Origin of the sequence: Streptomyces hyderabadensis, assembly GCF_020404845.1 — a bacterium.
GTDB classification, from domain to species: Bacteria; Actinomycetota; Actinomycetes; order Streptomycetales; family Streptomycetaceae; genus Streptomyces; species Streptomyces hyderabadensis.
In genome coordinates this window covers 1-112,570 of the sequence record NZ_JAIOJZ010000015.1, presented here as the reverse complement: position 1 = coordinate 112,570, position 112,570 = coordinate 1, and the positions used below count along the sequence as shown (strand labels likewise).

General features: G+C 72.8%; 104 protein-coding genes and 2 pseudogenes (1 of these 106 cut by a window edge). 50 read left to right on the top strand and 56 right to left on the bottom strand.

The genetic code is table 11. The features are described from left to right. Window positions 1-563, top strand: the final stretch of a protein-coding gene (locus K7854_RS14320) for a serine hydrolase domain-containing protein (protein WP_226026852.1). Its footprint begins 1,213 nt before the window's first position; the window shows 563 of its 1,776 coding nt (coding positions 1,214-1,776); its start codon lies beyond the left edge, outside the window; it ends in the stop codon at window positions 561-563. A 33-nt stretch (window positions 564-596) separates the two neighbouring features. Here K7854_RS14320 and K7854_RS14315 read toward each other — a convergent pair whose 3' ends face one another. The 5 genes from K7854_RS14315 to K7854_RS14295 all read right to left on the bottom strand — a co-directional run bounded on the left by K7854_RS14315 (window position 597) and on the right by K7854_RS14295 (window position 6,131). Further along, window positions 597-788 (bottom strand): DUF2795 domain-containing protein, encoded by a 192-nt coding sequence (locus K7854_RS14315; RefSeq protein ID WP_226026851.1) that lies wholly within the window; start codon window positions 786-788, stop codon window positions 597-599. 81 nt (window positions 789-869) lie between these two features. Continuing rightward, window positions 870-2,441, bottom strand: coding sequence for a phytoene desaturase family protein (locus K7854_RS14310; protein ID WP_226026850.1), 1,572 nt, complete (start codon window positions 2,439-2,441; stop codon window positions 870-872). 73 nt (window positions 2,442-2,514) lie between these two features. After that, window positions 2,515-4,794, bottom strand: a complete 2,280-nt coding sequence (locus K7854_RS14305) for a serine/threonine-protein kinase (RefSeq protein ID WP_226026849.1) — start codon at window positions 4,792-4,794, stop codon at window positions 2,515-2,517. Window positions 4,795-4,816: 22 nt separating this feature from the next. Continuing rightward, the gene (locus K7854_RS14300) at window positions 4,817-5,713 is read right to left on the bottom strand and encodes an oxygenase MpaB family protein (RefSeq protein WP_226026848.1); all 897 of its coding nucleotides are present in this window, start codon (window positions 5,711-5,713) and stop codon (window positions 4,817-4,819) included. 40 nt (window positions 5,714-5,753) lie between these two features. Further along, window positions 5,754-6,131 (bottom strand): four-helix bundle copper-binding protein, encoded by a 378-nt coding sequence (locus K7854_RS14295; protein ID WP_226026847.1) that lies wholly within the window; start codon window positions 6,129-6,131, stop codon window positions 5,754-5,756. Window positions 6,132-6,286: 155 nt separating this feature from the next. On the opposite strand from K7854_RS14295, the gene K7854_RS14290 reads away from it, so the two are divergent. From K7854_RS14290 to qcrB, 4 genes are read left to right on the top strand one after another with little or no spacing between them, the layout of a single operon-like run. After that, on the top strand, window positions 6,287-6,685 hold the full coding sequence (locus K7854_RS14290; protein WP_226026846.1) for a ChaB family protein: 399 nt from the start codon (window positions 6,287-6,289) through the stop codon (window positions 6,683-6,685). Window positions 6,686-6,722: 37 nt separating this feature from the next. Continuing rightward, a complete protein-coding gene (locus K7854_RS14285) occupies window positions 6,723-7,085 on the top strand; it encodes a DUF6479 family protein (protein WP_226026845.1) in 363 nt (120 codons plus the stop codon). Window positions 7,086-7,134: 49 nt separating this feature from the next. Continuing rightward, a complete protein-coding gene (locus K7854_RS14280; protein ID WP_226026844.1) occupies window positions 7,135-7,485 on the top strand; it encodes a DUF8129 domain-containing protein in 351 nt (116 codons plus the stop codon). 44 nt (window positions 7,486-7,529) lie between these two features. Then, the gene (gene qcrB, locus K7854_RS14275) at window positions 7,530-9,188 is read left to right on the top strand and encodes a cytochrome bc1 complex cytochrome b subunit (protein WP_226026843.1); all 1,659 of its coding nucleotides are present in this window, start codon (window positions 7,530-7,532) and stop codon (window positions 9,186-9,188) included. Here the strand turns inward: qcrB and ctaF are convergent. From ctaF to K7854_RS14245, 6 genes are all read right to left on the bottom strand, one after another. After that, complete coding sequence (gene ctaF, locus K7854_RS14270; protein WP_226026842.1) at window positions 9,164-9,574, bottom strand: aa3-type cytochrome oxidase subunit IV; 411 nt, start codon at window positions 9,572-9,574, stop codon at window positions 9,164-9,166. The genes qcrB and ctaF overlap by 25 nt on opposite strands. Then, window positions 9,571-11,247: an aa3-type cytochrome oxidase subunit I gene (ctaD, locus tag K7854_RS14265; protein WP_264087288.1), complete on the bottom strand. Its 1,677-nt coding sequence runs from the start codon at window positions 11,245-11,247 to the stop codon at window positions 9,571-9,573. Before ctaD ends, ctaF begins: the two co-directional genes overlap by 4 nt. 142 nt (window positions 11,248-11,389) lie before the next feature. Beyond that, window positions 11,390-14,206: an alpha/beta hydrolase gene (locus tag K7854_RS14260; protein WP_226026841.1), complete on the bottom strand. Its 2,817-nt coding sequence runs from the start codon at window positions 14,204-14,206 to the stop codon at window positions 11,390-11,392. 113 nt (window positions 14,207-14,319) lie between these two features. Then, window positions 14,320-14,970 (bottom strand): GerMN domain-containing protein, encoded by a 651-nt coding sequence (locus K7854_RS14255; protein ID WP_226026840.1) that lies wholly within the window; start codon window positions 14,968-14,970, stop codon window positions 14,320-14,322. Beyond that, window positions 14,967-16,535, bottom strand: coding sequence for an ATP-binding protein (locus tag K7854_RS14250; protein WP_425579827.1), 1,569 nt, complete (start codon window positions 16,533-16,535; stop codon window positions 14,967-14,969). Before K7854_RS14250 ends, K7854_RS14255 begins: the two co-directional genes overlap by 4 nt. Before the next feature lie 11 nt (window positions 16,536-16,546). After that, complete coding sequence (locus K7854_RS14245; RefSeq protein WP_226026839.1) at window positions 16,547-17,236, bottom strand: response regulator; 690 nt, start codon at window positions 17,234-17,236, stop codon at window positions 16,547-16,549. Window positions 17,237-17,349: 113 nt separating this feature from the next. On the opposite strand from K7854_RS14245, the gene K7854_RS14240 reads away from it, so the two are divergent. After that, window positions 17,350-18,321: a DUF3152 domain-containing protein gene (locus K7854_RS14240; protein WP_226026838.1), complete on the top strand. Its 972-nt coding sequence runs from the start codon at window positions 17,350-17,352 to the stop codon at window positions 18,319-18,321. Here the strand turns inward: K7854_RS14240 and K7854_RS14235 are convergent. The 5 genes from K7854_RS14235 to K7854_RS14215 form a co-directional block, all read right to left on the bottom strand. Continuing rightward, a complete protein-coding gene (locus K7854_RS14235; protein ID WP_226026897.1) occupies window positions 18,299-18,511 on the bottom strand; it encodes a hypothetical protein in 213 nt (70 codons plus the stop codon). The genes K7854_RS14240 and K7854_RS14235 overlap by 23 nt on opposite strands. Before the next feature lie 47 nt (window positions 18,512-18,558). Further along, window positions 18,559-19,557 (bottom strand): TerC family protein, encoded by a 999-nt coding sequence (locus tag K7854_RS14230; RefSeq protein ID WP_226026837.1) that lies wholly within the window; start codon window positions 19,555-19,557, stop codon window positions 18,559-18,561. A gap of 27 nt (window positions 19,558-19,584) precedes the next feature. Continuing rightward, window positions 19,585-20,631 carry an SPFH domain-containing protein gene (locus K7854_RS14225; protein WP_226026836.1) on the bottom strand — a complete coding sequence of 349 codons (1,047 nt, stop codon included), beginning with the start codon at window positions 20,629-20,631 and terminating at the stop codon, window positions 19,585-19,587. 2 nt (window positions 20,632-20,633) lie between these two features. Next, window positions 20,634-21,065, bottom strand: coding sequence for an NfeD family protein (locus K7854_RS14220; RefSeq protein ID WP_226026835.1), 432 nt, complete (start codon window positions 21,063-21,065; stop codon window positions 20,634-20,636). A gap of 130 nt (window positions 21,066-21,195) precedes the next feature. After that, window positions 21,196-21,918, bottom strand: coding sequence for a lytic polysaccharide monooxygenase (locus K7854_RS14215; protein ID WP_226026834.1), 723 nt, complete (start codon window positions 21,916-21,918; stop codon window positions 21,196-21,198). Window positions 21,919-22,235: 317 nt separating this feature from the next. On the opposite strand from K7854_RS14215, the gene K7854_RS14210 reads away from it, so the two are divergent. After that, the gene (locus K7854_RS14210; protein WP_226026833.1) at window positions 22,236-22,691 is read left to right on the top strand and encodes a DoxX family protein; all 456 of its coding nucleotides are present in this window, start codon (window positions 22,236-22,238) and stop codon (window positions 22,689-22,691) included. Between the two features lie 63 nt (window positions 22,692-22,754). Here the strand turns inward: K7854_RS14210 and K7854_RS14205 are convergent, their stop codons facing one another. Continuing rightward, a complete protein-coding gene (locus K7854_RS14205) occupies window positions 22,755-23,876 on the bottom strand; it encodes an FAD-dependent oxidoreductase (RefSeq protein WP_226026832.1) in 1,122 nt (373 codons plus the stop codon). A gap of 150 nt (window positions 23,877-24,026) precedes the next feature. Between K7854_RS14205 and K7854_RS14200 the strand changes: the two genes are divergently transcribed. The 5 genes from K7854_RS14200 (at window position 24,027) to K7854_RS14180 (ending at window position 30,342) form a co-directional block, all read left to right on the top strand. Further along, window positions 24,027-24,749, top strand: coding sequence for a TetR/AcrR family transcriptional regulator (locus K7854_RS14200; protein ID WP_226026831.1), 723 nt, complete (start codon window positions 24,027-24,029; stop codon window positions 24,747-24,749). Window positions 24,750-25,081: 332 nt separating this feature from the next. Continuing rightward, a complete protein-coding gene (locus tag K7854_RS14195) occupies window positions 25,082-26,266 on the top strand; it encodes a beta-ketoacyl-[acyl-carrier-protein] synthase family protein (protein WP_226026830.1) in 1,185 nt (394 codons plus the stop codon). 171 nt (window positions 26,267-26,437) lie between these two features. After that, on the top strand, window positions 26,438-28,597 hold the full coding sequence (locus K7854_RS14190) for a SpoIIE family protein phosphatase (RefSeq protein WP_226026829.1): 2,160 nt from the start codon (window positions 26,438-26,440) through the stop codon (window positions 28,595-28,597). Window positions 28,598-28,714: 117 nt separating this feature from the next. Further along, window positions 28,715-29,383, top strand: coding sequence for a histidine phosphatase family protein (locus K7854_RS14185; RefSeq protein WP_226026828.1), 669 nt, complete (start codon window positions 28,715-28,717; stop codon window positions 29,381-29,383). 35 nt (window positions 29,384-29,418) lie between these two features. Next, window positions 29,419-30,342, top strand: coding sequence for an NADP-dependent oxidoreductase (locus K7854_RS14180; protein WP_226026827.1), 924 nt, complete (start codon window positions 29,419-29,421; stop codon window positions 30,340-30,342). 198 nt (window positions 30,343-30,540) lie between these two features. On the opposite strand, the gene K7854_RS14175 is transcribed toward K7854_RS14180, so the two are convergent. From K7854_RS14175 to K7854_RS14165, 3 genes are all read right to left on the bottom strand, one after another. After that, entirely contained in the window at window positions 30,541-31,701 is a 1,161-nt protein-coding gene (locus K7854_RS14175; protein WP_226026826.1) for an acyl-CoA dehydrogenase family protein, read from the bottom strand. Window positions 31,702-31,921: 220 nt separating this feature from the next. Then, the gene (locus K7854_RS14170) at window positions 31,922-32,872 is read right to left on the bottom strand and encodes a sulfite exporter TauE/SafE family protein (RefSeq protein ID WP_226026825.1); all 951 of its coding nucleotides are present in this window, start codon (window positions 32,870-32,872) and stop codon (window positions 31,922-31,924) included. A gap of 155 nt (window positions 32,873-33,027) precedes the next feature. Then, window positions 33,028-33,486: an RrF2 family transcriptional regulator gene (locus tag K7854_RS14165; protein ID WP_226026824.1), complete on the bottom strand. Its 459-nt coding sequence runs from the start codon at window positions 33,484-33,486 to the stop codon at window positions 33,028-33,030. A gap of 125 nt (window positions 33,487-33,611) precedes the next feature. Between K7854_RS14165 and K7854_RS37800 the strand changes: the two genes are divergently transcribed. After that, window positions 33,612-33,695 (top strand): putative leader peptide, encoded by an 84-nt coding sequence (locus tag K7854_RS37800; RefSeq protein ID WP_372481033.1) that lies wholly within the window; start codon window positions 33,612-33,614, stop codon window positions 33,693-33,695. Window positions 33,696-33,931: 236 nt separating this feature from the next. Continuing rightward, window positions 33,932-34,426, top strand: coding sequence for a winged helix-turn-helix domain-containing protein (locus K7854_RS14160; RefSeq protein WP_372481032.1), 495 nt, complete (start codon window positions 33,932-33,934; stop codon window positions 34,424-34,426). 76 nt (window positions 34,427-34,502) lie between these two features. On the opposite strand, the gene K7854_RS14155 is transcribed toward K7854_RS14160, so the two are convergent. The 3 genes from K7854_RS14155 to K7854_RS14145 all read right to left on the bottom strand — a co-directional run bounded on the left by K7854_RS14155 (window position 34,503) and on the right by K7854_RS14145 (window position 36,604). Beyond that, window positions 34,503-34,886, bottom strand: coding sequence for a rhodanese-like domain-containing protein (locus K7854_RS14155; protein ID WP_226026823.1), 384 nt, complete (start codon window positions 34,884-34,886; stop codon window positions 34,503-34,505). Further along, the gene (locus tag K7854_RS14150; protein WP_226026822.1) at window positions 34,886-35,452 is read right to left on the bottom strand and encodes a cysteine dioxygenase; all 567 of its coding nucleotides are present in this window, start codon (window positions 35,450-35,452) and stop codon (window positions 34,886-34,888) included. The genes K7854_RS14155 and K7854_RS14150 overlap by 1 nt, the downstream gene beginning before the upstream one ends. 729 nt (window positions 35,453-36,181) lie before the next feature. Further along, a complete protein-coding gene (locus K7854_RS14145; RefSeq protein ID WP_226026821.1) occupies window positions 36,182-36,604 on the bottom strand; it encodes a DUF6003 family protein in 423 nt (140 codons plus the stop codon). Window positions 36,605-36,647: 43 nt separating this feature from the next. On the opposite strand from K7854_RS14145, the gene K7854_RS14140 reads away from it, so the two are divergent. The 6 genes from K7854_RS14140 to K7854_RS14115 all read left to right on the top strand — a co-directional run bounded on the left by K7854_RS14140 (window position 36,648) and on the right by K7854_RS14115 (window position 41,480). Further along, window positions 36,648-36,908 (top strand): hypothetical protein, encoded by a 261-nt coding sequence (locus K7854_RS14140; protein WP_308112537.1) that lies wholly within the window; start codon window positions 36,648-36,650, stop codon window positions 36,906-36,908. A 150-nt stretch (window positions 36,909-37,058) separates the two neighbouring features. Further along, window positions 37,059-37,952 (top strand): STAS domain-containing protein, encoded by an 894-nt coding sequence (locus K7854_RS14135; RefSeq protein WP_226026820.1) that lies wholly within the window; start codon window positions 37,059-37,061, stop codon window positions 37,950-37,952. Next, window positions 37,949-38,386 (top strand): STAS domain-containing protein, encoded by a 438-nt coding sequence (locus K7854_RS14130; RefSeq protein WP_226026819.1) that lies wholly within the window; start codon window positions 37,949-37,951, stop codon window positions 38,384-38,386. The genes K7854_RS14135 and K7854_RS14130 overlap by 4 nt, the downstream gene beginning before the upstream one ends. Then, window positions 38,370-38,816 carry an anti-sigma regulatory factor gene (locus tag K7854_RS14125; protein ID WP_226026818.1) on the top strand — a complete coding sequence of 149 codons (447 nt, stop codon included), beginning with the start codon at window positions 38,370-38,372 and terminating at the stop codon, window positions 38,814-38,816. Before K7854_RS14130 ends, K7854_RS14125 begins: the two co-directional genes overlap by 17 nt. Beyond that, on the top strand, window positions 38,813-39,682 hold the full coding sequence (locus K7854_RS14120; RefSeq protein WP_226026817.1) for a PP2C family protein-serine/threonine phosphatase: 870 nt from the start codon (window positions 38,813-38,815) through the stop codon (window positions 39,680-39,682). Before K7854_RS14125 ends, K7854_RS14120 begins: the two co-directional genes overlap by 4 nt. Then, a complete protein-coding gene (locus K7854_RS14115; protein WP_226026816.1) occupies window positions 39,663-41,480 on the top strand; it encodes a PP2C family protein-serine/threonine phosphatase in 1,818 nt (605 codons plus the stop codon). Before K7854_RS14120 ends, K7854_RS14115 begins: the two co-directional genes overlap by 20 nt. Before the next feature lie 59 nt (window positions 41,481-41,539). Here K7854_RS14115 and K7854_RS14110 read toward each other — a convergent pair whose 3' ends face one another. Continuing rightward, a complete protein-coding gene (locus K7854_RS14110) occupies window positions 41,540-42,040 on the bottom strand; it encodes a MarR family winged helix-turn-helix transcriptional regulator (protein ID WP_226026815.1) in 501 nt (166 codons plus the stop codon). 273 nt (window positions 42,041-42,313) lie between these two features. On the opposite strand from K7854_RS14110, the gene K7854_RS14105 reads away from it, so the two are divergent. After that, window positions 42,314-42,721, top strand: coding sequence for an ATP-binding protein (locus K7854_RS14105; protein ID WP_226026891.1), 408 nt, complete (start codon window positions 42,314-42,316; stop codon window positions 42,719-42,721). A 180-nt stretch (window positions 42,722-42,901) separates the two neighbouring features. On the opposite strand, the gene K7854_RS14100 is transcribed toward K7854_RS14105, so the two are convergent. Next, on the bottom strand, window positions 42,902-43,384 hold the full coding sequence (locus tag K7854_RS14100) for a MarR family transcriptional regulator (RefSeq protein WP_226026814.1): 483 nt from the start codon (window positions 43,382-43,384) through the stop codon (window positions 42,902-42,904). Between the two features lie 136 nt (window positions 43,385-43,520). Here K7854_RS14100 and K7854_RS14095 point away from each other — a divergent pair. The 4 genes and pseudogenes from K7854_RS14095 to K7854_RS14080 all read left to right on the top strand — a co-directional run bounded on the left by K7854_RS14095 (window position 43,521) and on the right by K7854_RS14080 (window position 47,352). After that, a pseudogene (locus tag K7854_RS14095) lies at window positions 43,521-44,683 on the top strand (PP2C family protein-serine/threonine phosphatase). Between the two features lie 624 nt (window positions 44,684-45,307). Then, window positions 45,308-46,300 carry a dihydroxyacetone kinase subunit DhaK gene (dhaK, locus tag K7854_RS14090; RefSeq protein WP_226026813.1) on the top strand — a complete coding sequence of 331 codons (993 nt, stop codon included), beginning with the start codon at window positions 45,308-45,310 and terminating at the stop codon, window positions 46,298-46,300. A gap of 49 nt (window positions 46,301-46,349) precedes the next feature. Continuing rightward, window positions 46,350-46,949 (top strand): dihydroxyacetone kinase subunit DhaL, encoded by a 600-nt coding sequence (dhaL, locus tag K7854_RS14085; RefSeq protein ID WP_226026812.1) that lies wholly within the window; start codon window positions 46,350-46,352, stop codon window positions 46,947-46,949. Next, complete coding sequence (locus tag K7854_RS14080) at window positions 46,942-47,352, top strand: PTS-dependent dihydroxyacetone kinase phosphotransferase subunit DhaM (RefSeq protein WP_226026811.1); 411 nt, start codon at window positions 46,942-46,944, stop codon at window positions 47,350-47,352. Before dhaL ends, K7854_RS14080 begins: the two co-directional genes overlap by 8 nt. 91 nt (window positions 47,353-47,443) lie before the next feature. Here K7854_RS14080 and K7854_RS14075 read toward each other — a convergent pair whose 3' ends face one another. Beyond that, the gene (locus K7854_RS14075) at window positions 47,444-48,298 is read right to left on the bottom strand and encodes a glycoside hydrolase family 75 protein (RefSeq protein WP_226026810.1); all 855 of its coding nucleotides are present in this window, start codon (window positions 48,296-48,298) and stop codon (window positions 47,444-47,446) included. A gap of 400 nt (window positions 48,299-48,698) precedes the next feature. Here K7854_RS14075 and K7854_RS14070 point away from each other — a divergent pair, with 400 nt between their 5' ends. Together K7854_RS14070 and K7854_RS14065 are read left to right on the top strand one after the other, a co-directional pair. Then, window positions 48,699-49,682 (top strand): fibronectin type III domain-containing protein, encoded by a 984-nt coding sequence (locus K7854_RS14070; RefSeq protein WP_226026809.1) that lies wholly within the window; start codon window positions 48,699-48,701, stop codon window positions 49,680-49,682. Between the two features lie 171 nt (window positions 49,683-49,853). Beyond that, window positions 49,854-50,411, top strand: a complete 558-nt coding sequence (locus K7854_RS14065) for a hypothetical protein (RefSeq protein WP_226026808.1) — start codon at window positions 49,854-49,856, stop codon at window positions 50,409-50,411. Between the two features lie 43 nt (window positions 50,412-50,454). Here K7854_RS14065 and K7854_RS14060 read toward each other — a convergent pair whose 3' ends face one another. The 4 genes from K7854_RS14060 to K7854_RS14045 all read right to left on the bottom strand — a co-directional run bounded on the left by K7854_RS14060 (window position 50,455) and on the right by K7854_RS14045 (window position 54,545). Continuing rightward, window positions 50,455-51,006, bottom strand: a complete 552-nt coding sequence (locus K7854_RS14060) for a PadR family transcriptional regulator (protein WP_226026807.1) — start codon at window positions 51,004-51,006, stop codon at window positions 50,455-50,457. A gap of 31 nt (window positions 51,007-51,037) precedes the next feature. After that, a complete protein-coding gene (locus tag K7854_RS14055; protein ID WP_226026806.1) occupies window positions 51,038-53,053 on the bottom strand; it encodes an NADPH-dependent 2,4-dienoyl-CoA reductase in 2,016 nt (671 codons plus the stop codon). Between the two features lie 118 nt (window positions 53,054-53,171). Next, complete coding sequence (locus tag K7854_RS14050) at window positions 53,172-53,543, bottom strand: hypothetical protein (RefSeq protein ID WP_226026805.1); 372 nt, start codon at window positions 53,541-53,543, stop codon at window positions 53,172-53,174. A 105-nt stretch (window positions 53,544-53,648) separates the two neighbouring features. Then, window positions 53,649-54,545: a hypothetical protein gene (locus tag K7854_RS14045; RefSeq protein WP_226026804.1), complete on the bottom strand. Its 897-nt coding sequence runs from the start codon at window positions 54,543-54,545 to the stop codon at window positions 53,649-53,651. A 286-nt stretch (window positions 54,546-54,831) separates the two neighbouring features. Between K7854_RS14045 and K7854_RS14040 the strand changes: the two genes are divergently transcribed. Continuing rightward, window positions 54,832-56,916 (top strand): SpoIIE family protein phosphatase, encoded by a 2,085-nt coding sequence (locus K7854_RS14040; RefSeq protein ID WP_226026803.1) that lies wholly within the window; start codon window positions 54,832-54,834, stop codon window positions 56,914-56,916. A gap of 19 nt (window positions 56,917-56,935) precedes the next feature. Here the strand turns inward: K7854_RS14040 and K7854_RS14035 are convergent, their stop codons facing one another. Then, window positions 56,936-57,769, bottom strand: coding sequence for a putative protein N(5)-glutamine methyltransferase (locus K7854_RS14035; RefSeq protein WP_226026802.1), 834 nt, complete (start codon window positions 57,767-57,769; stop codon window positions 56,936-56,938). Between the two features lie 261 nt (window positions 57,770-58,030). Between K7854_RS14035 and K7854_RS14030 the strand changes: the two genes are divergently transcribed. From K7854_RS14030 to K7854_RS14005, 6 genes are all read left to right on the top strand, one after another. Next, complete coding sequence (locus K7854_RS14030) at window positions 58,031-58,552, top strand: MarR family winged helix-turn-helix transcriptional regulator (protein ID WP_226026801.1); 522 nt, start codon at window positions 58,031-58,033, stop codon at window positions 58,550-58,552. A gap of 64 nt (window positions 58,553-58,616) precedes the next feature. Beyond that, window positions 58,617-59,222: a sulfite oxidase-like oxidoreductase gene (locus K7854_RS14025; protein ID WP_226026800.1), complete on the top strand. Its 606-nt coding sequence runs from the start codon at window positions 58,617-58,619 to the stop codon at window positions 59,220-59,222. Next, window positions 59,215-59,991 (top strand): ferredoxin reductase, encoded by a 777-nt coding sequence (locus K7854_RS14020; protein ID WP_226026799.1) that lies wholly within the window; start codon window positions 59,215-59,217, stop codon window positions 59,989-59,991. Before K7854_RS14025 ends, K7854_RS14020 begins: the two co-directional genes overlap by 8 nt. A gap of 151 nt (window positions 59,992-60,142) precedes the next feature. Further along, window positions 60,143-60,727, top strand: a complete 585-nt coding sequence (locus K7854_RS14015; RefSeq protein ID WP_226026798.1) for an Rv1733c family protein — start codon at window positions 60,143-60,145, stop codon at window positions 60,725-60,727. A gap of 118 nt (window positions 60,728-60,845) precedes the next feature. Beyond that, the gene (locus K7854_RS14010) at window positions 60,846-61,814 is read left to right on the top strand and encodes an acetylxylan esterase (protein ID WP_226026797.1); all 969 of its coding nucleotides are present in this window, start codon (window positions 60,846-60,848) and stop codon (window positions 61,812-61,814) included. A 123-nt stretch (window positions 61,815-61,937) separates the two neighbouring features. Beyond that, the gene (locus K7854_RS14005) at window positions 61,938-62,699 is read left to right on the top strand and encodes a GntR family transcriptional regulator (RefSeq protein WP_226026796.1); all 762 of its coding nucleotides are present in this window, start codon (window positions 61,938-61,940) and stop codon (window positions 62,697-62,699) included. A gap of 9 nt (window positions 62,700-62,708) precedes the next feature. Here the strand turns inward: K7854_RS14005 and K7854_RS14000 are convergent, their stop codons facing one another. Continuing rightward, a complete protein-coding gene (locus K7854_RS14000) occupies window positions 62,709-63,434 on the bottom strand; it encodes a class I SAM-dependent methyltransferase (protein ID WP_226026795.1) in 726 nt (241 codons plus the stop codon). A 4-nt stretch (window positions 63,435-63,438) separates the two neighbouring features. Continuing rightward, complete coding sequence (locus tag K7854_RS13995; RefSeq protein ID WP_226026794.1) at window positions 63,439-64,026, bottom strand: PadR family transcriptional regulator; 588 nt, start codon at window positions 64,024-64,026, stop codon at window positions 63,439-63,441. A gap of 80 nt (window positions 64,027-64,106) precedes the next feature. Between K7854_RS13995 and K7854_RS13990 the strand changes: the two genes are divergently transcribed. From K7854_RS13990 to K7854_RS13980, 3 genes are all read left to right on the top strand, one after another. After that, entirely contained in the window at window positions 64,107-64,526 is a 420-nt protein-coding gene (locus K7854_RS13990; RefSeq protein WP_226026793.1) for a nuclear transport factor 2 family protein, read from the top strand. Window positions 64,527-64,901: 375 nt separating this feature from the next. Continuing rightward, the gene (gene rho / locus K7854_RS13985) at window positions 64,902-66,044 is read left to right on the top strand and encodes a transcription termination factor Rho (protein ID WP_226026792.1); all 1,143 of its coding nucleotides are present in this window, start codon (window positions 64,902-64,904) and stop codon (window positions 66,042-66,044) included. A 133-nt stretch (window positions 66,045-66,177) separates the two neighbouring features. Further along, a complete protein-coding gene (locus K7854_RS13980) occupies window positions 66,178-67,353 on the top strand; it encodes a D-alanyl-D-alanine carboxypeptidase family protein (protein ID WP_226026791.1) in 1,176 nt (391 codons plus the stop codon). Window positions 67,354-67,371: 18 nt separating this feature from the next. On the opposite strand, the gene K7854_RS13975 is transcribed toward K7854_RS13980, so the two are convergent. Further along, window positions 67,372-68,304 (bottom strand): glutaminase, encoded by a 933-nt coding sequence (locus K7854_RS13975; protein ID WP_226026790.1) that lies wholly within the window; start codon window positions 68,302-68,304, stop codon window positions 67,372-67,374. A gap of 132 nt (window positions 68,305-68,436) precedes the next feature. Between K7854_RS13975 and K7854_RS13970 the strand changes: the two genes are divergently transcribed. Then, complete coding sequence (locus K7854_RS13970; RefSeq protein WP_226026789.1) at window positions 68,437-69,495, top strand: fatty acid desaturase family protein; 1,059 nt, start codon at window positions 68,437-68,439, stop codon at window positions 69,493-69,495. Window positions 69,496-69,501: 6 nt separating this feature from the next. Here the strand turns inward: K7854_RS13970 and K7854_RS13965 are convergent, their stop codons facing one another. After that, window positions 69,502-70,338 carry an undecaprenyl-diphosphate phosphatase gene (locus K7854_RS13965; protein WP_226026788.1) on the bottom strand — a complete coding sequence of 279 codons (837 nt, stop codon included), beginning with the start codon at window positions 70,336-70,338 and terminating at the stop codon, window positions 69,502-69,504. A 117-nt stretch (window positions 70,339-70,455) separates the two neighbouring features. Continuing rightward, window positions 70,456-70,743, bottom strand: coding sequence for a helix-turn-helix domain-containing protein (locus tag K7854_RS13960; RefSeq protein ID WP_226026787.1), 288 nt, complete (start codon window positions 70,741-70,743; stop codon window positions 70,456-70,458). A gap of 128 nt (window positions 70,744-70,871) precedes the next feature. Between K7854_RS13960 and K7854_RS13955 the strand changes: the two genes are divergently transcribed. Then, entirely contained in the window at window positions 70,872-71,279 is a 408-nt protein-coding gene (locus K7854_RS13955; protein ID WP_226026786.1) for a MarR family winged helix-turn-helix transcriptional regulator, read from the top strand. 55 nt (window positions 71,280-71,334) lie between these two features. Here K7854_RS13955 and K7854_RS13950 read toward each other — a convergent pair whose 3' ends face one another. Beyond that, on the bottom strand, window positions 71,335-71,745 hold the full coding sequence (locus K7854_RS13950; protein ID WP_226026785.1) for an SseB family protein: 411 nt from the start codon (window positions 71,743-71,745) through the stop codon (window positions 71,335-71,337). Between the two features lie 213 nt (window positions 71,746-71,958). On the opposite strand from K7854_RS13950, the gene K7854_RS13945 reads away from it, so the two are divergent. After that, window positions 71,959-73,404, top strand: a complete 1,446-nt coding sequence (locus K7854_RS13945; RefSeq protein ID WP_226026784.1) for a glyceraldehyde-3-phosphate dehydrogenase — start codon at window positions 71,959-71,961, stop codon at window positions 73,402-73,404. 220 nt (window positions 73,405-73,624) lie between these two features. Beyond that, window positions 73,625-75,907, top strand: a complete 2,283-nt coding sequence (locus tag K7854_RS13940) for a phosphoinositide-specific phospholipase C-related protein (RefSeq protein WP_226026783.1) — start codon at window positions 73,625-73,627, stop codon at window positions 75,905-75,907. Between the two features lie 48 nt (window positions 75,908-75,955). Here K7854_RS13940 and K7854_RS13935 read toward each other — a convergent pair whose 3' ends face one another. From K7854_RS13935 to K7854_RS13920, 4 genes are all read right to left on the bottom strand, one after another. Then, window positions 75,956-79,345 (bottom strand): CARDB domain-containing protein, encoded by a 3,390-nt coding sequence (locus K7854_RS13935; RefSeq protein WP_226026782.1) that lies wholly within the window; start codon window positions 79,343-79,345, stop codon window positions 75,956-75,958. 394 nt (window positions 79,346-79,739) lie between these two features. Then, window positions 79,740-81,185 carry an argininosuccinate synthase gene (argG, locus tag K7854_RS13930; protein WP_226026781.1) on the bottom strand — a complete coding sequence of 482 codons (1,446 nt, stop codon included), beginning with the start codon at window positions 81,183-81,185 and terminating at the stop codon, window positions 79,740-79,742. A gap of 58 nt (window positions 81,186-81,243) precedes the next feature. Next, window positions 81,244-82,683 (bottom strand): NAD-dependent succinate-semialdehyde dehydrogenase, encoded by a 1,440-nt coding sequence (locus tag K7854_RS13925; protein WP_226026780.1) that lies wholly within the window; start codon window positions 82,681-82,683, stop codon window positions 81,244-81,246. 70 nt (window positions 82,684-82,753) lie between these two features. After that, on the bottom strand, window positions 82,754-84,019 hold the full coding sequence (locus tag K7854_RS13920) for an aspartate aminotransferase family protein (RefSeq protein WP_226026779.1): 1,266 nt from the start codon (window positions 84,017-84,019) through the stop codon (window positions 82,754-82,756). Between the two features lie 151 nt (window positions 84,020-84,170). On the opposite strand from K7854_RS13920, the gene K7854_RS13915 reads away from it, so the two are divergent. Both K7854_RS13915 and K7854_RS13910 read left to right on the top strand, forming a co-directional pair. Beyond that, entirely contained in the window at window positions 84,171-85,859 is a 1,689-nt protein-coding gene (locus K7854_RS13915) for a PucR family transcriptional regulator (protein ID WP_226026778.1), read from the top strand. A gap of 38 nt (window positions 85,860-85,897) precedes the next feature. Further along, window positions 85,898-86,470, top strand: a complete 573-nt coding sequence (locus K7854_RS13910) for a dihydrofolate reductase family protein (protein ID WP_226026777.1) — start codon at window positions 85,898-85,900, stop codon at window positions 86,468-86,470. Between the two features lie 57 nt (window positions 86,471-86,527). Here the strand turns inward: K7854_RS13910 and K7854_RS13905 are convergent, their stop codons facing one another. Genes K7854_RS13905 through K7854_RS13890 form a run of 4 tightly spaced genes read right to left on the bottom strand, consistent with a single transcriptional unit; the run spans window position 86,528 to window position 91,992 of the window. Then, a complete protein-coding gene (locus K7854_RS13905) occupies window positions 86,528-88,909 on the bottom strand; it encodes a beta-xylosidase/alpha-l-arabinosidase (RefSeq protein ID WP_226026776.1) in 2,382 nt (793 codons plus the stop codon). Beyond that, entirely contained in the window at window positions 88,906-89,724 is an 819-nt protein-coding gene (locus tag K7854_RS13900; protein WP_226026775.1) for a carbohydrate ABC transporter permease, read from the bottom strand. Before K7854_RS13900 ends, K7854_RS13905 begins: the two co-directional genes overlap by 4 nt. Then, window positions 89,721-90,677: a carbohydrate ABC transporter permease gene (locus K7854_RS13895; RefSeq protein WP_052837190.1), complete on the bottom strand. Its 957-nt coding sequence runs from the start codon at window positions 90,675-90,677 to the stop codon at window positions 89,721-89,723. Before K7854_RS13895 ends, K7854_RS13900 begins: the two co-directional genes overlap by 4 nt. 10 nt (window positions 90,678-90,687) lie before the next feature. After that, window positions 90,688-91,992 (bottom strand): ABC transporter substrate-binding protein, encoded by a 1,305-nt coding sequence (locus K7854_RS13890; protein ID WP_226026774.1) that lies wholly within the window; start codon window positions 91,990-91,992, stop codon window positions 90,688-90,690. Between the two features lie 138 nt (window positions 91,993-92,130). Here K7854_RS13890 and K7854_RS13885 point away from each other — a divergent pair, with 138 nt between their 5' ends. Further along, window positions 92,131-93,153 carry a LacI family DNA-binding transcriptional regulator gene (locus K7854_RS13885; RefSeq protein ID WP_226026773.1) on the top strand — a complete coding sequence of 341 codons (1,023 nt, stop codon included), beginning with the start codon at window positions 92,131-92,133 and terminating at the stop codon, window positions 93,151-93,153. A gap of 43 nt (window positions 93,154-93,196) precedes the next feature. Here K7854_RS13885 and K7854_RS13880 read toward each other — a convergent pair whose 3' ends face one another. Next, window positions 93,197-93,640, bottom strand: a complete 444-nt coding sequence (locus K7854_RS13880; protein ID WP_226026772.1) for a tautomerase family protein — start codon at window positions 93,638-93,640, stop codon at window positions 93,197-93,199. A 71-nt stretch (window positions 93,641-93,711) separates the two neighbouring features. On the opposite strand from K7854_RS13880, the gene K7854_RS13875 reads away from it, so the two are divergent. Both K7854_RS13875 and K7854_RS13870 read left to right on the top strand, forming a co-directional pair. After that, window positions 93,712-94,629: a LysR family transcriptional regulator gene (locus tag K7854_RS13875; protein ID WP_226026771.1), complete on the top strand. Its 918-nt coding sequence runs from the start codon at window positions 93,712-93,714 to the stop codon at window positions 94,627-94,629. 104 nt (window positions 94,630-94,733) lie between these two features. Then, window positions 94,734-96,215: a serine/threonine-protein kinase gene (locus K7854_RS13870; protein WP_226026770.1), complete on the top strand. Its 1,482-nt coding sequence runs from the start codon at window positions 94,734-94,736 to the stop codon at window positions 96,213-96,215. Window positions 96,216-96,284: 69 nt separating this feature from the next. Here K7854_RS13870 and K7854_RS13865 read toward each other — a convergent pair whose 3' ends face one another. Together K7854_RS13865 and K7854_RS13860 are read right to left on the bottom strand one after the other, a co-directional pair. Continuing rightward, window positions 96,285-96,590, bottom strand: a complete 306-nt coding sequence (locus K7854_RS13865) for a putative quinol monooxygenase (protein ID WP_226026769.1) — start codon at window positions 96,588-96,590, stop codon at window positions 96,285-96,287. Window positions 96,591-96,692: 102 nt separating this feature from the next. Then, complete coding sequence (locus K7854_RS13860) at window positions 96,693-97,082, bottom strand: hypothetical protein (RefSeq protein WP_226026768.1); 390 nt, start codon at window positions 97,080-97,082, stop codon at window positions 96,693-96,695. Between the two features lie 558 nt (window positions 97,083-97,640). Here K7854_RS13860 and K7854_RS13855 point away from each other — a divergent pair. Continuing rightward, window positions 97,641-99,911: a hypothetical protein gene (locus K7854_RS13855; protein WP_226026767.1), complete on the top strand. Its 2,271-nt coding sequence runs from the start codon at window positions 97,641-97,643 to the stop codon at window positions 99,909-99,911. An 815-nt stretch (window positions 99,912-100,726) separates the two neighbouring features. On the opposite strand, the pseudogene K7854_RS13845 reads toward K7854_RS13855, so the two are convergent. Beyond that, window positions 100,727-100,844, bottom strand: a pseudogene (locus K7854_RS13845) (MFS transporter); the annotation flags it as partial. A 203-nt stretch (window positions 100,845-101,047) separates the two neighbouring features. On the opposite strand from K7854_RS13845, the gene K7854_RS13840 reads away from it, so the two are divergent. Next, window positions 101,048-102,436: an MFS transporter gene (locus K7854_RS13840; RefSeq protein ID WP_226026766.1), complete on the top strand. Its 1,389-nt coding sequence runs from the start codon at window positions 101,048-101,050 to the stop codon at window positions 102,434-102,436. Window positions 102,437-102,478: 42 nt separating this feature from the next. Here K7854_RS13840 and K7854_RS13835 read toward each other — a convergent pair whose 3' ends face one another. The 4 genes from K7854_RS13835 to lnt form a co-directional block, all read right to left on the bottom strand. After that, entirely contained in the window at window positions 102,479-104,383 is a 1,905-nt protein-coding gene (locus K7854_RS13835; protein WP_226026765.1) for a helix-turn-helix domain-containing protein, read from the bottom strand. Between the two features lie 56 nt (window positions 104,384-104,439). Continuing rightward, a complete protein-coding gene (locus tag K7854_RS13830) occupies window positions 104,440-105,240 on the bottom strand; it encodes a 3-hydroxybutyrate dehydrogenase (RefSeq protein ID WP_226026764.1) in 801 nt (266 codons plus the stop codon). A gap of 54 nt (window positions 105,241-105,294) precedes the next feature. After that, on the bottom strand, window positions 105,295-105,774 hold the full coding sequence (locus K7854_RS13825) for an NUDIX hydrolase (RefSeq protein WP_226026763.1): 480 nt from the start codon (window positions 105,772-105,774) through the stop codon (window positions 105,295-105,297). A gap of 67 nt (window positions 105,775-105,841) precedes the next feature. Beyond that, window positions 105,842-107,455, bottom strand: a complete 1,614-nt coding sequence (gene lnt / locus K7854_RS13820; RefSeq protein WP_226026762.1) for an apolipoprotein N-acyltransferase — start codon at window positions 107,453-107,455, stop codon at window positions 105,842-105,844. Between the two features lie 300 nt (window positions 107,456-107,755). Here lnt and K7854_RS13815 point away from each other — a divergent pair, with 300 nt between their 5' ends. Continuing rightward, window positions 107,756-108,763, top strand: coding sequence for an O-antigen ligase family protein (locus K7854_RS13815; RefSeq protein ID WP_226026890.1), 1,008 nt, complete (start codon window positions 107,756-107,758; stop codon window positions 108,761-108,763). 277 nt (window positions 108,764-109,040) lie between these two features. On the opposite strand, the gene K7854_RS13810 is transcribed toward K7854_RS13815, so the two are convergent. Both K7854_RS13810 and K7854_RS13805 read right to left on the bottom strand, forming a co-directional pair. Beyond that, on the bottom strand, window positions 109,041-109,583 hold the full coding sequence (locus K7854_RS13810) for a hypothetical protein (RefSeq protein ID WP_226026761.1): 543 nt from the start codon (window positions 109,581-109,583) through the stop codon (window positions 109,041-109,043). 82 nt (window positions 109,584-109,665) lie between these two features. Beyond that, window positions 109,666-110,451 (bottom strand): glutamate racemase, encoded by a 786-nt coding sequence (locus K7854_RS13805; RefSeq protein ID WP_226026760.1) that lies wholly within the window; start codon window positions 110,449-110,451, stop codon window positions 109,666-109,668. Between the two features lie 75 nt (window positions 110,452-110,526). Between K7854_RS13805 and K7854_RS13800 the strand changes: the two genes are divergently transcribed. Continuing rightward, window positions 110,527-111,753, top strand: a complete 1,227-nt coding sequence (locus tag K7854_RS13800) for a glycosyltransferase (RefSeq protein ID WP_226026889.1) — start codon at window positions 110,527-110,529, stop codon at window positions 111,751-111,753. 16 nt (window positions 111,754-111,769) lie between these two features. Here the strand turns inward: K7854_RS13800 and K7854_RS13795 are convergent. After that, window positions 111,770-112,570: TerD family protein (locus K7854_RS13795; RefSeq protein WP_443732435.1), on the bottom strand; the 801-nt coding region annotated here is incomplete at its 5' end.

Below are 112,570 nucleotides of genomic sequence, written 5' to 3'. Positions count from 1 at the left end.
ACTCCGTCCATCCGGTGCGCGGCTGGCGTTCCGGGTCGGCTCCCCGGGTGGCGGCGGGCACCAGCCTGGCGCGGGCGGTGCCGGTCCGGCCGGCCGACGGGCGCACGGCGTGGTTCTCGGGGACGGCGAGTTCCGCCACGGCCACGCTCACGCTGCCCGCCCTGGACACGTCGGCGGGCCGGGCCCGGCTGCGCTGCGCGCTGTGGTGGGACACCGAGCCCGGCTCGGACACCCTGGTCCTGGAGGCCTCGACCGACGGCGGCGCCGGTTGGCGGCCGGTCCCGTTCACCACCACGCGCCGCGGCGAGGCGCCCCGGGAGCATCCGGAGGGCTCGGCGACCGGCTGGTCGGGACGCGTCTGGCACCGGCTGAGCGCCGGTCTCCCGGCCGCCCGCGGGCTCATCCTGCGCTGGCGGTACACCACCGACCGGCTGTACGTGGGCCGCGGGGCGTACGTCGACGGGCTGCGCGTGGAGGCGGCCGGCGACGTCCTGTTCCACGACGCGCGCCCGGCGGACGCGGCTCGCGTGGAGACGGTGGGGTGGACGGCGTCGGCCGACTGACCGGGCGGGAGCCCGGCGGGCGGGACGGGACCGCTAGCGGTTGAAGACGGCCTTCTGCACCTCGTTCGGACCGTCGAAGCTGTTCTCCTTCAGACCGTCGAGACGGCTGACGACGTTGTCGTCGGCGTTGTTCTTGCGGGCGCGGTCGACCAGCGACTTCTTGTCCGCCGGGTAGTCCATGCCGTTGAGGGCCTTCTGCAGGTCGATGGGGCTGAGGTCCGCCATGACTGCTCCTTCGTGCGAGGGTATCGGGTACGGAATTTCCGTTATGTCGCGGTACCCGGCCCCGTGCCGCGCATGCGCCCGTCAGGCACCGGTGCCGTTCAGTACCGCCATCGCCGCGTTGTGGCCCGGCACCCCGCTCACCCCTCCCCCGCGCACGGCGCCCGCGCCGCACAGCAGGACGTTCGCCTGCCCGGTCTCCACGCCCCAGTGGCCGGTGCCGTCCTGGGCGTGCGGCCAGGACAGCTCGCGGTGGAAGATGTTGCCGCCGGGCAGCCGCAGGTCACGCTCCAGGTCGAGCGGCGACCTGGCCTCGATGCAGGGCCGCCCCTCGGCGTCGGTGGCCAGGCAGTCCGCGAGGGGCTCGGCGAGGTGGGCGTCGAGCTGGGCGAGGGTCGACTTCAGGAGTTCGGCGCGCACGGCGTCGTTGTCCCGGGCGAAGAGGCGGGCCGGTGTGTGCAGGCCGAACAGGGTGAGGGTGTGCATGCCCGCGGCGGCCGGGCCGGGGGCGAGGATCGTGGGGTCGGTCAGCGAGTGGCAGTAGATCTCGCAGGGCGGTGCGTCCGGCAGTTCACCGGCGGCCGCCCGGGCGTGCGCGGCGGCCAGTTGCCGGTAGCCCTCGGCGATGTGGAAGGTCCCGGCGAACGCCTCGCGCGGGTCGGCCTCGGGGTCGCGCAGTCGCGGGAGCCGGGTCAGCAGCATGTTCACCTTCAGCTGGGCGCCCTCGGCGGGCGGGGGCGGCGCCTGGCCGGTGAGCGCCGCCAGTTCCCGCGGGGAGGCGTTGACCAGGACGTGGCGGGCGGCGGCGACGCCCTCCCCGTCGGCCGTGCGGTAGGTGACCTCGGCCGTGCGGCCGTCGGCGTCGATCCGCACCGCCTCGTGACCGGTGGCGAGCACGGCACCGGCGGCGCGGGCCGCTGCGGCCAGCGCGTCGGTGAGGGCGCCCATGCCGCCGACCGGCACGTCCCAGGCGCCGGTGCCGCCGCCGATCACGTGGTAGAGGAAGCAGCGGTTCTGGACCAGCGAGGGGTCGTGGGCGTCGGCGAAGGTGCCGATCAGGGCGTCGGTGAGGGCCACGCCCCGGACCAGGTCGTCGGCGAAGTGCTCCTCGATGGTGACACCGACCGGCTCCTCGAACAGGGCGCGCCAGGCCGCCTCGTCGTCGACCCTGCGGCGCAGTTCGTCCCGGGTGGGCAGCGGTTCGGTGAGGGTCGGGAACACCCGCCGGGCCACGTGGCCGGTCATGGCGTAGAAGCGCTGCCAGGCGGCGTACTCCCGCTCCGAGCCGGTGAGCCGGGCGAAGGACTCGCGGGTGCGGCGTTCGCCGCCGCCGACCAGGAGCCCCGTGGGCCGCCCGGAGCGCTCGACGGGCGTGTACGAGGAGACGGAGCGCGCACGCACCCGGAAGTCCAGGCCCAGGTCCCGCACGATCTTCCCGGGCAGCAGGCTGACCAGGTACGAGTAGCGCGACAGCCGTGCGTCGACCCCGGCGAACGGCCGGGCGGACACGGCCGCCCCGCCGGTGTGGTCCAGGCGTTCGAGGACCAGCACGGAGCGGCCGGCCCGGGCCAGGTAGGCGGCGGCGACCAGGCCGTTGTGGCCGCCGCCGACGACGACGGCGTCATAGGTGCGGGAGGTGCGGGGCGGGGTCGTCATGGCTCTTGGTAGCACGGCCCGGTCGGGGGCGGCCAGCCCGCCGTCGGGCACCGGCGGCGGCCGCCGCCGGCGGTCAGTGTGCCGCCGCGCGCAGTGCCGCGATCCGGCGGTACAGGTCCGCGGCCTCGGTGGCGCGGCCGAGCCGTTCCAGGCAGTGGGCCTCGTCGTCGCGGGCGACGAGGGTGTCGGGGTGATCGGGGCCCAGGAGCCGTTCGCGGGCGGCGGCGACCAGGCGGTACTCGGTGAGGGCGGGCGACCAGCGGCCGAGCCAGCCCAGGGCGACGGCGACCTCGCGGTGGCTGACCAGGGTGTCCGGGTGATCCGGGCCCAGGACGCGGCCGCGGACCGCGCCCACCTCGCGGGCCTCGGCCAGGGCCTCCTCCCAGTGGCCCAGCCGGCCGAGGTTGACGCCCAGGCCGTGCCGGGCGCGCAGCGTCTCGGGGTGCTCGGGTCCCTGGGCGCGGGAGCGGTCGGCGATCAGTTCCCCGTACACGGTCAGCGCCTCGGCGCAGCGGCCCAGGCGGCCCAGCGCGACGCCGGTCTCGTAGCGGGCGGCGAGGGTGTCGGGGTGATCGGGGCCGAGCGTTCGCGCGCGGGCGGCGGCGACGTCGCGGTAGGTCGCCAGGGCCTCCTGCCAGCGGTCCAGCCGTCCGAGTTCGTAGGCCACCTCGTAGCGGGTGACGAGGGTGTCCGGGTGGTCCGGGCCCAGGACCCGGGCGCGGGCCGCGGCCACCTCGCGGGCCGTCCGCAGGGCGTCCTCGGTACGGCCGAGCCGCCCGAGGTTGAAGGCCAGGTTGTGGCGGCAGCGCAGGGTGTCGGGGTGGTCGGCGCCCATGGTGCGCTCGCGGGCGGTCAGGACCGACGTGTACACCTGGTGCGCGTCGGTGTGGCGGCCCAGTCGGCCCAGGGTGTAGGCCATCTCCTGACGGACGGCGAGGGTGTCGGGGTGATCGGCTCCCAGCAGCCTGATCCGGGCCTCGGCGACGCCCTTGTACGCGCGCAGCGCCTCGGCGGCGTGGCCGGTGCGGCCCAGGGTGAAGGCGGCCTCGTAGCGGCTGGCGAGGGTGTCGGGGTGGTCGGCGCCGAGCAGCCGCTCGCGCTCGGCGGCGACCGCGCGGTGCACCTCGGCGGCCTCTTCCCAGCGGCCGAGCCGGCCCAGGCTCAGCCCCGTCCGGTGGCGTGCGGCCAGAGCGGCGACGGCCTCGGGCGCCGAGTGCGGCCCCTCGCCCGGGGCGGGCCCGGCGGGCCGCTCACCGACGCTCCGGTCACCAGCGATCCGGTCACCGGCGGGCCGCGGGATCCACGCGCCGGACAGGCCGGCCCCGGGGTCCGGCGGCGTGACACGCAGGCCGCTCGTGCCGGTCGCCTTGTGGCCGGTGGTCATGCCGTGGGTCCAGGACGGCAGCCCGGCGCGCTCCTCGACCGGCGAGGTCGAACGCGGCCGGGCGGTCGCCAGGGCCGGCACCGGCGCCGGTCCGGGACGTCCCGCGCGTCCGGGACGTCCGGTGCGTCCGGCGGTGATCCGGCGGCCCAGTTCGCGGGCGTCGTCGGGGCGCTGCTCGGGCCGTTTGGCCAGCAGGTCCAGGATGATCCGGTCCAGGTAGCCGGGTAGTTCGGCGCGGCGGGTGCGGGGCGGCGCGGGCTCGGTGTCGCGGTGGCCGACGAGGATCGCCCAGGCGTCGTCGAGGTCGAAGGGCGGGGCGCCGGTGGCGATCTCGTAGAGCACGCAGCCCAGGGAGTACAGGTCGCTGCGCCGGTCGACCTCGTCGCCGCCGATCTGTTCGGGCGACATGTAGTGCGGGGTGCCCATGGCGATGCCGGTACCGGTCAGCCGGGCGGTGAAGCCCGCGTCGTGACCGAGCCGGGCGATGCCGAAGTCGCAGATCTTCACGGTGCCGTCGGCGGTCCGCACGATGTTCGCGGGCTTGAGGTCGCGGTGGACGATGCCCTGCTCGTGGGTGTACGCGAGCGCGGAGGCGACCTGTTCGGCGATGTCCACGACGTCGGCCACCGGCAGCGGGTGGCCCCTGTTCTCCTCCAGGAGCCGGCTCAGGTCGTGCCCCTCCAGCAGCTCCATGACCAGGAAGAGCACGCCGTCCCAGTCACCGAAGTCGTGGACGACGGTCACCCCGCGGTGCTGGAGCGCGGCGGCCACCCGGGCCTCGCGCCGGAATCTCTCCCGCAGGACGCGGGTGAAGGAGTGGTCGTGCTGCGTGCCCAGCGGTTTGAGGCACTTGACGGCTATGCCGCGGCCCAGTGACTCGTCCCGCGCCCGCCAGACCTCGCCCATGCCACCGCGCCCGATCCGCTCGAGCAGCCGGTACCGGCCCTGGATCAGCGTGTCGTCCCCCATGACTTCGCCCCGCCCCCGTGGTTCAGTCCGCGCCGCCCTCCCCTGGCCGGTCCAGTATGGCCGCTTGTCGTCCGATTTTGTATGGCGCCGGACGCGCGGCCGGACCGAGCCGGGCCATGGCGTTCAGGATGTGCCGGGGCGGCAGCTGCCAGCGCAGACGTGCCGGGATCCGGCGCAGCAGGGCGCCGGTGAGGCGCAGCCGGCGGGTGACGGTGGCGGGCGGGGGCGCCGGTCTGCCGTAGAGCTGGTGCGCGTACGGCGGTAGTGAGTCGTACGCGAGACGGGCGACCCGCCGCCACAGCAGCTCCCGGGCCGGGACCAGGAGCGGGTGGACGGGCGGGCGGCGCAGGAAGTCGTCCACCTCGTGCGCCTCAGGACCCGCCGCCAGTTCGGGCCGCACCCGCGTGAAGTAGGCGGCCAGCTCGGCCCGGTCCGCGGGGACGGAGCCGGGGTCGAGGCCGACGAGACGGGCGCTCACCCGGTGTTCGGCGAGGTAGCGGTCGGCGTGGGCGTCGGTGAGCGGGAATCCGGAACGGCCGAGGACGTGCAGGTAGGAGCCGATCTCGGCGCAGTGCACCCACAGCAGCAGGCCGGGCTCGTCGACGCCGTAGCGCTCCCCCGTGTCCGGGTCCGTGGCGCCGAGCATGCGGTGGATCTTCCTGACCCGGGCGCCGGCCCGCTCGGCGGCCTCGGTGGTGCCGTACGTCGTGGTGCCGACGAAGCCCGCGGTGCGCATCAGCCGGCCCCAGGCGTCGCGCCGGAAGTCGCTGTTCTGCATCACGCCGCGCACGGCGCGCGGGTGCAGGGCCTGGAGGTAGAGGGCGCGGATGCCGGCCACCCACATCATCGGGTCGCTGTGCGCCTGCCAGGTCACGGAGCGCGGGCCGAAGAGCCCCGGGTCGCCGTCCGTCGCCGCCATACGGGCAGGCTAGCGCGTCACGCCGCGCGCCCCCAGGGGCTCAGCGCAGGGTGGCCAGGAACTCTCCGCAGGCGCGGGCGCAGTCGCGGCAGGCCCGTGCGCTCTCCTCGGCGCCCGGGTGGTCGTCGAAGACGTGCGCGCTCTCCAGGCACACCTGGCGGCACCACTCCAGCTGCGCGCGGATGGCGGCCTCGTCCACCTGGTTCTGTTCGGACAGCACCCGGCAGGTCGCGTCGCAGACCTCCGCGCACATGATGCCCCTGCGCCGTACGAGTTCCTGGTTCTCGGTCCCGTCCGGGTCCACGAGGCTCGCCCGCAGGGCGCAGGCCCGGGCGCACTCGGTGCACGCCTGTGCGCACGCGAAGCGGTCCTCGAGGAAGCGGAACAGTTCCTGCTGGGAAGTCGTCGTCGATGTCACACCGCGCGGGTTGCCGCCGGTTGCGGCGCCAAACCGCCGGGCCCGGTGTTTCCAAGGGCTGCGGACCGTTTTCCGCCGTGGGGCGGGGGCACCCGTGGACCGCCCCGCGGCCGGCGGGGCGATCGAGCCGGTACGACGCACGGAGGTGCACGGACATGCCGGGACGACAGGAACTGCCGTCGACTCTGGAACGCTCCTCGCAGGCGGCCCGGCGCACCTGGATCAAGGCCCACGACTCGGCGGTCGAGGAGTACGGCGAGGGCGAGCGGGCGCACCGGGTGGCCTACGGGGCGCTCAAGCACACGTACGAGAAGGTCGGCGACCACTGGGAGCGCAAGGAGGGCGGCCGCAAGGGTCCCTCCGACCCGCAGTCCGGGCGGCCCCGCGGGCGGGGCGGACGCAGCGGCGAGGGCGTCGACGAGAAGGCGTCCAAGGAGCACCTGTACGGCGTCGCCCGGCGGCTGGGCGTGGCGGGCCGCTCGAAGATGTCGAAGGCGGACCTGCTCGCGGCGATCAGGAAGGCCAACCGCTCGCGCACGCGGGCGTCGCGGTGAGCAGGTTGGTCACGCGGGCCGGGGGTACCCGCGCTCCATGACCAACGCATGGATGGACCTGGCCGCGGGCGGCTCCGGCGCACTCGCCGTCTGGCTGATCGTCGCCGCCGTGGTGGTGGTGGCCGTGCTGATCGGCGCGTTCGCCTTCGGCAGCCGGCAAAAGCGCCGGGAGCCGCCGCCCCCGCGGCCCGAGGAACAGCCCCACGTGCCCGACGGCGGTCCCGTCCACGAGGAGCGGGAGCGCCGGGAACCCGACGAGATGCCGCGCAGCGACGAGCGCACGCTGCCGCACGAGATGGGGCACCAGGGCAGCCGTACCGCCTCCGACCAGGAGCGGCCCCGCTGGGACGAGGGCAGCAGCGGCTCCTTCGGCAGCGGCGGCCCGGGCGGACGGCGCTGACGGCCGTCGGCCCGCGCAAGCAAGGTGCCGTACAGAGGAAGTGAGAACCATGGCGGACCCCGCTCGCCACACCCTGCCCCTGCCCGACTACGACCAGCTGCCGATCGGCGGACTGGAGAGCCGGATCCGGTCGCTGGACGCGCACCAGGTGGAGCAGCTGCTGGCCTACGAGCGCTCCCACGCCGACCGCGTCCCGGCCACGGAGGTCCTGTCGGCCCGGCTGGATCAGTTGCGCTCCGGAGCCGAGCCGTCCGGCGGCGACCCGGGTGCCGTGCGCCCGGAGCAGGAGCGGGGGCGCTCCGGTTCCCCGGTGTCGCCCGCGACCTCTCCGCAGCCGTTCTCCCCGCCGCCGCACGGCACTCCGGACCAGCGGGGCAAGCCGAAGGGTGACCGTACCTAGCCGGGGCGTAGTTTCCGGCACCGGCGGTGGGGAACCCATGCGCCGTGCTGTTGCAGAGGAGAAGGGCCCGCGCCGGTGCGCGGGCCCGTCACGCGGGCGAACACACCGTCAACTGGGCCGACGGGCGGCTCCCCGTCTCCGAGGGCGGGGGGCTGCTGCGCAAGGCCTTCCCCGAGCACTGGTCGTTCCTGCTGGGCGAGATCGCCCTGTACAGCTTCGTGGTGCTGCTGCTGACGGGGGTCTGGCTGACGCTGTTCTTCAAACCCTCGATGACGGAGGTCGTCTACAACGGCTCGTACGAACCCCTGCTGGGGGTGCGCATGTCGGAGGCCTACCGCTCGACGGTGGACATCAGTTTCGACGTCCGCGGCGGACTGCTGATCCGGCAGGTGCACCACTGGGCGGCCCTGGTGTTCCTGTCGGCCATCGGGGTGCATCTGCTGCGGATTTTCTTCACCGGCGCGTTCCGCCGTCCGCGTGAGGTCAACTGGCTGATCGGGCTCACGCTCTTCGTGCTGGCCCTCGCCGAGGGCTTCGCCGGCTATTCGCTCCCGGACGACCTGCTGTCCGGGACGGGGCTGCGCATCGCGCAGGGGATCATGCTGTCCATCCCGGTGGTGGGGACGTACGTCAGCATGTTCGTGTTCGGCGGCGAGTATCCCGGCGAGGACATCGTCCCGCGGCTGTACTCGGTACACATCCTGCTGCTCCCCGCACTGCTGGTCGCGCTGGTCACGGTCCATCTGATCCTGGTGTTCTACCTGAAGCACACCCAGTGGGCGGGCCGCGGGCGCACCAACCGCAACGCGGTGGGCAAGCCGATGTTCCCGCAGTTCATGACGAACTCCACCGGTCTGTTCCTCATGGTCTTCGGTCTGCTGACCGTGCTGGCGGCGGTGGCCGAGATCAACCCGATCTGGACGTACGGCCCCTACCGGCCCGACATCGTCTCGACGGGCTCGCAGCCGGACTGGTACGTCGGGTTCCTGGAGGGTTCGCTGCGGCTGATGCCGCCGTTCGAGACGGCGGTGGCGGGACACACCGTCATGTGGAACGTGCTGGTGCCCGCGGTGCTGCTGCCGGGCGCCCTGTTCGCGGTGCTGTACGCCTACCCGTTCTTCGAGCGGTGGGTGACGGGCGACCAGGAGGAGCACCACCTGTGCGACCGCCCCCGCGACAAGCCGGTGCGCACCGGTCTCGGCGTCGCCGCGATCGTCTTCTACGGCGTGCTGCTGCTGGCCGGCGGCAACGACATCCTCGCCCACACCTTCGACGTCTCGCTGAACCTGCTCACCTGGATCTTCCGGGTCTCCCTGGTGCTGGCACCGCCGCTGGCCTTCGTCGTGACCAAGCGCGTCTGCCTGGCGCTGCAGGAGCACGACCGCGAGCGGCTGGCCGAGGGCGACGAGACGGGCGAGGTGCACCAGACCCTCGCGGGCGGCTACGCCGAAAGCCACGGGCCCCTCGACCCCGAGGAGCACTACGTGCTGCGGGCCCGCAGGCAGCCCGAGCCGCTGGCACCCTCCGCGAAGGAGGGCGACGCCCCGCACGTGGGCCGGCTGCGGGCGACGCTCAGCGAGTGGTACTACGGCGACCGGGTCGACGTCGAGGAGACGGAGCGGGGGCGGGAGTCGGCGCCGGAGGCGGCGGCCGCCGCGGATGCGGCGGGACGGGATTCCTACTCGGGCGAGCCGGAGCGCTGAACGCCCCGGCCGGCGTACTGGAAGACCAGCCCGCAGACGCCCATGGTGAGCAGGCCGAAGCCGATCAGGGCCAGCCACAGGCCGAAGACGATGCCGAGCGCCAGCACCACGGCGGCCAGCGCGATGGTGATCGGCCAGCCGCTGCGCGGCGGGAAGAAGTCGAGCGGACCCGCGGTGTCGACGGCCTCGCCCTCACCGCGGTCCTGGGCCCGCAGTCCGCGCTTGCGGTACTGCACGCGCAGGAAGAACGCGACGAGCGAGGCCATCAGGAAGGCGAGGACGAGGGCGGCGGTGCCGGCGGGCTCGCGCGACCACCAGCCGTAGAGCGCCGCCTCGGCGCCGAAGAAGACCGCCACACCGGTGAACAGTCGGGATTCGGTCCTCACTGCACATGCCTCTGGTCGTGTCGGGTGATGTCGGGGTGGTGCAGGTCGAACGCCGGGGACTCGGAGCGGATCCGGGGCAGCGACGTGAAGTTGTGGCGCGGCGGCGGGCTGCTGGTGGCCCATTCGAGGGAACGGCCGTAGCCCCAGGGGTCGTCCCTCTCGACCTTCTCGCCGTACTGGTGGGTGCGCCACACGTTGTAGAGGAACGGCAGGGTCGACAGCCCGAGCAAGAAGGCTCCGATGGAGCTGATGGTGTTCAGCGTGGTGAAGCCGTCCGCGGCGAGGTAGTCGGCGTAGCGGCGCGGCATGCCCTGCTCGCCGAGCCAGTGCTGGACGAGGAAGGTGGTCTGGAAGCCGATGAAGAGCGTCCAGAAGTGGATCTTCCCGATGCGTTCGTCGAGCAGCTTGCCGGTGAACTTCGGCCACCAGAAGTAGAAACCGGCGAACATCGCGAAGACGACCGTGCCGAACAGCACGTAGTGCAGGTGGGCGACGATGAAGTACGAGTCCGTCAGGTGGAAGTCGAGCGGCGGGGAGGCGATGAGGACGCCGCTCATGCCGCCGAGCAGGAACGTGACCAGGAAGCCGCACGCCCACAGCATGGGCGTCTCGAAGGAGAGCGAGCCGCGCATCATGGTGCCGATCCAGTTGAAGAACTTCACGCCGGTCGGCACCGCGATGAGGAACGACATGAGGGAGAAGAACGGCAGCAGCACGGCGCCGGTGGCGAACATGTGGTGGGCCCACACCACCGCGGAGAGAAAGGTGATGGCGATGGTGGCGCCGACCAGGCTGACGTAGCCGAAGATCGGCTTGCGGCTGAAGACCGGGATGATCTCGGTGACGATGCCGAAGAAGGGCAGCGCCACGATGTACACCTCGGGGTGGCCGAAGAACCAGAACAGGTGCTGCCACAGCAGCGCCCCGCCGTTCGCCGCGTCGAAGACGTGCGCGCCGAACTTACGGTCGGCCTCCAGCATCAGCAGCGCGGCGGTGAGCACGGGGAAGGCGGGCAGCACCAGGATCGAGGTGAACAGGATGTTCCAGGTGAAGATCGGCATCCGGAACATGGTCATGCCGGGGGCGCGCAGGCAGATGATGGTGGTGATGAAGTTGACGGCGCTGAGGGTGGTCGACACGCCGCTCACCACCAGACCCATGGTCCACAGGTCGCCGCCCGGTCCCGGGCTGAAGGTGGCGCTGTTCAGCGGCGCGTAGGCGAACCAGCCGAACGAGGCCGCTCCGCCGGGCGTCAGGAAGCCCGCCACCACCATCAGACCGCCGAACAGGTACATCCAGTACGACAGCGCGTTCAGCCGGGGGAACGCCAGGTCGGGGGCGCCGATCTGCAAGGGCATGATGACGTTGGTGAACCCGGCGAACAGCGGGGTCGCGAACAGCAGCATCATGATGGTGCCGTGCACGGTGAACAGCTGGTTGTACTGCTCGTTGCTGAACAACTGCAGCCCGGGCCGGGCGAGTTCACTGCGCATCAGCATGGCCAGGACGCCGCCGAAGAGGAAGAAGCCGAACGACGTCGCCAGGTAGAGATGGCCGATCACCTTGTGATCGGTCGTCGTGGCCCAGCGCACCAGCGCCCGGCCCAGCGTGCGGTTCGTCCGCTGCCGAGCCGGTGTCCGGCGCGGCGTCCCGGTCCTTCTGTCCACCGCCATGCGGCGGAGGGTACCCAGGCGCCGCGGGCTCAGACGCACGACCACGCCGAGGCCGCAGCCGGGGTCCGGCGGATGGGCCAGCCGGTGCGGGCGGGTGCGGACCGGACGGCGCCGGGTCCGCACCCGCCTGCGGAAACGGGGTCTACGAGGCGTCGAGCACGGTGCCGGTCAGCACCGGGCCCTGCGGCTCGCCCGCGTCGTCGGTGTTCCTGAGCCCGATGTACTCGGTCGGCTCGGACACCTCGTCGGTGACGGTGGGCACCGTCACCTCGGCCTCCGTCTCACCGGCCGGGACCGAGACCCAGAGCGCGAAGTAGTCCAGCCGGGACAGCGGGACCTCCCGGTCGGGGATCTCCCCGGTCGTCTCCAGGAGCCAGTCCCGGTCGACGTCCTTGGTGGACAGCTCGGGACGGGTGTCGTCGGGGACCGCCACCAGCACCGTGCCCAGGTCCGTGTCGGCGGGTTCCGACAGGGAGACCCGCCAGCGCAGCGGCAGTCCCTCGGTGACCTTGTCCGCGACGGGCGTCAGCTCGATCTCCGGCATCGGATCGTCGTCCCGGACCGTCACGCCGCCGGCGTAGGAGCCGACGACCGAGCCGTGCACCGCCTTGACCAGCAGGTCGTGGCTCAGGTCGGCGCCGTAGCGCCGGTTGCCCGTCACCTTCACGGTCACGTCGGCGAAGGGCCTGCCGGAGCGTACGGTGACCAGGCGCTCCTCGACCGGCGAGCCGAACCCTTCCATGACGTACATCCGGACCGTGCCTGCGCCCTTGCCGGAGACCCGCACCGGGACGTGGTAGGTGCGCACGCCCGAGTCGCCCTCCTCGACCGTCGTCCGGCCGACGTCCACGCGGGCCAGCGGGGCCGGCCGCACCCGGGGGGTGCCCGGCTGCCAGGCGTAGGCGTCCATCAGCCAGGCCTTGCCCGTCCGGGAACGGGGCGTCAGTTCCAGCGTGGTGACGCGTCGCAGGTCGACTCCGGCGCGGGTGGCGGCGGTGAGCGGGACGCGCAGTTCCTGCGCCCAGTACGACGCGGTGCGTTCGCTGCCCGGCAGGCCGTCGGCGCGGACGGCGCCGAGGGTGGCGCGTCGGCCGGCGGCGTCGGCGACGGTCACGTCGAGCCGGGTGCCGGTGCTGCCCGGCGGCACGATGACGCGCAGGGCGAGGCTCTCGGCTCCCTTGAGGGAGACGGGTGCGCCGGGGCGGATCCGGGCCGGGGTGCCGGGTGCGGACCAGTCCAGGGCGATCGCGCCGCGGCCGGTCTCGCGCTCCGGCCACCAGTACGCGAAGTGCGGGGAGGAGCCGTGCGCGTCCTCGCCGAGGCAGACGGCCTCCGGGTCGGGGTCGACCGCGGAGCACAGCCGGCCGCCGCCGGTCACCCGCACGCCGTCGTCGTCGGGCAGGAACCCGGCGCCCCGGCCGGCCCCGACCGCGTGGGTCAGTACCCGGGCCGGGTCGGCCGAGGGGGCGCGGCGGCCGGTGCCGTCGATCAGCTCGCGCACCCGGTCGTCACCGGCGACGAACAGCCGGGCCGCGGCGGCGACGTAGGTCGCGCCGGCCCGGTGCTGCTGCCCGGCGGTGAGCCGGGTGGGGCTGTCCGTGGAGCAGACCGGGTCGGGGGCCTCGGGGTCCTCCCAGAAGTCGTCGGAGGCGGGTGCCTCGGCCTGGCCGGGAGTCCACTCGCTGTTGAAGTAGTTGTGGTTGGCGCCGGTGATGTGGACCGCGCTGTGCAGCGCCCGGCCCCGGCTCACGCCGCGGGTGCCGTCGACGTAGAGCTGTCCCTGGAGGTCGGAGACGTCGCCGTCGCAGCCCGGCAGGATCGTCAGGGACGGCACGTCGGGCACCGGGTTCTGGCCGAAGGCGGTGGGGCCGACGAGTACGGTGCCGCGGATGGTCCAGCGGGCCCGCGCCGGCGCGCCGTCCTGGTCAGCGGGTGGCGGGTAGAGGCTGTCCATGGCCGCCCGGTCGACGCCTTCGCCGCCGCGGGAGTGTCCGACGAGCAGGACGCGGTTCAGGTCGGCCTTCGGACCGCGGCGCACGGCGTCCGGGGCGGCGGAGGTCTTGGCGGCCCAGTCGGCCCAGCGGGCCAGGTGCGAGCGCACCAGTGACGAGCGTGCCTGGGCACCGCCGTCCTCCAGGTCGCCGTCCTGGCCGTTGACGCCGTTGGCGGAGATCGAGACGGTCACATAGCCTTGGGAGGCCAGCAGTTCCTGGTCCTGGAGGTAGCCGCGGTGGCTGGGGATGGGTTTGGCGCCGTCGGCGCAGGGCCAGTCGATCGTGACGGCGTCCTCGCCCTGGCCGGGGACGTAGCAGGTGGCGTGCCGGCCGTGCAGGAAGAGCGCGAGGGGGCGCTTGCCGGCCGCTCCCTTCGGCGCGACGACCACGCCGCGCATCTCGACCGGCGCGGACAGGCCGGGCAGCCGGACCGGATCGAGCGAGTACTCGCCGGTGGTCGTGGCGTACCGGCCGGGCCGGCCCGGGTCGACGGTGCCGGCGGGGAGTCGGGGCGGGAGTTCGGCCGGGGGTGCTTCGGCGGAGCGGCGCTGTCGGGCGGCGGCTCCCGGCTCCTGGTCCAGTCGGCGTCCGGCGGCGCGGACCTGGAGGTCGGTCAGCCCGTGCGGTGCGCCCGGCCGGGTCTCGTCCAGGGGTAACCGGAAGGTCCGGCCGTCGCGGTCCGGTTCGGGTACGCCGAGCAGGCGGCCGCCGGAGTGGAACTCGACCCGTGCGTCGCCGGGCGGGACGAGCCGAGGGGAGCGCCACTGAAGCGATCTCGTCTCGCCGGTGCCGGTGATCCGCCAGCCGGGCGGCAGGCCGGCGGTGCCGTTCGGTGCCGCCTCCGGCGCCCGCACGGTGGTGGCGCCGCCGGGCGGTTCCGGTGCGGCCTGGGCCGCGGCGGGCGCGACGCCCACCAGGGTCAGGGCTGCCGTCGCGGCGGCCCACAGTGTTCGAGCACGTATCAAGAATCCGCTCCTCAGTACCTCGGTGGTGCTCGGTCCGGGGCAACGCCCGTGCGGGCGCCCCGGGTTGGAGGAGGGGAGGAAGATCCTTGGGGTTGCCTGTGAGCCGTCAGCCGTCAGCCGCCGGTTCCGCCGACGGTGGTGCCGCCGCTCGTGCCGGTCCCGGCGTTCTCCGCGCCCTCGGCGGTCCCGGGGGCCGAGGGGGTCCGTTGGGTCGCCGCGCCGATCGGGCAGTCCTCGCTGGAGCGCCCGGCCAGCCTGCCGCCGGGCTGTTCCACGGTCACCTGCGCGCTCCCCAGGGCCGGGTCCTGGCGCAACCGGGCCACGGCGACGGTGCAGGCCAGCTGGTCGACGGCGGTGTCGCTGAGGCTCCCGGCGGTGCGCGGCAGCTGGACGTTGACGCCGGTGCCGTCGGTGCGGATGGTGGGGGCCTCGGCGGCGGGCGGCAGTTCGGTGGTCAGCCCGCTCCTGCGCTCCCGCTCGTCGGGCCCCTTGAACAGCATGAGCACGGTGCTGCCCAGGTCGGTCGGACCCGGCACCGTGCGGTCCACCGCGACCAGGTCGCCGTCCTCGACGAAGTAGAGCGGGACGTCGACCAGGGGCACCGCCTCGGGCACGGATTCCGAGGGCGCGGACGTGACGCCCGGATCCAGCACGCCGGTCGCGGGTTCGCCCGCCTCGACCACTCCGGTCTCGGGGATGCCGCACGCGGAGAGCGGGAGCAGCGCCGCGAGCAGCAGCGGGACGGCGCGCGCCGACGGTTTCATGTGCGGTCCTCCTTCGCCGGCGGTGTCCGGTCCTCTTTCGCCGGCCGTGTCCGGTCCTCTTTCGCCGACGGCGTCCGGTCCTCCTTCGCCGGGGTCGGCGTCCGCTCCTCCGGGGCGTCGGGCGGCAGCGGCAGGACGACCGTGAAGACGGCGCCGCCCTCCGGGTGGTTGGCCGCCCGGACGGTGCCGCCGTGCAGGCGTACGTTCTCCGTGGTGATGGCCAGGCCGAGGCCGCTGCCCTCGCTCCGGGCGCGGGCGTCGGCCGACTTGTAGAAGCGGTCGAAGACATGAGGCAGGACGCTCTCGGGGATGCCGTCCCCGCCGTCGCGGACCGTGACGACGGCCCGTCTTCCGGCGCGGGGATCGTCCTCGGCGTGCAGGTCCAGGCGCACCGGGGGCGCGCCGTGCCGCAGGGCGTTGGCGACGAGGTTCGCCACGATCACGTCGAGCCGGCGCGGGTCGACGCGGCCGCGCAACTCCCCCGGTTCCGGCAGGCCGGTCTCCACGGTGTCCTGCCAGCCGCGGGAGGCGAGCGTGCGGCGCAGGGACTCGGCCAGGTCGATCTCGTCCAGGTGCAGGTCGACCGCGCCCGCGTCGAACCGGGAGATCTCCATCAGGTCGTCCACGAGCGCGGCCAGTTTCGTGGTCTCCGTGCTGATCAGTCGTACGGCCGTCGCGGTGTCCTCGTCGAGTCCGGCGGCGTCCTCGTCCAGCACGTCCGTGACCGCCGACATCGCCGCCAGCGGGGTGCGCAGTTCGTGGGAGACGTCCGCGGCGAAGCGGCGGGCGCCCGCCTCCATGCGCCGCAGTTCCGCCACCGAGCCCTCCAGGGCCGCGGCGGTCTCGTTGAAGGTGCGGGAGAGATCGGCGAGTTCGTCGGAGCCGTGCACCGCGAGCCGGGTGTCGAGGCGGCCCTCGGCGATGCTCCGGGTCGCCCGGCGCAGCGCCCGCACCGGACGCAGCACCCCGCGGGCAGCCAGGAGCGCGATCAGGACGGCCAGGGCGAGGGCCGGGACGGTGGCGCGTTCGATGGCGGTGACCAGCGCGTCGACGTACCCCTGCTCCTCCTGCTGCGGCACCGTGAGGTAGACCTCGAGGCCGGAGGCGCGCCGCTCGGTGCTGTACGCCCCGGCGAAGGTGACGGGCATGCCCACGACCAGCGACGAGCGGCCGTCGTGCGACACCCGCTGGAACACGGTGGCCCGGCGGGAGCGCACGGCCTCGCGCATCGCCGGGGACAGTTCCTCGAACGAGTCCCCGGCGGCGGACGTGGCGCTCGCCTCCCGGTAGGCGACCAGTACCCGCCAGGGCTGGGACTGCCCGCCCCTGGACACGTCGTCGGCGAAGGACTCCAGGTCGGCGGTGTCGGGCGGGAAGCGGTAGTTGGGCACCAGGGTGTTGACGCGGTGCCGGAACTCCTCGATCACCGTGTCCTGGCTCTGCTGCAGCACGCCGGTCCGTGCCTCGCGGAAGGTCAGCGCGCCGGTGGTCACCGTGGCCACCACCGCGACGAGGGTGAAGGTCACCACCAGCCGCAGGCGCAGCCCCATCAGCGCCCGCAGCACCCGGGGAACTCTCACCGGGGCCCGAACCGGTAGCCGAAGCCGCGCACGGTGTGGACGTAGCGCGGGCTGCCCGGCGGCTCGCCGATCTTGGAGCGCAGCCGCTTGACGCAGGCGTCCACGAGCCGCGCGTCCCCGTGGTAGTTGTGCTCCCACACGGCTTCCAGGAGCTGCTGGCGGCTGAACACCTGCCCGGCCGAGGCGGACAGGGTGAGCAGCAGCCGCAGTTCGGAGGGGCCGAGGGCGACGGGCCGCCCCTGGTGGGTGACGGTCAGCCCGGCCCGGTCGATGACCAGGTCGCCGTGGTGTTCGGTGCGCGGCGTGCCCTGGTCGTCCGCGGTGGTGCCCACGCGGCGCAGCACGGCGCGTATGCGTGCGTCCAGCACCCGGGCGCGGACGGGTTTGACGACGTAGTCGTCGGCTCCGGACTCCAGCCCGACGACGATGTCGGTGTCGTCGCCGCGGGCGGTGGCCATGATGATCGGCACCTGGTCGTGGGCGCGTATCCGGCGGCAGACCTCCAGGCCGGACATGCCCGGCAGCATCAGGTCCAGGACCACGGCGTCGGGCCGGAACGACCGCAGCTGCTCGAGCCCGTCCTCGCCGGTCGCGGCCGCGGCGACCTCGTGCCCCTGGCGGCGCAGGGCCAGTCGCACGCCGTCCCGGACGGCGCGGTCGTCTTCGATGATCAGGACCCGTGGCATGGACCTCAGTATGCGGGTGCTGCGGTGGCGGTCCACGGGCGGGTGACGGCTGTTACACAGCGGTCCAAAAGCCGTCCACGGACGATCACACGGTCCGGGCAGGCTTTGTGATCATGAACGAGCGCCGCCGACCGACTCCCCCGTCCTCCTCCGCCGCCGCGGGCCGCAGACGCCGCGGCGGCCGCTCCCGTCGCCGACGTGGCGGCCGGTCCCGCCTGCTGTGGCCGGGACTCGCGGCCGGGGCCGTCCTGGTGCTCGCCGGTGGTCTGGCCCTCAAGGGGGCGACGGAACCCTCCGGGGGCTCCACCGACACGGCCGGTGCGTCCTCGTCGGCCCCGGGCTCCGAATCGCCCCGGGCCGACGGGACGCGGGAAGCGTCGCCGGACGGGTCGGCGGCCGCGTCCGCGAAGGAGACGGAGAAGGAGAAGCAGGAGAAGCAGGAGAAGGAGGAGCAGGAGACGGGCGGGAAGGGCTCGGACGGGAAGGGGCAGGAGGAGAAGCCGGACCCCGACTCGATACCGTCGTCCGGTCCCGGGACGTTCGCCACCGCGAGCGGCGGCGGCGACCTGGTCGGCGGGCGCGGCCGGACACTGACGTACGTGGTGCAGGTCGAGGACGGCATCGGCATCCCGGCGCGGGACGTCGCGGCCGAGGTGGAGCGCATCCTGGCCGACGAGCGGGGCTGGACGGCCGACGGGAAGGTCGGGTTCCGGCGGGTGTCCGGGGGCGCGTCCGACTTCCGGGTACGGCTCGCCACGGCGGGGACGGTGGACGACATCTGCGGTCAGTACGGCCTGGACACCGGCGGCGAGGTCAACTGCAACGTCGGCCAGGACGTCATGGTCAACCTCAAGCGGTGGCTGCTGGCCACCCAGTACTACGCGGACGACGTGACGTCGTACCGGGCGCTGATCATCAACCACGAGGTGGGGCACTTCCTCGGCCACGGGCATGAGGGCTGCCCCGGTGCGGGGCGCCCGGCGCCGGTGATGATGCAGCAGATCAAGGGCCTGCACGGCTGCCGCACCAACGTCTGGCCCTACGACGCCGAGGGTCGTGCCATCACGGGCCCGGCGGTCGGCTGACGGTGTCGCGCCCGGGCTTTGCGCAGTCCGGGTTCCGGCAGGTGCCGGGGTGCCAGACCGGGACGTAGATCCCCAGCGTCTTGTGCCGGTGCAGCTCGGCGGGGACCCGGTGCCCGCAGGACGGGCAGATCTGCGCGTACTGCGCGTCGACCTGTCGTGGCGTTCTCGTCTTCTGCGTGTGACTGCTCATGATGCCCACACCCACGCTCGTGAGACCATTTGAACGGCTCTTTGCCTTTACTTTACCTTACGTTGAGAGGCCTCGGGAAGCGCATCCGCTTCCCCGTCCTCCCCGTCCTCGCGGTCGGCGGGGCGGCGCAGGCTCAGTGTCACCGAGACCGCCAGGACCACGACGATGACCGCCAGACTCACCGGGGACGGGATCTCCGGCACGGCGGGGCTGACCATCTTGTGCGTCGCCTGGAGGATGAGCTTGACGCCGATGAAGCCGAGGATGACCGCCAGCCCGGTACTCAGGTAGTGGAAGCGCTCCAGCAGCCCCGACAGCATGAAGTACAGGGCGCGCAGGCCCAGGATGGCGAAGGCGTTGCTGGTGTAGACGATGAAGGTGTCGTCGCTGACGGCGAGCACGGCCGGCACGCTGTCCACGGCGAAGATCAGGTCCGCCGCCTCGATCGCCGCGACGACCGCGAGCAGCGGCGTCGCCACGTGCTTGCCCGCTTCCTTCACGAAGAACTTCTGGCCCGCATAGGTGTCCCGCACGGGGACGAACTTGCGCAGCAGCCGCACGGCGAAGCTCCTGCCGGGGTCGAAGCTCTCCTCCTCACCCTTGAGGATCTTGTAGACGCTGTAGAAGAGGATGGCCGCGAAGGCGAACAGCACGGCGGTGAAGCGGTTGACCACGGCCACGCCGGCCGCGAGGAAGACACCGCGGAACACCAGCGCGCCGATGACGCCGAAGAACAGCACGCGGTGCTGATAGGCGCGGGGCACCTGGAAGTAGGCGAAGATCAGCGCGAAGACGAAGAGGTTGTCGACCGAGAGGCTCTTCTCCAGCAGCCACGCGGTGGTGTACTCGGTGCCCGCCGTACCGCCGAGGACGAGGAAGACGACCGCGCCGAAGACCAGGGCCAGACCCACCCACAGACCGCTCCACGCGGCGGCTTCCCTGAACCCGATGACGTGGGCGCTGCGGTGGGCCAGCAGGTCCACGGCGAGCGAGACGACGACGGTGGCCGCGAAGACCACCCAGAGCCAGAAGAGCACATCGAACATGGGGGCCTCGCAGTGAGCTGGGGGTTCTCAGCGGTCCTCGACCACGGGTGCCGACCGCAGCGTCTCGGTGGGCACGCCGTTGGCCCTGGCCGCGTCGGCCAGGGCCTGGGCTGCGGCCTCGGCGGCCTGCGCCGTGTCGCTGGCCGCCTGGGCGGCTCCGTCGTCCGAGGGGCTCTCCCTGGTGGCCGGCGACTGCGGCAGCGCCTCGGTGAAGGCGCGGGACACTCCCTGGAGCGCGGAGGTGACCTCGCTGGGGATGACCCAGAACGTGCTGCCCGAGCCCTGCGCCAGCTGGGGCAGCACCTGGAGGTACTGGTAGGCGAGGAGCTTGGGGTCGGGGTCGTTGCGGTGCACGGCCTGGAAGACCTCGTCGATGGCCCGGGACTGGCCCTCCGCCTTGAGGATCTCGGCGGTGCGGTTGCCCTCGGCGCGCAGAACGGCGGCCTGCTTGTCACCCTCGGCGGTGAGGATCTGCGACTGGCGCTGGCCCTCCGCGCCGAGGATCGCGGCCCGCTTGTCCCGCTCGGCCCGCATCTGCTTCTGCATGGCGTCCTTGATGGACTGCGGCGGGTCGATCGCCTTGATCTCCACCCGGTTCACCCGCAGCCCCCACTTTCCGGTGGCCTCGTCCAGCACCCCGCGCAGCTGGCTGTTGATGGTGTCGCGCGAGGTGAGGGTCTTCTCCAGGTCCATGGATCCCACCACGTTGCGCAGGGTGGTGACGGTGAGCTGCTCGACCGCCTGGAGGAAGTTCGCGATCTCGTAGAAGGCGGCGCGTGGGTCCGTGACCTGGAAGTACAGCACGGTGTCGATCTCGACGACCAGGTTGTCCTCGGTGATGACCGGTTGCGGCTTGAAGGAAACGACCTGCTCGCGCAGGTCGATCACCGGATAGACCCGGTCGATGTACGGGATGACCACGCTGAGTCCGGGTTTCAGCGTGCGGTGGTAACGGCCGAGCCGTTCGACGTTTCGGGCGCGGGCCTGCGGCACGATGCGCACCGCCCGCACCACGGTGAAAACGGCGAGAAGCGCGACGATCACACCGGCGATGAGGAACGCCGAGGCTTCCATGGTCACTCCCGGGGATAAACGAATGCGGTGGTGCCGCTGATCTCCAGGACGTCGACCGTCGCGCCCCGGGGAATCACCAGCGTCTCGTCGTAGGAACGGGCCGTCCATTCCTCGCCGCCGATACGGACCCTGCCGTCCCTTCCGGTCACCTCGGAGAGGACGTACGCGGCCTGGCCGACCAGGGCGTCCACCCCGAAGCGCTGGGTCTGGGGCTGGACGAGGTGGCGCAGCGCGACGGGGCGGAGGAAGAAAAGGGTGATCGCCGAGACGACCGTGAACACGAGGAATTGAAAAGGCACGGAAAGGCCGGCTGCCGCGGATCCGGCCGTGATGAGTGCGGCCGCGCCCAGCATTCCGAGCGCGGCGGTGAGAGTGAAGATCTCCGCCACGATCAGGACTGCCGAAACGATCAGCCAGATCAGCCACGGATCCATCACGGCCCCCTTCCCGCTTTGGAATTATTTTACCGGCTTTCCGGAAAAGCGGACCCGTTCGTCGCCGGCGGGAGCTGGGGCGCCGAGGGGCCGGCGCGCACCGCGGTCGGTGCACTCCGGCCCCTCGCGGTCATGCGGCCGCGCAGGCTCCGAGGTCTTCCCAGACGCCCCATTCACCGGTGGTGCCGGGCTCCTCGCCGGTCACCCACCACTTGGCGCGCCAGGTGTGGCCGCCGTGCGAGACGGTGTCGCCGCCGCTGTAGACGCTCCCGGCGCTCCAGGCCGCGGCGTCGCAGTCGCCGGGCTCGCCGTCCCCGCCCCCGTCACCCCCGCCGGTGCCGCCGATGTTGACGTCGATGCAGGAGTAGAAGGCGTTTCCGGTGTCCGCGACGTTCCAGACGGCCAGGACCTTCTGACGGCCGGTGAAGCCGCCGAAGTTCACCTGGTGGCTCACGTCCGGGGCGGGCTGTGCGCCGTGGCCGTCGAATTCGGCGATCTTCTGGTTGCCGATGAAGTACTGCCAGTTGGCGGTGGCGTGCCGTGCCGTGTGGTGCCAGGTGAAGGTGTGCGTGGTGCCGACCGGCGTGACCCGCCAGCCCTTGCTGTCGTCGTCGAGTTCGGCGAACTGGCTGTTTCCGCCGCTGCAGCTGTTCAGGCCCTTCGGGCCCTCGACGCTCTGCGGCTCGTACTTGATCTGACCGCAGTCGACGATCCCCGCGGCGCACTGGTCCTGCCGGCTGCCGGGCGAGGTCACCCACCCGTGGGCGCCCGCGGTGCTCGCCGGAAGGCTGACGGCGAGCAGCGGAGCGACCAGCGCTCCGACCGCGATGGCCACCCGTCTCTTGGTGCGCATGTCGTGCCCCTTTCGGATACAGGTCTAGACCTGACGACTTCAGGTCTAGACCATAGCGGCGGAGCCGGTCCGGTCAAGGGCTTGCGCACCACCAACCGACAAGAGGCGGTGCCGATTTGGCGGGACGGCGCGCGTGCGCAACTCGTTGCGCTATTGGTCTAGACAAGGATCTCCGTGATGGTTAAAAGTCGAATGGGTTCTGCGTCTCCCCTGCCTCAGGACGGACGCCGTCGGACCCTGCCCCCGTGCTGCGCACCATCCCCACCGGCCGCCCGGTCCCCACCCCGCGGCCGCTGCGCAAGAGAGGAGCACCACCGTTGGAAGCGTTGGAAAAACGCAGGGAGCACGTGATCGCGCTCTTCCGCATCGTGCTGGGCCTGCTGTTCGCCTGCCACGGAGCCGCCACCCTGTTCGACGTCCTGGGCGGCCCGCACGGAGCGGCACCGGCCTTCGCCGCGTGGCCCGGCTGGTGGGCCGCCGTGGTGCAACTCGTCGGCGGCACCCTGGTCCTGTGCGGTCTCGCCACCCGCAGCGCCGCCGTCCTGTGCTCCGGCTCCATGGCGTACGCCTACTTCGTCGAGCACCAGCCCGACGGCCTGTTCCCGATCGAGAACGGCGGGGAGTCGGCGGCCATGTTCTGCTGGTCCTTCCTCCTGGTCGCCGCCGTCGGTCCGGGCCGCTGGAGCCTGGCCGCCCTCCTGCGCCCCCGGCGACGGGCCGGTGGCCGGCCGGCCACCGGGTCACTGCCCGCGGACACGCCGACGTCCGTCTGAGCCCGGGCGCCCTCGGCCGGAACCGGGTGGCGGTCGGCCCGCGCGGACCGCCGCACCGCCCGTCTACTCCTGTCCGCCGAACATGCCGATCAGGCCGTGCGGCGTGTCGTCGCCGAACATCAGCGCGTGCAGCCGGGACGACTCGGCGGCCTCCGCCGCACCCCGCGGGAACAGGTCCCGCTCGTACGCGGCGAGCGCGGCCTCCACGTCACCGGGGTGCGCGGCGAGGGCCTTGCCCAGCTCGGCGCCGTCGTGCATGGCCAGGTTGGCGCCTTCGCCGGACGGCGGCATGAGGTGGGCCGCGTCACCGAGCAGGGTGACCCCCGGCACCCGCTCCCAGCGGTGCTCGGCGGGGAGGGTGTGGAGCGGACGCAGCACCGGCGCGGTGTCGGCGTCGGTGATCATCGCCGTCAGCTCCGGCGCCCAGCCGGCGAACTCCCGCGCCACCCGCGCGACACCCTCCGCCCCGGCGAGTTCCGTCGCGTCGAACCACTCGCGCGGCTTGCGCAGGGCCACGTAGGCGTGCAGGGTCCCGCCGGTCTCCCGGTGCGCCTGGATCGCCTTCCCCGGTGCGAGGGCGAGCATCGCACCGTCGCCGACCGCCTTCGCGGTGGCCGGGTGCCGGACGTCGGCGTCGAGCAGAAAGGTCTCGACGAACGACATGCCGACGTACTCGGGTGCGGCGCCGGACAGCAGCGGTCGCACCCGGGACCAGGCGCCGTCCGCGCCGACCAGCAGGCTCGTCACGACGGAGGTGCCGTCCGCGAACGCCACCTCGTGGCGGCCGTCGCCGAGGGAGCGGGCGCCGCGGACCTTGTGGCCCCACCGAACGGTGCCGGCCGGGAGTGAGTCGAGGAGTATCCGCCGCAGTTCGCCGCGCATCACCTCGGGGCGGCCGCCCGTGCCGTCGTCGACTTCCTCGAACAGGGCCGTTCCGTCCGGGGCGAGGACCCGCGTCGCCTGCCGGCCCTCCAGGACCAGACCGCGGAACTCCTCGGACAGGCCCGCGACCCGCAGGGCCTGCTGGCCGTTGTGCTCGTGGATGTCGAGCATCCCGCCCTGGGCCCGGGCCGTCGGAGAGGCGTCGGCCTCGTAGACCGTGGCGGGGATTCCGTGGACGTGCAGGACGCGGGCGAGCGTGAGACCGCCGAGTCCGGCGCCGACGATCGTGACGTGCGTGTTCATGGCGCATACCTCCTGGTCGCGGCCCGCCCGGAGACGGAGGGCCGACAGCGGACACTGGACTGGAACGACGTTCCAGCTTCTCCAGGGTGGAACGGCGTTCCATCACCTGTCAAGCTGGAACGTCGTTCCAGAGGGTCTAGGATGAGGGGCATGGCAACCAGGTCGCGTCGCCCGGAACGGCGGCAGGAACCCCTCTCGCGGGAGCGCATCGTCGAAGCCGCCGTCGAACTCCTCGACACCGTGGGAGAGCGCGGCCTCACCTTCCGCGCGCTGGCCCAGCACCTCTCGACCGGCCCCGGAGCGATCTACTGGCACATCACGGGGAAGGACGAACTGCTCGGCGCCGCCACGGAGGCGGTCGTCGCCGCGGCCGTGGCCGTCGAACCCTCCGGCCGCACCGCCGACTCGCCCGAGGACACCGTCCGCGCCGTCGCGCTCGGCCTGTTCGACGCGACCGAAGCGCACCCCTGGCTCGCCATGCAGCTCGCGATGCAGTTGTCCCGGACCCCCTGGGCGACGGTGGCGCCGCGGATCTTCGAGAGCCTGGGCCGCCAGGTCCGGGCGATGGACGTGCCCGAGGCCCACTGGTTCACGGCGACCTCGGCGCTGATGCACTACATCCTCGGCGCCGCCGGCCAGAACGCCGCGAACTCCGCGAGCGCCGCGCGTGCCGGGCTGACGGGGGGCGACGTGGACCGGGACGCGTTCCTGGACACCGTGTCGGCGGCGTGGGAGGCGCTCGACCCGGAGGAGTACCCGTTCATCCGGGCCGTGGCGAACCAGGTGCGCGGCCACGACGACCGCGAGCAGTTCCTCGCCGGGATCACCCTCGTCCTGGCCGGCATCACGGCACATCACCGACCCGGACACTGACTGCGGGCACCGACTCCCGGCACTGCCGCCGCCCGTCGGGCCACCCCTCGGCGTGTGCGCCGTCTCACGCATCCCACGCCTGCCCAAGTTGCGTGGGTCACTGCGCAAATGCCCCTTTCGCCGCCATGCTCGTGCTGAGGGGCCGACGCGCAATGCCGCGCGAAGTCGCGGGTACCGCCGCCGACTTGGCCGCGACGCAGCCAAGTGAGCCACGCCACAGCGCGCGTGACGCCGCTTCCTCCTTCTCCCTCTCCCACCGCTCCCCTCCCCACCCCCGTTCCCTTCCTCACCTGCTTCTCGCTCACCGCAGAATCCGTAGAAAGGTGCCGATCGTGGCCGCTTACCTGTGCCCTCCCGCCGTGATACACGGCGAGCACTCCGTACAGACCAGCGAGATCGTGGCGGAGGTGCGCGACCGGCACCCGCACGCGGCGTGGGCGCCGCGGATCGACGGCATCGCGGCCAGTACGGGCATCGAGTCCCGCGGCTGGATGCTGCCCCTCCAGGCCGCCGTGGCGCCCGGCGACGGCGGCGCCCTGGGGGCCGCAGGCGTCGGGCCCGCCCGGGAGGCGCTGGTCCGCGAGGGGTTCGGCGAGCAGGAGGCGGACCGTGTGATCGCCGCCCTCGAAGCGGTGCCCGCGCCGCAGACCGTCCAGGAGCGCACCGCCCCGGCCTGGGAGGCCGTGCAGTCCTACGGGGAGCGCGCGGCGCGCGGCGCCCTGCAGATCGCCGGGCTGGACGTCGCGGACGTCGACTGCCTGATCACCAGCAACTCCACCACCCCGGCGCTGCCCGGACTGGACGTGGCCCTGGCCAACCGGCTGCCGCTGCGCGGCGACGCCATGCTGCTGCCGGCCGCCCAGTGGGCCTGCGTGGCCGGGACCCGCTCCCTGGCGCTGGCCGCCGACCTCGTGGCGGCGGACCCGGACCGGGTGGTGCTGGTCGTGATCTCCGAGGCGCTGAGCACGACCTACCAGCCCGCGGACGACACCCTGGAGTCCCTGATCGTCCGGCTGCTGTTCGCGGACACCGCGGTCGCCGCGGTGGTCACGGGCCGCCCGAGGCGCGAGTCGGTGCTCCGGCTGGACGCCGCCTGGCACCACACCCTGCCGGGCACACAGGACCTGCACCGCCTTCAGACGCGGGCGGACGGCACCCACTTCGTGATGGACCGGCGCGGGCCGCGGGCGGTGCAGGAGACCGTCACCGCGATGTGGGAGTGGCTCCGCGCCCGTTACGGGGACGACCCCACCGCCTGGCACCCCGACCTCCTGCTCGCGCACCCCGGCGGTACCCGGGTGCTGGAGTACATGGAGCAGACGATGCCCGACGAGTGGCCGTCGGGGCTCCTGGAGTACAGCCGGGACAGCTACACCAGCGGCAACCGCGGGGGCGCCGCCGTGTTCGACATCCTGCGGCGGGCGCACGACGCCGGACAGAAGGCGGGCAGCCGTGCCGTCCTCTACGCGGCCGCACCGGGCCTCACGGCCACCGCCCTGGAAGGTGAGTGGCTCTAGGAGTCGCTCGGTCACCGTCCGTGGTCCCGGCGCGGTCCGCTGGTGTGGGCGAAGCGTCCGCCGGTGTTATTGAATGGGGTGTGCGGTCGGGATCCTCGGGGGCTCTTCCGCACGGGTTCGAGTACGGCCCCGGCACTGTGCCGGGGTTGGCGAGCGAGCTGAGGGAGCCGCATGGACTCCACACCCTCCCCTTCGTCCTCGTCGCCGTTCAACCTGGTCAGCAGCGCTCTGGGGCGGTACATCCCGCGTGGCGGAGCGGCGGCGGCCGGTCCTGCCGAGTCGCGGGACGAGCCCGCCGGACATCAAGCGGAGCACGGTCATCCGGCAGCGGGCCGGCCGGAGCAGATCCTCGGCGCGGTGAATCTGGACCGGGAGCTGAGAGTCACCCACCGCAATCTGGAGGCCCCTGTCTTCGCGGGGCTGGACGCCGCGATCGGCAGCCCGTTCGTCGACCTGCTGCCCCAGGGTGACGTTCCGACGGTCACCCGGCGGCTGCGGCAGGTCCTCGAGACCGGCGAGGCGCACGTGGCGCGGGTCCAGCGCCTGCGCCGCCGCGACGGCTCGGAGCTGGTCGTCTCGATGAGCATCCTGCCCGCCGCCCCGCCCCAGGAGGGTCTGACCGTCTCCGTCATCGCCATGGCCAGGAGACTGCACCTGTACGCCGCCGAGACCGCGATCGGCACGTCGCTGGACATCGGCGAGACGGCGCAGTCGCTGGCGGAGTCCCTGCTGGCCTGGGGAGACGTGGCAGCCGTCGATCTCGACTTCGCCGTGTGGACGGGTGAGGGGGTCACCGAGCGGGCGCAGGGCCGCATCCGGCTGCGGCGGGCGGCGCTCGTCCCGGACCGGGCGTGGCCCGAGGGCTATGTGACCCTCGGCGAGGACCTGCCCAGCGACGCGAGCCGGCTGCTGGCACAGGCGATACGGCGCGCCGACGCCCCGCAGTCCATCGTCCTGCCCGACCGGGAGGCGATCGAGCGGGTGCTCGGCAGTCCGCGGCTGGTACGCGCCCTGGTGCCGGGGGACCGGTCGGCGGGTGTGGCGTGCGTACCGCTGGTGCTGGAGGGTGATCCGCCCGTCGTGCTGGGCGTGGCGGAGGTGTGGCGGCGGGCGGACCGGCCCTTCGCCGACAGCGAGCTGTTCGACCTCCAAGAACTGGTGGCCAGAACCTCCCACCACGTGGACCTGGCCCGCCAGCACCAGCGCGAGCACACGCAGGTGCTGGCCCTGCAACGCCGGCTGCTGCCGCGCTCCGGCGGCGGCACCGTCCAGACCGCCAGCGTCTACCAGCCCACCACCCCCGACAGCGCGGGCGTCGGAGGCGACTGGGTGAACAGCTTTCCGCTGCCGGACGGCCGTACCGCGCTGGTCGTCGGCGACGTCGTCGGGCACGGGCTGGGGGCGGCGGCGACCATGGGCCAGCTGAGCATGGAGGCCCGCGCGCTGCTGTCCGCCGGCCTGGCGCCCGACGAGGTGCTGGAGCACCTGGACGAGACGGTGACGCTGCTGGACGACGCGGAGTCCGGGCTGGCGGCCGGCTACAGCGCCCTCGGGTCGACCTGCTGCATCGCCGTCTACGACCCCGTCAGTCACCGGGTGACGCTGTCCAGCGCGGGCCACCTGCCCCCGATCCTGGTGGCGCCGGACGGACACGCCGCTCCGCTCCCGGTCCGCCCGCACCCCGGCCTGGGCGCCGAGTTCGCGCTGCGGGAGCCGTTCGGCGTGCACACCTTCCCCGCTCCTCCGGGTTCCCTGCTCGCCCTCTACACCGACGGGCTGGTCGAGGACCCGGCCGTGCCGATCGACGAGGGCATCGGCAGGCTGGCGGACGTGGTGTCCGCGGTGCACCCCTGGGACACGCTGCAGCAGGCCGCGCGGCGGGTGGTCTCCGAGGTGATGCCGGCGCGGCAGCGCGACGACGTGACCCTGCTGCTCGCGCGGATGATCGGCTACCGCAAGGGGGACACCGCGACCTGGCGGCTGCCCGCCCGCGACGACGCGGCCGCGCGGGCCCGCGCACTGGTCGCCGCGCTGCTGCGGCAGTGGCGCACCAGGGACGGCACCCGGGACAGCGTGCTGCTCCTGGTCAGCGAGCTGGTCACCAACGCGGTCCGGTTCGCCGGCGGCCCCATCACGGTACGGCTGATCCGGGCCGGTCCCGGCCTGCTGTGCGAGGTCGGCGACACCGGCAACGGCAGGCCGCGGCTGGGCCGGGGCGGGCTCCTCGACGACGGGGGTCGCGGTCTGCAGGTGGTGCACCGGCTCACCAGCCGGTGGGGCGTGCGGTGGACGGACACCGGCAAGGTGGTCTGGGCCGAGGTGCTGCGCTGACACGGCTGCGGGACCGTGCCTTCCCGACGCGCAGAGGGTGAGGTGAACGGAACCGGGGGCGCGAGGGCCGGCGTCCGTCCCGGCACCAGAAAGCCCATGCACCCCGAGGAGTCCGGCATGAACGGCACGGCCACCCGCTACCTCTACCTCGCGCGGCACGGCGAGGCCTCACCGGACGGGAGCGGGCTGACGGACGCCGGCCGGCGACAGGCCACGCTGCTCGGCCGGCGTCTTCGCGACGTTCCGCTGACCGCCGTCCATCACGGCCCCCTGCCGCGGGCGGCGGAGACCGCGCGTCTGATCACGGACGAACTGGAAGGTGTCAGCGCGCGCGTGTCGGAGATCGCCGGTGACTACGTGCCCCACATACCTCAGCGGGAGGAGCTTCCGGCCGAGTCGGCGGACTTCTACCTCGGCTTCCTCGCCGGTACCACGGACGAGGAACGCAGCCGCGGGCCCGAACTCGCCCGTCGGGCGCTGCGTCGTTTCACCGGGGCGGTGACGGACGGCACTCAGGACCGGCACGAACTGGTCGTCACCCACAACTTCCTCGTCGCCTGGCTCGTCCGCGACGCCCTGCACGCACCGGAGTGGCGGTGGCTCGGCCTCAACCACGGCAAGGCGGCGCTCACTGTCCTGCGCTACGCGCCCGGCCGCGCGGCCTCCGTCGTCCTCTGCAACGACATGCGGCACCTGCCCGCCGAGCTGCGCTGGACGGGTTTTCCCGAGAACTGCATGTGTGAGAACGCGCCTACGGGACTCAGTCCCGTCACCTCTGTACAGTGATAGGACAAAGTCCCGTCACTCGTTTGGAGCACGTCATGAGCCGAGCCGTCATGTACGACACGTTCGGAGGCCCGGAGGTACTGGAACTGCGCGAGGTGCCGGAGCCGCACGCGGAAGCAGGAGAGGTCCGCGTCCGCGTGTCCGCCGTCGGCCTCAACCCCATGGACTGGGTGCTGTCCTCGATGCCCGAGACGGCGCGGCAGTTCGGCATCACCCTGCCGTCCGGGTTCGCCACGGACTTCGCCGGCACCGTGGACGAGGTCGGCGAAGGTGTCACCGGCTTCGCCGTGGGCGACCGCGTCCACGGCGCCGCCACCGGCCGGGCCGCCGCCGACTTCGTGGTGGTCGATCCCGCCGGGCCGGCCGAGACCCTCCGCCGCACTCCGGCGGAGATCAGCGACGAGGTGGCCGCCACGCTCCCGATCGCGGGAATGACGGCCTCGGCGGCGTTGGCGGCGGCCGGCGTCAAGGCCGACGACACCGTGCTGATCGGAGGCGCCGCCGGCGGCGTGGGCGTGTTCGCCGTCCAGCTCGCCGCCCTCGCCGGCGCCCGCGTGATCGGCACCGCCTCCGAGGGCACCTTCGACTTCCTGCGGCAGTTCGGCGCCGACCCCGTCGCCTACGGGCCCGGCCTGGCGGACCGGGTGCGCGCGATGGCCCCCGAGGGGGTCAGCGCGGCCGCCGACCTGTTCGGCACGGAAGCCGCCGAGGCGGCGCTCGCGCTCGGCGTCCCGGCGGACCGGATCTCCACGATCGCGGCCCCCAACCCTCCCGCGGGGGTGCACGCGACCGGCGGTGCCAACGCCCATCCTGAGGACCTGCAGCGGATCACCGACGCCTTGGTCGCCGGGAAACTCACCGTGCCGATCGCCGCGACCTTCCCCGTCGAGGAGATCCAGGAGGCCGTGCGGCTGCAGGCAGGGCGCCGCGTCCACGGGAAGGTCGTGGTCAAGCTCTGACCCAGGACGACGGCCGGGGGCGGCCGCTGCCGCCCCCGACAGGAGCCGGCAGTGCTCGACTCCTTGCCCGTGCGGGCCGCACGGCGGGCCCGAGAACGGGCCCGCCCAGGTCGACCGAGCACGGCCGGGCGGCCAACGCAGGCCCGTCGATCGCCAAAGCCGTCCTCACGCTGCAGCGGCACCACACGGCGTCGACCGTCACGCGGCGCCGTTGAGGTAGTGGTGGCCGATGGTGCGGAGGCTGCGTGCGGTTGCGTGGTCGGCGGTCAGGACGCGCGCGTTGCGCCAGAAGCGGTCCAGGCCGGGGGCGTCGGCCAGCTCCAGGACTCCGGCGGTGATGTGCAGCATGGCGTGTGCGGTCACGGTCTCGGCGGTGGCGACGTGGAATGCCGTGGGCTCCTCGAGGTCCGCATGTGGACCGGGATGTAGTGCGCGCGCCATCGCGTTCGTCGCGCGGTCGACGAGGGCGACGGCCGTTTGGGCGTGGGAGGCGAGGTCTCCGTAGGCGAGAAGGAGGTCGGGGTCCGTGGCGGGGAGGCGGGTGGTCCGGCTGTTCCTGCTGAGGTCGCGGGCTTCTGCCAGGGCGCCCTCGATGACGCCGAGACCGACGTGGCACAGGGCGAGGCGCAGTGCGGGGTCGGCGAGGGCGGCGCGGGGTGTGGTCGATTCGACGTCGTGCGGTCGGTGGCCGATGACCTGCTGCGGGGCGACGGTGACGCGGTCGAGGACGATCGTGCCCGCGTCGGCGACGCGTTGCCCCAGGCGGTCGTGTGCGGGCTCGCCGGTGATGCCGGGAAGGCCACGCGGGACGCACACCACCAGGATGTCGCCCGTCGTGGTGGATACGGCGTCGACGACGAGCTGGTCGGCGACGGTTGTCGCTGTGTCCACCCAGCGGCGCCCGTTCAGCTCGTAGCCACCGGGGGCGGGGGTGAGCGTGAGGTCCGGTGCGCCGGGGTCGGTGGCCGCTCCGACGGGGCGGACGGCGCCGGTCCAGAGCCACTGGGCGTGAGCCGAGTCGGCTTCACCGGCGTCCGGTGTGCCGGAGGGCCCGTAGAAGTGGCTGCTCCAGGTGAGCACGTAGTGGCGTGCGAGCATTTCGCCGATCGAACCGTCTGCTGTCGCGATCTCGCGGATGGCGGCGCAGGCGGTGTGCCACTGCATCCCGCGGCCGGGCCCCGGTGGGGTCAGCGCTGCCAGCAGGCCGGCATCGCGCAGGCGGGCCGTCTCGTCGATGGCCGGCTTGCCTGCCTGGTCGCGGGCTATCGCATCGGTGGCGAGATCGTCCGCCACTTCCCGGGCGGTGCGCAGCAGGTCCGCGGCGCCGGGCGGAAGATCGGTCACAGGCGTGGTGGGCATGGGCGTCAGCGACAGACCGTCGCGCGGCCTGGGCGAGCGGCGGGCTCGGTCCGCGAGCCGGTGCGGTGCCGGCGGGGCAAGGTCGTCATCTGGGTACTCCGTGAGCTGACGTGGGTGTGTTCTGCGTGGTCGTCGCCGACGGCCGTCGGAGCGGACGGCAGCCGAGGGCCGAGGAGGGTGCACATCCCGGCGGTGCGTCCCGCCGCGGCCTGTGCGGCGGTCAGGAGTGGGCGCTGGGTTCCGCCGTTCGCTCGCCGCGGGCGTCCTCGGCGGTCGTGTCGGGGGCCTTCTCCGGGGCAGGGGCGCCGGCCTGGCGGCGGTGTTCCCTCAGGGAGTGCCCGACGGCCGCGGCCCACACGGCGTAGATCAGGCCGTAGACCGCCCATTGGGTGCCGTCGCCCGCTTCGGCCCAGTCGCTGCGCAGGATGGTCCGGGTGTTGGTGAGGACGATGAGGCCGCCGACCGCGGAGCCGAGGATGCGCGGTGGTACGTGGCGGACCAGCCAGGCGGCGAACGGCGCGGCGACGAGGCCGCCGAGCAGCAGGGCGGCGGCCCACTGGTAGTCGATGCCCTCGGAGCCGAGGCCGACGAGGAAGCCGACGCTGGCGGCCAGGGCGACCAGGAACTCGCTGGTATCGATGGAGCCGATCACCTTGCGGGGCTCCAGGCGACCGCTGGCCAGGATGGCCGGGGTGCCCACCGGCCCCCAGCCGCCTCCGCCGGTGGCATCCAGGAAGCCGGCCACCATGCCGAGCGGGGTGAGGAATCGCTTGCGCAGGGGCTTGCCGAGGTTGCCGGTGGACAGGCCGCGGAAGGTGAAGCGGCCCAGCAGGTAGATGCCGAGGCCCAGCAGGATCAGCGCCATGACGGGCTCCGCCACCTCGGTGGACAGGTTCGACAGGACGGTGGCGCCGGCGAACGCCCCGACTGCGCCCGGGACACCGATCTTGACGACGACCTTCCAGTCCACGTTGCCGAACCGCCAGTGGGAGACCCCGGAAGCGAGCGTGGTGCCGATCTCCGCGAGGTGCACGGTGGCCGAGGCGGCGGCGGGGTTGGTGCCGAACGCGAGCAGAAGGGTCGTCGACGTGACGCCGTAGGCCATGCCCAGGCTTCCGTCCACGAGTTGGGCACCGAGCCCGGCAAGTGCCAGCAGTATGAGCGTCTTCACGCCTGCCCCCCGCATCCCTAGTTTCCCCATCGGATTAGTAGGGATGATGCGTGGCGGAGGACGCGTCGACAAGCGGGTGTCCATTTCATGGACGGATCGATATCACCTACTGAGAACGAGCAGGTCTGCAAGGGGGGCCGCCAAGGCGCCGGGTCTCACGGATTGGACCAGGCGGCAGGGTCCTGGGCGAGCGCGTGCACGAAATCGGGGAGCCGGCCCGCCGCGATGTCCGCGAGCGAGACCCCTTCGAGGATGTGCCGGACGTTCGCCCGCAGGGCGACCCACAGCGGCAGCAGGGACTCCGCCGGGCCGCTGTACGCCAACTCAGGGGGCCGTACGCCCCGCACCGAGACCAGGGGCCCCTCGACGGCCCGGACGACGTCGGCCACCGAGATCTCGGCGCCCGGCCTGGCCAGCCGGTAGCCGCCGCGGATGCCGCGCTGGCTGACGACCAGGCCGCCGCGGCGCATGTCGTTGAGGATGCCCTCCAGGAACTTGTGCGGAATCTCCTGCGCGTCCGCGATGGCCTCGGCCTTCATCGGCTCGGCCCCCTCCGCGCCGGCGAGCAGGAGGGCGGCGCGTACGGCGTAGTCCGCCCTGGCTGAGATCCTCATGCGGGCATTATCGCCCAGGCCCCGCAGCCGGGCCCGGGGCGCCACGGGCCCACGACCGGGCCGAATTCCTACGAAAAGGGTAGGGAAGCTTGACGGGGGACTGCGCTGCGCCACAAACTGGCAACATGCCCCTGTCGCAGCCGCAGCTCGTACGCCGCAGGCACGTTGACTTCCGTCGCGTGGCCAGCGCGGTCTGCCGCCCCTTCTGAGGCAACTCTCCCAGCGCGTCGTCCGGCGCCGCCAGCTCGCGCGGCGCCCTCGGCGGACGTGCTCCGCACCCGCGGTCCAGCCCGGCCCCACCGGCCTGCTCGTCGCCACGCCGACATCTGTTCCCGCCGCCGTCCGACGCGCGGGCGCGGGTGCACAGCCATCGCCGGCGCGACCGTGTCACGCCGGCCGTGACCCGGCCCTCCGTTCCCACCCCGATCGCCTGAAGGGGCTCCACGTGACCACTGCTCTTTCCTCCTCCGCACCCGCCCGGCCCGCTCCCCTCCCCGCAGCCGCCGAGGCGGCCGACGTCCGCGTCGGATACCTCGTGTACCTGCCGGAGAACGCCGATCCCGCGCAGCTGCTGCACACGCACGGACTACGCGCCGAGATCCGGCCGCTCGGACCCCGGACACCGCCGGCTCCCGCACAGACCTACGGCGACGACGTGGTCCGGATCGACCGCGCGAGCCGGACCGTCGAGGTGGCCGGGCGCGAACTGGACCTGACCTACTTGGAGTTCGGCCTGCTGGCCCACCTGGTCGCCCATCCGCACCGGGTGCACACCCGCGAGGCGCTCCTCTCGGGCATCTGGGGCTACGACTACCCCGGTGACGGCCGGACCGTGGACGTCCACGTCGCACGGGTGCGGCGCAAGCTCGGCGCCGAGCACCGGGGGCGCATCGTCACCGTGCGGCGGGTCGGCTACAAGTACCTGCCCGGCCACGGGTAGTTCCGCCGGCGCGACGACCGGGCCCCGGACCGCCGAGCGGTCCGGGGCCTTGTCCCGTGTCTGGAGCCGTGCCGGTTCAGCCGGCCGCCGGCGTCACCGGCAGCCCCGCCCGGCGCCATGCCTGGAAGCCGCCGATCAGGTCGGTGGCGCGGGGCAGGCCGATCCACCTCAGGGAAGCCGCGGCGAGCGAGGAGGCGTAGCCCTCGTCGCACAGCACGATCCACCGGATGGTGGCGCTGGTGGCCTCGGGCAGGGCGCCGGAGCTGGCCGGGTCCAGCCGCCATTCCAGGTGGTTGCGTTCCACGATCAGCGCGCCGGGGACGGTACCGTCGGCGCGCCGCTGGAATTCCGGGCGGGTGTCCACCAGGACCGCCCCCCGCGCGACGGCCGCATGTGCCTCGTGCGGATGGAGCCGGTCGAGGGAGCGTCGTACGGCTGCGAGCCTGGCGTCGATGCCCATCAGGCCGGCTCTCCCAGGCCGGGGAGGCCTTCGCGGCCGTCCGGTTCGAGGAGGCCGTCGGGGCTGTCGAGGCCGTCGGCGTCGTCGACCGCGCTGGTGCGGACCAGCGCGATGCCGCCGTGCCCGGGCAGCTGCCGGTAGTACGACATGGTGGCCAGGGCCGGGGAGTAGGCGTGGATGCTGACGGCCGGGGCGGCGCCGTCGTTGCGCACCTCGTGGATGTGCCGGGGGCCGAAGGCGCGGATGCTCTCGGTGGGCAGCCGCCACGGGCTGGGGCGGCCGGCGGCGCGGGTGGTGAAGGTCCGTTCGGTGAGCTCGCCCTGGACCACGCAGAAGGCGCCGGAGGAGCCGCCGTGGTCGTGGATCTCGGTGCCCTGGCCGGGCAGCCAGGTCAGCAGCCAGATCTCGAACGCGGGGGTGCGGGCGAGGCGCGCATAGAAGCGCTCCTCGGCGGTGAACCGGACCCGGGGTGACCACAGTGCGGTGCGTCCGGCGAAGCGGCGCGCGGTTTCGGCCAGTTGGGTGGGGCTGAGCGAGGGTGCATCGGTGCGCGGGGGCGCGGTCATGGTGGTGCCTCACAAGGTGTCGTGTCGTGCGGTCGGTCGTCAGGGACGGCCGGCGCGACACAGTGCGCTGGCCACGCGGACGAGATCCACGTGGTGTCGTGCGAAAAGGCGCTTACCGGTGGGCATGACCGAAACATTGGCAGGATTCGCCTCGCGGGTCAAACGGCAGGGTCCGAATTCCCTCTGCTGGAGCGCCTTTTGTGAACGGAGTACTGCGCGCGTGTTTCCGGTCTCCCGACATGTGAGACGGGGGCGGTCGTCCCGTTCACGGCCCGCAGCTCCGCGCCGTCAGCCTCATGTTCCGCACGCATACGCACTTCGCAGGCTTTCTGCGACCGCGCATTCACCTCGCGGGATTTCTGCGGCCCCACATTCGTCTCGCGGGCTTTCTGCGACCGACGCACGTCCCCTGGTTCGACGCGGCCGCAGGTCAGGCCCATGCTCGGAGACTGTTGGTCAGCAAACTCCCAGCATGAGTCAGCAGACGTGTACGTGGCGACCCAATTCGTCCGCGGAATGGGCAGCTTCTTCAAGAGCTGCGCGTACGCCCGCCAGAACCGCTGCGCCCACCCGTACGCCATTCGTCATCGCGATGCCGCTGGGCGGCAATGCGAGGAAGCCGGGTACTCACCCCAGCAGGCGGCGCTCGACCGACTGACCAAGGTGCCGTATGTGATACCGGTCGGGGCAGAGCGATGTTGGGGATCGGGTTGAGGCGTCATCGAAGGCTCACAGTGTCAGGCGGCCGATGTCCTGAGGGTCGAGACCGGTCAGCTGTGCGATGCGCGGAGCGGGGATGCCCGCCGTCAGAGCTCGATGGACGAGAGCTTCCCAGTCTTGAGTCGTCTCCCGGAATTCCAGCAACTCGCTTTCCACGTCCGTGACGGCCTGGGGTGCGCACTCCTGCTGGACCCTCAGCGCTTCATCCTCGCTCAGCGGCACGGGCAGGCGCTCCGCGTTCTCGGGGATGAACGCCTGGGCATCAACCGGGAGGATTCTGACCTGCTCGGACGAGGCCGATACCCCATGGGCATGCAGCCATCCCAGGACGGCCGGTGTTTCCGCACACTCCAGGGTTCCGACTGCAGCCAGGGCGGCCCCCAGCCGAGGGTGGCGGTCGGGAAGAAGAAACAGGTATGCGTCATCGGCCATCGCGCGGAATCGCCTTCTCGATAGGACCTCAGCGGGTGCACTGATGCTAGCGTCCCTGCTGCCCTCCGCTGCCAGTCTCAGTCGCCCGGCGACGATCCCGCTCGGGCTCGCGCAGCACTCGGTGCTGATGCTCGACGTCGAACTCGGTTCGGGGCACGCCAGGGTGGCGGATGCCGGTTCGCCGGGCCTGTTGCGGCTGCGGGGCGAGACAGTGGAGCGGGTCGTCTTCGGCGTCCAGCTGCGACTCCTCGCCATGGAGGTCCCGCGTGCCATCCTGCGGGAACTGACCGGGCACGGGCGCTGAGGCGCGGCAGGTGAAGGGCCCTACCGGACTTGCGATCACATGGTTGTTCGCGCACTCCCTCAACCTCTAATATTTGCCATCCGACAATAATTAGCAGATGGTGGGGCGGTCGCACGGCCGCGGCGGCGCCGTACAGAGGGAGACAGCTCGGTGACAGACCAGGTCGGGGCGAACGAAGCTGCGGCAGCGCAGGTGTGTAGCTTCCTTCAGAGGCGCCGTGAGCAGATCGCTCAGCGCTGGGCAGACGCCTCACTGTTCCGGACGGTGTTCACGCTTTCACGGGAAGAGGCCGTCGAGGCGTGCAAGGCCGTGGTGGATGCGCTGGCCGATGTGGCGCTGTCGGGGCGGCCGGAGGACATCGCCGCCCCCGCATTCGGCACCGTGCGTGATCAGCTGGGCAGGATGGCCGCCTCCCGGGCCCGCGCCGGTTTCACCCCGGCCCAGATCTCGGAGGAGGTCGCCGCCTTGCGTGCTCCCGTCGTCGAGCTGCTGCGCGGCGAGTTCACGGATTCCTCCGAGGCCACAGCGCAGGAGGGTGTCCTTGCTCTGACCGTGCTCATGGGCAGCTTGCGCCTGGTGGTCATGGAGACGGCACTGAGCGCGGGTGAGGAGCTCATCGCCCGACAGCGTCTGCAACTGCTGGAGGTGGCGACTCCCGTCATCAAACTGTGGGAGGGCATCGTCGCCGTTCCCCTGATCGGGACTCTGGACAGCGCCCGCAGCCAGGTCGTCATGGAGAGCCTGCTGGAGGCGATCGTCGCGCAGCGCGCCCAGTACGCCATCTTGGACATCACCGGCGTTCCCACGGTCGATTCCCTGGTCGCCCAGCACCTGATGAAGACGGTGGCCGCCGCCCGGCTCATGGGGGCCGAGTGCATCGTCTCCGGCATCCGGCCTGCGATCGCGCAGACCATCGTGCACCTCGGCATCGACCTGGGAACGATTCTCACGCGCGCCGGCCTGGCGGATGCCCTTGCCTATGCGCTCGCCCAGCAGGGCATCGAAGTTTCCGCCCACAGGATGGCGAGAGCGAGCACGCGGTGAACCGCGCCGCCGCCGGCCACCCGCTCGCGGTGCCGGTCTTGGCACTGGGGGACGTTCTGCTGGTGACCCTGCAGGGCGAGCTGCACGACGGCATGGCCGAGCAACTGCAGCAGGACATCGCCCAGCGCATCGCCCGCAGCACCGTCTCCGGCGTCGTGATCGACATCTCCGGAGTGGACATCGTCGACTCGTTCCTGGGTCGGGTTCTGTCGGACATCGCGGCCGGCGCCCGGCTCATGGCGGTGCGCACCGTACTGGTCGGCATGCGACCGGCGGTGGCGATCACCATGGTCGAACTCGGTCTCACCCTGCCCGGACTGGTCACCGCTCTGGACACCGAACGAGCCCTGGACATGCTGGCCACTGCTCCACAGTTGGCCGCTGTGTCGGTTCCGGCGGAAAGGAAGGAGGCGCGTGATGCCGGCCTCCCGTGACGTCACCGCCGCCCGCGTGGCCATCGGGTCGGACACCGACCTGGCCTGGGTCCGTCAACAGGTACGCCAGGCCGCGGCCGGGCTCGGGTTCAGTCTCGTGCAACAGACGAAACTGATCACCGCGGCCAGTGAACTGGCTCGCAACACCCTCATCCACGGGGGCGGCGGGTACATGGAGATCACCCCCTGTCCCCAGGGCACCGCCCCCGGACTGCGGCTCTCCTTCGTCGACAGCGGCCCCGGTATCCGCAATGTCGAGCAGGCAATGGCCGACGGCTACACCAGCGGTGGCGGCCTGGGGCTGGGCCTGAGCGGCGCCAAGCGGCTGGTGCACGAGTTCCTCCTCGACACCTGCCCCGGCCGCGGCACCACCGTCACGATCACTGCCTGGGCCACCGTCGTTCCCTCCGCGCGACCGGAGGCGACGTGAGCCGCGTATGGGACATCCCCATCCACGACTCCACCCGCCTGCGCGATGCCCGGGTGGCGGCAGAAGCAGCCTCCGCGCTGGCCGGCTTCACCTCGCACCGCACCGCGAACACCGCGTTGGTGGTCGCCGGACTGGCCACCGACCTGCTCGAGCACGCCGGTGGCGGCCGTGTGCTGATCAACCTTGTCGAGCGCGCCGAAAGGGCCGGTGACCGAGAGATCTCGGTCCAGCTCTGCGCTCTCGACCACGGCTCTGGCATGCCCGACGTTGCGGCCGCCCTGCGCGATGGCTACACCACGGCGCCGGGCTCCCTCGGTGCGGGACTGGGCACCTGCCTGCGTATATCCTCCGCCTTCGGCCTGCACAGCACCGCAGGCCGCGGCACCGTCGCCCTGGCGCGCGTCGACCAGCACCCCGCCGTCAGGCAGCAGTCCGCCGCCGCCCTGGGCGTGACCGTCGGCGCCGTCAATGTGCCCCTGGCCCACGGCGAGCACTCCGGCGATGCTGTGACCTGGGCGCGCCACGGGTCCCGGTTGACGCTGCTGCACGCCGACGGACTCGGCCACGGGCCCAAAGCCACTCACGCGTGCGCTGTGGCCGTGGACGAGTTGCACCGCACGGCGCATCTTCCGCCGGCGGAGATCCTTCGTCGTCTGCACACCGCGCTGTGTCCCACCGGGGGCGCGGCCGCTGCCATCACCCAGCTGGACGCCGGCACCCGCCGACTCCGCTTTGCCGGCGTCGGCAACATCGGGGCCCGCCTGCGCGATGCCGGCAGCCCCGCTCTTCCGGTACGCGACGACACCAGCGTGACTGTAGTGGCCCCCATCCTCCGCAGGAGCGCTCATGGCCCCTCCTCTGCATGACGTCTGGCACATCGTGTCGGCTGCCGACGCGGCCCGGGCACGGATCGTCGCGGCCCGGCTCACCGCCGACGCCGGCGTTTCGCCGCTCGAGCGCGCACGTTTCCTGATCGCGGTGACCGCCCGGCTGCGGCAGTGTCTGCGCCAGGGCGGTGCCGATCTCACCCTGGCCGTGCACGACTGCCCGGGCGAGGACCGGCGGACGCGGATCGTCGTGCAACCAGCCGACGAGCCCGCCGACGCCGCTTCCTGGCAGATCACTGTGTCCTGCTGTGCACCGGTGCGCCGGCTTCCAGGACGGCCGCTGACTCGGGACCTGGCCGAGGCTCTGCTGGCTGCGGACGACGACCTGGCCGAGGTGGTGGAAAGACTGGAGGAGAAGCAGGAACTGGTCCGCTTCCACCGGGAGGAACTGCACCAGACGAATCAGGGCGTGCTGGCTCTGCATGCCGATCTTGAGTCCGCCGCCCGGATCCAGGAGGAGTTGCTCGCCGCCGAGCGCTCCGCCCGGGCCGACGCCGAACGGGCACGGCAGCTGCTGACCTTCCTGGCCGACGCGAGCGACACGGTGACCGCCTCGCTCGATCCGTCGGACATCATGCGCCGGCTGCCCGAACTTCTGGTTCCTGACTACGCCAGCCACGTGGAGGTCTGGCTCTTCGACAACGAGATCTTCGGCCACGGCGTCCGTCCGGCCGCGGCCGTGGTCGCAGCCCGCAGCGGACGGCCCCAGCACGCCGCGGCCCACCCCGGTGGCCTGCCGGGCGTCGACGACCTGCCGTCTTCCGCCCTCGCTCCCGACCGGCCGCTGCTGTGCATTCCGCTCACCGCACGCCGCGCACTCGGCGTCGTCACGCTCACCGCGCCCGACGACGGCTTCGACCCGGACGTGTGCGTCATGCTGGTCGAACTGGCCCGGCGGGTGGCCACCGCCCTGGCCAACGCCCGCAGCTACACCCAGCACCGTGACATCGCCGAAGCCCTCCAGCACGCCCAGCTCACCGACCTGCCCGCCACCAGCGACCTGCGCCTGGCCGCCCGCTACCTGCCCGCCACCTATGGACTGAACATCGGCGGCGACTGGTACGACGCCTTCCGACAGCCCGACGGGAGCATGCTTGCCGTGATAGGAGACGTCACCGGACACGGACTGCACGCCGCCGTGCTGATGGGCCAACTGCGCACCGCCCTGCGCGCCTACGCCGTCGAAGGCGACAGCCCCGGACAGATCCTCACCCGGCTGCACCGCATGCTGCGCCACCAGCAGCCGGACCTGTACGCCACCGCGCTGATCGCCCGCTTCCGTCCCGGCGATCCGACCGTGGTGTGGGCCGCAGCGGGCCACCCGCCGGCCATCCTGCGCACCCCCGACGGCACCGTCCGTTCCCTGGAGGGGACACCGGGCGCCATGCTCGGGATCCCCCTGGACGCCACCTACCCGGAGCATGCCGCCCACGTACCCTCCGGCTCGACGCTCGCCCTGTACACCGATGGTCTGGTCGAACGACGCGCGCAGGGCATCGATCCGGGCATAGACCGCCTCGCCCAGGCTCTGGCCGCACTGAGCACCGCAGACCTGCAGAACCTGGACGACGCGGCCGATGCTCTGCTCAAACCGCTGCTGCACGACTGCGAACGCGACGACGACGTGTGCATGCTGCTGTGCCGCACCAGTAGTCCGGAGTGTCAGCCCGCCATGCCGCAGCAGCCCGCGAAACACTCTCGCCCATCCGGAAGGGGCCCTGTCCTCGAGAGCGTGGAGTCCGCAAGGGGAGAGGGTGACCACCGTGACTGCTCCTGACCCCACGTGTACGGCCGAAGGCCAGCTCCGCGCCGCGTTGCCTCTTGCCTGACCGGCCGCTACTGATCGTCTGCAGGCTCCTGCAAGGCACTCTCATGCGCGGCCAGGAAGGCCCTCAGCCCTCCGCTCAGCGCCGTCCGATCCTCCGGTCTCATCACCGTCAGCACCGCAGCGAGATCCTGCGCCCGCCGCCGCGCTACATCGTCCAGCACCTGCCGCCCCTGTGCGGTGACACCCAGCCGCACCTCCCGCCGATTCCGCGGGTGCGGGGCCCGCTCCAGGAGACCGGCCGCCTCCAAACGGTCGCACAGCCGGCTGGCCGTCGGGAGCGTGATGGCCAGCCGTTCCGCCAGTGCCGTCAGATTCATCCCCGGCGCGGCTTGCACGACGTGCAACGCCCGGAACTGGTGCACCGACAGCCGGAGGGTCACCTTATGGGCCGCCAACGACCACAAGGCCGCCAGAACGTCCACGGCATCGGCGATCTCCAGCGCAGCAGCCCGCGGGCCGTCACCCGGTCCACTCCCCCGGTCCTCACCGGAACCGCCGAAACGGATCACACACACATCACTCTCAGTAACATTCGGGCCATACGAGTCCTGCCACGCCAGCGCGCATACCCGATCGCCACAGACGCAAGCAGCCTGATCCCTGCCCATCCCTGGGCGCTGTCGGCGTTCGGCGCTGCAATAGCGCCGCAGGAGGGGTCGCCGGATTCGAGCCCGATCCGGCGGGCACACGCTGAGCCTGGCCGACGCAACCGATCAGGGACGGGGTGAGAAGGGTATGACCGACACCGACACCACGCGCACGCGGCCCCCAGCGCCCCTGTCATCGTCGAAGGACACAGCGCGGCCGCGATCGCCCACACCCGTGACGTCGCCCGCCTCTTCGTCGATGGTCTCAGGCCGTCCGCGGCTCCCCGAACGGCGGAGACGCTCGCCCTCGTGGTCTCCGAGCTCGCCACCAACTCCCTTCGCCACGGCGGCGGCCGCTACACCCTTGAACTCACGGCGAACGCCGAGGCAGTCGACGTCGCGGTCAGCGACCCCAGCCCGGCGCGTCCGCAAGAACGCACTCCCGACCTCAGCGGTGGCACCGGAGGATTCGGATGGCCCATGGTCCGCCACCTCGCCAGCAGGGTGACCGTCACGGCCGGGCCGGGGCGGGGCAAGACCGTTCACGTCCGCCTCCCGCGACGCCCCGCAAAACAGGCAGCGGTCCATCCACCCCGGACCTGACAGCTCACACAGAGAACCGGCTTCATTTGTCATTTGACAACTGATGTCTTGGAGCAACAAAGTGTCCGTGACAAGAGTGGATGAAGAAAGGGCCGGGATGCTCCGACAGGCCGGCGCCGCACCGCACACCGGCTACCGCCCCGGCGAGGTGCCCGGAAACCCGGCGCGAGGGCATCCCCCTCAGGCGGATTGGGCTTCGGAGCCGAGGTCGTCCTGTATCTGCCCTGCCGCCGCATCACAGAAGGCTTCCAGGCCTTCGAGCAGTGCGGCTCTCTTGGCTGCGGGCATGACATCCAGCACGGCCTGCAGTTCACGCTGCCTGCGCTCCCGCAGGTCGTCCAGGAACGCCCGCCCCCGCTCGCTCAGGCGCAGGCGCACCTCGCGGCGGTCGTTCGGGCTCACCACGCGGTCGACGAACCCGGTGGCCTGCAGCCGGTCGCACAACCGGCTCGTCGAGGGCGGCGTGGAGGCGAGGGAGTCGGCGAGGGTTCGCAGGTTGATGCCCTCGTGGTGTTCGAGGATGAGCAGTACCCGCAGCTGGGAGGCCGAGGCGGGAGCCGTCGAGGCGCGACCCCAGAGCACTTCCAGGAGCTCCGCGGCCGTGGAGGTCACGCGTGCGACCTCGTCGGGCCGTGGGCGGGGGCGGATGGTACTCACGCTCATACTCTCGCAGACGCTGGGACGGATGTCAGCGTACTAGGACCGCGCTCCAGCGGCAGAGGCATCGAGCCGCCACCTCCCACGTCGATCTCATGTCCGCATATTGTCGGTATTCCAGACAAGGATTGGTCTCTGTATCGTGAACAGATTTGTAGTCGCTGAACGCGCTGTCCGTACGGCAGCACCGCATGAGCTGCTCGACGCTGTCCGTCGTGTACTGGTCGAGCAGTACGCGGCGGACAGCGTCGAGCTCTTCATGGCCGACTACGGACTGACCGTGCTGCAGCCGGTGTCCGTCCTGCCCCACACCATGGAGCCGGTGTCGGTGCACAACAGCCCCGAGGGCCGGGCCTTCGGCGCCCAGGAGCCGTTCGTGGAAGACGCGCCGGGAGCCGGGCCGGTGCGAGTGCACCTCCCGGTGAGCGTGCGCGGTGACGCCTCGGCGTGCTGTCGGTCGTGCTGGCGGGCAGGGAACACGTCCGCGACTGCCTGGCGGAGCTGGCCGAGATCGCCGAGGTGCTGGGGCGGGAGGTGGTGGTGGCGGAGCGGGACACCGATCTGTACCTCCAGGCCCGCCGCAAGGACCGGCTCACGCTGGCCGCGGAGATGCAGTGGCAGCTCCTGCCCGGCCGCTCCTGCGCCAGGCCCGAGTACGAGCTGGGCGCACAACTGGAGCCCGCGTACGCCATCTTCGGCGACAACTTCGACTGGTCCGCGACCGCGGAGCACCTGATGCTGTACGTCACCAACGGCATGGGTGAGGGCATAGAGGCTTCCCTGCTGACGAATCTGGCCATCAACGCACTGCGCAACGCCCGGCGCGCGGGGCTGCCGCTCGCCGACCAGGCGGCCCTGGCCGACCAGGCGGTGTACGCGCAGTACGGGGGCGAGTGCTACCTGTCGGTGCTGATGTTCGACTTCGAGCTCGCCACGGGGCGGGCCTGGGTCGTGGACGCCGGGTCGCCGCAGATGCTCCGGCTGCGCGGGGGAAGCGTGGAGCGCATCGAGCTGGAGGCACAGCTGCCGCTGGGCATGTTCGAGGAAACCGACTATGTGGCCCAGGAGTTCCGCGTCGAGCCCGGCGACCGGCTGGTCTTCGTCAGCGACGGCGTCTACGCGGTCGCCTCGCCGAAGGGCGAGGCCTACGGGGACGCAGCCCTGGCCCGTGCGATCCAGGCAACGCGCCTGCTGCCGGCCGCCGAGGTCCCCCGGGCCATCCTGCGGGAACTCACGGGTCACCGCGGGCAGCGGGTCCCCGACGACGACGCCCTCGTGGTCTGCCTGGACTGGCTGGGACAGTGACCGCTGGTCCCCACGGGGATCTCGGCTGCCGGACCGCCCTACAAGAGCCTGACCAGCCCGCAAACGCCCACTCACCGCCTCCCCCTCTTACCGCTCCGAGCACCGGCCCGTCGACGCCGCCCGGTGGCAGGCGCTACCCGCCGGATCTCTTGCTGCGGGCATGGACATCGCCGCCGCCGGGCTGTCTGGCGGCCTGTCCCCTTGTCCGGCCGGGACGGCCGGGCTGTGCCCCACCGTCACCAGGGCCGGTGGAGTTCAGTGCGTTCGGCGGGGAACTGGTGGCGGAGGTCGGCGTCGCGGTCAGGCACGGCTCGACCGAGTCGATGGGCGACATCACGGTGGAGGCGCTCTCTCACTCCTGGTCCGGGCCAGGTAGCGGTATGTCGGCAGTGGCCGGGGGCAGCCCCTGGAGACAGGAGCAGGCGTGACGGCTCCCGCGCTTTGGTCGTGTCTGCCAGTCCGGTATTCCCTGGCCTCCGCGGACGTCGTCGCACGTGACCTTCGCGGTCGCAAGGTCGATACTGCCCCTGCAGGGCTCTTGCCGATCGTCAGCCGACTCGACACGAAAGCCTGACGCTGCGCCGGCGAAGTCCGTCCATCTGCCCATCAGCCTAGGAGATACCCTTGAGGATGCTCATCAACGTCCCCGAGACCGTCGTCGCGGACGCGTTGCGCGGTATGGCAGCCGCCCATCCCGAGTTGACCGTGGACGTCGAGCACCGGGTGATCGTGCGGCGGGACGCCCCCGTTGCCGGGCAGGTCGCCCTGGTCTCGGGGGGTGGTTCCGGACACGAGCCGCTGCACGGTGGGTTCGTGGGTCCCGGGATGCTGTCGGCGGCATGTCCGGGTGAGGTGTTCACCTCGCCGGTGCCGGACCAGATGGTGCGGGCCGCGGCGGCCGTGGACAGCGGGGCCGGGGTGCTCTTCGTCGTCAAGAACTACACCGGTGACGTACTCAACTTCGACATGGCCGCCGAACTGGCCGAGGACGAGGGCATCCAGGTTGCGAAGGTGCTGGTCAACGACGACGTCGCGGTGACGGACAGCCTCTACACCGCCGGCCGGCGCGGTACGGGGGCGACCCTGTTCGTGGAGAAGATCGCCGGGGCGGCGGCGCAGGAGGGACGGCCGCTGGAGCAGGTGGAGGCGATCGCCCGCCGGGTCAACGACGGCTCCCGCAGTTTCGGGGTGGCGCTCAGCGCGGTCACGACCCCGGCCAAGGGCAGCCCCACCTTCGACCTCCCGGCCGGCGAGCTGGAACTGGGCATCGGCATCCACGGGGAGCCGGGCCGGGAGCGACGGCCGATGATGACCTCGGGCGAGATCGCCGAGGCCGCCGTGGACGCGGTGCTGACCGACCTCGCCCCGCGCAACCCCGTCCTGGTCCTGGTCAACGGCATGGGCGCGACGCCGCTGCTGGAGCTGTACGGCTTCAACGCCGAGGTGCAGCGCGTCCTGGGCGAGCGGGGTGTCGCCGTCGCCCGCACCCTCGTCGGCAACTACGTCACCTCCCTCGACATGGCCGGCGCCTCGGTCACCCTGTGCGAGATCGACGAGGAACTGCTCGGGCTGTGGGACGCGCCGGTCAGCACCCCGGGCCTGCGGTGGGGCATGTGAGGGCCGACGAGGGCAGAATCGCGACGTACCTACCAGGCAAGGAGAATCTGTGCTCGACGCCGACTTCTTCCGCCGTTGGATGACGGCGGCCACCGCGCTGGTCGACCGCGAGGCGGAACGGCTCACCGCCCTCGACTCACCCATCGGCGACGCCGACCACGGCAGCAACCTCCAGCGCGGGTTCCGGGCCGTGGCCGCCGCGCTGGAGAAGGAGGCGCCCGACACTCCCGGCGCCGTCCTGATCCTCGCCGGGCGGCAGCTCATCTCCACGGTCGGCGGCGCCTCGGGGCCCCTGTACGGGACGCTGCTGCGCCGTACCGGCAAGGCGCTCGGGGATTCCGCGCAGGTGAGCGCGGAGCAACTGGCCGAGGCGCTGCGGGCGGGCGTGGACGCCGTCCGGACGCTCGGCGGCGCCGCGCCGGGGGACAAGACGATGGTGGACGCCCTGGTGCCCGCCGTGGACGCCCTGGGCGACTCCTTCGCGGCGGCCGGTACGGCGGCCCTGGAGGGGGCCGAGGCGACCACGCCCATGCAGGCCCGCAAGGGCAGGGCGAGTTATCTGGGCGAGCGCAGCGTCGGGCACCAGGACCCGGGGGCGACCTCGTCCGCCCTGCTCTTCGCGGCGCTGAAGGAGACGGCCGGTGAGTGACGACAAGCTGGTGGGGATCGTGCTGGTGTCCCACAGCGCCCAGGTCGCCGCGTCGGTGGCGGAGCTGGCGAAGGCGCTGTCGGGCGGCGGCGGGGCGGTGGCCGTGGCCCCGGCGGGCGGTACCGCGTCCGGGGAGTTCGGGACCAGTTCGGAACTGGTCGCGGCCGCCGCCGCGTCCGTGGACCGGGGCGCGGGCGTGGCCGTGCTCACCGATCTGGGCAGTGCGGTACTCACCGTGAAGGCGCTGCTCGCCGAGGGCGACGAACTCCCGGAGAACACCCGCCTGGTGGACGCGCCCTTCGTCGAGGGCGCGGTGGCGGCGGTCGTCACGGCCTCGACCGGCGCCGACCTCGCGGCCGTGGAGCAGGCGGCCGCTGAGGCGTACTCCTACCGGAAGGTCTGACCGCGCGGCCGACCGGGCGGTCCGGACGCGGGGACCGCCCGGGACTCGCGGGGTCCTCGCGCCCGCTCAGCCCCGTCCACGAACCGTCGTGTCAGCCTCCGTCCACGAACCGTCGCGCCAGCCGCTCCCCCGCCTTCTCGGCCGCGGCCGTGTCCTCGATGGGCTCGACCTCGCTGCCCTTGAAGACGATGTACGTGACGTCGGAGGCCGCCCCGCCGCCCTGGGGGTCCGCCGGAATGTCGAGGGCGCGTGCGGCGGCGTAGGAGGCCTCGCCGATCAGGTCGCTGGGACCGACGTCGCCGACGACCGCGTACCGTACCCGGTCCCCGTGGACGAGGGCCGCGAGCGAGCCGCCGCCGATGCCGTCCTCGCGGTGGTCCCAGGTGTCGCTGGGGCCGGGCACCACGACGTAGGGCAGGCGCTCGGCGTCCAGCGGGCGGCCGTCGGAGTCCGTGAAGGCGGTGGCGGGGCTGAAGTGCGGGTCGGTGCGGGCGTTGCACCGGTCGCCGGGCCGGCCGTCGCAGTCCACGTCCAGGTCGGCCTTCCAGTACACGGCGTCGCGCGTGCCGCACACCGGGATGTCCGCCGGCGCCCCGGCGTCGCTGCGGTAGCGCCCGGGCGAGACGGGGTCGCAGTCCCGCACTCCGGCCAGCAGGTCGGCGGCGCGGACGGGCTCCTCGGCCCCGTCCCGCTGCGGACGGTCCGCGGCCCGGGAGTCCGGCCCGACCCGGGATGCGGGTGCGGACGGCCCGGCCGGAACCTGCGGGACGGGGCCGACCCGCACTCCGGACCGGTCCGCGCGCAGGGCCCCGGTCCGGTCCGGGACACCGGGCAGCAGGACCCGCACCGGCGGGTCGGGGCGCGGCGTGGGCGGAGCGCCGGGGAACGTCGTGGGGGCGAGCAGGGCGGCGCTGGCCGCGACCAGTGTCAGCGACTGGACACGCACGATGGGGCCTCTCCTCGGGGACATGGACGGACACTCGGCCCCATCTGTCCCCGGATCGGCCACGCGCCCACCTTTTGCAGGGCCAGACGGTGCACGCCCGCCGTGCGCTCCGCGGCCCCGGGTGGGCGACCGGGGGCGGGCGGGCCGGGCCTTGTTCCGGATCCGGCCCGCCCGGCCGCCCAGGCCGGCGCGGGATGGCGACGACAGCGTTCCACGCGCCATCGGCCCGAACGTCCCCGTTCTTCCCGGGAGTTCGGCCCTGAGGTGTCTCAGCATACGTAACGCCCGCGCATGCGTTTCACCCACGGCCCTCTTGATGTGGCCGCGTCACGGGCGTCATATTGGTCCGGACCTTTACCGTCGCCGTCGTCGAATGCGGCAGCACCGAGGAGGCAGGGCCGTGCGCGAGGTTTCCGTTCCCGCTCTCCCGCGCCGGTGCGCCCTGTTCTGCGGGGCGCTGCTCCTGCTCACGTCCTGCGGCTGGGGATCGGCCGCGGACGGTGACGGTGGCGGGCTGCCCGCGGTGCCGACGGGCGTCACCGCCGAGGCCGGCAGCGCGACCACCGTGCACGTGATGTGGAACGCGGTCGACGACGTGCGGACCTACGAGGTGTACCGCGGCGGCACGCTGGTGAAGGAGGTGCCGGCGGCCGAGCGGATGGTGGACGTCACCCGGCTGCGCCCCTCGACGTCGTACGTCTTCACCGTGCGGGCGCGGGACGCCGAGGGACGGCTCGGGCCGCCCAGCCGGGAGGTGCGGGCGACCACTGCGGCCGCGGTGGACGACGAGTCCGCGCCGACCCGCCCCGGCGACGTCGAGGGCCGTGCGGTGGGCAGCCGGGCGGTCCAGCTCACCTGGTCGGCCGCGAAGGACGACCGCGGTGTGGTGTCCTACGACGTCTACCAGGGCGACACGAAGGTGCACAGCGTCGGCGGCGCCCAGACGGCGGCCGTGGTGACGGGACTGCGGGCGGGCACCCGCTACTCGTTCACCGTGCGCGCGCGGGACGCCGCCGACAACGTCTCCCCCGCGGGCACCGCCGTCCGGCTCACCACCCCGGGCACCGACGACGGCCGCGCCACCGCGCCCACCAAGCTGCGCGCCGCCTCCCACCGGGCCGACGGTGCCTACTACCTGGACCTCTCCTGGATCCCGCCGCGCACCGAGACGCCGGTGACCGAGTACCAGATCCACCTGGACGGGCGTGCGGCGACCTCGCTGGTCTACGGCGCCGACGCGCCGCGCGACCGCGCCGAGTACAGCTTCTACGCCGGACGCGAGGCCGGGGTCACCCACCGGGTGCGGATCCGGGCGAGGCTGGCCGACGGAACCTGGGGCGGCTTCTCGACGGAGCGGAAGGTGACCACGGGAACGGGCCGCTGACCCGGTGCCCGGCCGCCTCCGGCCCGGCCGGGGGAACGCGTCACCTGCCCGGTCGCCCTCCGCATGCGGGTGCGGCCGGGGCCCTGTTGGCTGCCAGCGGGGGCACGGGCGTTCCCGATCCCGGCGGCGCAAGGGATGTACCGCCGACCGTGCCGCCGGAGGGCAGTCCACATGCGCATCTCATCGCCACTTCTCCGCTCCGGCGCCACCGTGGCGGCCGCCGCCGCGCTGCCCGCCGCCCTGGCCGCCGGACCGGTCGCGGCGGGACCGGGGATCTCCGTGAGCACCACCGGGACCACGGTGTCGGTCACGACCACGGCCTGCGCCCAGCTCAACGGCAGTTGGGGCACCGCCTCGCTGCTGACCAGCAGTCAGCGGGACTTCGCCCAGGGCCGCCAGGTGGCGCTGTCCGGCAGCGCTTCGGGCCAGTCCGCGGCCTGGTCGGGAATCTCGCCGGGCACCTACACGGTGATCGTCATGTGCTCGAACAACAGCACCGCGGGCACCCAGACGGTGATCGTCTCCTCGGCCCCCTCCCCTTCGCCCTCGCCGAGCCGGTCCGCCGCCCCGTCCCCGTCCGCGTCGCCCGGCGGCGTCATGGGCGGTCTCGGCGGGGCCGTCCAGGACTACGGCACGGCCACCCTGGTGGCGGGGGGCGCGCTGGTGGGGGCGGGCGTCATCGCCGCGGCCTGGTTCCTGCGCCGCCGCTCGAAGCCGTACCGCTTCTGAGCCGACACCTCTCTGAGCCGACGCCTGATGGATCGTGGTCCGGTCAGGCCGGTTCGTCGCCGGGCAGCTCCGCGAACTCCGCCAGCGCGTGCCCGAGCCACCGGGTCCAGAACGTCTCCAGATCGATGCCGGCCCGCAGCACCAGGTGCCGCAGCCGGTCCTCGGGGCTGTCCCGGCCGGGCGGGAAGTCGCGCCGTTCGATCTCCTCGTACTCGGCCAACTGCCGTTCGTGCAGCTCCAGGTGGCGTCGCAGGTCCGCCTCGACACCGGCGGTGCCGACCACGGCGGCGGCGCGCAGCCGCAGCAGCATGGTGTCCCGCAGCGGCTTGGGGTCCTGCGGGGTCGCGGTCCAGCGGGACAGTTCGGCGTGGCCGGCGGGCAGGACCTCGTAGGACTTCTTCTGCCCGCGGGCCGGCTGCTGCCCGGGCAGGGCCCGGATCAGTCCCTGCGCCTCCAGTTTCCCCAGCTCGCGGTAGATCTGCTGGTGCGTCGCCGACCAGAAGTAGCCGATCGACCGGTCGAACCGGCGGGTCAGCTCCAGCCCCGACGACGGCTTTTCGACCAGGGCGGTGAGGATCGCGTGCGGGAGTGACATGGGCTCATCCTAGGGACGGCCCACCCGCCTCCTACAGCGCCGCCGCCAGCTCGGTGCCCTGCTTGACGGCGCGCTTGGCGTCCAGTTCGGCGGCCACGTCGGCGCCGCCGACCAGGTGCGCGGCGCGACCGGCCGCGATCAGCTCGTCGTACAGGCTCCGGCTCGGCTCCTGGCCGGTGCACAGGACGACCGTGTCGACCTCCAGTACGGTGGACTCGTCGTCGACGGTGATGTGCACTCCGGCGTCGTCGATCCGGTCGTAGCGCACGCCCGGGACCATGGTGACGCCGCGGTGCTTCAGCTCGGTGCGGTGGATCCAGCCGGTGGTCTTGCCGAGCCCGGCGCCGACCTTGGACGTCTTGCGCTGGAGCAGGTGGACGGTGCGCGGCGGCGCGGGGCGCTCCGGCGCGGCGAGGCCGCCGGGGGCGCGGTAGCCGGTGTCGACGCCCCAGAGGCGGAAGTACGCCTCCGGGTCCTCGTGCGCCTTGTCGCCGCCGTCGGTGAGGTACTCGGCGACGTCGAAGCCGATGCCGCCCGCGCCGAGGATCGCGACGCGCTCGCCGACCGGGGCGCCGTCGCGCAGGACGTCCAGGTAGCCGACGACGGACGGGTGGTCGATGCCGGGGATGTCGGGGGTGCGCGGGGTGACGCCGGTGGCGACGACGACCTCGTCGTGGCCGGTGAGGTCGTCGACGCCGACGCGGGTGTTCAGGCGCACGTCGACGCCGTGGGCCGCGAGCTGGGTGCGGAAGTAGCGCAGCGTCTCGTCGAACTCCTGCTTGCCTGGGACCTTGCGGGCGACGTTCAGCTGCCCGCCGATCTCGCTCGCGGCGTCGAACAGGGTGACCTCGTGGCCCCGTTCGGCGGCGCTCACCGCGCAGGCCAGTCCGGCCGGTCCGGCGCCGACGACGGCGACGCGCTTGCGCCGCCGGGCCGGGGTCAGGACCAGCTCGGTCTCGTGGCAGGCGCGCGGGTTGACCAGGCAGGAGGTGATCTGGCCGCTGAAGGTGTGGTCCAGGCAGGCCTGGTTGCAGCCGATGCAGGTGTTGATCGCCTCGGGGCGGCCGGCCGCGGCCTTGGCGACGAAGTCGGGGTCGGCGAGCATCGGGCGGGCCATCGAGACCATGTCGGCGGCGCCCTCGGCGAGCAACTGCTCGGCCACCTCGGGGGTGTTGATGCGGTTGGTGGTGACGAGCGGGACGGACACCTGGCCCATCAGCCGCTTGGTCACCCAGGTGTAGGCGCCGCGCGGCACGGAGGTGGCGATGGTGGGGATGCGGGCCTCGTGCCAGCCGATGCCGGTGTTGATGATCGTGGCTCCGGCGGCCTCGACGGCCTTCGCGAGGGTGATCACCTCGTCCAGGGTGGAGCCGCCGGGCACCAGGTCGAGCATGGACAGGCGGTAGACGACGATGAAGTCCTCTCCGACGGCCTCGCGCACCCGGCGGACGATCTCGACGGGGAAGCGCATCCGGTTCTCGTAGGAGCCGCCCCAGCGGTCGGTGCGGTGGTTGGTCCGCGCGGCGACGAACTCGTTGATCAGGTACCCCTCGGAGCCCATGATCTCGACGCCGTCGTACCCGGCCGCGCCGGCGAGGCGGGCGGTGCGGACGTAGTCGTCGATGGTGCGCTCGACCTCGGCGTCGGTCAGCTCGCGCGGGACGTGCGGGCTGATCGGGGCCTGGAGCGCGCTCGGGGCGACCAGGTCGGCGTGGTAGGCGTAGCGGCCGAAGTGCAGGATCTGCAGGGCGATGCGGCCGCCCTCGCGGTGCACGGCGTCGGTGACGGTGCGGTGCTGCTCGGCCTCCGCCTCGCAGGTGAGCTTGGCACCGCCCTCGTACGGGCGGCCCTCGTCGTTGGGGGCGATGCCGCCGGTGACGATCAGGCCCACTCCGCCGCGGGCCCGGGCGGCGTAGAAGGCGGCCATGCGCTCGAACCCGCGCTCGGCCTCCTCCAGGCCGACGTGCATGGAGCCCATCAGGACCCGGTTGGGGAGCGTGGTGAAGCCCAGGTCGAGCGGGCTCAGCAGGTGCGGGTAACGGCTCATCGGGCCCTCCGTGCGCGGTGACGTGCCTCTGTTGTAGAGGACGGCCACCCCATTGTGCAACTAGTTGCACAATGGGGTGGCGCACACCTCACCGCCCCGGCGGGACCGGCTCAGCGGCTCAGCGGCTCTCGAGCCGTACGTGCAGCTCGCGCTCCTGGTCCCCGGAGGCCTGGCTCAGGTCCTGCACGGTGAACAGGGAGTCCAGGGTGGAACGGAGCCGCTCGATCGCCCAGTAGCCGCCCTGCGCGTCGGCCTCCACGGACGCCCCGAGCCGGGCGGGGCCGCACTCGCCCCGCTGTTCGTCGGCCACGTCGAAGGTGCCGAGCCACACGGTCGGGCGCACCTCGTCGTACTCCCGGGTCACGTCGCCCGCGTGCCGGTCGGAGGAGAAGCACGCGCACAGGGTGTCGAACACGGTCCTGGCGTCCTCCTTGCTGCATCCGCTCAGCTCCACCGAGACGGACTCCGGATGCAGTCGCTCACCGTCCATCGTGATCGCTCCCTCTCGTGGTCGTGACCGAAGCCGCACTGGCCGATACCACCAGAAAAGCACCCTCGGCGGCCCGGCGCGAAGGGGCCGGGACAGCCCGCCGGGTCAGCCCCGGGTGAACCGGTACGTCTTGCTGTCGGTGAGCACGCAGAAGCCGGGCGACACGACGATCACGCGCAGGGTGCCGGTGCGCCGGTCGTAGTCGACGCCCTCCGCCTCGAAGCTCCCGGAGCAGGCGCTGCGCAGGGGCAGCTGCCGCAGCGCGGTCACGTGGCCGGTGACGTCGGCGGTGCCGTTCGGCGCCGCCGACAGGTCGATCCGCAGGAGCGGCTTCGTGATGCCGAAGAGGGCGCCCTCCGGGTCGTCGGAGGAGCACAGCAGGGTGGTGGCGTCCAGGAAGTCGCAGCCCTGCACGTCGCGCACGGCATGGTCCAGGCGGACGGTGGCCGCCTGCGGCAGGTCCGCCGAGGGCGAGGTCGCCGGATTGACGCCGGGGGTCGGGAACACCAAGAGCCGGTTCATGGTGCCCCACTCCCCCGCCAGCATCCACTGTCCGTCGGGTGAGATCGCGGACCACGAGTTGTTCAGCGCCTCCCCGGCGCTCAGCGTGTGCACGTACTCCGACCAGCTCCCGTCCGGTGCCTGCACGCGGAACATCTTGGTGTTCCCGTCGTCGCGCTGGTACGGCTCGACGTAGTGGCCGTCGTAGGAGGCGTCGGGGTCGCCGACGTGGTTCCAGCCGCGGGTGCTGAGGCCGAGCGGGATGGTGCCGATCCCGGTGTAGCGGTTGGGGCTGCCGGCCGGGACCTCCACCGAGGCCAGGCCCTGGCTCTCGGTCAGCGGGTCGGCGCGGTCGGAGCCCACCTCGGTCCAGCTCTCGGCGGCCCGGGCCTTGGCGGCGGGGGCGTCCGCCGCGGCCGGACCGGCGAGGCAGAGGGAGAGTGCGAGGACGGCGAGACCGGTCAGGGCGGTGTGACAACGTTGCCGGACGCGCAGGGGCATGGGTGCTCCTCGGTGGGGGTGGCCGGGCGGCCTGGGCGGGGGCGGGCCGTTCGGCGCACAGTCTGGACCGTCCACGGAGTCATGTACAGACCAACTCCGGTCGCTCCGGCTCCGGCCAAGGTCCCACCGGAGATGTTCCGTGCGGCGTTCCCCGCCCCGCGGGGAGATGCTGGGGAGGAGGCGGCGAAGCCCTGACGAACCGGCCCCGTGCGCGGTGGAACGCGGTAGAACAAGGAGGTCGGCACCGAAGGGCGTGGCGCGTCGAACGGCGAAGGCGGGGCGTGGGATGAGTGCAGCGGGGTCTGCCGGGTTCGAGGGCGAGCCGTCGCCGCGCGGCCCGGTGGGGCCCAGCGGACTGCTCGACCTGCTGAACGTGGCCTCGATCGTCCTGGACGCCGAGGGCCGGATCGTCCTGTGGAGCCCGCAGGCCGAGGAGCTGTTCGGCTACTCGGCGCCGGAGGCGCTGGGGCAGTACGCCGCCCGCATCATGGTGCACGAGCGCCATCTCGACCTGGTCGTGAAGCTGTTCGAGGACGTCATGAAGACCGGCCGGAGCTGGGCCGGCGCCTTCCCCGTCCGGCACAAGGACGGCAGCACCCGGCTGGTGGAGTTCCGCAACATGCGCCTGCTGGACGACCGCGGTGACGTCTACGCCCTCGGCTTGGCGGCCGACCAGTCGATGGTCCGCCGGCTGGAGCGGGACGTGGCCCTGTCCACCCGGGTGATCATGCAGTCGCCGATCGGCCTGGCCGTCCTGGACACCGAGTTGCGGTACGTCTCGGTCAACCCCGCGCTGGAGCGGCTCAACGGCATCCCCGCCGAGGAGCACCTCGGCCGGACGACCCGTGAGTTGCTGCCGCAGGTGGACGCCGGTCCGCTGGAGGCGGCGGCACGCGGGGTGCTGGAGACCGGGCGGCCGGTGGTCGACCGGCCCATGACCGGACGGACGCCCGCCGGCCCCGACGAGGAGCACACCTGGTCGGTCTCGCTGTACCGGCTGGAGGACGCCATGGGCGCCGTGCTGGGCGTGGCGGTCTCGGTGGTGGACGTGACCGAGCAGTACCGGACGAGTGCCGAGGCCGAGGCCGCGCGGCGCCGACTGGACGCGGTGGCGGACGCCTCCGCCCGGATCGGCACCACGCTGCAGCTGGACCGCACCGCGTACGAGCTGGCCGACGTGGCCGTGCCGTCTCTCGCCGACATCGCCGCCGTGGACCTGCTGGACGCCGTGGTCGAGGGCCGGCGCAGCACGCTGGGCCCGGCCGAACCCGCAGTGCTCAGGGCGCTGGCCGTGCGCGCCGACGACGCGGCCCGGGACGCGCTGCCGGCGGCCGACCCGCCCGGTCTGGTGGCCCGGTACGGACCTGACCGCCTGGTCACCGAGTGTGTGCGCACCGGCCGGCCGGTGATGGTGGCGCGGGCGACGCCGCGGGACCTGGGGCGGGTCGCCCGGTCGCCGGAGGCGGCCGAGCTGCTGCGCCGGGCGGGCGTCCACTCGTACCTGGCCGTCCCGCTGATCGCGCGGGGCGAGGTGCTGGGCGCCCTGGACCTGAAGCGGATCGGCAACCCGCTGCCGTTCGACGAGGACGACCTGCTGCTGGCCCGGGAGCTGGCGGCGCGGGCGGCGCTGCAGATCGACAACGCGCGCTGGTACCAGAACGCCCGCGACACCGCCCTCACCCTCCAGCGCAGCCTGCTGCCGAGCCATCCGCCGGTCACCGGGGGGCTCGAGGTCGCCTCCCGCTACCAGCCGGCCGGCGGCACCAGCGAGGTCGGCGGCGACTGGTTCGACGTGATCGAGCTGGCGGGCGGCCGGACCGCGCTCGTGGTGGGCGACGTGATGGGCAGCGGCATCGCGGCGGCGGCGTCCATGGGGCGGCTGCGCACCGCGACCAACACGCTGGCCGCGCTGGAGCTGGACCCCGCGCAGCTGCTCGGGCACCTGGAGCGGACCACGGCCGGTCTCGACCAGGCCATCGCCACCTGCCTGTACGCCGTCCACGACCCGCACCGGCGGCAGTGCCTGATCGCCAACGCCGGGCATCTGCCCCCGGTCCGTCTGCGGGCCGGGCGACCGCCCGAGCTGCTCGACCTGCCCACCGGAGTACCGCTCGGGGTGGGCGGCGTCGCCTTCTCCACCACCGAGGTCGGCCTGGAGCCGGGCGACCGGCTGGTCTTCTACACCGACGGCCTGGTCGAGACGCGCAGGCATCCGCTGGACGAGCGGCTGGACGCGCTGCTGGCCCTGCTGGACGGCCCGGACCGCCCGCTGGAGGAGGTCTGCGACCTGCTGCTGCGCACCCTGCACGAGCCGGAGAACTCCGACGACGTGGCCCTGCTGATCGCCCGGGCCACGCCGCCGCTGCGCTAGCGGTGCCGAGCGGTGCCGGTCAGTTGCCGACGCCGATCACCACATGGGCGTACAGCTCCTCGCAGACCGCGAGGCGGGGCGTCAGACCGGCCCGGGCGAAGGCGTCGACGGCGTCGGACGCCTGGCGTTCGCTGGTCTCGACCAGCAGGCAGCCGCCCGGGGCGAGCCAGCCGGGCGCCTCGTCCGCGACCCTGCGCAGCACGTCGAGGCCGTCGGTGCCGCCGTCGAGGGCGACCAGCGGTTCGTGGTCGCGGGCCTCGGCGGGCAGCAGGGCGACCTCGCCGCTGGGCACGTACGGCACGTTGGCCGCGAGGATGTCCACCCGGCCGCGCAGCGCGTCGGGCAGCGCGTCGAACAGGTCACCGGCGTACACCCGCCCGCCCGCGTCCGCGAGGTTGCCGCGGGCGCAGCGCACCGCGGCCGGGTCGACGTCGGCGGCGTGCACCTCGGGGCGGTCGAGGGCGGCCGCCAGGGCCGCGCCGACGGCACCGGAGCCGCAGCACAGGTCCACGATGACCCTGGCGCGCGGCGCGTGGGCGAGGGCCTGCGTCACGAGGAACTCGGTCCGCCGGCGGGGCACGAAGACGCCGGGGGCGACCGCGATGCGCAGGCCGCGGAACTCGGCCCAGCCCAGGACCAGTTCGAGGGGCAGGCCGGTGACGCGGCGGCCGACGAGCGCGGTGAGTTCCGCGGCGCTGCGGGCGGCGGTCAGGATGAGCGCGGCCTCGTCCTCGGCGAAGACGCAGCCGGCGGCGCGCAGCGCGGCCACGACGGCGTCACGGGAGGGGAGGGACGCGGAGAAGGGGGCCGCGGAGGACGCGGGGGTGGGTGAGGCGGGGAAGGTGGGAGGCATGGAAGCCGAGAGCCTTTCGGGTACCGAAGGGCGCTCTCCGGGTCACTCGTCTCCGGTGACCGCACTGGCGTGAGGTGAGAGCACCCGGGCCGACACAGCGGTAATCGGTCTCACCTCCCAGTCGTCCGGCGGCCGGGGCGTTCCGCGGCCGCCGGTCACACTACCCCACTGATCAGCCGCCGCCGGCCTCCGCACGCAGCTGACGTACACAGCCTCCCGGTCAGAGTTGTACTGTGCAACCAGCGATGCGGAGGAGGAAGCGTGACGGCTGCCGAGACACCGGACGAGACGTCCGCCGGGCCCGGCGGACGCCCCGCGGACGCGGCCGTGGAGACCATCCAGCGGGAGATGACGGTCTTCGCCCGCCGGGCCCGTGCCTCGGCGGGGCGCATGCACCCGGAGCTGTCGCTGGTGTCCTACACGCTGCTCGGTCACCTGGAGGAGCGGGACGGCTGCCGGGCCACGGACCTGGCCGCCCACTACGCCCTGGACAAGTCCACCGTCAGCCGCCAGGTGTCCGCGCTGGAGCGCGCCGGGCTGATCGAGCGGCGGGTCGACCCGGACGACCACCGCGTCCAGGTCCTGCACCTGACGGAGTCGGGACGGCACGCCCTGGACCGGGTCACCGAGCGCCGCCGGACCGCCTTCCGGGAGCGGCTCGCCGACTGGCCCGAGGAGGACCTGACCCGCTTCGCGGCGTATCTGGAGCGGTACAACGCGTGGCCGGACGCGGCCCCGGGCGGGGACGAGGACCGAGCGGCGGCCGGGGGCACGTACGGTTGACGGGTACGCACCGATCACGCCGGCCGCGGGCAGCCCGCCCCGGCGGCCCGAAAGGCCCCACCGCATGAACCCCACCCGAGGCTTCACCGGACGCCCCCGCGCGGCCCGGCCGGGACTGCCGCCCGGCCAGTACGACGCGGGCGACGACTGGCCCGTGCTGTCCGCCGAGGTCACGCCCGAGATCGCGCCCGCCGACTGGACCTTCCGGGTGGGCGGCCTGGTGGCCGAGCCCCGCACCTGGGACCTGGCACAGGCCCGCCTGCTGCCCGCGTCCGGGTACGCGGGCGACATCCACTGCGTCACCGGCTGGTCGAAGTTCGGGGTGCGGTTCGGCGGCGTGTCCCTGGACGCCTTCCTGGACGCGGCGGGGCCGCTGCCGTCGGCCACGCACGCGGTCGCCCACGCGCACACCGGCTACACCGCGAACCTGCCGCTGGCGGACCTGACCGGCGGGCGGGCCTGGATCGTGTGGGAGTACGACGGGGAGCCGCTCGCCGCCGAGCACGGCGGTCCGGCGCGGCTGGTGGTGCCGCACCTGTACTTCTGGAAGAGCGTGAAGTGGATCGCGGGGCTGGAGCTCCTCGACCACGACGAGCCGGGCTTCTGGGAGCGCAACGGCTACCACGCGCGCGGCAATCCCTGGGAGGAGCAGAGGTACGCCGGTGACTGAGACGGCCACGCACCCCGCGGGTGCCTTCACTGCCCCGACGCGGTTCGCCGTGCCCGGGCGCATCGAGGTGAACGGCCGGGTGGCCGGGACGTGGCAGACGGCCACGCTCACCGAGATCCGCCGCGAGACGCCCCGCGCCTCCACCTTCCGCCTCGCCGTGCCCGACTGGGCCGGCCACCTGCCCGGCCAGCACCTGATGCTGCGGCTCACCGCCGAGGACGGCTACCGGGCGCAGCGCCACTACTCGCTGGCGTCCGCACCGGACGAGTCCGGGCACATCGAGCTGACCCTGGACCGGGTGCCCGACGGGGAGGTGTCCGGCTGGTTCCACACGGTGGCGCGGCCCGGCGACGAGATCGAGGTGCGCGGCCCGCTCAGCGGCTTCTTCGCCTGGCCGGGTGACCGGCCCGCGCTGCTGCTGGGCGCCGGTTCCGGCGTCGTACCGCTGATGTCGATGGTGCGGCACCACCGGGCGCGCGGGCTCGGCGTGCCGCTGCGGCTCCTGGTGTCCGCGCGGAGCCCCGAGGAGCTGATCTACGCCGGTGAGTACGGCGCGGAGACGACGCCCGTGTTCACCCGTACCGCGCCGCCCGGGACGCCCGTGGGCCGGCTGGCCCCGGCGCACCTGGCGCCGTTCCTGGCCGAGCCGCCGGACGGGGGCTGGGAGGCCTACGTGTGCGGGTCCAACGCGTTCGCGGAACACGCGTCGCGGCTGCTGGTGGCGGCCGGACAGCCGGTGGACCGGATCCGCGTCGAGCGCTTCGGCTGATCCCGCCCGGTTCGTGAGCGAGGCCCGCGGGACTGGGTACCAGTCCAGTGCGGGCACTCGCACACGTGGCGCGACACGAAGGCGCGGCGGCCCCCGCGCTCGACGGCCGTCCGTCCGTTCCTCCGGTCGCGGTGATCGCGGGGAGGTCGACATGCGAACCCGGGTACGCGGCTGGCGCTGGCGGCGCAATCCGCTGCGGCGCCGGTCGGACGTCGTCGAGGCGTGGACCACGGTGGTCGTCGCGCTGCTGCTGTTCGTGGCCGCGCCGGCGCTGGGTGCCGCCACCGCGTGGTGGGGGTACGGACGGGCCGAGGCGGTCGTCGCCGAGCAACGGGCCGAGCGGCAGCACGTCCGTGCCACGGTGGAGGACCGGACGCCCGGCTCCCTGTCGACGGGACAGCTCGGCGGACAGCACACGTACCGTGCGACCGTGCACTGGAAGGCGGCGGACGGCACGGAGCAGAGCACCACGGCACGGGTGCCGGCCGACACCCGGCACGGTGACACGGTCGACGTGTGGCTGGACTCCCGCGGCCGGAGCGTGCCCCCGCCGTCGGACGGTGCGGAGATCTGGCAGCACAGCGCCACCATCGGCTCGTTCACCACCATCGGGACCGTGCTCACGGTGCTCCTCGCGCACCGCGCCGTACGGGCGGTGGCCCTGCGCCACCGGATGGCGGAGTGGGACCGCGACTGGGCGCTCACCGAGCCGCAGTGGACCCACCGCCGGGCTTGACGGCGCCCCCGTCCGCGCGGTCGTCGGGCACGCCCGGACCTGGCGTCCCCTCGCGGCGCTCACGTACCGTGTGATCATCCGCACGGTCTGCCGCGTCTCCCCGCAAAGGCGGTTCTCGATGGCCCTGTTCGACCTTCCGCTCGACGAACTCCGCGCGTACCGCAGCGCGTCGGCCGAGCCCGAGGACTTCGACGCGTTCTGGAGCAAGACGCTCGCCGAGGCCCGCGAGCACGACCTCGGCGCCCGCTTCGAGCCGGTCGACACGGGACTGTCCACGGTGCGGGTGTACGACGTGACGTTCGCCGGGTTCGGCGGTCACCCGGTGAAGGGCTGGCTGACCCTGCCGGCCGCGGCGGCCGAGCCGCTGCCGCTGGTCGTGGAGTTCGTCGGGTACGGCGGCGGGCGCGGGCTGCCGCACGAGCACCTGCTGTGGGCGTCCACCGGGCGGGCCCACTTCGTGATGGACACCCGCGGCCAGGGCAGCGCCTGGGGCGGCGGTGGCGGCACCCCGGACCCGGTCGGGGGCACGCCCGCGTACCCGGGCTTCATGACCCGCGGCCTGGACGCCCCGGAGAACTACTACTACCGCCGGGTGTTCACCGACGCCGTGCGCGCCGTCGAGGCGGCCCGCTCCCACCCGCTGGCCGACCCGGCCCGCACGGTCGCGCTGGGCGCGAGCCAGGGCGGCGGCATAACGATAGCGGTGGGCGGGCTCGTGCCGGACCTGGCCGCCGTCGCGCCGGACGTGCCGTTCCTGTGCGACTTCCCGCGCGCGACCACGCTCACCGACCGGCACCCCTACCGCGAGGTCGGGCTGTACCTGAAGACGCACCGCGGCCGGACCGCGGACGCGCTGCGCACGCTGTCCTACTTCGACGGCGTGCACTTCGCGGCGCGGGGCCGGGCGCCGGCCCTGTTCTCGGCCGCCCTGGAGGACCAGACGTGCCCGCCGTCGACCGTTTTCGCCGCGTTCAACGCCTGGTCGCACGAGGACCGGACGATCGAGGTGTACGACTTCAATGATCACGAGGGCGGCGGGCCGTACCAGGAGGCCGCGAAGCTGCGCTGGCTGAGCCGCTACGCCTGAGGTGCGGGGTGGTGTTTCGGCCGAACCGGCGGACCGGTCTTCCCAGCTGGTTTAGACCAATGGTAATCCTGGTGGCGCACCGAGCCCGCGTGGCTACCGTACGTCATCAACAGGAGGCGCGGCATGGCCCGCACCACCCCGCACGCCCCGTCCCCCGCCGGTCCGTCCCCCGCCGACGCCCGGCCGCCCCTGTACCGACGGGTGGCCGACCAACTGCTCGGCGAGCTGCGCGACGGTACCGTCCCGCCGGGTGAGCGGCTGCCCGGCGAGCGCCGGCTGGCGGAGCACTTCGGAGTCAGCCGGGAGACCGTACGGCAGGCCCTGGACGTGCTGCGCAGGGACGGCCTGCTCACCACCGACCGGCGGGGCAGTCACGTCGCCCTGCCGGGGGAGCCGGCCGGGAGTCCGGCGCCGCTGGTCTTCCCGGTCGGTGCCCGGGCCGCGGAGCCCCGCACCGGCGACCGGGCCACCGTCGTGTGGGGGACGCCGCCGCCGGAGCACGCCGCCGCGCTGGGGCTGGTGCCGGGCCGGCCGACCCTGATGCACCACTACACGTCGGCGGCGACCGGGGGCAGCGGCAGGCGGACGGCCGTGACATCGTTTTCCGCCGTGGCGCTCGCCGAGGTCGAGGAGCTGGCCCGCTATCGCGACCGGGCCGACGGGGTGGCCTGCGCGCAACTGCGGCGGGCGTACGACTGGATGCGCCGGGCGGGCCTGACGCTGCACCACCGGGACACCATCACGCTCCAGCCCGACACCGCGTCGGTCCGGGTGGTGCGGCGGGTGCACGACCAGTACGCGCGGCCGCTGGAGATCACCGATCTCCTGGTGGACACCCGGCAGGACGCCCTGGTCTACGAGTTCACCCTTCCCGCGGCCGGCTGACCCGGCGGCCTACGGGAGCCGCCGGGCCACGACCAGCCGGACCCGCGGGCTGCCGTCGGGGCGGCGTCCGAACTCCGGCAGGGCGTGCAGGTCGGTGCGGAAGCCGGCCCGCGACAGCTCGCGGCCCACGTCCCCGAGCCGGAACGTCCGGTAGTACATGACGAACGGGGGCCGCCACAGCGCGTTGCGCACCCGCATCGCCGCGTCGAAGCCGAGCAGCGTCCAGTACCCCGGGGAGCCGGGCCGGGGCGGGGCGACGACGGGGAAGGCGAAGCAGCCGTCCGGCCGCAGGACGGAGCGCACCTGGCCGAACAGGCCCGGCAGTTCGCGGGGCAGGAAGTGCCCGAACGCCCCGAAGCTCACCACGAGGTCGAAGGCGGGGCCGAACGGCAGGGCGCGGGCGTCCGCACGCACCCAGGAGACCGCCGGCCCCGGCGGCAGCGCACGCCCGCGCGCGACCTCCAGCATCCCCGCGCTGAAGTCCACCCCGGTCACGGCCTGGTGGCACACCCGGGTCAGCACGCCCACGCCCGCGCCGGTGCCGCAGCACAGGTCGAGTCCGGCGCCGAAGGGCCCCAGCGGCTCCAGTGTGCGGGCCACGGCCTCCAGCACCCGGTCCGGCGTCCGGTACGGGGTGTGGTCGAACTTCGGGGCGAGCAGGTCGTAGCCGCGCTCGACCGACGACAGCGCCTGGACGGCGAGTTCGCGCAGGGTGGGACCTTCGGGGCTGAACATCCGGTCAGCCTAGGGGCTGCCCGGCGGGCCCCGCGGGAGTGCGGCGCTCGTCGAGCACGGTGAGCACGCGCTCGCACCAGCGGGCGTTCTCCCGTTCGAAGGTGATTCCGGCGGCCAGGGTGAGGTAGGGCCCGACCCGGTCGGCCTCCCGCAGGTGCTCCTCCTCGGTACGGCCGTCCAGGAGGCGTTCGCGCACCCGCTCGTAGCGGGCGAGCTTGCCCAGCGCCCACGCCCTGCGCTCCTCGACCAGCGCGCGGACCGCGGCCGGGTCGACGCCGTCCATGGCCTGCATCTTGATCAGGAACTCGTCGCGGACGGCGGTGGGCCGCCGGGTCGGCGCGGCGGCGAAGACGCCGAGCTGCTCCCGGCCCGCCTCGGTGAGCGAGAACAGCCGCTTGGTGGGCCTGCGTTCCTGCGGCACGGTCCGGGCCTCGATGAGTCCGTCGCCCGCGAGGCGCTCCAGCTCCCGGTAGAGCTGCTGCGGCGTGGCGGGCCAGAAGTTGGCGAGCGACACGTCGAACACCTTGGACAGCTCGTAGCCCGAGGCCTCGCCCTCCAGGAGGGCGGCCAGGACGGCGTACTTGAGAGACATGTCGACACGCTAGCAAGTACGCATCCCGACGACTACTCTACTTCACACCTATTCAAATAGTTCAGTATGAAGGAGTGGCGATGCGAGCATTCCGTGCGGCGGTCGAGGCACACGACATGGACGCCGTCGAAGCGCTGCTGGCCGACGACGTGGTGTTCTCCAGCCCCGTCGTCTTCAAGCCCTACCGGGGCAAGGCGGTCACGGCGGCGATCCTGCGCGCGGTCGAGCGCGTCTTCGAGGACTTCCGCTACGAGCGCGTCATCGGCGAGGCGGACGGGCGAGACCACGCGCTGGTCTTCGCGGCGCGGGTGGGCGACCGCGAGATCAGCGGCTGCGACTTCCTGCACCTCGACGCGTCCGGCCGCATCGACGAGCTGACGGTGATGGTGCGTCCGCTCTCGGGCGCACAGGCCCTCCAGGAGGCCATGGCCGCGCAGTTCGAGCGGATCGCCGAGGAGGCGCGACAGACGCCGGTGGCCCGGACGCGTTCGGCCGGCTGAGCCCGGTACGGACATCGCGGCAGACGGAAGAGAAGCAGGAACAGGCTCCGCACCGGCGGTGTTGCAGGGGGTGGGACGCGATGTGTCCCACCCCACCGCCACGGCGCACCAGCCGTGGTACGGTGCAGTCAGCACTTGTGTACGCCCCTCTTGATCGGGGCGCCGGTGCCAGTTCCCCTTCGGTTCGCGGATCCGCCCGTCCTGGTGCGACCGGTGCGTCCGCTTCTCAGCACAACCTCGTGAGCAGGGACCTCGTCCCCGCCGTGTCCGAGGTGCTGTTCCCGCCGCCCGGAGGCGTGTCGTCCGACCCCTCACGCGGCTTCCCCCCTTCCTTCCGCATGTCCCATGCCCGTGTCCTCGAAAGGACCGACCACCATGACCACCACACTCGAACACCCCCCTGCCCAGCAGTCCCCGGCCCAGATCGCGAGCGGTGTCCTCGACCTCGAAGCGGGCGGGAAGGGACGCCTGCGGGGCGACAGCCTGCAGCCCGGGCCCCACGACCCCGCCCTCTCCCCCGCGTTGATCCGCCGGCACGGGCTGCGCAAGGGCGACCTCGTCGAGGGGGTGTGCGGCGAGCGGCGCACCCTGACCGACGTCGTCCGCGTCAACGGCCGTACCCCCGACCGGCGGAGCACCCGGCGGCACTTCGCCGACCTCACCCCGCTGCACCCGCACGAGCGGCTGCGGCTCGAACACCCGGCGGCCGGCCTCACCGGGCGCGTCACCGATCTGGTCGCACCGGTCGGCAAGGGCCAGCGCGGCCTGATCGTGGCCCCGCCGAAGACCGGCAAGACCGTCCTCCTCCAGCAGATCGCCGCCGCGGTGGCGGGCAACCACCCCGAGGCCCGGCTGATGGTGGTGCTGCTCGACGAACGCCCGGAGGAGGTCACCGACATGCGGCGTTCGGTGCGGGGCGAGGTGTACTCCTCGACCTTCGACCAGAGCGCCAGGCAGCACATCGCCCTCGCCGAGCTGGTGATCGAGCGGGCCAAGCGGCTCGTGGAGGCCGGGGAGGACGTGGTGATCCTCCTCGACTCCCTCACCCGGCTGTGCAGGGCGCACAACAACGCCGCCTCCTCCGGCGGCCGCACGCTCAGCGGCGGCGTCGACGCGGCAGCGCTGCTCGGGCCCAAGCGCTTCTTCGGCGCGGCCCGCAAGGCGGAGGAGGGCGGCTCCCTCACCATCCTCGCCACCGCCCTGGTGGAGACCGGCTCGCGCGCCGACGACTACTACTTCGAGGAACTCAAGAGCACCGGCAACATGGAGCTGCGGCTGAGCCGGGAGCCGGCCTCCCGCCGGGTCTTCCCGGCCGTCGAACTGACCGGCTCCGGCACCCGGCGCGAGGAGCTGCTGCTCTCCGCCGCCGAGACGACCGCCGTGCGCGGGCTGCGCCGGGCACTCCTGGGCACCCGGGACGGACTCTCCGGCCTGGAGACCCTGCTGGAGCGGCTGCGCCGGACGCCGGACAACGCCACGTTCCTGAAGCAGGTGCAGCCGACGCTGCCCGCCGACTGATCCGCACCCCGGCCGTGCCGTCGCACCGTCGCGCCCGCCCGCCGCCGGCGTCGGCTACGGCATCCGGGTGCTTGCGGAGCGGACCCGGCCCGGTCAGCGTGGCGGTGCGGGGGGCCGTTCCTACGTTTGCGGTATGACTATCGGATTCTCATCCCGGGCGGTTCGATCCAGCTGCATGCTCTGCGTGGCGGGGCTGCTGACGCTCGTGCCCGCCACCGCGGCCGCCCGCGCGGGACGGCCGGACCCCGCTCCGCCCGGTGCTGCGGCGGCGGCCGGGCCGTCGCCGCTGTACCGCTCCGGCACCCAGGTCCGGCCGCATCCCGGAGCGCCCCGGGTTCCCGATGTCTCCGCGCTGTCCTGGGTCGTGGCCGACGCCGGCACGGGCGACGTACTGGCGGCCGACGACGCGCACCGCCAACTGCCGCCGGCCAGCACCCTCAAGACGCTGTTCGCCCTCACGGTGCTGCCCGCCCTGCCCGGCGGCATCCGTCACGAGGTCAGCGCCGGGGACCTGTCCGGCATCGGTCCTGGCAGCAGTCTGGTCGGAGTCGTCGAGGGCCAGACCTACCGAGTCTCCGACCTGTGGAACGGCGTCTTCCTCAACTCCGGGAACGACGCCGTGCACGTCCTCGCCTCGCTCACCGGCGGCTGGAGCGCCACGGCGGCCCGGATGCAGGCCCAGGCCCGCGCGCTCGGCGCCCTGGACACCCACGTCCGCTCGCCCGACGGGTACGACACCCCCGGCCAGGTCTCCTCGGCCTACGACCTGGCGGTCTTCGGCCGGGAAGGGCTGCGGCGCCCCGACTTCGCGCGGTACTGCGCCAAGGTCGACGCGGTGTTCCCCGGCCGCGACGGCGGCTCGTACGGGATCATGAACACCAACCGGCTGCTCACCGGGGCCGACGGTGTGGAGCCGTACCCGGGCCTGATCGGGGTCAAGAACGGCTACACCAGCAACGCCGGCAACACGCTCATCGCCGCCGCCCGCCGCGACGGACGGACCCTGGTCGTCACGGTGATGAACCCGCAGGAGGGCGGCGGCCACGCCGTGTACGAGGAGGCCCGCGCCCTGCTGGACTGGGGCTTCGCGGCGGACGGGGAGGTCGACCCGGTGGGCTCGCTGGTCCCCGAGCGGGCCCGGCCCCGGCAGGGACCGCAGGCGGCGCCCGCGGCGGTGACCGCGGCCGAGCCGGCCGAGGACGGGCCGGGCTGGCCGGAGACCGGTGCGATCCTCAGCGTCGCGGGGCTCGGTGCGGGCGTCGTGGCACTGGCCCTGCGGCTCAGGCTCGTACCGGACGACGGGAGTTGACGACCTCGTCGGGCACCTTCAGAACACCGACAACCCCGTGAGCGTGGTGAAGCGGTCCAGGGCCGCCACCCCGGCCACCGAGTTGCCCCGCTCGTCCAGGCCGGGGCTCCACACGCACAGCGTGCAGTGGCCCGGCACCACCGCGATGATCCCGCCGCCGACCCCGCTCTTGCCCGGCAGCCCCACCCGGTGGGCGAAGTCCCCGGCCGCGTCGTAGGTCCCGCAGGTCAGCATCACCGCGTTGATCTGCTTGGCCCGGCTGCGGCTGAGCAGCCGGGTGCCGTCGGCGCGGATGCCGTGCCGGGCCAGGAAGCCGGTCGCCAGCGCCAGGTCGGCACAGGAGGCGGTGACGGAGCACTGGCGGAAGTACTGGTCGAGCAGCACCGGCACCGGGTTGTCAATGTTGCCGTACGACGCCATGAAGTGCGCCAGAGCAGCGTTCCGGTCGCCGTGCGCGGCCTCCGAGGCGGCGACCTCCTCGTCGTGGGTCAGGTCCGGGTTGCCGCTCTCGGCGCGCAGGAAGGCGAGCAGTTCGCCGGCCGCGTCACCGGTACGGGTGTGCAGCCGGTCGGTGACGACGAGGGCGCCCGCGTTGATGAACGGGTTGCGCGGGATGCCGTTCTCGTACTCCAGCTGCACCAGGGAGTTGAACGGGTTGCCGGACGGCTCGCGGCCCACGTGCTCCCACAGGGCGTCGCCCTCCCTGGCCAGGTCCAGGGCGAGGGTGAAGACCTTGGTGATGGACTGCGCGGAGAACGGCTCCCGCCACTCCCCCACGCCGTAGACCGTGCCGTCCGGTTCGGCGACGGCCATGCCGAAGCGGCGCGGGTCCCGGGCGGCGAGGGCGGGGATGTAGTCGGCGGGCCGCCCGCTGCCCGGGGTCCGCTCGATCTCCTCGGCGATGCGCTCGAGGACCGGCCGGAAGGTCGTCGATGTGCTCATGATCGCCATTCTCCCTCGGCCGGCCCGGACGGCGGGCGGCCGAGGGTGGTGGACCCCCGTACCGGGGTGGTGCTGGCCTCACCCCCGCTTCGGGGGCGGACGCCATTCTGCGGCCGGCAGCCCGTTCACATACTCAAGTGCATGGTCGAATCAACGGTGCTCGTCGAGAGCCTGCCCACGCCCGCACGGGAAAAGGGACGCGAGAAGGGGAGCGACTTCTCCGAACTGTCACGGCGGATGGCCGACGCGGGGCTGCTCCGGCGCCGCCCGCTGTACTACACGGTCCGTTTCGGCGCCGTCGCCCTCGCGCTCGCCGGCGGTGTGGCCGCCTTCGTCACGCTGGGGGACAGCTGGAGCCAGCTGTTCGTCGCGGTCGCGCTCGCCGTGGTCTTCGGCCAGCTGGGACTGGCCGCCCACGACCTCGCCCACCGGCAGGTCTTCACGCGCCGGCGTCCCAGTGAGGCGGGCGGCCTGCTGGCGGCGAACCTGCTGCTGGGCATGAGCTACGGCTGGTGGATGAACAAGCACACCCGCCACCACGCGAACCCCAACCACGAGGAGAAGGACCCGGACGTCTCCCCCGACATCCTGGTGTGGTCGCGGGGTCAGGCCGCCAGGGCGACCGGGCTCCCCCGGTTCATCGGCAGGCACCAGGCGGTCCTGTTCTTCCCGCTGCTGACGCTGGAGGGCCTCAACCTGAGCTTCAACAGCTTCAAGGCGCTCGGCAGCCGGGCCGTGAAGCGGCCGGTGCTGGAGGGCAGCCTGCTCGTGGCCCACTTCGGGCTGTACTTCGGCGGCCTGTTCACGGTCCTCTCCCCGGGCAAGGCGCTGGTCTTCCTCGCCGTGCACCAGGGCCTGTTCGGGATCTACCTGGGCTCGGTCTTCGCGCCCAACCACAAGGGCATGCCGATGATCGAGGAGGGCATGCGGCTGGACTTCCTGCGCCGTCAGGTGCTGACCTCCCGCAACGTGCGGGGCGGTGTGCTCGTCGACGCCTTCATGGGCGGCCTCAACTACCAGATCGAGCACCACCTCTTCCCCAGCATGCCGACCCCGGCCCTCGGCCGGGCCCAGGTCATCACCGAGGCGTACTGCGCCGAACTGGGCGTGCCGTACCACCAGACGGGGCTGCTGGCCTCGCACCGCGAGGCACTGCGGCACATGAGGAGCGTCGGGGAGCCGCTGCGCGCCGCACGCTGAGCGGCGTCAGCTGTGCAGCACGCCCGCGCCGAGCAGCCCGAACAGCAGGACGCCGACCGCGATGCGGTAGATGACGAACGCGTTGAAGGAGTGCTTGGCGACGAACTTCAGCAGCCAGGCGATGGAGGCGTAGGCCACGACGAAGGAGACGAGGGTGCCGACCGCCAGCGGCGCGGCGCCCGCTCCCGTGCCCAGGGCGTCCTTCAGCTCGTACAGGCCCGCCCCGGTCAGGGCCGGGATGCCGAGGAAGAAGGACAGCCGGGTGGCGGCGACCCGGTCCAGGTCGAGCAGCAGGGCCGTGGACATGGTGGCGCCGGAGCGGGAGAAGCCCGGGAAGAGCAGGGCCAGGATCTGGGAGCCGCCGACCAGCATCGCGTCCTTGAAGGACGTGTCGTCCTCGCCCCGCTTGTGCCGCCCGGTGCGGTCGGCCCACCACATCACGCCGCTGCCGACGATGAGCGAGCCGGCGACCACCCACAGCGAGGCCAGGGGGCCCTTGATCAGGGGCTTGGCGGCCAGGCCGACGAGGACGATGGGGATGGTGGCGAAGATGACCCACCAGCCGAACTTGTAGTCGTGGTGGTAGCGCTCCTCCCGGTCGCGCAGTCCGCGCACCCAGGCGGTGACGATCCGCGCGATGTCCTTGGAGAAGTAGACGAGCACGGCGGCGATCGCGCCGACCTGGATGACCGCGGAGAAGCCGATGACGGCGTCGTCGTCGACCGGGATGCCCATCAGCCCCTCGACGATCTTGAGGTGTCCGGTGGAGGAGACGGGCAGGAACTCGGTCACCCCCTCGACGGCTCCGAGGACGACGGCCTGACCGATGCTGATGGCGCTCATGGCATCCAGTTCCTACTACACCCGGCTGTGCGCCGGGCGTCACGCCGGAGCGCGTCGGCGCGTGTCACCCCAGCGAGCGGTGTCGCGGCGAGGCGGGCCGGGGGCCGGTGCCCGCGCCTACCAGCCCTTCTCGAACATCCGCGCCACCTCGGCGATCCGCACCTCGTCGCGCCGGTAATAGGTGCGGCGGCGGATCCTCCGGGCGCGGAGCAGGCCGAGACGGGCGAGGAGCCCCAGGTGGGCCTCGGCCACCCGGCGGGACACCCCGAGCTTCGCGGCGACGGGGCCCGCGTGGACACCGTGCTCGGCGGGGTCGACGTGACGCTGCGGCGGGAAGTGCGCGGCCGGGTCCTTCAGCCATTCCAGGATGTCGAGACGCGTGCCGTGCACGGGCGTCCTGAGCATCTCGTCCTCCCTGCGCGCGGGCCCGTCCTGCCGTGTCCCTCCACCTTCCCGCAGCCGGGGCCCCGTTGTCCGGCAACCGGGCCATTTGCACATTCAACCAATATCGGTTCCGGTGCTACCGTTCATCCATGGGAGCCAAGACGGCCGGTGCGCGGCTCGAGGAACGGTGGCGGGACATCCTGTCGGTGCACGCCCGCACGATGTGCGAGATCGACCGGGCACTGCACCCGCACGGCCTGGGCGCGAGCGACTTCGAGGTGCTCGACCTCCTCGTGTCCGAGGGGCCGGCGGCCGGTGACCGGTGCCGGGTGCAGAACCTGGTCGGCCGGGTGCACCTGAGCCAGAGCGCGCTGTCCCGGCTGATCGCCCGGCTGGAGAAGGACGGCCTGGTGCAGCGCTCCATGTGCGCGGAGGACCGGCGCGGCGTGTACGTCACGCTGACCCCCAGGGGCCGGGACCTGCACGCCGAGATACTGCCGCTGCAGCGGGCCGCGCTGGCCCGCACCCTCGGCGACGACGAGGGACCCCGCCCCTGACGGGGGTCGGCGGCCCTCGTCACCGGCCGAGGCCGAAGACCCTGGGCCCTCGCCCCTAGGGACGGGCCAGCAGGGTGCGCACGCCGTCCGAGGTGAGGGTGAGGCGGTGCTCCGACCCGGCGTCGATGGACAGCGACAGGTCGTCGGCCGGCCACTGCGCGGCGAGGGCTCCCAGCGGCACCATGCGGTAGCGGGAGACGTACGGCAGCAGGCCGGCCATCTCCAGCTCCGAGGTGAACACGGGCACCACCTGCCGGCCGCCCTGCTGCTCCAGCACCGGAAGCGCCAGCATGCCGGGGTCGGCGGCGTCCCGGTCGTTCGCGTCGTCGGGCACCGGCACGAGGACGTCGCTGCTCGCGAGCGTGTCGAGCGCCGCCGTGTTGTCGGCGGCCTCGGGGGACTCGGCGAGCGTGTCCAGCGCCCGCTGAGCCGGCGTGACGGGGTGGTCGTTCGCGGGTGTCTCCATGGCAGATTCCCTGGTAGCGGCGGTGTTGCGGCCCGCGCGAACGATCGGCGCGGACCCGGGTCCAGCCTCGCGTACCCGGTCGCCCACGGCGCAACCCTGTTCGAGCGGCGCACCCGGTTCCGTACTCATCTGATCAGCCCGGGGCCCACTTGATCGATCATCAACGCGGTGGGGTTAGCATATGAGCGCCGCCTAGCTCGAAAGATAAGAGACGTGACTGTCAACGACGACTCGTTCACCAACTGGAAGCACCGCGAAGAGACCGCGGAATCGATGATCCCGATGATCGGGAAGCTGCACCGGGAGCAGGACGTCACGATCCTGCTGCACAGCCGTTCCCTGGTGAACAAGTCGGTGGTCAGCATCCTCAAGACCCACCGCTTCGCCCGCCAGATCGCCGGGGCGGAGCTCTCGGTCACCGAGACGATGCCCTTCCTGCGCGCACTCACCACGCTCGACCTGGGGCCCTCGCAGATCGACATCGGCATGCTCGCCGCGACCTACCGGACCGACGACCGGGGTCTGTCGGTCGAGGAGTTCACGGCCGAGGCCGTCGCCGGGGCCACCGGCGCCAACAAGACCGACCGGCGCGAGGGCCGCGATGTCGTCCTGTACGGCTTCGGCCGCATCGGCCGGCTCGTCGCCCGGCTGCTCATCGAGAAGGCCGGCTCCGGCAACGGGCTGCGGCTGCGCGCCGTCGTCGTGCGGGGCGGTGGGCAGCAGGACCTGGTCAAGCGCGCCTCGCTGCTGCGCCGCGACTCCGTGCACGGCCAGTTCCAGGGCACGATCACCGTCGACGAGGACAGCAGCACGATCCTCGCCAACGGCAACGCCATCAAGGTGATCTACGCGGACGACCCGAGCCAGGTCGACTACACGGCGTACGGCATCAAGGACGCCATCCTCATCGACAACACCGGCAAGTGGCGCGACCGCGAGGGCCTGTCGAAGCACCTGCGCCCGGGCATCGACAAGGTCGTGCTGACCGCGCCGGGCAAGGGCGACGTCCCGAACATCGTCCATGGCGTCAACCACGACACCGTCAAGCCGGACGAGCGGATCCTGTCCTGCGCGTCCTGCACCACCAACGCGATCGTCCCGCCGCTGAAGGCGATGGACGACGAGTACGGCGTGCTGCGCGGTCACGTGGAGACGGTGCACTCCTTCACCAACGACCAGAACCTGCTGGACAACTACCACAAGTCGGACCGCCGCGGCCGCAGCGCGCCGCTGAACATGGTCATCACGGAGACCGGCGCCGCCTCGGCCGTCGCCAAGGCGCTGCCCGACCTGAAGGCGCGGATCACCGGCAGCTCGATCCGGGTGCCCGTGCCGGACGTGTCGATCGCGATCCTCAACCTCCAGCTGGCCCGGGAGGCGACCCGCGAAGAGGTCCTGGACCACCTGCGCGAGGTGTCGCTGACCTCGCCGCTCAAGCGCCAGATCGACTTCATCAGCGCCCCCGACGCGGTCTCCAGCGACTTCATCGGCTCGCGCCACGCCTCGATCGTGGACGCCGGCGCGCTGAAGGTCGAGGGCGACAACGCGATCCTCTACCTCTGGTACGACAACGAGTTCGGCTACTCCTGCCAGGTCGTGCGGGTCGTCCAGCACGTCTCCGGGGTGGAGTACCCGACGTATCCCGCACCGGCGGTCTGAGCCGGTCAGGTCGGGTCAGGCCCCCGGACCGGGATCCGGTCCGGGGGCCTGCGACCTGGCCCTGGTCGGCGGCCTCGCCCACCGGGGCAGTGCTGCCCCCGGGGAGGTGCCGGGCGGAAGCTGACACGTATCGGCAGGGCCGGGCCGGGGCATGCGTGTGATGGCACTCCCGGTCCGGGCGCCGTGCGGCACGGCGGCCGGCTGATACGAGAATGGTTCCATGAACGCACTGTTCCGGTGCCCGCCCTGGGTCGAGGTGCTGGTCTGGTGCGTGGCGGTGCTGAGCCTGACCGTCCTGGCCGCCGCGGCCGTCGTCCGCAGTACGGTGCTGGACGCCGGGTTCTACGGCCAGGTGCTGGAGGACGAGCACGCCTACCAGCGCTTCTACGACGAGGTGCTGGTGGATCCGGGCAGCACGCCGTTCACCAGCGACCTGCTGGAGCGGCTGCCGGTTCCGCAGTCGACCGTCACCTCGAACCTCAAGGTGGTGATCCCGCCGGAGACGCTGCGCACCATGGGCGAGGGCCAGATCGAGGAAATGGTCCACTACCTGGAGGGCGACGGCGACCGGCTGCGGATCAGGGTCGACCTGGAGCCCGTCGTCGCGAACGTCGAACGGCTCAGCCAGGCGTACTTCGGCGACGCCGTCGCCGCGCTGCAGAAGCGCTCCGAACCCGACTTCCAGGCCTTCGTGCAGCACCTGTCCGAGCTGGTGGCACGGGTGGTGGCCGGGGAGGCGCCGCTGGAGGAGCTGCCGACGCTGCCGCTTACGCACGACCAGGCCGCCGCGGCCACGGACGCGTTGATGCGGCTGGTCCCGGACGGCGCGGCGCACGACGGCGTCAGATCCACGGTGCGCACGGCACTGGACCGGGGCGACGTGGCCGCCGCCCTGGCCGCGCTCGCTCCCGTCGCCCTGACCGACCAGGTCCGGGACGCCGCCGAGGAGCTGTTGCGGGAGGCACGGCAGGGCACCTGGGTGGTGAGCGTCGACGTCGAGCCCGGCACCGAGGCGCTGGCCCCGCTGGACCGCGCCCGCAACGTGACCCGGCTCTTCCAGGACGTGGTGGAACCGGCGGCGGCCGTGCTGTGCGCCGCCGCGCTCACCCTGCTGTGGTTCCTGACGCCCTCGCCCGCCAAGCGCCGGCTGATCCCGCTGGGCTGGGTGCCGGCGGCCGCCGCCGCCGTCATGGCGCTCACCGTGCTCCTGCTGCGGCTCACCCTGGGCGACACGCTGTTCGGCACCCCGGCGTCGTGGCCCCCTTCGGCCACCGGGCTGCTCGCCGACGTCCAGGCCGCCGCGCTGGACCGGCTGCTGACCACCGCCGTCGTCGTCGCGGTGATCCTGCTCGCCGCGGGCGCCCTGCTGATCACCGTCGGCTGGGTGTGGCAGACCCGGCCCGGCGTGCCGGTCCTCACCGATCCGCGGCACGTTCCGGCGCTGACCTTCACCGTCACCGCGGTCGCCCTGGTCGGGACGATGCTGGCGCCGGTGGCGATCACCGGCTCCTCCCCGCGGATCTGCCAGGGCAGCGCCGAGCTGTGCGACGCCCGCTACGACGAGATCGCCCAGCTCGCCTCGCACAACGCGATGGCGACGACGGCGGACCGGTTCATCGGCCCCCTGCAGGATCCGGACATCGTCGGCCAGCTGGGCGCCGGGGTGCGGATCCTGCTGCTCGACACCCACCGCTGGGAGCGGCCCGAGGAGGTCGCGGAGCGGCTGAGCACCTCCGACTTCTCCCCCGCCGAACGCCGTCGGCTGACCACGATCCTGGAACGGGTGAACCCGCCCCACCCGGGTCTGTGGCTGTGTCACTCGGTGTGCGGCGCCGGGGCCCTGGAACTGGAGCCGACGCTGCGGCAGATCGGTGACTGGCTGCGCGACAACCCCACGGAGATCGTCACGCTGGTCCTCCAGGACGGCGTGGACGCGGTGACCACCCAGGACGCCTTCGTCCGGGCCGGCCTCTCGGATCTGCTGTACGAGCCGGACCCCGACCCGGACCGCCCGTGGCCGAAGCTCAAGGACATGATCGACAGCGGTCGGCGGCTGGTCGTCTTCGCGGAGCAGGCGGACGGGCCCGCGCCCTGGTACCGCAACCTCTACCGGTACGGCATGGAGACGCCCTTCGCCTTCCGCAGCCCGGACGAGATGTCCTGCCTGCCCAACCGGGGCGGCTCGGACAAGCGGCTGTTCCTGCTGAACCACTTCGTCACGGCGGGCGGCGGGCTGCGGCTGGACGCCGGGGTGGTCAACTCCCGGCAGCGGGTGCTGGAGCGGGCGCACACCTGTGAGCGGCAGCGCGGCAGACCGGTCAACTTCATCGCGGTGGACTACGCGACGATCGGCGACGCGCTCGGCGCGGTGGACGAACTCAACGCCGAACGCCGGGAGGACGACGCCCGCGTCCCCGGCGAGCGCACTCCCGGACGGCTGCCGGGCACGGCGGAAGCCCGGCGGCGCGGTGGTGCTCCGCGCCGCCGGGCCGTCTCCCGCTGACCGGCTCCCGCCCGGCCGGCCGCTACCGGCCGGCTCCTGCGGGCCGGCCTACTGGTTGATCTTGAACTGGGATCCGGGCTCGATCCGTATGTCCTCCTCCGCCGAGTTGGTGATGGTGACGTCGGTCAGGGTCGCGCTGCCGCGGGCGCCGCCCATCGCGAGGATGCCGGAGCCGTTGTTCGACTTGTCGATGCGGACGTTCTGGATCTTCACGTCCGGCATCGCGCCGCCTCCCGTCTTGAACTGGATGCCGTCGTAGGTCGAGTCGAGGATCTCGGTGTCCCGGATGGTCACGCCCGGGATGTCCTGGCCCTGCGCGAAGAGGGTGATGGCGCCGAACTCCTGCGCCTCGCCCCAGAACGCGCCGCCCGTGCGGTGCAGGGCGTTGCCCGCGATCAGGGTCTGCCCGGAGAAGGGCAGCGGGTCGTGGTCGGTGGCGAGCATGATGCCGGGGTAGTTCATGGTGTCGGAGACGACGTTGTTCTCGATGGTGTTGCCGTAGCCGCCGTACACCGCGATGCCGTTGGCCCGCCACGGCAGCTGGATCGTGTTGTTGCGGAAGTGGTTGTCGTGGCCGATGTCCACGGACGTGTCCTTCACGTACTTGTTGGCCCAGACCGCGAGCGAGTCGTCGCCGGTGGTGCGGAAGGAGGAGTTGTAGACGGTGGAGTTGCGGGTGCCGTTGGAGAAGTTGATGCCGTCCGCGTAGGTGTCGCGGATGCGCATGCCGGAGAACTCCAGGCCGTCGGCGGGGCCCCACAGCTCGGGGATGTTCGAGTAGTCGCGGCCGACCCAGACACCGACGTTGGCGTGCTCGATCCACACGTTGCTGATCTTGGTGTCCTTGCCGAAGCGGCCGTTGAGCCCGACGCCGCCCTCCGCGTTGCCGTCGCCGCCGCGGATGGTGCCCGAGCCGAAGATGGCGATGTCGGAGATCTTCGTGTTGCCGTCGATGTCGAAGCCGAAGTTGCCCTCGTGCGGGTGGTTGATGCCGCCGGCCTCCTGCGGCGGGGTCAGGGTGTAGAGCTGGGAGTGCCACATGCCGGCGCCGCGGATGGTGACGTTGCTGATGCCGACCTGGTTGTACTGGCCCCGGTTCTGCGGGTCGTCGGTGAGGATCTTCTGTTCCTGGCGCCACTGTCCGGCGGGGATCCACACGCAGTCGATCTTGCCGTTCTGGTCGTCGGTGACGGCGCGCTGGATGGCGTCGGTGTCGTCGAGTCCGTCGCCGGGGACGGCACCGTACTCGGTGATGGAGGTGCACTCGGCGGGCTTGGTCTTGGCGGGCGCGACCTGCTCCAGGTCGATCAGGTCGATGACGTAGAAGGCGGCCGAGTCGCCGGAGTCGCGCTGCAGGCGGAACTCGGTGCCCTGCGGGAAGGTCCGGTCGAGCAGTGCGTGGGACTCGTCGAACAGGCGCCGGGCGTCGCCGCCGGGCCGGTTGGTGAGCCCCTCGGGGTCGTCGGTGCTGCCGTAGAGCCAGCTGTGCTTGGACGACAGGTTGAGCTTCTGCACGAACTCGCCGTCGGCGTAGAGGCTGATGGTGGCCTCGGCCCCGCCGCCGCCGGGTGCGTCGGGGATGGAGTTGCGCACCACGATGGAGTTGGTGGATGTGGTGGAGGTGAACTCGACGTACTGGCCGGTCGAGTCGAGCCGGACGGACTTGCGGCCCGAGGACTCGGTGCCGAAGTTGGTGTGCCCGAAGGTCCGCTTGGCGTCGGTGGTGAGCAGGGTGCCTTCGTACCGGCCGTCCTCCGCCTCGTACTCGGTGTACGGCACGGCGGCGCCGCGTCCGACGACGAGGGACTTGGCGAGCACGTTGTTGTTCTCGTTGGTCTCGGCGACCCGTTCGGTGGCGTCGGCGGTGGCGGTGAGGGTGACCCCGCCGCTCGTCGCCTTCCAGGTGCCGCTGACCGGCACGTCGACGGTGGCGCCGGCCGCGATCTGACCGGTCGTGCCGTCCAGGGTGGTGGAACCGGCCTGGACCCGGGTCACCGTGCCCGCCTCGACGGCGCTGGTGCCGCCGTTGTGCACGGCGACGGTGAAGGAGACGTCGGCGCCGACCGCGGGGTTGGCCGGGTTGGTGGTGATGGAGCGCACCTCGAGGTCGGGTCCGGGTGCCCGGTCGACGACGAGGCGGTCGGCGGCGGAGCGGCTGTTGTTGGTGTCGTCCAGCTCGGCGACGGTGTCCTTCGGGTCGGCCACCGCGGCGACCGCGTAGCTGCCGGCCGCGTGGGTGCCGGTGGAGACCGCGACCTCGGTGGACTCGCCGGGGTCGAGCGCCGGGACCGCGGCGCTGCCGGCCGTGGTGCCCTCCACGGTGACCTCGGTGGTGGTGGCGGCCGAGGGCGCGGTACCGGCGTTGCGGACCGTGGCGTTGACGGTGACCTCGTCGCGCTCGTCGGGTGCGGCGGGCGACCAGTCGAGGCCGGTGACGGTCAGGTCGGGCGCGGGCGCGGCGGTGCCGAGGACCTGGAACTCGGCGACCTGGCCGCCGGGTGCGCCGGTGTTGGAGAAGAACCGGAGCCGTACGTCGGAGACCCGGCCGCTGACCGGGATGGTCACCGCGTTGTCCTGGCCGGGGCTGAAGGAGTAGTCGGCGCGGTCGCGCAGCGAGGTGAAGTCGCTCGCGCCCTGCGCCCGTCCGAGCACCTGGATGCTCTGGGTGCGGGCGGACCACACCGGGTCCGGGTTGAGCTTGACGACGACACCGCTGACGTCGGCGTCGGCACCCAGCTTCACGGTGAGGTCGGCCGGGTTGCCGGCGGCCTCCCAGTACGTGGAGGTGGAGTCGTCGGTGGCGTTGGCGGCGACGTAGTTCTGGGTCGTCGAGGTGGCCTCGACCGGCTTGTTGCGGGCGAGGTTGGTGCCGGTGGGCGGCGGGCCGGTGTCGACGTCGTCGCCGTAGACCTCCAGCTCGGCCAGTTGCGCGGCGTTCCAGCCGGTGTTGCCGGTGATGTCGACGCGGACGTAGCGGGCCTCGGCGGGCGAGTCGAGGTCGATGGCCACGGTGCCCGCCTGCGCCGGGCCGAACGCCCGTCCCTCGGAGGCGTCGAGGCTCTGGAACGTGGAGCCGTCGGTGCTGCCCCGCAGGGAGAGCGTCTGGGTCCGGCTCTCCCAGCCGGCGGGCAGTTTGAGCACCACCCGGTCCACGTCGCGGGCGGTGCCGAGGTCGACCTGCAGCCACTGCGGGAAGGAACCGGCCGGTCCCTCCCAGTAGGTGGCCTGCTGTCCGTCGGTGGCGTTGCCGGCGGGGTAGGCGCCGTGCGAGCCGCCCGCCTTGGCGGGGCGGCCGAGGGCCAGATTGACGTCGGCGGCGGCCGTCACCGGCGCCGCGTGCGCGGTGGCGGCGAGGGGCAGCGGCAGCAGCCCGACCGTCATCAGCCCGGCGACGGCGGCGCCCGTGAGCGTCCGTCGGCCGAGAGATCTCCGTCTCATGGGGTCCTCTGTTCCGTGGGGAGTCGGGGAGGGCGCGACGGTCCGGCAGTTGGGGGGAAGCACCGACTCTGCGCGCCAATTGAGCAAGACAGTCGATTCTTTGCGGAAAGTGCGTCATCAGGTTTCTAGCGCGTCACCGGTTTGTCAACGGTCGCGGTTGAGGCGGGAATTGACTCGTAAACGATTTACGTCGCTTGCGACGCACTTGCGCAGCGCTTGAGCAGGCAACAGAGGCTCGATGAACACTGAATGCGATGTTCCGATCTCGCAAGTCACGCAAGCGATACACGAGGAGGAGCAACAGACCGGGCAAACCGAAGGGCCGGCCCGACACCCTCAGGGGTCGAGCCGGCCCTCGCCGGTGCGGGGTCCCCCGGTCGGGGGGACGGTGGAATCAGTCCGTGCCGGACTCCATCGCGGCACGGTCCAGCAGCTCGTCGTCGCCGGAGACCTCGCCACGGGAGGCGATGGCCTGGGCGCCGCCCTCGGGCATGGCGCCGATCAGTCCGGTGGCGGCGGCCTGGGCGGCGCCGATCGCGGGGTTGGCGGTGCCGATGAGGCCCAGTCCGGCGTACTGCTCCAGCTTGGCGCGGGAGTCGGCGATGTCCAGATTGCGCATGGTCAGCTGGCCGATCCGGTCCACCGGGCCGAACGCGGAGTCCTCGGTGCGCTCCATGGACAGCTTGTCCGGGTGGTAGCTGAACGCCGGTCCGGTGGTGTCGAGGATCGAGTAGTCCTCACCGCGCCGCAGCCTGAGGGTGACCTCGCCGGTGACCGCCGAGCCGACCCAGCGCTGCAGCGACTCGCGGATCATCAGCGACTGCGGGTCCAGCCAGCGGCCCTCGTACATCAGCCGGCCCAGGCGCCGCCCCTCGGTGTGGTACTGGGCGAGGGTGTCCTCGTTGTGGATGGCGTTGACCAGGCGCTCGTAGGCGGCGTGCAGCAGGGCCATGCCGGGGGCCTCGTAGATGCCGCGGCTCTTGGCCTCGATGATCCGGTTCTCGATCTGGTCGGACATGCCCATGCCGTGGCGGCCGCCGACGGCGTTGGCCTCCATCACCAGGTCGACGGCGGAGGCGAACTCCTTGCCGTTGATCGTCACCGGGCGGCCCTGGTCGAAGCCGATGGTCACGTCCTCGGGCGCGATCTCGACCGACGGGTCCCAGAACCGCACGCCCATGATGGGCTCCACGGTCTCCACGCCGGTGTCGAGGTGCTCCAGCGTCTTGGCCTCGTGGGTGGCGCCCCAGATGTTGGCGTCGGTGGAGTAGGCCTTCTCCGTGGAGTCCCGGTAGGGCAGGTCGTGGGCGACCAGCCACTCCGACATCTCCTTGCGGCCGCCCAGCTCCGTCACGAAGTCCGCGTCCAGCCACGGCTTGTAGATCCTGAGCTGCGGGTTGGCGAGCAGGCCGTACCGGTAGAACCGCTCGATGTCGTTGCCCTTGAACGTGGAGCCGTCGCCCCAGATCTGGACGTCGTCCTCGAGCATCGCCCGGACGAGGAGGGTGCCCGTGACGGCACGGCCGAGCGGCGTGGTGTTGAAGTACGCCCGCCCGCCCGAGCGGATGTGGAACGCCCCGCAGGTGAGCGCGGCCAGCCCCTCCTCGACCAGCGCCGCGCGGCAGTCGACCAGGCGCGCGACCTCGGCGCCGTACGTCTTGGCACGGTCGGGCACCGAGGCGATGTCGGGCTCGTCGTACTGGCCGATGTCGGCGGTGTACGTGCAGGGGACGGCGCCCTTGTCACGCATCCACGCGACCGCGACCGAGGTGTCGAGGCCGCCCGAGAAGGCGATACCGACGCGCTCGCCGGTGGGGAGGGAGGTGAGGACCTTGGACATAGGAAGAGTATGCATGATTACGCATGACCATGCAAAGCCTCGTCCGGCGTCGTCTGCGTCACCCGGCCGGCAGCGCCACGTACTGGTACTCCAGGAACTCCTCGATCCCGACCCGGCCGCCCTCCCTCCCCAGGCCCGACTGCTTGACGCCGCCGAAGGGCGCGGCGGGGTTGGAGACCAGGCCGGTGTTGAGGCCGACCATGCCGACCTCCAGGCGCTCGCTGACCCGCAGGGCGCGGTCCAGGCCCTCGGTGAAGACGTAGCCGACCAGTCCCCAGGGGGTGTCGTTGGCGCGGCGGACCGCCTCGTCCTCGTCGTCGAAGGTGAGGATCGCGGCGACCGGACCGAAGATCTCCGTGTTCATCAGCCGGCTGTCCGGACACACGTCGGTGAGCACGGTGGGCGGGTAGAAGCAGCCGGGGCCCTCGGGGGTGCGGCCGCCGACCAGCACCCGGGCGCCGCGTCCGACCGCGTCGGCGACCAGGTCCTCGACCTTGGCGCGCCCGGCGGCGTCGATCAGCGGCCCGACGTCCACGCCGTCGTCGGTTCCGGGGCCCACCACGAGCGCCTCCATCCGCCGGGCCAGCCGGCCGGCGAAATCCGCCGCCACCGAGCGGTGCACGAAGAAGCGGTTGGCGGCGGTGCAGGCCTCGCCCATGTTGCGCATCTTGGCGACCATCGCGCCGTCCACCGCGGCGTCCAGGTCCGCGTCGTCGAAGACGACGAACGGCGCGTTGCCGCCCAGTTCCATCGAGGTCCGCACGACCGTGTCCGCGCACTGGGCCAGGAGCAGCCTGCCGACGGCCGTGGAACCGGTGAAGGACAGCTTGCGGATCCGCCCGCCGCGCAGCAGCGGCTCGCACACCTCCCCCGCCCTGGAGGTGGTGACGACGTTCAGCACCCCGTCCGGCAGTCCCGCCTCCTGGAGGATCGCGGCCAGCGCCAGGGCGGAGAGCGGGGTCTGCGGGGCCGGTTTGAGCACCATCGTGCAGCCCGCCGCGATCGCCGGGCCGATCTTGCGGGCGCCCATGGCGAGCGGGAAGTTCCACGGGGTGATCAGCAGGCAGGGCCCGACCGGGCGCCGGGAGAGCAGCATGCGGTGGCGTCCGTCGGGCAGGACGCCGTGTCCGCCGTCGATCCGGACGGCCTCCTCGGAGAACCAGCGGAAGAACTCCGCGGCGTAGGCGACCTCGCCGCGGGCCTCGGCCAGCGGCTTGCCCATCTCGGAGGTCATCAGGCGGGCCAGCGCGTCCGTGCGCTCCAGGACGATCTCGTGGGCGCGGCGCAGGATCTCGCTGCGCGCCCTCGGTGCCGTCCGGGCCCACTCCTGCTGCGCCTGGACCGCCGCCTCCTCGGCGAGCCGGGCGTCCTTGGGGCCCGCGTCGGCGACGTGGGCGAGGATCTCGCCGGTCGCCGGGTCGTCCACGGGCATGACGGTGCCGTCCGCGGCGTCCGTCCAGACACCGCCGAGGAAGAGCTGCGTGGGGGTGTCGGTCATGGGGTTCCTCCTGGTCGCCGGTGGGTGGTTCCGGTGGGGCGAGCCGGGCGGCGGTGCGCGGCGGCCGTCGTCATCGCGCCGCCCCCGACGTGCCGGCCTCGACGGCGGCGGCCCAGGCCCGCAGCCCCTCGTCCACGGCCGTCTCGTCGATCACCAGGGCCGGGATCATCCGCACCACCTGGTTCCAGGCCCCGCAGAGCAGCAGGAGCAGTCCTTCGTCGACGGCGGCCCGCTGCACTCGGGCGGCGGTCTCCGGGTCCGGTTCGCCGTCCGCGGTGACGAACTCGCTGGCCAGCATGAGTCCCATGCCGCGCACGTCGCCGACGGCCGGGTTCCGGGACGCCACCGCCTCCAGGCCGTGGCGGAGCCGGGCGCCCATCGCCTCGGCGTTCTCGACGAGCTTCTCGTCGCGTACGACGTCCAGGGTGGCGCAGGCCGCCGCGCACGCGACCGCGTTGGCGCCGTACGTGCCGCCCTGGGAGCCCGCCCAGGCCTTGCGCATCAGTTCCTCGGGGGCGGCGATGCCGGACAGCGGGAAGCCGCTGGCCAGTCCCTTGGCGGTGACGAGGATGTCGGGGGTGACGCCGAAGTGCTCGTGGCCCCAGAACCGGCCGGTGCGGCCCACGCCCGTCTGCACCTCGTCCATGATCAGCAGGAAGCCGTGCCGGTCGGCGCGCTCGCGCAGGCCCTGGACGAAGGCGCGGTTCGCGGGGACGTACCCGCCCTCGCCGAGGACCGGTTCGACGATCACGGCGGCGGTGTCGGCGGGCGGGGAGATCGTCTGGAGGGTGTAGTCCAGCTCCTTGAGGGCGAAGCGGGTGGCCGTCTCCTCGTCCCAGCCGTAGCGGAAGGCGGTCGGGAAGGGGGTGACGACCACGCCGCTCATCAGGGGCGAGAACCCGGAGCGGAAGCGGGTGCCGGAGGTGGTCATGGAGGCGGCGGCGACCGTGCGGCCGTGGAAGCCGCCGTGGCAGACCAGCACGTTGGGCCGTCCGGTGGCCTGCCGGGCCAGGCGCAGCGCGGCCTCGACCGCCTCGCTGCCGGAGTTGGTGAAGAACAGGCTGTCCAGGTTCTGGGGCAGCACCTCGCCGAGCTTGTCGACCAGGCGCCGCAGCGGCGGGTGCATGACGGTCGTGTACTGGCCGTGGACCAGGGTGGCGACCTGCTCCTGGGCGGCGGCCACGACCCTGGGGTGGCAGTGGCCGGTGCTGGTGACGCCGATGCCGGCGGTGAAGTCCAGATAGCGGCGGCCGTCCTCGCCGTCGAGGTGGACGCCCTCGCCCCGGACCGCCACCACGGGGGTGGCCTGGCGAAGGTGCGGCGACAGTGCGGTCATGCTGGTCTCCCGGCCTGCTCGTCGGTCTCCTGCGGTGCTCCGAGCCTTCCCGGCGCGGCGGGCGCCCCAACGCCTGATCTGTCCGGCCGGGGCGGCGGGTCCGGACGATGTGTCAGGCGTACGGCGTAACCTGGGTGCACGAGGAGGCGCCGTGAGCGAGCACCGGCAGCCGGGCCCCGGGGGCCGGTCGCCCACCGTGGCCGACGTGCTGGCCCTGCCGGTCCTGGCCGGTGGTGAGCCGCGGGTGGTGGCCGGCGAGGAGCACCTGGGCCGCCCGGTCCGCTGGGTCCACGTCACCGAGCTGACGGACCCCGCCTCCTTCCTGAAGGGCGGCGAACTCGTCCTCACCACCGGCATGCCCCTGCCCGAGGACCCCGCCGGTGTCCGCCGCTACGTCGACGAACTCGCCGCCGTCGGTGCGGCCGCCCTGGTCATCGAGCTGGTACGCCGCTATCACCGGCCGCCCGACGCCCTGGTCGGGGCCTGCCGGGCGCACGGGCTGCCCCTCGTCACCCTCGCCAGGGACGTCAACTTCCTGGAGGTCACCCAGGTCGTGCACGCCCTGATCCTCGGCCACCAGGCGGACGCGATCCGCCGGACGCAGCGGGTCCACGAGGCGTTCACCGCGCTCACCCTGCGCGGCGCGGGGCCCGAGGAGGTGCTGCGCGCCGCGGCGGAGATGAGCGGCCGTACGGTCGTGCTGGAGAACCTGGTCCACCGGACGCTGGTCTGCGAGCCCTCCGGCACCACGGTCCGGGCGGCGCTGGCGGACTGGGAGCGGCGCTCCCGCACCACGCCGGCCACCGACCGCGCGGGGGTGTCCGGTCCCGAGGGCTGGCTCGCGGCGCCGGTGGAGTACCAGGGCGAGCGGTGGGGCCGGGTGGTCATGCTCCCCGCGGCGCTCCCTGCCGCGTTCCCCGGCCGGGCCTTCGGGCCCGAGGACGTCACGGTGCTGGAGCGGACCGCGATGGCGCTCACCATCGCCCGTCTCACCCACGCCACGCCCTGGGAGCGCACCGCCCACCGCACCGCCCTGCGCGACCTGGTCGAGCAGCGGAACCGCTCCCCCGCGGACGCTCGGGCCCGGCTCGCGGCGCTGGGGCTGCCCGCGGAGCACGCCCGGTTCGTCGCCGTCCTCGCGGACCTGCCGTCCGGGCAGGACACCGGGGCGGCCGAGACCCGGCTCTGCGAGGAGCTGGCCGCGACGGGTGTGCGTGCGCTCGTCGGGCTCCTGTCCCCCACCCGCCTCGGTGTGCTGCTGGCGCTGGGCCCGTCGCGGCCGTGGCGCGAGGCCGTCGAGCGGCTGAGCCGCACCGCCCTGGCCGCGGTCCCGGGCGCGACGGTGAGCGCGGGCGCCCCTGCCGATGACCTCGCTGACGTGGCGCGCTCGTTCCGGGAGGCGGCCCGGGTGGCCGAGGCCACCGAACCCGGCCGGCCCCTCCCGTCCGGCCGTTCCTTCCACGAGCGGTCCGACGTCGGGCTGCGCCGCCTGCTGTACGCGCTGCGCGACGACCTCCGCGTCCAGGACTACGCGGAACGGCAGCTGGGCCCGCTGCTCGACCACGACGCCCGGCACGGCACCGACCTCGTGGCGACCCTGCGCGGTTATCTGGACGCCGCGGGCAACAAGACGGTGGCCGCCCGTGCGGCCGGTCTGTCCCGGGAGACGGTCTACCAGCGGCTGCGCACCATCGAGCGGCTGCTCGGCCGCGACCTCGAGTCCGGCGAGCAGCGCACCGAACTCCATGCGGCCCTGCACGCCGTCGACGCGCTGCGGGCCTCCCCCGGCCACTCGCCCGGGAGGGGGACCGATGAGTTTTTCCCCGGCCCCGGGTCGTAGGGGTACACCGACCGGACCCGAACGTTGAGGAACCTCGCATGCGTACTCTGATCAGCACCGCTTTCGTCTCGCTCGACGGTGTCATGGAGGCCCCGGGCGGCGAGCCCGGCTACCGCAACTCCGGGTGGACCGTCGAGCTGGTGGACTTCCTCCCCGAGGCGTACGAGATCAAGGGCCGGGAGCAGGGCGAGGCCACGGCGCTGCTCCTCGGCCGGGTCAGCTACGAGGCGTTCAGCCCGGTGTGGCCGGACATGGAGGAGTTCCCCGAGTACCGCAAGATGCCGAAGTACGTGGTCTCCACCACCCTCACCGAGGACGACCTGGTGACCAACTGGGGCGAGACGACGATCCTGCGCTCGCTCGACGAGGTCGCCGCGCTGAAGGAGACCGAGGGCGGCCCGATCATCGTGCACGGCAGTGCCGCCCTGAACCGGAGCCTGTCGGACGCCGGCCTGATCGACCGCTACCACCTGCTGGTCTTCCCGGTCCTCCTCGGCGCGGGCAAGCGGCTGTTCAGCGAGGCGGACAAGGACGCGCAGAAGCTGCGGCTCGTCGAGCACGAGGTCTACGCCAACGGCATCCAGAAGAACGTCTTCGACGTCGTGCGCTGAGCCAGGGACGGCGGGTGGTGGTCCCCGGAAGACCACCACCCGCCGTCCCTGGGCCGCTCAGGCGCCCTCGACTGCCTCCTGGGTGAACACCGCGTGCAGCCGCCGCGTGTGGTCGACCCGCCGCTCCGCTCCGGTGAGCGCGACCGTCGCCGTCAGCCGCGGATCGGTGCTGGAGGCGGCGAACCGCAGCTCCAGGTCGCCCGGTTCGACGACACGGCGGCCGTCGCGGCCGGTGAACGAGGCGAGGTCGGCGGGGACCTCGACGCGCACCCTGCGGGCCTCGCCGGGGGCCAGCGGCACCCGGGTGTAGCCGATGAGGCGCTGCACCGGCTGGACGACGGAGGCCACCGGGTCGTGCAGGTAGAGCTGCACCACCTCGGTGCCGTGCCGTTCGCCGGTGTTGCGGACGGTCAGTTCCAGTGAGAACTCCCCGTCGGTCGGCGCCTCCTTGGTGTGCGCCACCAGGTCGCTCCAGGCGAACGTGGTGTACGTGAGCCCGTGCCCGAAGCCGAAGGCCGGCGTCGGGTCGATGCTGGACACCTCGCTGGCGTGGGCGAGCCGCGCCCCCAGGTAGGTGGTCGGCTGGGCACCCGCACCTCCGGGCACGCTGACGGGCAGCCTCCCCGAGGGGCTGGTGCGCCCGCCGAGCACACCGGCGAGCGCGGCGGTGCCCTCCTCGCCGGGGAAGAAGGACTGCACGATCGCGGCGGACTCGGCGACGGCGCGGCCCAGCGCGTAGGGCCGTCCGGCGAGCAGCACGGTGACCACCGGGGTGCCGGAGTCGAGCAGCGCGTCGAGGAGTTGCTGCTGGGCGCCGGGCAGCGCGAGGGACTCGGCGTCGCAGCCCTCGCCGCTGGTGCCCCGGCCGAACAGTCCGGCGCGGTCGCCGAGGACGGCGACGACGACGTCCGCCCCGCGGGCCGCGTCCACGGCCTCGCCGATGCCGGTCAGGTCGCCGTCGTCGACGCCGGTGCCGCGGGCGACGGTGATCTCCGCCTCGGGGAACTCGGCGGTCAGGGTGTCGCGCAGGGTGGGCAGGTCGATGCCGACCGGAACCTGCGGGTGCTGCACCCCGACGTGCCGCGGGAAGGAGTAGCAGCCGAGCACGGCGGTCGCCTCGGTGGCGTTGGGGCCGACCAGGGCGATCCGGCGCGGCCGGGTGAGCGGCAGGGTGCCGTCGTTGCTGAGCAGGACGACGGCCTTCTCGGCGATCTCGCGGGCCAGTTCCCGGTTCTCCGGCCGGTCCAGGTCGATGCTGCCGCGCAGCGCCTCCGGGTCCGCGAGGTCCACTCCGTCGAGCGCGGGCGGGACGGGGCTCCAGTCCGCGTCGAGCAGTCCCAGCTCCGCCTTCTGCCCGAGCACGCGGCGCAGCGCCCGGTCGATGAGCGCCTCGGGGACCCGGCCCTCGGTGACCGCCTCGACGAGCGGCGCGCCGAACGTCTTGACGGTGGGCAGCTCGACGTCGACGCCCGCCCCCAGCGCGGCGCCCGCGGCGCCGGCCCAGTCGCCCGCGATGCCGTGCAGGGTCTTGAGGAAGGCGATGCCGAAGTAGTCGGCGACGACGGTGCCTTCGAAGCCCCAGGTGTCGCGCAGCAGCCCGGTCAGCAGGGTCTCGTCGGCCGCTGCGGGCACCCCGTCGACGTCGGTGTAGGCGTGCATCACGGAGCGGGTGCCGCCCTCGCGGACGGCCATCTCGAACGGCGGGAGCAGGACGTCGGCCCGCTCGCGGGCGCCCACGGACGAGGGCGCGAGGTTGCGTCCGGCGCGGGAGGCGGAGTAGCCGACGAAGTGCTTGAGGGTGGCGACGATCCCGGCGGACTCCAGGCCCCGCACGTAGGCGGTGCCGATGGTGCCGACGAGGTAGGGGTCCTCCCCGATGGTCTCCTCGACCCGGCCCCAGCGGGCGTCGCGGACCACGTCGAGGACGGGGGCCAGGCCCTGGTGGATGCCGACGGAGCGCATGTCGCGGCCGATGGCGGCGGCCATCCGGCGCACCGCGTCGGGGTCGAAGGTGGCTCCCCAGGACAGCGGGACCGGGTAGGCGGTGGCGCCCCAGGCGGCGAAACCGGCCAGGCACTCCTCGTGGGCGACGGCGGGGATGGCGAAGCGGCCCGCCGAGGTGATGCGGGCCTGGCTGCGCATCAGGGACAGCGCACCGAGCGCGGGGTCGACGGGGACGGTGCCGAAGGGGCGGGTGAGCTGGCCGAGGCCGGCCGGCACGAGCGCGTCGAGGTCGACGGGCTCCTCCATGTCGTGCTGGTGCGGGGCGACTTCGCCGCCCTTGTCGGAGGCGCCCACCCACACTCCGTACAGCTGGGCGATCTTCTCCGGCAGGGTCATCGCGGCGACGAGCGCGTCGACCCTGGCGGCGACGGGCTGGGCGGGGTCGTTCCAGAGGGGGATTTCGGGGGTGGTCTCTACGGCCACGTCGGCAGTCACTTTCCTCCGACACCCATCAGCCCCTGGACCAGGGCACGACGGGCGAACAGGTAAACGAGCAGGATGGGCACCATGGACAGCACCACGGCTCCCAGCAGACCGGGGATGTCGATGCCGTGCGCGGTCTGGAAGTTGTACAGGCCCAGGGTGACCACCTTGGTGGACTCGGACTGGGTCAGCACGAGCGGGAACAGGAAGCCGTTCCACGCCTGGAGCGCGGAGAACACCACGATCGTGGACAGTCCCCCGCGCGACAGCGGCACGACGAGCTGGAAGAACATGCGCCGCGGGCTCGCGCCGTCCATCGCCATGGCCTCGTACAGCTCCGGGGAGATGTCGCGCATGGCGCCGCTGAGGATGAGCGCGGACATCGGCAGGCAGAACGCGGCCGTGGGCAGGATGACGCCGAGCAGGTTGTCGTACAGCCCGGCTTCGCTGATCAGGTAGAACATCGGCACGATCACGGCCTGGGCCGGGATGGCGAGGCCGAGCAGGAAGAGCCGGAAGATCGCCGAGGTGGCCCGGCCGCGGCTGCGGACGATGGCGTAGGCGAGCGGCGGGACCAGCAGCAGCACGATGCCGATCACGCAGGCGGTGACGACGAGCGTGTTGAAGAAGTACTGGCCGAAGCCCGAGTCGAAGGCGCCGGTGAAGTTGTCCAGCGTGAAGCTGTCCGGGAGCGAGACCGGGCCGTTGTCGGCGTAGTCCTGGCGGGTGCGCAGGGTCGCGGCGAGCATCACGTACAGCGGGAGTCCGACCAGGACCAGCCAGACGAGCGAGCCCACGCCGGCCACGTAGTTGGGTCGGCGCCTCATGACACACCCTCCATGGAGCTGCGCATCTTGTCGTAGCCGGAGACCCGGACGACGATCAGCGAGATGATCGTGGCCGCCACGACCAGGGCCAGGGCGATCGCGGAGCCGATGCCGTAGTCGAAGCTCTTGAACGCCTTGTCGTACATGTAGTAAGCGCTGATGGTGGTGTCGGTGCCGGGGCCGCCCTGGGTCAGGATGAGGACCGTCTCGAACGTGGTCAGACCGCCGACGATCATCAGGATCATCGAGGTGATCATGGAGGTGCGCAGCTGCGGCAGGGTGATGTGGAAGAACTGCCGGTAGCGGCCCGCGCCGTCGATCTCCGCGGCCTGGTAGAGCACCGGCGGGATGGCGCGGGCGGCGCCCTGGTAGATCAGCGTGTGGAACGGGGTGAACTGCCAGGTGCTGACGAAGGCCAGCACCCCGATGGCGGTGGTCTGTTCACCGAAGAGGTTGCCGTCGCCGAAGAGCCAGCCCGCCTCGGCCGGGATGCCGAAGTTCGGGTCGAGCAGCGCCCGCCACAGCACGGACACGGCCGTCGCGGACAGCAGCAGGGGGATGAAGTAGATGACGGACAGGACGGCGCGGTTGCGCTGGTGACCGGCGGCCCAGACGCCGAGCAGGATGCTCAGCGGGGTCTGCAGGACCACGCCGAGCGCGGTCAGCAGCAGGGTCAGCCAGATGCTCTTGAGCATGACCGGGTCGTCGATGAGACGCGACCAGTTGTCGGTGCCGACGAACTCCGGCGAGCTGATGCCGTCCCAGCTCATGAAGGACAGCACCGCCACCATGATCAGCGGGACGATCGCGAAGAGGAAGAAGAACAGTGCGGCGGGCACCGCCCAGCCGAAACCGGGGCGGCCCACCGTCGTCGCGGACGGCGCGGGCGGCCGCCGCCGGGACTCCTTGCGGGGTCCGGCGGCGGGCCGCGCGCTCGTGAGGTGTGTGGTCATGAGCCGTTCGTCACTCGGTCGGGAGGGCCTGCATGGCCTTGATGAAGCCGTCCGTGTCGAGCTGTCCGTTGAAGAACTGCTGGATGGCCTTGTGCAGGTCCGAGCTGGCCTTCTGCGGGTACGCCTGGTCCCAGGACAGCTGGAAGGACGGGGCCTTGGACACCAGGTCGTACTGGAAGCGCGAGTACTCGGGGGTGCCGGAGCTGTCGATGAACTTGTCGGTGTTGGTCGTGGTCGGCAGGTTGCCGATGTCCAGCTGCGCCTTGACGAACTCGTCGGAGTACATGAGCTTCAGGAACTCGGCGACCGCCTCGGGGTGCTTGGTCTTCTTCATCACCGAGTAGTAGTTGTTGGTGTTGCCTGCCACGTTGGACGGGTCGCCCTTGCCGCCCTCGACGGTCGGGAAGGCGGTGTAGCCGAGCCCGTCCTCGGCGAAGTCCGGGTGGTCCGTCAGCTGCTGCGAGTAGTACCAGGAGCCCATCAGCTCGAAGCCGGCCTTGCCGGAGGCCACCAGCTGGACCGACCCGCCGTTGGTGTACTTGACGGAGTCGTAGTTCTTGCCGAAGGCGCCGGAGTCGACCAGCTCCTTGATCATGTCGAGCGCCTTCTTGCTGTCCGCGCTCTCCCAGGCGCTCTTGTCGCCGCCGACCGCCTTGGCGAACAGCTCCGGACCGGCTATGCGGTCGTAGAGGTACTGGAACCACATCTGGGTGGGCCAGATGTCGCCGCCGCCGAGCGCGATCGGGGTGACCCCGGCGTCCTTGAGCTTGTCCACCGCGGCGAGCAGCTCGTCCCAGGTCTTCGGCGGCTGGACGCCCGCGTCCTCGAGGACCTTCTTGTTGTGGAAGAGCAGGACCGGCTGGGTGCCGCGCATCGGGACGCCGTACGGCTTGCCGTCCACGACGGCGCTCTCGAAGACGGACGGCAGGAACTTCTTCTCCAGGTCCGGGTTCTTCTTGATGAAGTCGTCGAGCGGCAGCAGCAGGTCCGCCTTGACGAACGGCTTGATGCTGCCGCCGCCCCAGTTGAAGAAGACGTCCGGGGCCTGCGGGGTGTTGATGATCGTCTGGAGCTTCGTCTGGTAGTCGGCACCGGGGATGGTGTCGAGCACCGCCTTGACGTCGGACGTCTTGTTGAAGGTCTCGACGATCTGCTCTTCGACCTTGTTGCTGGCATCCCCGTAGACCAGGACATGGATCTTGCCGTCGTCCGACGACGCCCCGCCGTCCCCGTCACCGCAGGCCGACAGGCTCAGCGCCAGGGCGAGCGTCGCACCGGTGGCGACCAGTCTGGGCAAGCGCGCACGTGTCTTCATCGTTCGCCTTTCGAAAGTTTCGGCACCATCACCGAAAGTCCATGCTGGTCGGACAGTAGAGTGAGACCGGATTTCTGGTCAATGGTCGTGCGGCCGCCGACTCAAAACGTTATCGATCGCATGGCCTATCCTTCCTGCATGCACGAGGAAGTTGAGGTGAGCGCCAGGGTGACCCTGGCCGAGGTGGCGAAAGAGGCGGGAGTCTCCCCTCCGACAGTTTCGAAGGTCCTCAACGGTCGTTCGGATGTCTCCCGCACCACCAGGGCCAGGGTGGAGCACCTTCTGGAGGTGCACGGCTACCGCCGCCGCACCTCGGGCCCGGCGCGCTCGCCGCTGGTCGAACTCGTCTTCCACGAGCTGGACAGCGTCTGGGCGATGGAGCTGGTCCGCGGCGTCGAGGACGTCGCCAAGGCCAACCGGACCGAGGTGGTGCTCACCCGCAGCGGCACCCGGCACGCGCCTTCGCCGGACTGGATCGAAGGCGTCCTCAGGCGCAGGCCGCTGGGTGTCGTGCTGGTCTTCTCCTCGCTCCCCGCGGAGGTCAAGCACCGGCTGCGGTCCTGGGACATCCCCTTCGTCATCGTCGACCCGGCCGGCGATCCCGACCCCGACGTCCCGTCCGTCGGCTCCGCCAACTGGGCCGGCGGGCTGGCGGCGACGCGTCACCTCACCGACCACGGACACGAACGCGTCGCGATCGTCACCGGGTTCGAGGACATGCTGTGCTCACTGGCCCGGCTCGACGGCTACCGCTCGGCGATGACCATGGCGGGCCTGCCCATCGACCCGGCCCTGGTCCGGTACGGCGACTACAGCGTGGAGAGCGGCTACGAGCACGGCATGGACCTGCTCGCCGGCCCCGGGCGGCCGACTGCGGTCTTCGCGGGCAGCGACCTCCAGGCGCTCGGCGTGCTGGAGGCGGCCCGCGTCAGCGGACTGAGGGTCCCTCAGGACCTCTCGGTCGTCGGGTACGACGACGTGCCGCTGGCCCAGTGGTCGAGCCCGCCGCTGACCACCGTCCACCAGCCGCTGCGGCACATGGCCCAGGAGGCCACCCGCATGCTCTTCCACCCGGGCGATCCCGGCCGGGCCGGCCGCCGCATCGAGCTGGCCACCCATCTCGTCGTACGGCAGAGCACCGCGCCGCCGGGTGGGGGGTGACGGGCGCCCGGCGGCGCGGGTGGGTGAGGAGGGACCGGGGCTGCTACCGGCCCGAGTCGCCGTCGCCGTCGGCCCGGCCGGGCACGCCGGTCATCCGCTGGTCGTAGCCGGTGGCGGGGTCGACGACACGGCCGGCGGCCCACCAGTTCTCCCGCGCGGTCTCGACGGCCATCAGCATGACGTCCTCCTCGGGGACGCCCGCGCGCAGCCGGAGGTTGGCGACGATCGCCCGGAAGAGTTCCGCCTTCTGCTCCGCGCCGCGCTCGTTGAAGTACAGCTGGATGAACAGGGTGCGGCGGCTGCGCGGGATGCCGAACACCACCGGCTGCATGACGAAGTTGTCGTCCGGGACCTCGTGGAAGACGTGGAACTGGTCGTCCCGCGGGATCTCCAGGACGTCGACCATGGACTCGTGGAGCGCCTCGGAGACGAGGCGGCGGTACTCGGGCGTGGTTCCGGTGCGCAGGGAGATGCTGATCAGAGGCATGGCACCGACGCTAGGAGCCCTCCGTCCATTCTGAAAGCGAATGTTCGGCATGCTGGATATGCTGCGGCCTCATGGGGATGGCCGATGTGACGCTGACCGGGCTGCGGGTGCTGCGCGAGGTGGCGGAGCGGGGCACCTTCACGGCGGCCGCGCACCGCCTCGGGTACACGCAGTCGGCGGTCTCCCGGCAGGTGGCCGCGCTGGAACAGGCCACGGGAGCCCGGCTCTTCGACCGGTTCCCCGGCGGGGTGCGCCCCACCGGCGAGGGCCGCGCCCTGCTGCGCCACGCGGTCGCCGCGCTGGACGCGCTGGACGCCGCCGACCGGGAGCTGCGCGGCGTGCGGGACACCGCCAGCCGGGTCCGGCTGGGGTACTTCCCGGCCGCGGGAGCGGTACTGGTGGCCGAAGCGCTGACGGCGCTGCGCCGGGAACACCCCCGCGTGCGGGTGAGGACGCGGGAGGGGAGCACCCCCGCACTGGTGCGCGCGCTGCGCAGCGGCACCCTCGACCTGGCCCTGCTGACCTCCCGGCCCCCGCACCGCTCGCCCGACACCGACGACCCGCCCCTGCACGTGGAACCCCTGCTGGAGACGCGGCTGGCCCTGGCCGTTCCGGCCGGCAGCCGCTTCGCCGAACGCGGCACCGCCGATGTCGGGGACATCGCCTCCGAAGCCTGGATCGCCGGTCCGGGCGGCACGGGAGATCCGTTGCTCGGTGTCTGGCCGGGGCTGCCCGGCCGGCCCCGGATCGCCCACACGGCCCGCGACTGGCTGACCAAGCTCCACCTGGTCGCTGCCGGGGCGGGCATCACCACGGCCTCACCGGCGCTGCTGCCCGTGGTCCCGCGCGGCGTACGTTTCGTCGACGTCACGGGCGTCGCCGAGGAGGTACGGCGCATCGACCTGGTGTCGCTGCCCGGCCGGGTCACGGCACCGGCCGGGTCACTGGTGCACGCCCTGCGGCGGCGTGCCGCCGACCTGGCCGGCTGACGCACGAGTCGGGGACGAAGGCCCCAACTGCCTGCGTATCGGGCCGGTGTCTGGGAAGATCTCCCGGAGTCGGGCGACCACGCGACGGGGGACCAGGGGGGCCGATGGAAGCGCTGCAGGCAGGGGATCCGGACCGCATAGGCGCCTACCGGCTCGTGGGCCGGCTCGGCGCCGGTGGTATGGGGCAGGTGTTCCTCGGCCGGTCGGCGGGCGGAAGGCCCGTGGCCGTCAAGGTGGTCCGCCCGGAGTACGGCGCCGACGCCGGGTTCCGGCGGAGCTTCGCCCGGGAGGTGGAGGCGGCCCGGCGGGTCGGCGGGTTCTTCACCGCACAGGTCGTGGACGCCGACCCGGACGCGGAACGCCCCTGGCTGGTCAGTGCCTTCGTGCCCGGACCCTCGCTGCACACGGTGGTGAGCGAGCACGGCGGGCTGCCGACCGGGGCACTGCGGGTACTGGCGGCCGGACTGGCCGAGGGCCTCGACGCCATTCACCGCTGCGGCCTCGTGCACCGCGACCTCAAACCGGGCAACGTCATCGTGGCGGCCGACGGACCGCGCGTCATCGACTTCGGCATCGCGCGGGCGCTGGAGGCCTCGTCGCACACGGTCAGCGGCGTCGTCGCGGGCACCCCGGCCTACATGTCTCCCGAACAGGCGCGCGGGGACCGCGGGATCGGACCGGCGAGCGACGTGTTCGCCCTCGGTTCGGTGCTGGCCTTCGCCGCCACCGGCCGCGCCCCGTTCGGTGACGGGCATCCCGCGGCGATGCTCTACCGGATCGTGCAGAAGGAACCGGACCTCACGCTGGTCGATCACGAACTGCGCGGCCTGGTCGCCGCTTGTCTGGCCAAGGATCCGGACGCCCGCCCCACCGCGGCCGGCATCCTCGACTCCCTCTCCCGGGACACCGTGTCGGACCATTGGCTCCCGGCCGCGATCACCCGCATGATCAGCGAGTTCGGGGCCGCGCACGGCGTCGGCACCGGCGGGACGGACGGCGGCGCCACCCGGGACGAGGCCGCGGCCGCCGACGCGATGGCGGCCGGGACGACGGAGGCGGACGCACCGCCCGCCGACGGCACGAAGCCCTACGAGACCGGGGCCGCACCCGACGCCCCTCCCCCGCCCCCTGTTCCGCAGCGGCGCCGCGGACTGGCACGGCTGGTCCCCACCCGCCGCAGGAACGTCCGCGACACCCCGGAACACGCGGGCCAGGCCGCCCCCGAGCGCTCCCTCGCGCAGGGCTGGAACGGCCTGGCCTGGGGAGCGGGCGTCGCCGACTTCCGGGCCAGATTCCCGGGGGCGGCCCAGGAGAACGGCGAGTGGTGGGTCACGGGGCGGGGCCCCGAGACGTTCTGCGGGGTCACGATGGACACCCAGTACGCCTTCAACGCCCGCGGCCGATTGTGCCTGATCGCCTTCTACCCCGAGCCCGGGGACCGGGAGCGCCTTCCGGTGTCGGTCCTGGAGACGCTGGGCGCGCCGGACGGCACGTCGACCAGGTGGACCAGGGGCAAGGTCGTCGTGGACGTGAAGGTGGCGGGCGTGGTGGCCACCATGACGCACACGGGGTTCGCCGACCGGTGAGGCCCGCGGCCTCCGTCATGCGTCGGTCGCCGACGGTGGCCGGTGAGGCCCGCCGGCCTCCGTCATCCGTCAGTCGCCGACGCCGAGGCCGCCGGCCACGGCCAGCTCGCGACCGCTGAACTCGCCGGTGAGCATGGGCATGGCGGCAGCGATCGCCTCCTTGGCCTCGGGCAGCCGCAGGGACGCGTCGTGGTGCTCCTTCGACTGCCACACTTCCATGACCACGATCGTGTCCGGGTCATCGGCGGCCCTGCTGACGACGTAGCTCTCGCAGCCGAGTTCGCGAAGACTCCGGGCTCCGGAGAGCAGGATCGCCACGACGTCGTCGCGCTTGCCGGGTCGGGTCTTCATCGTGCCGATGTAGCCATAGGCCATGCCGTGCCGCCTTCGTCGGAGCCGCTGTCACCGGCACCATCATGGCCTCCCTCCGAGCTACGCACCCGGCAACCGCCGCAATCCCTGGGCGTCTCCGGGCGATCACGTGCCGGGGTCGACCCCGGGGTGCGTGAACCGCACGGGCTTGCCCAGCGAACGGGCGTAGGCGATCTCGGACCGGGTGCTGTCCCCGACGTGGTCGCCGACCACCAGCACCTCGTCGGCGAGCCGGATCTTCGCCCGGTGCAGCTCACCGAGCCGGACCTTCAGCGCCTCGGCCTCGACGGGATCGGCCCGGAGCACGTGCGGCGCCTTCGTGTCGAACCCCGGCTTGACGACGATCCTTCCGGCTTCGGTCTCCCGCAGATCTGCCTCGGTCATCTCGGCCGTGAAACGCATGGATCCGCAGATCACGACGATACGCGGGAGGCTCAGCCGCTTCTTCGCGTCGGCGAGTGCCTCTCCGGGCGTGACCGGTCGGGGCTGCGGCATGGGTTCCTCCTGCTGGTGTCGTACCACGACGGGGCCGGTCTGGGCGGGTTGGGCCGGACGAGCAGGATCGACCGCAGCGACCGGTCATCTTCCGCGCAGGGCCACACCTCCCCGCCCCACCCCGGTGACCGCCTCGTCGTCCGCTCGATCGCCCGTACGTGTGCTATCGGCTGTTGTTGCCGTTCAGCATGGGGGATGCGCGGCGCGCCGGCGAAACACCGCTACGTCGCACCCGGCTCGACACCGTCGCCGACATGCTCGGCCCGGATCGGTGCCCTGCAATAGCCCAGGGGGCGTCTGCAGTTGGAGGTGCTGGACACTTGGCGGAGAGCGCCCTGGAACACGGACACCCACGTGCTGCCCGTGGCTGAGGCTGGTCGGGCCGCGGAAGCATCAGCCGTTGGGCCGGGCCCCTTACGATAAGTGAGGCAACAGCACTGATGCGACACGCTGGTGCTTTTGGGGTCGGGATTGCGTCGCTGAGGCGAAGGCATGGAAGAAGGACGCGCTGCCTCCCCCGTGCCATGGATGCGCATATGCCCTTGGCATAATTCGCGCATGTCGAGCCGTGACACCATCCAGTACGCCCCTGACGTGGGACTCCTCATGATCCCCGGTGATCCGGCGACAGACTACTCCCCGGGGTTCGCGGTCTTCGACGACTCCGTCCCCGCCCTGCGCGCGTTCGTCCTGGACCGGCTACGGAAGGAGAACATCCGGCCGGCGGCGCCCAAGACGAAGGACGGTGCCGTCATACCCGTACGCGTGGGTCTGGTCCCCCGGCCCGACAACGACTACGACACGCGTGCCGTGTCGGTCACCGCCCCGCCGTGCCACGGCGGGTCCGTCCTGGACCGGCACATGGGCTACCTCTACAGCAGCGCCCTGCACGTCACGAGCGAGAGCATCCGTGAGCTCACCGAGGAGACGGGGACACCCGTCGGCTGTCACGGATGGATCGAGCTCTACGACCTCGAGAACGACAGCCGCTTCTACGACGACGAGGAGGACGGGGACAGCGCGGACGGCGACGCCGCGGACTGGGAACCCAGCCGCCACGAACTGGTGTCGTGGGCGGAGCAGAAGGCATTCGGGTACGCGGTCGGTTCAGTACGGGTGCTACTGCCCGAGCGTCAGACCGTGCGCGCCCTGGTGGACGACTACCTGGCCGTTCACCGTCGGGAGGCCCACCAGTGCGCGGAGCGGGGGCCGGTCCCTTCCGGTGTCGAGCGGGACCTGCGCCGGGCGCTCGCCGAACGCCTCGCCATCCGGCTGCGCACTGGTCTGAGCCATCGCGCCGCCGGCGGGGCCTGGGGCCGGGAGACCGAGCGTGAGCGCGCGCGCCGCCGCCGGGACGCCGAGGCACAGCCGCTCCTGCGCGCCTGGGAGACGTACCGGAGTTCGCCACACGGTTTCGGCGGCCTGCGTGCCGTCACCCGGTCCGTCTTCCACCACACCCGGATCCTCGTCCTGGACGGATCAGGTGTGGAGGTGGGGCAGTACCACGAGCCGGACGGCCCGCTCACTCTGGTGGACGAGCGGGTGCGCGCCGAGGCGCTCGACGCCCTGCGCGCGCACGGAGTGGACGTGGACGCTCCCGAGGACCTGGCATCCCTCGACGGCTTCCCGGACGCCGTGGTCGTCGCGGGCGGGGACACGTGGTCAATCCGGCTGTCCGAGCCGGGCGTGCCCCGGAGCCGGCTTCCCGAGGCCGGCTGGTTCGACACGGACTCGGGCACGCTCACCGTGTACGCCGCGTCGCTCGCCGAGCCGCTGACGGTGCTGCTGCTCCGGCACGGCGTACGCCCCCTGCTCGTGACCTGGGGCACACCGCACGAGGAGGTGGAACGGCACAACCTCCGTGCCGCGGTCGCGCCGGCCGAGATCAGCCCCATCAGCAGCCACAGCCGGGTGACGGCCGCCGCGCAGCGGCTGATCCCGGAGCCCCACCGCCGGTGGCTCAACGCCAAGCCCGACGACGGGGAAGCGCTCGCCGCGCGGGCCGGCAGCCTGCTGCCGCCGCTCATCGACGACGCGGCGGAGAACTCGTACTACCGGCGAGCCCTGGAGGCGCTCTTCGGCGCGCCCGTGAACCTGGCCGAGCGCGGGCCGTGCCGGCTCTGCGGGCGGTCCGCCCAGTCGGTTCGCCCGGGGCTGTTCTACTGCCACGGCTGCTGTGCCCTGGCGAGGAGCGGGGTGCTCCGGGACACCGGAGTGGACGGGGCGTGGACAGAGGCGATCGTGTACGCGCTGCGCAGGCTGGCGGAGATGGAGTTCTCCGGGCCGCCGTCCCTCGCCCAGCTGGACCGTGTCGGCGTTCCCTTCGAGGACCACGCCCTGGTCGACGAGGTGCTGCTCTGCCGTTTCCTGCTGCCGCGCCCCGGCTCCGCGGTGCTGAGCGCACGCCCGCTCCGCCCGGCCCGCACCTGGACGGAGTGGCTGTCGCACGCGGGGCTCCTCACGGACGGGGTGCGCACCTCGTTGGGTACGACGACCAGGGCCACGGACGGACATCTGTGCCGCTCCCTGTTCGAGCGGCACGTGGACGACTTCCTCCACCACCGGGGCGTGGCGCACGAACCGGAGCCCGCCTACCCGCGGCACCCGGAACTCAACACGACCGGCCTGCGGGCGGACTGGCGCCTGGCAGACGGCACGTTCGTCGAAGCCCTGGGCCTCATGACGAAAGAGGCGTACGTGGCGAAGGTCGCCCGCAAGCGGGAACTGGCCCGCCACCACGGCCTGCGGCTCATCACCGTCACGGCCGAGGACCTCAACCGCCTCCCGGAGATCTTCGCGGACTGGCTCCCCGAGGGCTCGGCCGGCTGAGGCTGAAGAACCCCGGTTCCGTCGAAGTTGAAGAGCCCGGGGCAGCAGCACCGGCCCATGAACTCGGCCATGGCAGGGACCGTCATCGCTCACCGTCCGTCGCCCTCCAGGGCACGGCACATTGCCCTGGTCATCTGCCAGCGTTCGGCTTCGAAATCCGTCAGGACGAGCAGGGCTCTCGGAGGCCGTCGACGAGCGCAGGGCCCCGGTGGTTTCCGGGACGCCCTGGGTGCTGGGACGCGCCTCCACCGAGGCCGGTCCGCCGCCGACCGACGGACCGGTGGGCGGTCGAGGCCGTTCGGCCAATGCGCTGCTGGACCCCGCCTCGCGCGGTGTGCGCAGCACGGCTGTCCGCGTACCGCACACGGTCCACAACAGGGGCAAGGGCGGTTCGCGCCTGTGACGATGGGACGGACGCAGTCACTCACTGCCACAGGGGCCAAGGGCGGAGTACCTCACGGCTGCTCCGCCCCCGGCTCGCCGGGCTTCCGTGTCAGCAGGTGGAAGCCGGCCTGATCATGATTCCCGTGACCGTGGCATTGCCGCCCCTCGGGTTCACGCAGATCCAGGCCCCCGGTGGCAGCCCGCCGAACACCAGTGCCGCCGCCATCACGCCGGCGGCAGCCGCACTGGTCAGTCTTCTGCGGAGCTTCTTCGATTCTCACCCTTTGGGTCGGGGCGGCGGCGTTCGGCCGCTCCCTGTGCACGTTCATGCCCAAGCGCGACGCGTGCCATGTCGCCAAGTGACGTCGTGTCAGTCCCTGGCGGCCACCCTCCAGGGCGGCGGAGCATCACAACGCTGCCCGTTGGGACGCCGAGCGCGGCAGGGGGTTGAAGCCGTTAGCGGCGGCCCACCTCGGAGACCGGGACGGCACTCATGATCAGGGCGGGCATCGCGCCGCAGGCGAGGCCGACGCCGCTGTTGATGACGACGCGGGTGCAGACGGTGGTGCGCAGGTCGACCGGCGTTCCGACCCCTTCCAGGCCGCCTAAGCGCCCTTGGTGAGGACACATGGGGGCTGCGCGCATAGCTCGCCTCCGAACTATGGTGTCCCACCACATACGCCTCTCACCTGCACGTTCCTACGGTGTGGCGACACCCAACCGTCCCCACCGAACGCCAGGAAGTGGTGCCGATGTCGTCGCCCGCAACCGCTCCACCAGCCCCGAACAACCTCAAGCGCATCGTCGCCGCGTCCCTCATCGGCACCACCATCGAGTGGTACGACTTCTTCCTCTACGGCTCCGCCGCCGCGCTCGTGTTCAACGAGTTGTTCTTCCCGGACTCCGACCCGCTGGTCGGCACGCTGCTGTCGTTCCTGACCTATGCCGTCGGGTTCGCCGCACGGCCGGTCGGGGCGCTGGTGTTCGGGCACTACGGTGACCGGCTCGGGCGCAAGAAGCTGCTGGTGCTGAGCCTGTTGATGATGGGCGGGGCGACCTTCGCGATCGGATTGCTGCCCACCCACGCGACCATCGGCACGGCCGCTCCCGTGCTGCTGACCGTGTTGCGGCTGGTCCAGGGTTTCGCCCTCGGCGGCGAGTGGGGCGGGGCCGTGCTGCTGGTGTCGGAGCACGGGGACGCGCGGCGGCGCGGGTTCTGGGCGTCGTGGCCGCAGACCGGCGCGCCGGCCGGGCAACTGCTCGCCACCGGTGTGCTGTCGCTGCTGACGGCCGTGCTGTCGGACGCCGCGTTCGACAGCTGGGGCTGGCGGATCCCGTTCCTGCTGTCCGGTGTCCTGGTGATGGTCGGTCTGTGGATTCGTCTGTCTGTCGATGAATCGCCGGTCTTCAAGCAGGCGTTGGCGCAGGCGGAGTCGCGGAAGGCGAAGGCCGAGCCGCTGCCGCTGGTCGCCGTGGTGCGATACCACTGGCGCGACGTGCTGATCGCCATGGGCGCGCGGATGGCGGAGAACATCAGCTACTACGTCATCACGGCCTTCATCCTCGTCTACGCCACCTCCGCGGCCGACGTCTCCAAGCAGACCGCGCTCAACGCGGTGCTGATCGCCTCGGCCGTGCACTTCGCGGTCATCCCGGCCTGGGGCGCGCTGTCGGACCGGATCGGCCGGCGCCCGGTGTACCTGCTGGGCGCGGCCGGTGTCGGGCTGTGGATGTTCCCGTTCTTCATGCTGATCGACTCCGGCGACTTCGGCAGTCTGCTGCTCGCGGTGACCGTGGGGCTGGTGCTGCACGGCGCCATGTACGCGCCCCAGGCGGCCTTCTTCTCCGAGATGTTCGCGACCCGGATGCGGTATTCGGGGGCGTCGATCGGTGCCCAGTTCGCCTCCGTGGCGGCGGGTGCGCCGGCGCCGCTGATCGCCACCGCGCTGCTGTCCGAGTACGACAGCTCGACGCCGATCGCCCTCTACGTCATCGCCTCGGCCGTGCTGACGCTGTTCGCCGTGGGGGTGGCCCGGGAGACCCGGCACCGGGACCTCGCGGAGGTGGACTCCGTCCCCGGTGACTCGGACGGGAGCGGGTCGGCGTCCGACTCCCGCGAGCAGCGGGCGCGCACCGTCTGAGCCGTCCCGCCACCGGCCCCCGTACGCCCGTGCGTGCGGGGGTCAGTGGCGGGTCGGGGCCGACAACCGGTGGAGCCTGAGGGCCAGTTGTATCTCGAGGGCGCGCTCGGGGCTCTGCCAGTCGTCGCCCAGGAGCCGGCCCACGCGCTCCAGGCGCTGGGCCACGGTGTTCACATGGACGTGCAGGGCCTCCTTCGTGCGGGCCGGGCTCATCCCGCAGGCGAAGTAGGCATCGAGGGTGCGCACGAGTTCCGTGCCGCGCCGCTCGTCGTAGGCGACGACCTGGCCGATGGTGCGCTCGACGAACCCCGGCACGTTCTGCTCCCCGGCCAGCAGCAGGCCCAGGAACCCGAAGTCCTCGGCCGCCGCGCCGTCCCCGGAGCGGCCCAGCAGGCGCAGGGCGTCCAGGCAGCGCCCGGCCTCGGTGTGGGCGGCGGCCACGGCGTCGGGACGGGCGGCGAGGTCCCGCACGGGGGCGGAGGCGCCGACGGTGACGGCCTCGTGGACCGCCCGGCCCAGGTGCCGGGCGGTGCGGCGGGCCAGGTCGGTGGCCCCGTCCCCGTCCGCCAGGGGCAGCAGCAGTACGGTGCCGCCGTCCCGGGCGGCGGCCAGGCCGTGCCGGGTCGCGGCGAGGTGGGAGGCGGCGGCCCACAGGCGCCGGCGCGCGTCCGCCTCCTGGTCGGCGTCGGCCGCGGTGGCGTCGAGGCGGGCGACGAGGACGACGTGCGCGGCGGAGAGGTCGGCGTGCAGCCGCCGGGCCCGGTCGTTCAGCAGGCGCGGATCGCGGTCGCGGGCGTCGAGCAGGTCGTCGAGCAGCTCGCCGCGGACCCGCTGTTCGGCCTCGGCGGCGGAGCGGCGGGCGAGCAGCAGCAGGGAGGTGACCATCGCGGCACGCTCCAGGGTGAGCTGGTCGACGGGGTCGAGGCCGGGGTGGCCGTGCAGGACGAGGGCGCCGAACAGCTCGTCACCGGCGGCGACGGCGGCGATCCAGTCGTCCTTGTGCCGCACCACGTGTCCGTCGGCGCGGGACGCCTCCAGTGCGTGCTCCGGTGCCCCGGCGGCCTCGGTGAACGTGACGGTGCCGTCCAGGACCTGCGAGACGGCGGCGGCCACGTCGTGCACTCCGCCGCCGCGCAGGACCAGCTCGGCGAGCCGGTCGTGGATGTCGGAGGCGCGCTCGATGACGCCGCTGCGGTCCCGGATGATCTCGTTGGCCCGTTCCAGTCCGGCGAGGGCCGAGCGGGTCTCGGCGAGCAGGTTGGCGGTGTCGATGGCGGCGGCCGCGAGGGCGGCGAAGGAGCCGAGCAGGGCGATCTGCTCGCGTTCGAAGACCCGGGCTCGCCGGTCGGCGGCGAAGAGCACGCCGATGACGTGGTGGCCGAGCATGAGGGGTACGCCGAGGATGGCGACCAGGCCCTCGTCGCGCACTCCCGCGTCGATGGTGCCGGTGTGCTGGAAGCGGTCGTCCTTGAAGTAGTCGTCGGTGACGTAGGGGCGGGCGGTCTGGGCGACGAGGCCGCCGAGCCCTTCTCCCATGCCGAGCCGCAGTTGCTGGAAGCGGGCGGCGACCGAGCCCTCGGTGACCCGCATGTAGGTGTCACCGCGCTCCGGGTCGTTGAGGCTGAGGTAGGCGACGTCGGTGCCGAGCAGGGAGCGGGCCCGCTGCACGATCGCCCGCAGTACGGCGTCCAGGTCGCGCAGCCCGGCGAGGTCGTGGGCCGTCTCGAACAGTGCGGACAGCTCGGCCTCGCGTCTGCGCCGGCCCTCCAGCTCCGAGCGCACCCGCAGCGCGAGGCGCTTGGCCCGCTCCAGCGCGTCGATCCGCTCGGCCGGTCCGCCCTCGGCACGCGCGACCAGCACCGGCTGCTCGTAGGCGTCGGCGGAGGCGCCGCGGGCCAGCAGCTCCAGGAACGGCGTCTCGGCGCACTGCGCGTGATCACGGGACATGCCCCCAGGATTCCCCATCACCCGCCCGTCCCGGCAGCCCTGTGGAAAACCCCGGCTCAGTGGGCGGTCCAGCCGCCGTCCAGGACGAGCGAGGTGCCCGTGAGGCTGGAGGTGTGCGGGCCGCACAGGTACGCCACCGCTTCGGCGACCTCGTCGGGTTCGATCAGCCGCCGCACGGCGCTGTCCCGCAGCAGTACGTCGGAGAGCACCTGCTCCTCGGGGACGCCGTGGGCGCGGGCCTGGTCGGCGAGCTGCCGCTCCACCAGCGGGGTGCGGACGTAGCCGGGGTTGACGCAGTTGGAGGTGACGCCGTGGGCGGCGCCTTCGAGTGCGGCGGTCTTGGACAGGCCCTCCAGTCCGTGCTTGGCGGACACGTAGGCCGCCTTGTAGGCCGAGGCGCGCAGACCGTGCACGGAGGAGATGTTGACGATGCGGCCCCAGCCCTGTCCGTACATGTGGGGCAGGGCGCCGCGGATGAGCCGGAAGGGGGCTTCCAGCATCACGGTGAGCACGGTGTGGAAGACGTCCGGCGGGAATTCCTCCAGGGGCCGCACCAGCTGCAGCCCGGCGTTGTTGACGAGGATGTCGGTGCCGGCCGCGGCGCGTTCGGCGGCGTCCAGGTCGGTCAGGTCCAGGACCTGCGGCTCGACGCTGCCCGCGAGGCCCCCGCAGCTCCCGGCGAGCGCCTCGAGTCCTGCGGCGTCCCGGTCGACCGCCCTGACCTCGGCCCCGGCGGCGGCCAGCCGCAGCGCGCAGGCGCGGCCGATGCCGCCGGCGGCGCCGGTGACGAGGGCGGTGCGGCCGTGGAGGTCGAGCGAGGAGGCGTGGGGGGCCGGGAGGGCGCTGGGCGAGGTCATGCCCCGACCCTAGGCAGCGGCCACCCCGTCCCCCATGTGGGCACGCCCCATACTTCAGATGGAACCAGTGGGTTCGAACCATGTGGGGGCGTCGGACAGCGCCTGCTTCACGCGGGTCTGCCCGAACTCCTTGATGTCCGGCAGCGCGTCCACCGCGAACCAGCCCACCTCCAGCGACTCGTCGTCGTTGACCCGGGCCTCGCCGCCCACGGCCCGGCAGCGGAAGGTGATGTCCATGAACTGGCAGACGTCACCGTTGTCGTAGGTGACCGGCTTCAGGGCCTGTACAAGGACCAGCCGCTCGACGATGCACTGGACGGCGGTCTCCTCCTCGACCTCGCGCACGGCGCAGGCGGCGGGCTGCTCCCCCGGCTCCGGGATGCCTCCGATCAACGACCAGCGCCCGTTGTCGGACCGTCGGCCGAGCAGCACTCTGCCCTCGTCGTCGAAGACGACGGCGGTGACTCCGGGGAGCCACAGGAGCTGGTGTCCGGCAGAAGCGCGCAGGTCACGGATGAAATCGGGAGTAGCCATGCGCCCGACCCTAACGGGGCGGCCCGTCCGCTCCCGCCATGTCGAGGGGCGCGCGGCAGGCGTACGGCTACACGTCGCGGGCGCGCCGACCGCGCACACCGGCACCGACGGCCCAGCCGAGCCCGCCGGCGGCGACCAGGACCAGGGCGATCTCGGGCGCGATGCCCACCCGGGTGGCGGGCGTCTCGGAGGACCGCAGGGGCACCTCCTGGACCAGGGAGTCCGCGACGAACATGCCGGTCTTCTGGGTGATCCTGCCGTCCGGCATGATGATCGCGCTGACGCCGCTGGTCACCGGGACGGTGACGGTCCGGCTGTGCTCGACCGCGCGGATCCGGGACATGGCGAGCTGCTGGTAGGTCATCTCGCTGCGGTCGAAGGTCGCGTTGTTGCTGGGCACGGAGATCATCTGGGCACCGTCGGTGACCTCGGAGCGCACGGCCCAGTCGAAGGCGGCCTCGTAGCAGGTCACCAGGCCCACCTTGGTGCCGGCCATGGTGAACACACCGGGTTCGGTGCCCCGGCTGAAGTCCCGGCTGACCATGCCGGTCCAGGTGTCGTTGATCGCCCCGATCAGCGAGCGCAGCGGCAGGTACTCGCCGAAGGGCTGGATCTGCCGCTTGTCGTAGGTGTCGACGGGGCCCTTGTCCGGGTCCCACAGGATCTGCTCGTTGAGCAGCTTGCCGTCGCGTTCCACGACGCCGCCGACCGAGATGGGCGCGCCGATCGCCTTGGCGGCCCCGTCGATGATCCTGCGGGCGTCGGCGTTGGCGAAGGGGTCGATGTCCGAGGAGTTCTCCGGCCAGAGCACGAAGTCGGGGCGTGCCACCTTGCCCGCCTTCACCTCGGCGGCCAGGCGCAGTGTCTCGCGCGCGTGGTAGTCGAGTACGGCCCGGCGCTGGGCGTTGAAGCCGAGCCCCGCGCGGGGCACGTTGCCCTGGACCACGGCCACGGTCGCGGTGCCGTCCTCCGCCTCGTCGCTGACCAGCGGCCGGGCGGCCACGGCGCCCACGACGGGCACGGCCACGCCGAGCAGGGCCACCGCCGCGGCACCGCGTCGCACCTGGTCGCCGCGGCGGGCCCGGACGGCCAGGCGCACGGCCTCGCAGAGGCCGAAGCCGCACAGGACGACCGCGAAGCCGAGCACCGGTGTGCCGCCGAGAGCGGCGAGCGGAAGGAAGACGCCGTCCGCCTGTCCGAACGCGATCTTGCCCCAGGGAAAGCCCTCGAAGGGCACGCGCGCGCGTGCCGCCTCTCCGGCGATCCACAGCGCCGCCGCCCACACCGGCCACCCGGGCAGCCGCGACACGGCGGCGACGCCCGCGCCGACGGCCGCCACGAAGAGCGCCTCGATCGCGGCGAGGGCGAGCCAGGGGCCGGGGCCCACCTCCACACCCGTCCACACCAGCAGGGGCATCAGGAAGCCGAGGCCGAAGAGGTAACCGAGGCCGAGGCCCGCCTTCCAGCCGCGGCCGCGCAGCACCCAGCCGAAGACGGCGAAGGCGGGCAGCGCGAGCCACCACAGGGTGCGCGGCGGGAAGCTGACGTAGAGGAGCACTCCGGAGAGCGCCGCGGCGGCGGCCGGGACGAGGCGCACGAGCCGCGCGACGACCCGCGAGGCGGGCGTGGTCTGCGGCTGCGTCCGTTCCGACTCGCCGACGGAGGTTGCGGTGGCTGTCACCCCCCGGAGTGTACGGCGGGTGACCTGGCCCCGGACAGGACGGTCCGCGGACGTCGACGGGGTGTGCGGGACCCGTGCCGCATCGTTTCGCCACAACCGGGTGCCGACCGGTCCCCAATCCGCCGACCGGCCGTTACGGTGTGGCCGAGCCCCGGTCGCCGGCCCGATGCCGCCGGGCGGCGGGGGCCCGTCAGGTCGGGGGCGGCGCGGGCGGGGGACAGGGTGGGTGCGAGGGGGTCGGCGTCTGCGGCCGGTGCGGTCGCGGACGGCGGGAGACGCGGCGGCGTGGACACGGCGGGGATGGTGATCCTCGCCGCCTGCGCGTCCTGGTCGTTGATCACCGCGGCCGCGCGAGACGGCCGCCCGGAGGGCGTGCTGCTCGCGGTGCTGGCCGTGGCCGCCGGTTATGCCGCGGGGCGGATCGGCGGGGCGCTGCTGCCGGTCGCCGTGCCGGGGGCGGCGGCGCTGGCCGGGCTCGCCCTGACGGTGGCCGTGCCGCATCTCGCGCCGGGGCCGCGGATCACCGCGCCGCTCGGGCACGCGGGTGCGACCGCCGCCCTGCTCGCGCTGTCGGCGGGCGCCGCATGCTGCGGGGCCTGGGCGAGCGGGGTGCCGGCCGTGCGGGCCGGGTTGCGGCTGCTGGCCGTCGCGATCGCCGTGACCGCGGCCGTACTGGGCTCGGTCGCCGGTTGTGCCGCCTGTGTGCTGGTACTGCTGTGCTCGCTCGCCGCCGGCCGGGTACGCCGGCGCGGGGCGGGGATCGCCGGGCTGGGTCTGGGCGCGGGTGTGGTGACCTGCCCGGTCTGGGCGATTCCGGTCGGCTTCGCGCCGGACGGGCTCGCCGTCTCCCTGGAGGGGCAGCTGACCTCTCATCGCGTCGGGTTGTGGGCCGACGCGCTGGACCTCCTGCGCGGGGACCCGGCCCTGGGGGTGGGGCCGGGACGCTTCGGGGCGCTGAGCCCCACGGCCGCCCAGGCACCGGCGCCGGACGGCCGACCGCACTCGGCGGTGTTGCAGCAGGCGGCGGAGCAGGGGTTCGTGGGTGTGGTGCTGCTGGTCGCGGCCTTCGGCTGGGTGCTGTACGCGCTGTGGCGCTCGCCGCGTCCCACGCCGGTCGTCCTCACCGCCGGCGTGGCCCTCACGGGGCTCGCGGCGATCGCCGCCGTCGGCAACGCGCTGAGCTTCACCGCGGTGCCGCTGGGCGCGGGCCTCCTCGCGGGCCTGGCCACGGCCCGCCCCCTCTCCGAGGAACCACCTCCGACACCAGACCCGCAGACACGACACCGGCACGGCCGGCTCCCCCGATGAGGACCGCACGAATCAGCGCCGCCACGCCCGGCCGACCTCACCGTGCTGGAGCCACGAACCCGGCCCGCTACGCCCGGGACTCCCCCACGGGCCTCGCCACAGCCCGCCCCCCACCGAGGAACCACCGCCGACGGCCACCCCCGGCCTACGCGGTGGGCCCGGCTCGTCGGGGTCAACCGGCAGAGGTCCGGACGCTCGGCCCGATCAGTGGGCCGGGTCCGGTCAGTGGGCCGGGTCCGGTCAGTGGGCCGGGGACCGGTCGGTCGGCCGGGTCCGGTCAGTGGGCCGGGCCGGGTGTCTTCGGGCGGAGGCGGTCCTTGATGACCTGGACGGCCGCCTCGGCGTCGTCCACGGTGATCGTGAAGGTGTGGCCGTCCCACAGCCGCAGGATCAAGCCCTCACCGCGTCGCACGACCACGGCCGTGCCCCGCTCCGGGCGCCAGCGGTAGCCCCAGCCGCCCCAGTGGCGCGGGGTGACGTGCGGCGCGAACTCGGCGCCGACGACGTGCGAGAGGGGGATGCGGCGGCGCGGCACGCCGATGTGGCCGCAGCGCACTTCCAGGCATTCCTCGTCGACTCTCAGCGCGACGTGCACGAACGCGAGCGTGCCGAACAGGACCAGCAGTCCCGCCGCGATGCAGCCGACGACGGCCATGGCGAGCGGGGCGACGCCGGACTCCCAGGCCGATTCGACGGCCAGGGCGATGCCGAGCGCCATGCAGGCGGCGCCGATGAGCGCCAGGAACCACTGGACCCGGTTGGTGGCACGGCCGGTCCAGACGTTCGGCGGTGGGACGGTCTCGCCGTGGCGATGCCTCATGGATATGAGGTTACTCATGTTTCGCTGCGCGGGTACCTCGTCGCGCAGGGTGACTGAGCCGACCGGGCGGAAGGCAGGTCCGTCAGCCGGCCGGCGTGACCGCCCCCAGGAGCCTGCCCTCGGCGTAGGCCAGCGCGGGCGCGGGCAGGGTGCCCTCGCGTCCGCTCAGCAGCACGGTCAGGGTGCCCTCGGCCGGGGCGCCGGGGTCGGGCCGGGCACCGATCCGGCGCAGCGCCTGGGCGGCGACCGCCCCGGCGGAGCCGTGCAGGACGAGGCGCGGGGCGTCGGGGCGCTGCACGGCGGCGCGGATGCGTTCGGCGACCAGTTCGTAATGGGTGCAGCCCAGGACGACGGTGGTGACGTCGTCGGGGGTGAGGTCGGCCGCGGCGGCCACGGCCGCGGTGATCGCCGCCTCGTCCGCGTGCTCGACGGCGTCGGCCAGTCCCGGACACGGCACCTCCGTGACCGTCGCCCCGTCGGCGAACTCCTCGATCAGGCGCCGCTGGTAGGGGCTGCCGGTGGTGGCCGGGGTCGCCCAGATCGCCACGGGGCCACCGCCGGCCGCCGCGGGCTTGATCGCCGGCACAGTGCCGACCACGGGCACCCCGGGCTCCAGCCGGGCGCGCAGCGCGGGCAGTGCGTGCACCGTGGCGGTGTTGCAGCCGACGATCAGGGCGTCCGGCCGGTGTGCGGCGGCGGCCTCGGCCACGGCGAGGGCACGCCCGGTCAGGTCCTCGGGTGTGCGCGGGCCCCAGGGCATTCCGTCGGGGTCGAGGGAGAGGATGAGATCGGCGTCCGGTCGCAGCCGACGTACCGCGGCGGTCGCCGCCAGCAGACCGATTCCGGAGTCCATGAGCGCGATCTTCACCCGGCCACCATAGACGATGCGCCGTTGCCGGCCGCTGCCGTGGGGCAGACTGCGCACGTGAGCGCCGATGTGTGGATGACCGTCGTGACCGTCGTGGCAGCCCTCTCCCTGGCCGCCTGGCTGTGGCTGCTGCTCGCCCGGGGCTTCTTCTGGCGCACCGACGTCAGGCTTCCGGCCCGGGAGGAGCCCGACGTCTGGCCCCCGGTGTGTGTCGTCGTCCCCGCCCGCGACGAGGCGGCGGTGCTGCCCGCGAGCCTGCCGTCCCTGCTGGCCCAGGACTATCCGGGGCGGGCCGAGATCTTCCTGATCGACGACGGCAGCACGGACGGCACGGGTGAGCTGGCGTGCGAGCTGGCCCGGCGGCACGAGGGGCTGCCGCTGACCGTGGCCTCGCCCGGGGAGCCGCCGGCCGGCTGGACGGGCAAGCTGTGGGCGGTGCGGCACGGCATCGGCCTGGCACGCGCGCGTGAGCCGGAGTACCTGCTGCTGACGGACGCCGACATCGCGCACGCCCCGGACAGTCTGCGCGGCTTGGTGGCGGCGGCCCGCACCGGGGGTTTCGACGTCGTCTCCCAGATGGCCCGGCTGCGGGTGGAGAGCGTCTGGGAGCGGCTCGTGGTACCGGCCTTCGTCTACTTCTTCGCCCAGCTGTACCCGTTCCGGTGGATCGGCGGCGGCCGCGCGCGGGGCGGGGACGGCACGCGGCGCGGGGAACGGAAGGGGACCCGTACGGCGGCCGCGGCGGGCGGGTGTGTGCTGCTGCGTGCCGACGCCGCGGAGCGGGCGCGGATCCCGGACGCCATCCGGCACGCCGTGATCGACGACGTGGCCCTCGCCCGCGCGGTCAAGGGCACCGGCGGCCGGGTCTGGCTGGGCCTGGCCGAACGGGTGGACAGCGTGCGTCCGTATCCGCGGCTGCACGACCTGTGGCGGATGGTCTCGCGCAGCGCGTACGCGCAGTTGCGGCACAACCCCCTGGTGCTCGTCGGTACGGTGCTCGGCCTGGCGCTGGTGTACCTGGTGCCGCCGGCGACGGTGCTCGTCGGCCTGGCGGCGGGACAGGGCCCGGCGGCCGCGCTGGGCGGCGCCGCCTGGCTGGTGATGGCGGGGACGTATCTGCCGATGCTGCGCTACTACCGGCAGCCCCTGTGGCTCGCGCCGCTGCTGCCGTTCACCGCGTTCCTCTATCTGCTGATGACGGTCGACTCCGCGGTGCAGCACTACCGGGGCCGGGGCGCGGCCTGGAAGGGCCGCACCTACGCCCGTCCGGACGCCGTGCCCGAGGAGGGCCGAGCAGGCTGAGCCTCCTCTCGGCGGGTCATTTCCGGCCGGGCGTCCAGTTCATGCCCCAGCCGTAGGCGTAGTCGACCGTCCGCTGCGGGCTCACGCCGCGCTCCGGCACCAGGTAGCGGGCCTCGCGCTGGACGACGAGGTCGCTCCCGGTGTTGGTGATCAGCGCGAGGGCGCACACGGTCGAGGGCACGGTGCACTCGTCGAGCGAGAAGTCGACCGGGGCGCCGTACTGCGGCTGGAGGGTGACGGTGGCGTGCAGGTCGGCGAAGGAGCGGGCGCCCTCGTAGATGGTCACGAAGACGAGGATGCGCCGGAAGTACTGCTGGTGGTCGAGGCTGATGGTGAGGTTCTCGCCGGTCGACACGGCGCCGGTGCGGTCGTCGCCGTCCAGGTGGATGAACGGCGGCTGGTGCAGCGCTCCGAAGGCGTTGCCGAGGGCCTGGACGACGCCCTTGCTGCCGTCGCTCAGTTCGTACAGGCAGCACAGGTCGAGGTCTAGGTCGTCGTGCATGGCGACCGGGCGGCCGAGCTTGCGGGCCCAGCCCGAGAACTGCTTGCGCACCTGCCAGTTGAGGTTGACGCGCATGGCACCGGAGGTGCCGCCCTGCTTGGTCAGCGACACGGACGGCGCCGTCTTGGTGAGCGTGACCTTGGTCAGCCGGACCGGCTGGGCGGCGGGCGCGGCCGCCGGGGGCGGAGCGGGGGCCGGGTGCGCCGCGGGAGGCGCGTACGGCGCGGGCGGGGGTGCCGTGGCGGGGAAGGCGGGCGGGGCGGGGGGGGGCCCCCGCGCCCGGCGGGGGGGGGGGGGGGGGGGGGGGGCGGGGGG

Coding starts and splice junctions, on each gene's coding strand:
- K7854_RS14315 (WP_226026851.1), bottom strand. CDS start 788: ATGGCGGACCTCAGCCCCATCGACCTGCAGAAGGCCCTCAACGGCATG.
- K7854_RS14310 (WP_226026850.1), bottom strand. CDS start 2,441: ATGACGACCCCGCCCCGCACCTCCCGCACCTATGACGCCGTCGTCGTC.
- K7854_RS14305 (WP_226026849.1), bottom strand. CDS start 4,794: ATGGGGGACGACACGCTGATCCAGGGCCGGTACCGGCTGCTCGAGCGG.
- K7854_RS14300 (WP_226026848.1), bottom strand. CDS start 5,713: ATGGCGGCGACGGACGGCGACCCGGGGCTCTTCGGCCCGCGCTCCGTG.
- K7854_RS14290 (WP_226026846.1), top strand. CDS start 6,287: ATGCCGGGACGACAGGAACTGCCGTCGACTCTGGAACGCTCCTCGCAG.
- K7854_RS14285 (WP_226026845.1), top strand. CDS start 6,723: ATGACCAACGCATGGATGGACCTGGCCGCGGGCGGCTCCGGCGCACTC.
- K7854_RS14280 (WP_226026844.1), top strand. CDS start 7,135: ATGGCGGACCCCGCTCGCCACACCCTGCCCCTGCCCGACTACGACCAG.
- ctaD (WP_264087288.1), bottom strand. CDS start 11,247: ATGGCGGTGGACAGAAGGACCGGGACGCCGCGCCGGACACCGGCTCGG.
- K7854_RS14255 (WP_226026840.1), bottom strand. CDS start 14,970: ATGAAACCGTCGGCGCGCGCCGTCCCGCTGCTGCTCGCGGCGCTGCTC.
- K7854_RS14245 (WP_226026839.1), bottom strand. CDS start 17,236: ATGCCACGGGTCCTGATCATCGAAGACGACCGCGCCGTCCGGGACGGC.
- K7854_RS14240 (WP_226026838.1), top strand. CDS start 17,350: ATGAACGAGCGCCGCCGACCGACTCCCCCGTCCTCCTCCGCCGCCGCG.
- K7854_RS14235 (WP_226026897.1), bottom strand. CDS start 18,511: ATGAGCAGTCACACGCAGAAGACGAGAACGCCACGACAGGTCGACGCG.
- K7854_RS14230 (WP_226026837.1), bottom strand. CDS start 19,557: ATGTTCGATGTGCTCTTCTGGCTCTGGGTGGTCTTCGCGGCCACCGTC.
- K7854_RS14225 (WP_226026836.1), bottom strand. CDS start 20,631: ATGGAAGCCTCGGCGTTCCTCATCGCCGGTGTGATCGTCGCGCTTCTC.
- K7854_RS14220 (WP_226026835.1), bottom strand. CDS start 21,065: ATGGATCCGTGGCTGATCTGGCTGATCGTTTCGGCAGTCCTGATCGTG.
- K7854_RS14215 (WP_226026834.1), bottom strand. CDS start 21,918: ATGCGCACCAAGAGACGGGTGGCCATCGCGGTCGGAGCGCTGGTCGCT.
- K7854_RS14205 (WP_226026832.1), bottom strand. CDS start 23,876: ATGAACACGCACGTCACGATCGTCGGCGCCGGACTCGGCGGTCTCACG.
- K7854_RS14200 (WP_226026831.1), top strand. CDS start 24,027: ATGGCAACCAGGTCGCGTCGCCCGGAACGGCGGCAGGAACCCCTCTCG.
- K7854_RS14190 (WP_226026829.1), top strand. CDS start 26,438: ATGGACTCCACACCCTCCCCTTCGTCCTCGTCGCCGTTCAACCTGGTC.
- K7854_RS14185 (WP_226026828.1), top strand. CDS start 28,715: ATGAACGGCACGGCCACCCGCTACCTCTACCTCGCGCGGCACGGCGAG.
- K7854_RS14180 (WP_226026827.1), top strand. CDS start 29,419: ATGAGCCGAGCCGTCATGTACGACACGTTCGGAGGCCCGGAGGTACTG.
- K7854_RS14175 (WP_226026826.1), bottom strand. CDS start 31,701: ATGCCCACCACGCCTGTGACCGATCTTCCGCCCGGCGCCGCGGACCTG.
- K7854_RS14165 (WP_226026824.1), bottom strand. CDS start 33,486: ATGAGGATCTCAGCCAGGGCGGACTACGCCGTACGCGCCGCCCTCCTG.
- K7854_RS37800 (WP_372481033.1), top strand. CDS start 33,612: ATGCCCCTGTCGCAGCCGCAGCTCGTACGCCGCAGGCACGTTGACTTC.
- K7854_RS14155 (WP_226026823.1), bottom strand. CDS start 34,886: ATGGGCATCGACGCCAGGCTCGCAGCCGTACGACGCTCCCTCGACCGG.
- K7854_RS14150 (WP_226026822.1), bottom strand. CDS start 35,452: ATGACCGCGCCCCCGCGCACCGATGCACCCTCGCTCAGCCCCACCCAA.
- K7854_RS14145 (WP_226026821.1), bottom strand. CDS start 36,604: ATGGCCGATGACGCATACCTGTTTCTTCTTCCCGACCGCCACCCTCGG.
- K7854_RS14140 (WP_308112537.1), top strand. CDS start 36,648: ATGCTAGCGTCCCTGCTGCCCTCCGCTGCCAGTCTCAGTCGCCCGGCG.
- K7854_RS14125 (WP_226026818.1), top strand. CDS start 38,370: ATGCCGGCCTCCCGTGACGTCACCGCCGCCCGCGTGGCCATCGGGTCG.
- K7854_RS14115 (WP_226026816.1), top strand. CDS start 39,663: ATGGCCCCTCCTCTGCATGACGTCTGGCACATCGTGTCGGCTGCCGAC.
- K7854_RS14100 (WP_226026814.1), bottom strand. CDS start 43,384: ATGAGCGTGAGTACCATCCGCCCCCGCCCACGGCCCGACGAGGTCGCA.
- K7854_RS14065 (WP_226026808.1), top strand. CDS start 49,854: ATGCGCATCTCATCGCCACTTCTCCGCTCCGGCGCCACCGTGGCGGCC.
- K7854_RS14060 (WP_226026807.1), bottom strand. CDS start 51,006: ATGTCACTCCCGCACGCGATCCTCACCGCCCTGGTCGAAAAGCCGTCG.
- K7854_RS14055 (WP_226026806.1), bottom strand. CDS start 53,053: ATGAGCCGTTACCCGCACCTGCTGAGCCCGCTCGACCTGGGCTTCACC.
- K7854_RS14050 (WP_226026805.1), bottom strand. CDS start 53,543: ATGGACGGTGAGCGACTGCATCCGGAGTCCGTCTCGGTGGAGCTGAGC.
- K7854_RS14045 (WP_226026804.1), bottom strand. CDS start 54,545: ATGCCCCTGCGCGTCCGGCAACGTTGTCACACCGCCCTGACCGGTCTC.
- K7854_RS14040 (WP_226026803.1), top strand. CDS start 54,832: ATGAGTGCAGCGGGGTCTGCCGGGTTCGAGGGCGAGCCGTCGCCGCGC.
- K7854_RS14035 (WP_226026802.1), bottom strand. CDS start 57,769: ATGCCTCCCACCTTCCCCGCCTCACCCACCCCCGCGTCCTCCGCGGCC.
- K7854_RS14025 (WP_226026800.1), top strand. CDS start 58,617: ATGAACCCCACCCGAGGCTTCACCGGACGCCCCCGCGCGGCCCGGCCG.
- K7854_RS14015 (WP_226026798.1), top strand. CDS start 60,143: ATGCGAACCCGGGTACGCGGCTGGCGCTGGCGGCGCAATCCGCTGCGG.
- K7854_RS14010 (WP_226026797.1), top strand. CDS start 60,846: ATGGCCCTGTTCGACCTTCCGCTCGACGAACTCCGCGCGTACCGCAGC.
- K7854_RS14005 (WP_226026796.1), top strand. CDS start 61,938: ATGGCCCGCACCACCCCGCACGCCCCGTCCCCCGCCGGTCCGTCCCCC.
- K7854_RS14000 (WP_226026795.1), bottom strand. CDS start 63,434: ATGTTCAGCCCCGAAGGTCCCACCCTGCGCGAACTCGCCGTCCAGGCG.
- K7854_RS13995 (WP_226026794.1), bottom strand. CDS start 64,026: ATGTCTCTCAAGTACGCCGTCCTGGCCGCCCTCCTGGAGGGCGAGGCC.
- K7854_RS13990 (WP_226026793.1), top strand. CDS start 64,107: ATGCGAGCATTCCGTGCGGCGGTCGAGGCACACGACATGGACGCCGTC.
- rho (WP_226026792.1), top strand. CDS start 64,902: ATGACCACCACACTCGAACACCCCCCTGCCCAGCAGTCCCCGGCCCAG.
- K7854_RS13980 (WP_226026791.1), top strand. CDS start 66,178: ATGACTATCGGATTCTCATCCCGGGCGGTTCGATCCAGCTGCATGCTC.
- K7854_RS13975 (WP_226026790.1), bottom strand. CDS start 68,304: ATGGCGATCATGAGCACATCGACGACCTTCCGGCCGGTCCTCGAGCGC.
- K7854_RS13970 (WP_226026789.1), top strand. CDS start 68,437: ATGGTCGAATCAACGGTGCTCGTCGAGAGCCTGCCCACGCCCGCACGG.
- K7854_RS13965 (WP_226026788.1), bottom strand. CDS start 70,338: ATGAGCGCCATCAGCATCGGTCAGGCCGTCGTCCTCGGAGCCGTCGAG.
- K7854_RS13960 (WP_226026787.1), bottom strand. CDS start 70,743: ATGCTCAGGACGCCCGTGCACGGCACGCGTCTCGACATCCTGGAATGG.
- K7854_RS13955 (WP_226026786.1), top strand. CDS start 70,872: ATGGGAGCCAAGACGGCCGGTGCGCGGCTCGAGGAACGGTGGCGGGAC.
- K7854_RS13950 (WP_226026785.1), bottom strand. CDS start 71,745: ATGGAGACACCCGCGAACGACCACCCCGTCACGCCGGCTCAGCGGGCG.
- K7854_RS13940 (WP_226026783.1), top strand. CDS start 73,625: ATGAACGCACTGTTCCGGTGCCCGCCCTGGGTCGAGGTGCTGGTCTGG.
- K7854_RS13935 (WP_226026782.1), bottom strand. CDS start 79,345: ATGAGACGGAGATCTCTCGGCCGACGGACGCTCACGGGCGCCGCCGTC.
- argG (WP_226026781.1), bottom strand. CDS start 81,185: ATGTCCAAGGTCCTCACCTCCCTCCCCACCGGCGAGCGCGTCGGTATC.
- K7854_RS13925 (WP_226026780.1), bottom strand. CDS start 82,683: ATGACCGACACCCCCACGCAGCTCTTCCTCGGCGGTGTCTGGACGGAC.
- K7854_RS13920 (WP_226026779.1), bottom strand. CDS start 84,019: ATGACCGCACTGTCGCCGCACCTTCGCCAGGCCACCCCCGTGGTGGCG.
- K7854_RS13910 (WP_226026777.1), top strand. CDS start 85,898: ATGCGTACTCTGATCAGCACCGCTTTCGTCTCGCTCGACGGTGTCATG.
- K7854_RS13900 (WP_226026775.1), bottom strand. CDS start 89,724: ATGAGGCGCCGACCCAACTACGTGGCCGGCGTGGGCTCGCTCGTCTGG.
- K7854_RS13895 (WP_052837190.1), bottom strand. CDS start 90,677: ATGACCACACACCTCACGAGCGCGCGGCCCGCCGCCGGACCCCGCAAG.
- K7854_RS13890 (WP_226026774.1), bottom strand. CDS start 91,992: ATGAAGACACGTGCGCGCTTGCCCAGACTGGTCGCCACCGGTGCGACG.
- K7854_RS13885 (WP_226026773.1), top strand. CDS start 92,131: ATGCACGAGGAAGTTGAGGTGAGCGCCAGGGTGACCCTGGCCGAGGTG.
- K7854_RS13880 (WP_226026772.1), bottom strand. CDS start 93,640: ATGCCTCTGATCAGCATCTCCCTGCGCACCGGAACCACGCCCGAGTAC.
- K7854_RS13875 (WP_226026771.1), top strand. CDS start 93,712: ATGGGGATGGCCGATGTGACGCTGACCGGGCTGCGGGTGCTGCGCGAG.
- K7854_RS13870 (WP_226026770.1), top strand. CDS start 94,734: ATGGAAGCGCTGCAGGCAGGGGATCCGGACCGCATAGGCGCCTACCGG.
- K7854_RS13865 (WP_226026769.1), bottom strand. CDS start 96,590: ATGGCCTATGGCTACATCGGCACGATGAAGACCCGACCCGGCAAGCGC.
- K7854_RS13860 (WP_226026768.1), bottom strand. CDS start 97,082: ATGCCGCAGCCCCGACCGGTCACGCCCGGAGAGGCACTCGCCGACGCG.
- K7854_RS13855 (WP_226026767.1), top strand. CDS start 97,641: ATGTCGAGCCGTGACACCATCCAGTACGCCCCTGACGTGGGACTCCTC.
- K7854_RS13840 (WP_226026766.1), top strand. CDS start 101,048: ATGTCGTCGCCCGCAACCGCTCCACCAGCCCCGAACAACCTCAAGCGC.
- K7854_RS13835 (WP_226026765.1), bottom strand. CDS start 104,383: ATGTCCCGTGATCACGCGCAGTGCGCCGAGACGCCGTTCCTGGAGCTG.
- K7854_RS13830 (WP_226026764.1), bottom strand. CDS start 105,240: ATGACCTCGCCCAGCGCCCTCCCGGCCCCCCACGCCTCCTCGCTCGAC.
- K7854_RS13825 (WP_226026763.1), bottom strand. CDS start 105,774: ATGGCTACTCCCGATTTCATCCGTGACCTGCGCGCTTCTGCCGGACAC.
- K7854_RS13815 (WP_226026890.1), top strand. CDS start 107,756: ATGGTGATCCTCGCCGCCTGCGCGTCCTGGTCGTTGATCACCGCGGCC.
- K7854_RS13810 (WP_226026761.1), bottom strand. CDS start 109,583: ATGAGGCATCGCCACGGCGAGACCGTCCCACCGCCGAACGTCTGGACC.
- K7854_RS13800 (WP_226026889.1), top strand. CDS start 110,527: ATGACCGTCGTGACCGTCGTGGCAGCCCTCTCCCTGGCCGCCTGGCTG.